Origin of the sequence: Amycolatopsis sp. FDAARGOS 1241 (assembly GCF_016889705.1) — a bacterium.
Taxonomy (GTDB): Bacteria; Actinomycetota; Actinomycetes; order Mycobacteriales; family Pseudonocardiaceae; genus Amycolatopsis.
On sequence record NZ_CP069526.1, the window covers coordinates 6107679 to 6223021 of the forward strand.

Annotated in this window: 97 protein-coding genes and 9 pseudogenes (2 of these 106 cut by a window edge); 48 read left to right on the forward strand and 58 right to left on the reverse strand. The window is 70.5% G+C overall.

Annotated features, from left to right (window positions below; genetic code table 11):
* The 3 genes from I6J71_RS30005 to I6J71_RS30015 all read right to left on the reverse strand — a co-directional run.
* Positions 1–408: the 5' portion of a maleylpyruvate isomerase N-terminal domain-containing protein gene (locus I6J71_RS30005; protein WP_204089937.1), read on the reverse strand. Its footprint begins 177 nt before the window's first position; 408 of the gene's 585 nt are visible here — the first part of the coding sequence; it begins with the start codon at positions 406–408; its stop codon lies beyond the left edge, outside the window.
* A gap of 19 nt (positions 409–427) precedes the next feature.
* Positions 428–964 (reverse strand): sigma factor-like helix-turn-helix DNA-binding protein, encoded by a 537-nt coding sequence (locus I6J71_RS30010; RefSeq protein WP_204089938.1) that lies wholly within the window; start codon positions 962–964, stop codon positions 428–430.
* A 108-nt stretch (positions 965–1072) separates the two neighbouring features.
* A complete protein-coding gene (locus I6J71_RS30015; RefSeq protein ID WP_239153998.1) occupies positions 1073–2596 on the reverse strand; it encodes a carboxylesterase/lipase family protein in 1524 nt (507 codons plus the stop codon).
* A gap of 146 nt (positions 2597–2742) precedes the next feature.
* On the opposite strand from I6J71_RS30015, the gene I6J71_RS30020 reads away from it, so the two are divergent.
* Complete coding sequence (locus I6J71_RS30020; RefSeq protein WP_204089940.1) at positions 2743–3240, forward strand: MarR family winged helix-turn-helix transcriptional regulator; 498 nt, start codon at positions 2743–2745, stop codon at positions 3238–3240.
* A gap of 4 nt (positions 3241–3244) precedes the next feature.
* Here I6J71_RS30020 and I6J71_RS30025 read toward each other — a convergent pair whose 3' ends face one another.
* Positions 3245–3580 carry a helix-turn-helix domain-containing protein gene (locus I6J71_RS30025; RefSeq protein ID WP_204089941.1) on the reverse strand — a complete coding sequence of 112 codons (336 nt, stop codon included), beginning with the start codon at positions 3578–3580 and terminating at the stop codon, positions 3245–3247.
* A gap of 124 nt (positions 3581–3704) precedes the next feature.
* On the opposite strand from I6J71_RS30025, the gene I6J71_RS30030 reads away from it, so the two are divergent.
* On the forward strand, positions 3705–4943 hold the full coding sequence (locus I6J71_RS30030; protein ID WP_239153999.1) for an FAD-binding protein: 1239 nt from the start codon (positions 3705–3707) through the stop codon (positions 4941–4943).
* A gap of 160 nt (positions 4944–5103) precedes the next feature.
* Here I6J71_RS30030 and I6J71_RS30035 read toward each other — a convergent pair whose 3' ends face one another.
* The gene (locus tag I6J71_RS30035; protein WP_239155476.1) at positions 5104–5583 is read right to left on the reverse strand and encodes a DinB family protein; all 480 of its coding nucleotides are present in this window, start codon (positions 5581–5583) and stop codon (positions 5104–5106) included.
* Between the two features lie 146 nt (positions 5584–5729).
* On the opposite strand from I6J71_RS30035, the gene I6J71_RS30040 reads away from it, so the two are divergent.
* Together I6J71_RS30040 and I6J71_RS30045 are read left to right on the forward strand one after the other, a co-directional pair.
* Positions 5730–6683 carry a YafY family protein gene (locus tag I6J71_RS30040; protein ID WP_204089943.1) on the forward strand — a complete coding sequence of 318 codons (954 nt, stop codon included), beginning with the start codon at positions 5730–5732 and terminating at the stop codon, positions 6681–6683.
* 37 nt (positions 6684–6720) lie between these two features.
* Positions 6721–7119: a VOC family protein gene (locus I6J71_RS30045; protein WP_204089944.1), complete on the forward strand. Its 399-nt coding sequence runs from the start codon at positions 6721–6723 to the stop codon at positions 7117–7119.
* 246 nt (positions 7120–7365) lie between these two features.
* Here I6J71_RS30045 and I6J71_RS30050 read toward each other — a convergent pair whose 3' ends face one another.
* Genes I6J71_RS30050 through I6J71_RS30075 form a run of 6 tightly spaced genes read right to left on the reverse strand, consistent with a single transcriptional unit; the run spans position 7366 to position 14244 of the window.
* The gene (locus I6J71_RS30050) at positions 7366–8556 is read right to left on the reverse strand and encodes an amidohydrolase family protein (RefSeq protein ID WP_204089945.1); all 1191 of its coding nucleotides are present in this window, start codon (positions 8554–8556) and stop codon (positions 7366–7368) included.
* The gene (locus tag I6J71_RS30055; protein ID WP_204089946.1) at positions 8553–10691 is read right to left on the reverse strand and encodes an acetate--CoA ligase family protein; all 2139 of its coding nucleotides are present in this window, start codon (positions 10689–10691) and stop codon (positions 8553–8555) included. Before I6J71_RS30055 ends, I6J71_RS30050 begins: the two co-directional genes overlap by 4 nt.
* Positions 10688–11509, reverse strand: a complete 822-nt coding sequence (locus tag I6J71_RS30060; RefSeq protein ID WP_204089947.1) for an enoyl-CoA hydratase/isomerase family protein — start codon at positions 11507–11509, stop codon at positions 10688–10690. The genes I6J71_RS30055 and I6J71_RS30060 overlap by 4 nt, the downstream gene beginning before the upstream one ends.
* 38 nt (positions 11510–11547) lie before the next feature.
* A complete protein-coding gene (locus tag I6J71_RS30065) occupies positions 11548–12357 on the reverse strand; it encodes an amino acid ABC transporter ATP-binding protein (RefSeq protein WP_304503245.1) in 810 nt (269 codons plus the stop codon).
* Positions 12341–13285 carry an amino acid ABC transporter permease gene (locus tag I6J71_RS30070; protein WP_204089948.1) on the reverse strand — a complete coding sequence of 315 codons (945 nt, stop codon included), beginning with the start codon at positions 13283–13285 and terminating at the stop codon, positions 12341–12343. The genes I6J71_RS30065 and I6J71_RS30070 overlap by 17 nt, the downstream gene beginning before the upstream one ends.
* Positions 13286–13293: 8 nt before the next feature.
* Positions 13294–14244, reverse strand: coding sequence for a transporter substrate-binding domain-containing protein (locus I6J71_RS30075; protein ID WP_204089949.1), 951 nt, complete (start codon positions 14242–14244; stop codon positions 13294–13296).
* Between the two features lie 282 nt (positions 14245–14526).
* Here I6J71_RS30075 and I6J71_RS30080 point away from each other — a divergent pair, with 282 nt between their 5' ends.
* A complete protein-coding gene (locus I6J71_RS30080; protein ID WP_204089950.1) occupies positions 14527–15195 on the forward strand; it encodes a GntR family transcriptional regulator in 669 nt (222 codons plus the stop codon).
* Between the two features lie 6 nt (positions 15196–15201).
* Here the strand turns inward: I6J71_RS30080 and I6J71_RS30085 are convergent, their stop codons facing one another.
* From I6J71_RS30085 to I6J71_RS30125, 9 genes are all read right to left on the reverse strand, one after another.
* On the reverse strand, positions 15202–16026 hold the full coding sequence (locus tag I6J71_RS30085) for a hydroxypyruvate isomerase family protein (RefSeq protein WP_204089951.1): 825 nt from the start codon (positions 16024–16026) through the stop codon (positions 15202–15204).
* Positions 16023–16919 (reverse strand): NAD(P)-dependent oxidoreductase, encoded by an 897-nt coding sequence (locus tag I6J71_RS30090; protein ID WP_204089952.1) that lies wholly within the window; start codon positions 16917–16919, stop codon positions 16023–16025. The genes I6J71_RS30085 and I6J71_RS30090 overlap by 4 nt, the downstream gene beginning before the upstream one ends.
* 463 nt (positions 16920–17382) lie before the next feature.
* Entirely contained in the window at positions 17383–18432 is a 1050-nt protein-coding gene (locus I6J71_RS30095) for a lysylphosphatidylglycerol synthase transmembrane domain-containing protein (RefSeq protein ID WP_204089953.1), read from the reverse strand.
* Entirely contained in the window at positions 18432–19541 is a 1110-nt protein-coding gene (locus I6J71_RS30100) for a glycosyltransferase family 4 protein (RefSeq protein WP_239154000.1), read from the reverse strand. The genes I6J71_RS30095 and I6J71_RS30100 overlap by 1 nt, the downstream gene beginning before the upstream one ends.
* Before the next feature lie 71 nt (positions 19542–19612).
* A complete protein-coding gene (locus I6J71_RS30105) occupies positions 19613–21115 on the reverse strand; it encodes a CYTH and CHAD domain-containing protein (RefSeq protein WP_204089954.1) in 1503 nt (500 codons plus the stop codon).
* 61 nt (positions 21116–21176) lie between these two features.
* The gene (locus tag I6J71_RS30110; RefSeq protein WP_204089955.1) at positions 21177–21635 is read right to left on the reverse strand and encodes a hypothetical protein; all 459 of its coding nucleotides are present in this window, start codon (positions 21633–21635) and stop codon (positions 21177–21179) included.
* A gap of 71 nt (positions 21636–21706) precedes the next feature.
* On the reverse strand, positions 21707–22546 hold the full coding sequence (locus tag I6J71_RS30115) for an aldo/keto reductase (protein WP_204089956.1): 840 nt from the start codon (positions 22544–22546) through the stop codon (positions 21707–21709).
* Positions 22547–22585: 39 nt separating this feature from the next.
* Entirely contained in the window at positions 22586–22954 is a 369-nt protein-coding gene (locus I6J71_RS30120) for an STAS domain-containing protein (RefSeq protein WP_204089957.1), read from the reverse strand.
* A 99-nt stretch (positions 22955–23053) separates the two neighbouring features.
* Positions 23054–24457, reverse strand: coding sequence for a PLP-dependent aminotransferase family protein (locus I6J71_RS30125; RefSeq protein WP_204089958.1), 1404 nt, complete (start codon positions 24455–24457; stop codon positions 23054–23056).
* 81 nt (positions 24458–24538) lie between these two features.
* Here I6J71_RS30125 and I6J71_RS30130 point away from each other — a divergent pair, with 81 nt between their 5' ends.
* Positions 24539–25759 (forward strand): MFS transporter, encoded by a 1221-nt coding sequence (locus I6J71_RS30130; RefSeq protein ID WP_204089959.1) that lies wholly within the window; start codon positions 24539–24541, stop codon positions 25757–25759.
* A 60-nt stretch (positions 25760–25819) separates the two neighbouring features.
* On the opposite strand, the gene I6J71_RS30135 is transcribed toward I6J71_RS30130, so the two are convergent.
* The 6 genes and pseudogenes from I6J71_RS30135 to I6J71_RS49960 form a co-directional block, all read right to left on the reverse strand.
* Positions 25820–26233, reverse strand: a complete 414-nt coding sequence (locus tag I6J71_RS30135) for an SsgA family sporulation/cell division regulator (protein ID WP_204089960.1) — start codon at positions 26231–26233, stop codon at positions 25820–25822.
* 898 nt (positions 26234–27131) lie between these two features.
* Complete coding sequence (locus I6J71_RS30140; protein ID WP_204089961.1) at positions 27132–28556, reverse strand: L-fucose/L-arabinose isomerase family protein; 1425 nt, start codon at positions 28554–28556, stop codon at positions 27132–27134.
* A 30-nt stretch (positions 28557–28586) separates the two neighbouring features.
* Complete coding sequence (locus I6J71_RS49070) at positions 28587–28745, reverse strand: hypothetical protein (protein WP_239154001.1); 159 nt, start codon at positions 28743–28745, stop codon at positions 28587–28589.
* Positions 28715–29287 carry a substrate-binding domain-containing protein gene (locus I6J71_RS49075; protein WP_239154002.1) on the reverse strand — a complete coding sequence of 191 codons (573 nt, stop codon included), beginning with the start codon at positions 29285–29287 and terminating at the stop codon, positions 28715–28717. Before I6J71_RS49075 ends, I6J71_RS49070 begins: the two co-directional genes overlap by 31 nt.
* On the reverse strand, positions 29242–30594 hold the full coding sequence (locus I6J71_RS49080; protein WP_239154003.1) for an ABC transporter permease: 1353 nt from the start codon (positions 30592–30594) through the stop codon (positions 29242–29244). Before I6J71_RS49080 ends, I6J71_RS49075 begins: the two co-directional genes overlap by 46 nt.
* Positions 30591–32114 (reverse strand): annotated as a pseudogene (locus tag I6J71_RS49960) (sugar ABC transporter ATP-binding protein). The gene I6J71_RS49080 and the pseudogene I6J71_RS49960 overlap by 4 nt, the downstream one beginning before the upstream one ends.
* A 584-nt stretch (positions 32115–32698) precedes the next feature.
* Here I6J71_RS49960 and I6J71_RS30160 point away from each other — a divergent pair.
* Positions 32699–38170, forward strand: a complete 5472-nt coding sequence (locus I6J71_RS30160; RefSeq protein ID WP_204089962.1) for a biotin carboxylase N-terminal domain-containing protein — start codon at positions 32699–32701, stop codon at positions 38168–38170.
* A gap of 50 nt (positions 38171–38220) precedes the next feature.
* Here I6J71_RS30160 and I6J71_RS30165 read toward each other — a convergent pair whose 3' ends face one another.
* A complete protein-coding gene (locus tag I6J71_RS30165) occupies positions 38221–38826 on the reverse strand; it encodes an iron-containing alcohol dehydrogenase (protein WP_239154005.1) in 606 nt (201 codons plus the stop codon).
* A gap of 37 nt (positions 38827–38863) precedes the next feature.
* Here I6J71_RS30165 and I6J71_RS30170 point away from each other — a divergent pair, with 37 nt between their 5' ends.
* Positions 38864–39346, forward strand: coding sequence for an IclR family transcriptional regulator C-terminal domain-containing protein (locus tag I6J71_RS30170; RefSeq protein ID WP_239155480.1), 483 nt, complete (start codon positions 38864–38866; stop codon positions 39344–39346).
* A 79-nt stretch (positions 39347–39425) separates the two neighbouring features.
* On the opposite strand, the gene I6J71_RS49095 is transcribed toward I6J71_RS30170, so the two are convergent.
* Positions 39426–39875 (reverse strand): PadR family transcriptional regulator, encoded by a 450-nt coding sequence (locus I6J71_RS49095; RefSeq protein WP_239154006.1) that lies wholly within the window; start codon positions 39873–39875, stop codon positions 39426–39428.
* Positions 39876–40091: 216 nt separating this feature from the next.
* Here I6J71_RS49095 and I6J71_RS49100 point away from each other — a divergent pair, with 216 nt between their 5' ends.
* Positions 40092–40826, forward strand: a complete 735-nt coding sequence (locus tag I6J71_RS49100; RefSeq protein ID WP_239154007.1) for a hypothetical protein — start codon at positions 40092–40094, stop codon at positions 40824–40826.
* Between the two features lie 110 nt (positions 40827–40936).
* Here I6J71_RS49100 and I6J71_RS30180 read toward each other — a convergent pair whose 3' ends face one another.
* The 3 genes from I6J71_RS30180 to I6J71_RS30190 form a co-directional block, all read right to left on the reverse strand.
* The gene (locus tag I6J71_RS30180) at positions 40937–42142 is read right to left on the reverse strand and encodes an MFS transporter (RefSeq protein WP_370542234.1); all 1206 of its coding nucleotides are present in this window, start codon (positions 42140–42142) and stop codon (positions 40937–40939) included.
* A gap of 260 nt (positions 42143–42402) precedes the next feature.
* Positions 42403–42684: a hypothetical protein gene (locus I6J71_RS30185; RefSeq protein WP_204089965.1), complete on the reverse strand. Its 282-nt coding sequence runs from the start codon at positions 42682–42684 to the stop codon at positions 42403–42405.
* Between the two features lie 108 nt (positions 42685–42792).
* Entirely contained in the window at positions 42793–43836 is a 1044-nt protein-coding gene (locus I6J71_RS30190) for a GTP-binding protein (protein ID WP_204089966.1), read from the reverse strand.
* A gap of 424 nt (positions 43837–44260) precedes the next feature.
* Between I6J71_RS30190 and I6J71_RS51190 the strand changes: the two are divergent.
* A pseudogene (locus tag I6J71_RS51190) lies at positions 44261–45388 on the forward strand (nitric oxide synthase oxygenase).
* A gap of 73 nt (positions 45389–45461) precedes the next feature.
* Complete coding sequence (locus I6J71_RS30200) at positions 45462–45968, forward strand: flavodoxin domain-containing protein (RefSeq protein WP_204089967.1); 507 nt, start codon at positions 45462–45464, stop codon at positions 45966–45968.
* Positions 45969–46547: 579 nt separating this feature from the next.
* Here I6J71_RS30200 and I6J71_RS30205 read toward each other — a convergent pair.
* The 7 genes from I6J71_RS30205 to I6J71_RS30235 all read right to left on the reverse strand — a co-directional run bounded on the left by I6J71_RS30205 (position 46548) and on the right by I6J71_RS30235 (position 59567).
* Positions 46548–48059 carry a serine/threonine-protein kinase gene (locus I6J71_RS30205; RefSeq protein WP_204089968.1) on the reverse strand — a complete coding sequence of 504 codons (1512 nt, stop codon included), beginning with the start codon at positions 48057–48059 and terminating at the stop codon, positions 46548–46550.
* 20 nt (positions 48060–48079) lie between these two features.
* Positions 48080–51139 (reverse strand): type I restriction endonuclease subunit R, encoded by a 3060-nt coding sequence (locus I6J71_RS30210; RefSeq protein WP_204089969.1) that lies wholly within the window; start codon positions 51137–51139, stop codon positions 48080–48082.
* Between the two features lie 20 nt (positions 51140–51159).
* Positions 51160–52074: a restriction endonuclease gene (locus I6J71_RS30215; RefSeq protein ID WP_204089970.1), complete on the reverse strand. Its 915-nt coding sequence runs from the start codon at positions 52072–52074 to the stop codon at positions 51160–51162.
* Positions 52071–54299 (reverse strand): DEAD/DEAH box helicase, encoded by a 2229-nt coding sequence (locus I6J71_RS30220; RefSeq protein ID WP_204089971.1) that lies wholly within the window; start codon positions 54297–54299, stop codon positions 52071–52073. Before I6J71_RS30220 ends, I6J71_RS30215 begins: the two co-directional genes overlap by 4 nt.
* Before the next feature lie 27 nt (positions 54300–54326).
* Positions 54327–55592: a restriction endonuclease subunit S gene (locus tag I6J71_RS30225; protein ID WP_370541991.1), complete on the reverse strand. Its 1266-nt coding sequence runs from the start codon at positions 55590–55592 to the stop codon at positions 54327–54329.
* Entirely contained in the window at positions 55589–57571 is a 1983-nt protein-coding gene (locus I6J71_RS30230; RefSeq protein WP_204089973.1) for a class I SAM-dependent DNA methyltransferase, read from the reverse strand. Before I6J71_RS30230 ends, I6J71_RS30225 begins: the two co-directional genes overlap by 4 nt.
* A 67-nt stretch (positions 57572–57638) precedes the next feature.
* Positions 57639–59567: an N-6 DNA methylase gene (locus tag I6J71_RS30235; protein WP_204089974.1), complete on the reverse strand. Its 1929-nt coding sequence runs from the start codon at positions 59565–59567 to the stop codon at positions 57639–57641.
* A 280-nt stretch (positions 59568–59847) separates the two neighbouring features.
* Between I6J71_RS30235 and shbA the strand changes: the two genes are divergently transcribed.
* The 3 genes from shbA to I6J71_RS30250 are packed head-to-tail and all read left to right on the forward strand — an operon-like array spanning position 59848 to position 64432.
* A complete protein-coding gene (gene shbA / locus I6J71_RS30240) occupies positions 59848–60414 on the forward strand; it encodes an RNA polymerase sigma factor ShbA (protein ID WP_204097302.1) in 567 nt (188 codons plus the stop codon).
* Between the two features lie 23 nt (positions 60415–60437).
* Complete coding sequence (locus I6J71_RS30245) at positions 60438–61556, forward strand: exonuclease SbcCD subunit D (RefSeq protein WP_204089975.1); 1119 nt, start codon at positions 60438–60440, stop codon at positions 61554–61556.
* Complete coding sequence (locus I6J71_RS30250) at positions 61553–64432, forward strand: AAA family ATPase (protein WP_204089976.1); 2880 nt, start codon at positions 61553–61555, stop codon at positions 64430–64432. The genes I6J71_RS30245 and I6J71_RS30250 overlap by 4 nt, the downstream gene beginning before the upstream one ends.
* A gap of 758 nt (positions 64433–65190) precedes the next feature.
* Here the strand turns inward: I6J71_RS30250 and ligD are convergent.
* The 6 genes from ligD to I6J71_RS30280 all read right to left on the reverse strand — a co-directional run bounded on the left by ligD (position 65191) and on the right by I6J71_RS30280 (position 70448).
* On the reverse strand, positions 65191–66195 hold the full coding sequence (gene ligD / locus I6J71_RS30255; RefSeq protein WP_204089977.1) for a non-homologous end-joining DNA ligase: 1005 nt from the start codon (positions 66193–66195) through the stop codon (positions 65191–65193).
* Positions 66192–67274 (reverse strand): ATP-dependent DNA ligase, encoded by a 1083-nt coding sequence (locus I6J71_RS30260; protein ID WP_204089978.1) that lies wholly within the window; start codon positions 67272–67274, stop codon positions 66192–66194. Before I6J71_RS30260 ends, ligD begins: the two co-directional genes overlap by 4 nt.
* A 141-nt stretch (positions 67275–67415) precedes the next feature.
* Positions 67416–68210, reverse strand: a complete 795-nt coding sequence (locus tag I6J71_RS30265) for an IclR family transcriptional regulator (RefSeq protein WP_204089979.1) — start codon at positions 68208–68210, stop codon at positions 67416–67418.
* A 21-nt stretch (positions 68211–68231) separates the two neighbouring features.
* The gene (locus I6J71_RS30270; RefSeq protein ID WP_204089980.1) at positions 68232–69173 is read right to left on the reverse strand and encodes a PDR/VanB family oxidoreductase; all 942 of its coding nucleotides are present in this window, start codon (positions 69171–69173) and stop codon (positions 68232–68234) included.
* A gap of 10 nt (positions 69174–69183) precedes the next feature.
* A complete protein-coding gene (locus I6J71_RS30275; RefSeq protein ID WP_239154008.1) occupies positions 69184–69402 on the reverse strand; it encodes a hypothetical protein in 219 nt (72 codons plus the stop codon).
* A complete protein-coding gene (locus I6J71_RS30280) occupies positions 69399–70448 on the reverse strand; it encodes an aromatic ring-hydroxylating dioxygenase subunit alpha (protein ID WP_204089981.1) in 1050 nt (349 codons plus the stop codon). The genes I6J71_RS30275 and I6J71_RS30280 overlap by 4 nt, the downstream gene beginning before the upstream one ends.
* 190 nt (positions 70449–70638) lie before the next feature.
* Here I6J71_RS30280 and I6J71_RS30285 point away from each other — a divergent pair, with 190 nt between their 5' ends.
* From I6J71_RS30285 to I6J71_RS51195, 19 genes are all read left to right on the forward strand, one after another.
* Positions 70639–71112, forward strand: a complete 474-nt coding sequence (locus tag I6J71_RS30285; RefSeq protein ID WP_204089982.1) for a MarR family winged helix-turn-helix transcriptional regulator — start codon at positions 70639–70641, stop codon at positions 71110–71112.
* Positions 71113–71420: 308 nt separating this feature from the next.
* Positions 71421–72809 (forward strand): MFS transporter, encoded by a 1389-nt coding sequence (locus tag I6J71_RS30290; RefSeq protein WP_204089983.1) that lies wholly within the window; start codon positions 71421–71423, stop codon positions 72807–72809.
* A 40-nt stretch (positions 72810–72849) separates the two neighbouring features.
* Positions 72850–74022, forward strand: a complete 1173-nt coding sequence (locus tag I6J71_RS30295) for a Xaa-Pro peptidase family protein (protein ID WP_204089984.1) — start codon at positions 72850–72852, stop codon at positions 74020–74022.
* Entirely contained in the window at positions 74019–75065 is a 1047-nt protein-coding gene (locus I6J71_RS30300; RefSeq protein ID WP_204089985.1) for an aminopeptidase P family N-terminal domain-containing protein, read from the forward strand. Before I6J71_RS30295 ends, I6J71_RS30300 begins: the two co-directional genes overlap by 4 nt.
* On the forward strand, positions 75062–76141 hold the full coding sequence (locus I6J71_RS30305) for an ornithine cyclodeaminase family protein (protein ID WP_204089986.1): 1080 nt from the start codon (positions 75062–75064) through the stop codon (positions 76139–76141). Before I6J71_RS30300 ends, I6J71_RS30305 begins: the two co-directional genes overlap by 4 nt.
* Before the next feature lie 45 nt (positions 76142–76186).
* Positions 76187–76699, forward strand: a complete 513-nt coding sequence (locus tag I6J71_RS30310; RefSeq protein ID WP_204089987.1) for a 3-isopropylmalate dehydratase — start codon at positions 76187–76189, stop codon at positions 76697–76699.
* Positions 76696–77976 (forward strand): aconitase/3-isopropylmalate dehydratase large subunit family protein, encoded by a 1281-nt coding sequence (locus tag I6J71_RS30315; protein WP_204089988.1) that lies wholly within the window; start codon positions 76696–76698, stop codon positions 77974–77976. The genes I6J71_RS30310 and I6J71_RS30315 overlap by 4 nt, the downstream gene beginning before the upstream one ends.
* The gene (locus tag I6J71_RS30320; RefSeq protein ID WP_204089989.1) at positions 77973–79235 is read left to right on the forward strand and encodes an aconitase family protein; all 1263 of its coding nucleotides are present in this window, start codon (positions 77973–77975) and stop codon (positions 79233–79235) included. Before I6J71_RS30315 ends, I6J71_RS30320 begins: the two co-directional genes overlap by 4 nt.
* Entirely contained in the window at positions 79232–79729 is a 498-nt protein-coding gene (locus I6J71_RS30325) for a hypothetical protein (protein ID WP_204089990.1), read from the forward strand. Before I6J71_RS30320 ends, I6J71_RS30325 begins: the two co-directional genes overlap by 4 nt.
* Positions 79730–80004: 275 nt before the next feature.
* Positions 80005–80991 carry an ABC transporter substrate-binding protein gene (locus I6J71_RS30330; protein WP_204089991.1) on the forward strand — a complete coding sequence of 329 codons (987 nt, stop codon included), beginning with the start codon at positions 80005–80007 and terminating at the stop codon, positions 80989–80991.
* A 13-nt stretch (positions 80992–81004) separates the two neighbouring features.
* Positions 81005–81784 (forward strand): ABC transporter ATP-binding protein, encoded by a 780-nt coding sequence (locus I6J71_RS30335; RefSeq protein ID WP_204089992.1) that lies wholly within the window; start codon positions 81005–81007, stop codon positions 81782–81784.
* The gene (locus tag I6J71_RS30340; RefSeq protein ID WP_204089993.1) at positions 81781–82608 is read left to right on the forward strand and encodes an ABC transporter permease; all 828 of its coding nucleotides are present in this window, start codon (positions 81781–81783) and stop codon (positions 82606–82608) included. The genes I6J71_RS30335 and I6J71_RS30340 overlap by 4 nt, the downstream gene beginning before the upstream one ends.
* Before the next feature lie 4 nt (positions 82609–82612).
* Positions 82613–83419, forward strand: coding sequence for an ABC transporter permease (locus I6J71_RS30345; protein ID WP_204089994.1), 807 nt, complete (start codon positions 82613–82615; stop codon positions 83417–83419).
* 25 nt (positions 83420–83444) lie between these two features.
* Positions 83445–85508, forward strand: coding sequence for a hydantoinase/oxoprolinase family protein (locus tag I6J71_RS30350; protein ID WP_204089995.1), 2064 nt, complete (start codon positions 83445–83447; stop codon positions 85506–85508).
* The gene (locus I6J71_RS30355) at positions 85505–87253 is read left to right on the forward strand and encodes a hydantoinase B/oxoprolinase family protein (protein WP_204089996.1); all 1749 of its coding nucleotides are present in this window, start codon (positions 85505–85507) and stop codon (positions 87251–87253) included. Before I6J71_RS30350 ends, I6J71_RS30355 begins: the two co-directional genes overlap by 4 nt.
* Positions 87237–88601: an MmgE/PrpD family protein gene (locus I6J71_RS30360; protein WP_204089997.1), complete on the forward strand. Its 1365-nt coding sequence runs from the start codon at positions 87237–87239 to the stop codon at positions 88599–88601. Before I6J71_RS30355 ends, I6J71_RS30360 begins: the two co-directional genes overlap by 17 nt.
* Entirely contained in the window at positions 88553–89440 is an 888-nt protein-coding gene (locus I6J71_RS30365) for a PaaX family transcriptional regulator C-terminal domain-containing protein (protein WP_204089998.1), read from the forward strand. The genes I6J71_RS30360 and I6J71_RS30365 overlap by 49 nt, the downstream gene beginning before the upstream one ends.
* 12 nt (positions 89441–89452) lie before the next feature.
* Complete coding sequence (locus I6J71_RS30370) at positions 89453–90433, forward strand: amidohydrolase family protein (protein WP_204089999.1); 981 nt, start codon at positions 89453–89455, stop codon at positions 90431–90433.
* Positions 90434–90835: 402 nt separating this feature from the next.
* Positions 90836–91039, forward strand: coding sequence for a hypothetical protein (locus I6J71_RS51195; RefSeq protein ID WP_204090000.1), 204 nt, complete (start codon positions 90836–90838; stop codon positions 91037–91039).
* Positions 91040–91601: 562 nt separating this feature from the next.
* Here the strand turns inward: I6J71_RS51195 and I6J71_RS30380 are convergent.
* On the reverse strand, positions 91602–92756 hold the full coding sequence (locus I6J71_RS30380; RefSeq protein WP_204090001.1) for a DUF1015 family protein: 1155 nt from the start codon (positions 92754–92756) through the stop codon (positions 91602–91604).
* Between the two features lie 113 nt (positions 92757–92869).
* On the opposite strand from I6J71_RS30380, the gene I6J71_RS30385 reads away from it, so the two are divergent.
* On the forward strand, positions 92870–94393 hold the full coding sequence (locus tag I6J71_RS30385; protein WP_204090002.1) for an MDR family MFS transporter: 1524 nt from the start codon (positions 92870–92872) through the stop codon (positions 94391–94393).
* Here I6J71_RS30385 and I6J71_RS30390 read toward each other — a convergent pair.
* On the reverse strand, positions 94390–95280 hold the full coding sequence (locus I6J71_RS30390) for a TIGR03854 family LLM class F420-dependent oxidoreductase (protein ID WP_204090003.1): 891 nt from the start codon (positions 95278–95280) through the stop codon (positions 94390–94392). The two genes, I6J71_RS30385 and I6J71_RS30390, sit on opposite strands and share 4 nt — an antisense overlap.
* Before the next feature lie 98 nt (positions 95281–95378).
* Here I6J71_RS30390 and I6J71_RS30395 point away from each other — a divergent pair, with 98 nt between their 5' ends.
* The 5 genes and pseudogenes from I6J71_RS30395 to I6J71_RS51200 all read left to right on the forward strand — a co-directional run.
* Positions 95379–95960: a TetR/AcrR family transcriptional regulator gene (locus I6J71_RS30395; protein WP_204090004.1), complete on the forward strand. Its 582-nt coding sequence runs from the start codon at positions 95379–95381 to the stop codon at positions 95958–95960.
* 84 nt (positions 95961–96044) lie between these two features.
* Positions 96045–96293 (forward strand): hypothetical protein, encoded by a 249-nt coding sequence (locus I6J71_RS30400; RefSeq protein ID WP_204090005.1) that lies wholly within the window; start codon positions 96045–96047, stop codon positions 96291–96293.
* Positions 96294–96405: 112 nt separating this feature from the next.
* Complete coding sequence (locus I6J71_RS30405) at positions 96406–97161, forward strand: hypothetical protein (protein ID WP_204090006.1); 756 nt, start codon at positions 96406–96408, stop codon at positions 97159–97161.
* A 539-nt stretch (positions 97162–97700) separates the two neighbouring features.
* On the forward strand, positions 97701–97877 hold the full coding sequence (locus I6J71_RS49110; protein ID WP_239154009.1) for a hypothetical protein: 177 nt from the start codon (positions 97701–97703) through the stop codon (positions 97875–97877).
* A 46-nt stretch (positions 97878–97923) separates the two neighbouring features.
* Positions 97924–98019, forward strand: a pseudogene (locus I6J71_RS51200) (hypothetical protein); the annotation flags it as partial.
* 272 nt (positions 98020–98291) lie between these two features.
* Here I6J71_RS51200 and I6J71_RS51205 read toward each other — a convergent pair.
* Both I6J71_RS51205 and I6J71_RS30415 read right to left on the reverse strand, forming a co-directional pair.
* Positions 98292–98870, reverse strand: a complete 579-nt coding sequence (locus I6J71_RS51205) for a LuxR C-terminal-related transcriptional regulator (protein ID WP_370541992.1) — start codon at positions 98868–98870, stop codon at positions 98292–98294.
* 207 nt (positions 98871–99077) lie between these two features.
* A complete protein-coding gene (locus I6J71_RS30415; protein WP_370541993.1) occupies positions 99078–101042 on the reverse strand; it encodes an AAA family ATPase in 1965 nt (654 codons plus the stop codon).
* A 117-nt stretch (positions 101043–101159) separates the two neighbouring features.
* Here I6J71_RS30415 and I6J71_RS30420 point away from each other — a divergent pair, with 117 nt between their 5' ends.
* Positions 101160–101762, forward strand: a complete 603-nt coding sequence (locus I6J71_RS30420; RefSeq protein WP_204090007.1) for a hypothetical protein — start codon at positions 101160–101162, stop codon at positions 101760–101762.
* The gene (locus tag I6J71_RS30425; RefSeq protein ID WP_204090008.1) at positions 101759–102286 is read left to right on the forward strand and encodes a YceI family protein; all 528 of its coding nucleotides are present in this window, start codon (positions 101759–101761) and stop codon (positions 102284–102286) included. The genes I6J71_RS30420 and I6J71_RS30425 overlap by 4 nt, the downstream gene beginning before the upstream one ends.
* Positions 102287–102794: 508 nt before the next feature.
* On the opposite strand, the gene I6J71_RS30430 is transcribed toward I6J71_RS30425, so the two are convergent.
* Positions 102795–103238 (reverse strand): MarR family winged helix-turn-helix transcriptional regulator, encoded by a 444-nt coding sequence (locus I6J71_RS30430; RefSeq protein ID WP_204090009.1) that lies wholly within the window; start codon positions 103236–103238, stop codon positions 102795–102797.
* Between the two features lie 111 nt (positions 103239–103349).
* On the opposite strand from I6J71_RS30430, the gene I6J71_RS30435 reads away from it, so the two are divergent.
* Together I6J71_RS30435 and I6J71_RS30440 are read left to right on the forward strand one after the other, a co-directional pair.
* Positions 103350–103787 (forward strand): DUF5313 domain-containing protein, encoded by a 438-nt coding sequence (locus I6J71_RS30435; RefSeq protein ID WP_204090010.1) that lies wholly within the window; start codon positions 103350–103352, stop codon positions 103785–103787.
* Between the two features lie 25 nt (positions 103788–103812).
* On the forward strand, positions 103813–104805 hold the full coding sequence (locus I6J71_RS30440; RefSeq protein WP_204090011.1) for an RluA family pseudouridine synthase: 993 nt from the start codon (positions 103813–103815) through the stop codon (positions 104803–104805).
* Positions 104806–104872: 67 nt separating this feature from the next.
* Here I6J71_RS30440 and I6J71_RS30445 read toward each other — a convergent pair whose 3' ends face one another.
* A complete protein-coding gene (locus tag I6J71_RS30445) occupies positions 104873–105478 on the reverse strand; it encodes a hypothetical protein (protein ID WP_239154010.1) in 606 nt (201 codons plus the stop codon).
* 156 nt (positions 105479–105634) lie between these two features.
* Between I6J71_RS30445 and I6J71_RS30450 the strand changes: the two genes are divergently transcribed.
* On the forward strand, positions 105635–106234 hold the full coding sequence (locus I6J71_RS30450; RefSeq protein ID WP_204090012.1) for a helix-turn-helix domain-containing protein: 600 nt from the start codon (positions 105635–105637) through the stop codon (positions 106232–106234).
* On the opposite strand, the gene I6J71_RS30455 is transcribed toward I6J71_RS30450, so the two are convergent.
* On the reverse strand, positions 106218–107264 hold the full coding sequence (locus I6J71_RS30455; protein ID WP_204090013.1) for an alcohol dehydrogenase catalytic domain-containing protein: 1047 nt from the start codon (positions 107262–107264) through the stop codon (positions 106218–106220). The two genes, I6J71_RS30450 and I6J71_RS30455, sit on opposite strands and share 17 nt — an antisense overlap.
* Positions 107265–107375: 111 nt before the next feature.
* On the opposite strand from I6J71_RS30455, the gene I6J71_RS30460 reads away from it, so the two are divergent.
* Positions 107376–108005, forward strand: coding sequence for an alpha-ketoglutarate-dependent dioxygenase AlkB (locus I6J71_RS30460; RefSeq protein WP_204090014.1), 630 nt, complete (start codon positions 107376–107378; stop codon positions 108003–108005).
* Positions 108006–108026: 21 nt separating this feature from the next.
* Here the strand turns inward: I6J71_RS30460 and I6J71_RS30465 are convergent, their stop codons facing one another.
* Positions 108027–109301 (reverse strand): cytochrome P450, encoded by a 1275-nt coding sequence (locus tag I6J71_RS30465; RefSeq protein WP_204090015.1) that lies wholly within the window; start codon positions 109299–109301, stop codon positions 108027–108029.
* Positions 109302–109488: 187 nt separating this feature from the next.
* Positions 109489–110448, reverse strand: a complete 960-nt coding sequence (locus I6J71_RS30470; RefSeq protein WP_204090016.1) for a glycoside hydrolase family 25 protein — start codon at positions 110446–110448, stop codon at positions 109489–109491.
* 462 nt (positions 110449–110910) lie between these two features.
* On the opposite strand from I6J71_RS30470, the pseudogene I6J71_RS51210 reads away from it, so the two are divergent.
* Together I6J71_RS51210 and I6J71_RS30475 are read left to right on the forward strand one after the other, a co-directional pair.
* Positions 110911–110982, forward strand: a pseudogene (locus tag I6J71_RS51210) (hypothetical protein); the annotation flags it as partial.
* A 47-nt stretch (positions 110983–111029) separates the two neighbouring features.
* A complete protein-coding gene (locus tag I6J71_RS30475; RefSeq protein ID WP_370541994.1) occupies positions 111030–111809 on the forward strand; it encodes an AAA family ATPase in 780 nt (259 codons plus the stop codon).
* On the opposite strand, the pseudogene I6J71_RS30480 reads toward I6J71_RS30475, so the two are convergent.
* From I6J71_RS30480 to I6J71_RS49125, 5 pseudogenes are all read right to left on the reverse strand, one after another.
* Positions 111715–112530 (reverse strand): annotated as a pseudogene (locus tag I6J71_RS30480) (ATP-binding cassette domain-containing protein); the annotation flags it as partial. The gene I6J71_RS30475 and the pseudogene I6J71_RS30480 sit on opposite strands and share 95 nt — an antisense overlap.
* A gap of 58 nt (positions 112531–112588) precedes the next feature.
* A pseudogene (locus I6J71_RS49115) lies at positions 112589–113521 on the reverse strand (alpha-L-rhamnosidase); the annotation flags it as partial.
* Positions 113522–113561: 40 nt separating this feature from the next.
* Positions 113562–113894: pseudogene (locus I6J71_RS51215) on the reverse strand (family 78 glycoside hydrolase catalytic domain); the annotation flags it as partial.
* 76 nt (positions 113895–113970) lie between these two features.
* A pseudogene (locus I6J71_RS51220) lies at positions 113971–114318 on the reverse strand (alpha-L-rhamnosidase N-terminal domain-containing protein); the annotation flags it as partial.
* Positions 114225–114770 (reverse strand): annotated as a pseudogene (locus tag I6J71_RS49125) (hypothetical protein); the annotation flags it as partial. The pseudogenes I6J71_RS51220 and I6J71_RS49125, both read right to left, overlap by 94 nt.
* A gap of 333 nt (positions 114771–115103) precedes the next feature.
* Between I6J71_RS49125 and I6J71_RS30490 the strand changes: the two are divergent.
* Positions 115104–115343 carry the start of a LacI family DNA-binding transcriptional regulator gene (locus I6J71_RS30490; protein WP_204090017.1) on the forward strand. Its footprint extends 759 nt past the window's final position, so 240 of the gene's 999 nt are visible here — the first part of the coding sequence; its start codon is at positions 115104–115106; the stop codon falls past the right edge of the window.

Consider the following 115343-nt stretch of genomic DNA (forward strand, 5'->3'; position numbering starts at 1 on the left):
TTCCTGGCCCAGCGCCAGGTCTTCCCCGTGCAGGAGCAGCTCGGCGCATCCCATCGCGGCGAACCCGGCCGGATCGGCGTACCCGGTCGGGTGGTAGGCGCGCGTTCCGGGCGGGCTCACGAGGGCGGCCGCCGCCAGCAGCCGCGCCCCGGTGCGCACGAACTCAAGCAGCTCGGCGGCCGACGCGTCCTCGTCGGCCTTCGCCAGGAACCGCACGTAGTGGTCCTCCGGGCGGGCCACCAGCTGGGCCGCGTACGACAACAGCGTGTCACCCAGGTGTTCCGCGGTCTGGCGGCAATCCCAATCGAGCTCGCCGGCGTGCCGCGTCCAATCCGCATCGACGGTGGGGCTCAGCGCGGTTTCCACGGCGGCGAGCGCGTGGCCGACGTCCTCGGCGGTGACGGTCATGGGCGCCATGCTGCCGCACTCAGCCGCCGGCCGGGTGCAGTTCCGCCCGCAAGCGAGTCAGGGCGCGGTCCTGCTGCACGAGCACGACGGCTGAGGTGGCACCCAGCGCTTCGGCCGTCTCCTCCGCCGACAGCCCGACGACGACCCGCAGCACCAGTATCTCGCGCTGGCGCTCGGGCAGGGACCGCATCAGCTCGGTCATCCGGCCGCCGACCGCGTGCCGCCCGCCGGCCCGCTCGGCGCCGACCGGGATGCTCGCGATGGTCCGCCGCGCGATGTCGTAGACGAATGCCAGGAACGGCCGGCGGGACGCGCGGTAGCCGGGCAACGCGGCCAGCACCTCGAGACAGATCTCCTGTGCGACGTCGTCCGCGTTGCGGAACTCGTCCTCCTGGCGGCCCAGGCGCGCGCGGCAATACCGCACCACGAACGGCTTGATCGCCGGAAGCACGCGCCCGACCGCCGCACCCTCGCCCGCGGCGGCCTTTTCGAGGACGTCGTCGGGCTGAGCGCGCAGGAGCTGCGCGGGCGCGGCACCCCGTTCCCGACCCGGCATCGGCCCTCCCTCCCCTTCCCAGAGCCGACATTAGGAGCGGCTGACGGCGCTGAACTCGCCCGGCGCGGGCGAAACACCCGCGTGGGGCAGAGCAACTGCGTCAGTGAGTCACTTGCTGTTCTGCTGCCAGAACGGGCAGTGGTGGTCCGCGGCGAAGCCGGGGGCCGGGTGGACGCCGTCGGCGGCGAAGGACTGCACGGTGCCGGCGGGCCAGTCCGGCAGCGGTTTCCCGGCGGTGAACGCGGACCAGGTGTCGACCATGCGGTCGGCGAGGGACTGCTGGGCCGGGGTGAACGAGGCGGGCGGGCCGTCGAGGTCGAACAGGTACGGGAGTTCGGACGTGTGGGCCGCGCCGAGCGGGAATGGTGCGGCGAGGCCGGCAGCGGCCGGGGAGGTCGCGTCGGCGAATTCGTAGTGCCGGGTGGACGGCAGGCCCGCCGCGAGACGGTCGGCGACGCACGAGAACGTCGAATCCGTGACCGCTGCGGCGTATGCGCGGGTGGCGTCGCCGTCGAAGGCGGACGGTGGGTACTGCGCCGCGACCGCCGGGCCGTCCTTGAAGACACGTCCGAGCGCCGCGGCGTACCCGCTCGGGGAGACGGGTTCGGCGCCGGCCGCGAGCTGCTGGGCGAGGAAGTACGTGAACTCGTCGTGGGTCGTGCCGATGAGCACCGGGACGGGGGCGGCGTTCTCCACTCCCGCCACCGGGTCGACCGGCAGCGTCGTCCCGCCGGTGACCGGACCGGGGAACTCGACGCCGGAGATCGACGCGTACACCGGCGCGGGCAGCAGTTTCGCCACGGGCAGCGCGCGCAGGCAGGCTGCCGCCTTCGCGCGGTCGGCGCAGCCGTGTGCGCCCGAATAGTCCACACTGGACTTCTCGGCGGCCGCGAGCGTCGCCTGCGCCTGGCACGGCGCGCTCTGGATCACCGCTGCCCGGAACAACCCGCGCGAGCCGGGCGCGACGAGGTGGTCGCACACCGACATGCCACCCGCCGATTCGCCGGCGATCGTGACCGCGCCCGGGTCGCCGCCGAAGGCCGCGATGTTGTCGTGGACCCAGCGCAGGGCCTGCTGCTGGTCGAGGAACCCGTAGTTGCCCGGCTGCGCGCCGAGCGACGGGTCGGCGAGGAAGCCGAGCGTGCCGAGGCGGTAGTTGATCGTCACCACGACCACGTCGCCGCGGGCGGCGAGCCGGCGGGCGTCGTAGCGGTCGCCGCTGCCGTCGAGGAAAGCGCCACCGTGGATCCACACGAGCACCGGCTTCTTCGCGGCCGGCGCCGGTGGTGTCCAGACGTTGAGGTAGAGGCAGTCTTCGCTGGTGCCCGCACCGGTGCCTTGGGGGCAGCGCGGGCCGGGCTTGGTCGCGTCGCGTTCCCCGGTCCAGGACGCGGGCGGCGCCGGCGGCTGCCAGCGCCGCTCCCCCACCGGCGGCGCGGCGTACGGGATTCCTTCGAACAGGCGGTGATCGGGCTCCGCGATCCCGTGCACGGCACCCGAGGCCGTCTCCACGACCTCACCGAGCCGTCCGACGGCTGCGACCGAAGCCGCGCACGCCGGCGCGACCACCACGCACACGAGCAGCACCGCGGCGAGCGCGTGCCGCCGAGCCGCCCCGAACGCCTCAGCCACGTGCCGGACCCTACCGGGTTCGGTTACTTTTTCACGGCCCGGGATCTTGGTCGGCCCCATCGCCGCAGGTCGGCGGTCCGGGGCGGCCAAACGGAGCAACCACTCACCCGGATTCGCCGGCATTGAGACGGCCGTAGGCTGGCGCCATGGCCGATCACGTGGACACCGTGCTCGCGCAGTGGGCTGAGCAGCGCCCGGACCTCGACGTGTCGCCGATGGCCGTGCTCGGCCGGCTCAAGCGCGTGTCCCGGATCGTCGACTCGGAACTGTCCCGCACGTTCGCCCGGCACGGCCTCGACGCGCCTTCCTACGACGTCCTCGCCACCCTGCGCCGCAGGGACCCGCCCCACCACCTGACCCCGACGGAGCTCATGCGCTCGGCGATGGTCACGTCCGGCGCGGTCACCCAGCGGCTCGATCGCCTCGAAGACCGCGGCCTCATCACGCGCAGCCGCAGCGCCACCGACGGCCGCGGCATCGTCGTGTCGCTGACGGACGACGGCCGCGCCTTGATCGACCGCGTGCTGCCCGACCACTTCGCCACCGGGCGCCGCGTCCTCGACGCACTCGATCCCCTGGAGCGCGCCGCGCTGGCCGACGCGCTGCGCACCCTGCTCGAATCCTTCGGCGACCGCACCGCCTGACCACTCACCCCAGGCCGTAGCGCCGCAGCTTGCGGTAGAGCGTCGCCCGGCTGATGCCGAGCAGGGCGGCGGCCCGCACGCGGTTTCCGGTGGCCGTGCGCAACGCGTCGGCAATGGCCTGGCGCTCGGCCTTCTCCAGTTCCGTCAGCCGCGGCGGCGCCGGCGAGGAGCGCAGCCGGCCCGGCAGGTGGCCCGCGCTCATCGTCAGGCCCGCGGCCTCCTCCCGCGCCGCGGCGACGGCGGCCTTGAACTCCACGAGGTTGCCGGGCCAGTCGTGGCGCTGCAGGGTCGCGCGCGCGTCCTGCGTGAAGTGCGCGCCCTCGCCGAAGCGCTGGGGCATGCGCCGGGATGTCGGCCGTGCGCTCACGCAGGCTCGGCACGAGGATCTCGACCGGCGACCAGCCGATGCGCAACACCTCGGCACAGCCGGTGCCGGTCGTGAACGTCGCGACCACCCGCGCCTGGTGGCCGCCGGTCAGGAGCGCGGCGAGCCGGGTGGCGCGTGCGGGGTGCAGGCGTTCGACGTGACGCAGCAGCACCGCGGGAGCCGACAGGGCGGGCTCGACCTCGCCGAGCCACCCGTCGTCGTCGCCGCCGTCGCGCAACTGTCCGCGGCCGCGGCGCGCGACGGTGTCGACGTGCGGACGGGCCACCGGGTTCAGCGGCTCATCGTCGATGGCGGAGTCGACAGCCGGCGCGTCGCCGGCGTCGAGGCCACGACTGCTTCGGGACAGACTGTGCGCGTTCTCGCACGGAAAGGTGTCGTGTTCGCAACGGGCGGTTTCTCCCACGACGACGATCTGCGGCGCAACCACCTCGGCGTGCCGGCGTACCCGGGATGTGCGGTTCCGACCAACGAAGGAGACTTTCTGCGCATCGCCTCGTCGATCGGCGCTCAGCTGGGCACGATGAACCACGCGTGGATGTGCCCGGTGCCGCTGGCGGGCGCGGGGCGCGCCGACCTGGTCGGCATGTTCTCCGTGGCGGGCGACTCGATGATCCTGGTCGACCGCCACGGCCGGCGCGTGGCCAATGAGAAGCTGCCCGACAACGAGTCGGCGCGCACCTTCTTCCGCTGGGACCCGGCGACGGGCGCCTACCCGAACCTCGTGCTCGTGCAGCTGTGGGACCAGCGCAGCCAGGACCACTCCGCCAGCACGGAGTACGGCCGCCTCATCGTGCCGCCCGGCAGCGACGACAGCCACGTCCTCAAGGCCGCGACGCTCGGCGAACTCACCGCGAAGATCCGTGAACGCCTCGCCGGCCTGCACGCGGAGACCGGCGGCTTCACCCTCGCCGACGACTTCGCTGCCAACCTGCCCTCGACGATCTCGCGGTTCAACCGCTTCGCCGCCAACGGCCGCGACGAGGACTTCGCCCGCGGCGAGACGGCCATCCAGCTCGTGTTCAACGGCCCGGTGAAGGACGAACCCGGCCGCACCAACCCCACGATGTGGCCGCTGAGCCCCACCGGCCCCTACTACGCGGCCCTCGTCACCGGTGGTGTCCTCGACACCAAGGGTGGCCCCCGCACCGGCCCCGACGGCCACGTCCTCGACGACCTCGGCGTCCCCATCCCGGGCCGCTACGGGGTCGGCAACTGCGTCGCCTCGGCCTCCGGCCGCGCCTACTGGGCCGGCGGCGCCACCCTGGGGCCGATCATCGCTTTCGCTTACCGGACAGCCAATGCGGTGGGTTCTTGACCACCCGCCTGGGTCCACAGTGGCTGTCCGGCCAAGTTGAGCCGAGCTGTCCGCCCACGCGGTCGAGGGGAGCCACGGCACCGGGGCAGCCCTTCGAGCCCGCCCCGCGGCGGCCACTGTGGACACCTCGGCCGGACGCCGAGCTGCCCGCCACCGGGCATCAGCCCATGCTCTTCGCGCCGTCGAGGGATTCGCGGATGATGTCGGCGTGTCCGGAGTGCTGGGCGGTCTCCGCGATGATGTGCATGAACACGCGGCGGGCCGACCAGGCGCCACCGGGCTCGAACCAAGGGGCCTTCGGCAACGGCTGGGTGGCGGACAGGTCGGGGAGGGTCGCGACGAGCTCGTCCGTGCGGCGGGCGACGGCGTCGTAGTCGGCGAGCACGCCCGCCAGCGTCTCGCCCGGGAGCATGCGGAACTCGTTCTCGCGCTGGGCGAAGTCGGCCTCGGTCATGGAGTCGAAGTCGCCCATGGCGGAGGGGCCCTCGACGATGAAGTCGGCCCAGCCGCGCTCCACCGAGGTCACGTGCTTGATCAGGCCGCCGAGGCACAGCTCGCTCGCGGTGGTCCTCAGACCGACCTGCTCGTCGGTCAAGTCGCGCGTGGTGAACCGCAGGAAGTGCCGGTGCTTCCCGAGCATCGCCAGCAGGTCCGCGCGCTCGCCGGTGGTCACGTCGGCGGTGAGGGTCTCGTTCACGGCTTCGTCCTTTCGTGTTCGGCTGGTAAAACCCAAGGTAAACCCCATTCAGGCCACTTTCTGGCCGCTATGGGGAAGACTCTGGGTCCATGGCCAACACGAGTTCGCGGACGCTGCGTCTGCTGTCGCTGCTGCAGACCCACCGCTACTGGCCCGGCGCCGAACTCGCCGAGAAGCTGGGCGTGTCGATCCGCACGCTGCGCCGCGACGTCGACCGCCTGCGCGAGCTGGGCTACCCGGTGGACGCGCAGCGCGGCGTCGACGGCGGTTACCAGCTCGCGCCGGGCGCGGCCCTGCCGCCGCTGGTCGTCGACGACGAAGAGGCCGTCGCGCTCGCGGTGGGGCTGCAGGCCGCCGCGCAGAGCTCGGTCGAGGGCCTCGCGGAGTCGTCGCTGCGGGTCCTGGCGAAACTCGTGCAGGTGATGCCGGCCCGGCTGCGCCGCCGGGTCGACGCGCTGCGCGCCATGACCGTGCCGTTCAGCTGGAACGGCAGCACCGGCGCCGACGTCGATCCGGGCGTGCTCACCGCGGTGGCCCTCGCCTGCCGGGACAGCGAACGGCTGCGGTTCGCCTACGTCGCCGCCGGTGGCGCGGCCACGCGACGGCACGTCGAACCGCTGCGGCTCGTGCCGGTGGGCCGCCGCTGGTACCTCGTCGCCTACGACCTCCAGCGGCACGGCTGGCGCAGCTTCCGCGTCGACCGGATCACCGGGCCGGAGGGCACGGGCGCCCGCTTCCGCCCGCGCCGGCTGCCCGCGGACGACGCCGCCGAGTTCGTGCGCGCCCGCCTGGTCACCGTGCCGCGGCCCTATCGGGTCGAGGCCGTCGTCGAGGCCCCGGCCGCCGTCGTACGGCAGCGGATCGGGCAGTGGACCGCGGTCGAAGAGCTCGAACCGGGCCGCTGCCGGGTGCTGATGACCGCCGATGCCCTGGAGTGGCCCACGTTCGCGCTCGGCGCCGTCGCCGCCGACTTCCACATCGTCGAGCCTGCCGAGCTGCGCGACCGGGTGCGGGAATGGGGTGCGAGATTCGGCCGTGCGTGACCCTTCGCGGCGTAAGGTGGCAGGCCGGGAGGCGGCCATGGCCACAGTCAGCGTCCGCTACATCGTCGACGACGTCGACGCCGCGATCGCGTTCTACCGCGACCACCTCGGGTTCACCGAGGTGATGCACCCCGCCCCGGCCTTCGCGATGCTCGCCCGCGGCGACCTGCGCCTCGTGCTCAGCGCCCCGGGCGGCGGGCCCGGCGGCGGCCAGGCGATGCCCGACGGCCGCGTCCCCGAACCCGGCGGCTGGAACCGCTTCGCCCTCCAGGTCGACGACCTGAACACCGTGGTGGCCCGCCTGCGCGCCGACGGCGTGCCCTTCCGCAGCGACGTCATCGAAGGCATCGGCGGACGCCAGGCCCTCGTCGACGACCCGGCGGGCAACCCGGTCGAGCTCTTCCAGCCGACCCGCGCCGAAGCCCGGCTCGGCTGAACCGGGCTGCGCGCCGCCCGGGCGGAAACAGCCTGGCCGGACCAACCCGCGTCGGTAGCCGGCCGGGAGCCGGCTGTCTGCGCACGGAGGCGACCGCACACCGGGCTCCACCGGGGCACCCTCAGACCGTCAGCATCGGACGAACGCCGGGGCTTGCCCGCAGCGCGGAAGCGCCGCGGACAAGCCCACGCCGGGCTCGCTCACACCGGCGAGCAAGCCCGGCCACGAAAGGCTTCCCGGCCCCGCTCAGCAACACGCCGAGGCCGCCACCGAAGTCGGCTCCCAACCCCACGGATGCGGGGGCTCGCCCGGTTCCACCACGGCACCCGCGCGCACCGTCAGCACCGGCACGAACGCCCGGTCCAGCCGCAGCGCGGCACCCGTCGAGTCGGACACCGACCAGTCGCCGGAGGCAAGGGAGAGGACCGACAGGTCCGCGGGGCGGCCGACGGCCAGGCGGCCGGCGCGGTCCGCGATGCCGGCGGCCGCCGCGGGGCCGGCGGTGGCCATCGTGAGCACCTCCGGCACGTCGAACCCCAAGGCGAGGTAACGGCTCATCACCTCGGTGAGGCTGAAGACGATCTCCCCGTGCCCGGTCAGTGTCAGGTCGGTGCTCACGGCGTGCAGCGGCAGGCCCTGGTCGAGCACACGGCGGGCGACGTCGAACGACAGGTTCTTGCAGCCGTGCGCGGAATCGAACAGCACGCCGCGCTCGGCGGCCGCCCGGGCTTCGGGCAGGAGCTTGCCGTCGGCGTCCAGCACTCCGCCCGGGTTGGCGGTGAAGACGTGCGTGACGATGTCGCCCGCGTCCAGCAGCTCCAGCGTCTCCGGGCCGACGCTCGGGCCGGCCAGCCCGCCGATGTCACCGACGTGCACCATCAGCGGCACGCCCGCCTCACGCGCCACCGTGCGCGCGGTCCGCAGCATCGCCAGACCCGGCCCCTGCAACGCCGGAGAAACCACGCGCACCTTGATCCCGCGCACGAGCCCCGCGGACGAGCTCAGCACGCGCCGGACACCGTCCGGATCAAGGTCGTCCGCTGTGGTCACATCGGGCTTGACCGCGAGCCCGCGTCGTCCGATGTGGACGAAGGGGACGACCTCGGTGCGGGCTCCGGGCAGCAGCGCGGCGAACTCCGCGAAGTTCTCCGGGCCGGAGCTGCCCGCGTCGACCACGGTCGTCACCCCGGACAGGACACCGGCGACGTCCGGGTCGATGCTCAGCGCCGAACCGGGCGCGAACACGTGCGTGTGCAGGTCGACGAGACCGGCGGCGACGAGACTGCCGGTCACGTCCACCACCCGGCCCGCACCGGCGCGGTCCAGGTCGCGCCCGATCGCCGTGATGACCGACCCGGTCACCGCGACGTCGAGCCGCCCCGACAGCCCGGCGCCCGCGTCGACGACCTCACCACCGGCGAGCAGCAAGTCCGTCACCGAGGCACCTCCGCGGCGTCACTCACGACCACCAGCCCGTCGAGGGGCACCGCGCGCTGCGCCGTCACCGAGACCGGGTTGAGCTCCAGCACGAACCCCGTCCACGGCAGCCGTTCGACGAACCGCGCGAACCGCACCAGGAACGCCACCGCCCGCGCGCCCGCGTCCGAAAGGGACAAGCCCTTCGCCTTGCCGGTGGTCCGCAGTCGGCGCAGCAACGCCAGCGCCGCGGCTTCGTCGAGCGGGGCCAGCGCGAAGCTGACATCGTCGATCAGCTCGGTCGCCACGCCCCCGGCGCCGCATGAAACCACCGGGCCGAACACCGGGTCGCGGAACCCGGACACGAGCAGTTCCGTGCCACCCACGGCGGACTGCTGCACGAGCACGCCGATCAGGTCCGCGCCGAGCGCATCCGTGCGCGCCGCGAACTCCCGGAACACCTGTTCCGCCGTCGCGCGGTCGGCGACGCCCAGCCGCACCAGCCCCGCCGCCGCGCGGTGCGTGATCTGCGGCGACAACGCTTTCAGCACCACCGGGAAGCCCAGTTTCTCCGCCAGCGCCCCGGCTTCCTCGGCGGACTTCGCGGTTTCGCCGCGCAGCACGTCGAAGCCCGCCTCCGCCAGCAACCGGTGCACGTCGTGCTCGGCGATCACGTCACCGCTCGCCACCGCGGGCAGCGCCGTGTCCTGCACAGGGGTCACCAGGCCCGGCGCGTCGGCCAGCACCGCGCGCGAAACGGCGTCGTCCACCTGGAGCGGCCGCGTCAGCAGGCCCAGGGTCTCCACGGCCGCGCGCTGGTCGGTGAACACGTGGATCCCCGCGTCGGCGTACAGCTTCGCCGCGTCCGGAGTGGTCGCGCGCGAGTACACCGCGACCGCCAGATCCCCGCGCCGGTGCAGGTCGATCACGGGACCGGCGATGTCGCGGGGATGCACACTCTCCCCCACGCTGAACTGCGTGAGCAGCACGTCCGCCTCCCCCGAGCGGCCCAGTGCGTCCAAAGTGGATGGCAGCTGCAGCCGCCACTTGTCCTGGACATACGCCTCCGGCGTGAGGTCCACCGGATTCTTCGTCGACGCGATCTCCGGCATGGTCGGCGCGATCGCCGCCCGCGTCTCCTCCGACAGGGCCGGCACCTCCAGCCCGGCCAGCGCGCACTGGTCCGACGCCAGCACCCCGGCGCCACCGCCGTGGCCCATGATCACGACGCGGCGCCCGCGCAGCGGCGGCAGGCCGGCCCGGCCGTGCAGGTAACCCGCGGTTTCGAGCAGTTGCTCCACGGAGCGCACCTGCACGGCGCCCTCCGCTTCCAGCAAGGCGTCCCACACGCGCGTCTCGCCCGCCAGCGCGCCGGTGTGCGCGGCGATGGCCGCCGCGCTCGCGGCCGAGTGACCGACCTTCAGCACGAGCACCGGCTTGCCGAGTTCCCGCGCGCGGCGCAGCATCGCCGCGAACCGGGCGCCGTCGCGCACACCTTCCAGGTACGCCAGCACGATCTCCGTGCCGGGATCCTCGACCACGGTCTCGAGCAGGTCCACGACCCCGAGGTCGACCTCGTTACCGGTGCTGATCATGTACCGGAAACCGATGCCGGACTCCTGCGACCACGCGTGCGCGTTCGCCGCGAGCCCTCCGCTCTGGCTGACCATGGCGATGCCGCTCGTGAGCAGCCGGTCGGTGCCGCGCAGCCAGGTGGCGAACGTGCCGGTGAAGCCGACGGCCGTGTTCACCACGCCGAGGCAGTTCGGCCCGATCATCCGCACGCCGGTCGACCGCACGACCTCGGCGAGTTCCGCTTGCAGCCGTTCGCCTTCGGCCCCGTTTTCGCTGAACCCGCCGGCCCACGCGATCGCGCCGGGGACGCCGGCGTCGTGCAGCTCACGCACCACGCCGGCGACGTTCGCCGCGCCGAGGCCGATGATCGCGACGTCCACATCGGACGGGAGCTCGGCCACGGATCGCACGGCCGGGTAGCCGGCCACCGTCTCCGCCGTGGGGTGCACGGGGTGCACCTCGCCGGCGAAGCCGAACTTCCGCATGAGCGCGGCGGCCGCGCCGCCGCGGTTGCCCGGCCGGTCGCTCGCGCCGACGACCGCGACCGAGCGCGGCGCAAGCAGTCGCTGCAGCGGGGTCACTTGCCCTGCCACACAGGTGAACGGCGCTCGACGAACGCGCGGCTGCCTTCCTTCGAGTCGTCGGTGGCGGCGACGTCGCGGTCGAGCTGGCGTGTGTACTCGTCCAGCGCCGGGTTGAGCGAAGCGATGCGGTACACGCGCGTCGCGGCCTGCACGGCGCTCGGCGAACCGGCGACGACCATCGCCGCGAGCTCCTCGGCCTTCGCCATGATCTCGTTCTGCGGGGCGACCTTGTTCACGATGCCCTGGCTGTAGCAGTCCTCGGCGGTCAGCCGGCCGTTGCACAGCGTCAGGTACGCGGCGGTCGCGCGCGGCAGCGCGAGGAACTTGGCCTGCGGTGAGCCGAGCCGTCCGACGTTGGTGTGCTGGTCGCCGAGCCACGCGTCGTCGGCCATCACCCGCAGCTGGCACTGCATCACCAGCGTCAGGCCCACACCGACGGCGAATCCGTTGACCGCGGCGATGAGCGGCTTGTCGAGGTTGGCGTCGTACGGCATCCCGCCGCCGCCCCAGAAGTATTCGGGGTTCGACGGGTCCTCGTGCGGCGTCTGCTCACCGCGCGCCTGGTAGCCGGCCAGGAACTTGATGTCGCGTCCGGCGCAGAACGCCTTGCCGGCGCCGGTGAGGATGCCGACGCGCACGTCCGGGTCGCGCTGCATGTCGAGCCACACGCGGCGCAGTTCGCGGTAGGCGTAGGTGTGCAGGGCGTTGCGCACCTCGGGCCGGTTGATCGTGATGTACGCGACGTGGCCCTTCTTCTCGTAGAGCACGTGCTCGAGGTCGCGCGGTGCGGTGGACGGGTCGTACGTGCCGGACATCGGTCTCCAGTCGTCGGGCGGATCGGGAATTCGGGGGGTCAGAGCTGGCTGAGGAAGGCGCGGGCCCGTTCGGTGCGCGGGTTCTCGAAGAACCGGGCGGGCGGGCCGGCTTCGACGACCTTGCCTTCGGCCAGGAACACGACCTGGTCGGACACCTCACGCGCGAAGCGCATCTCGTGGGTGACCACGACCATCGTCATGCCGTCGGCGGCGAGCTCGCGCATCACGCGCAGCACCTCGCCGACGAGCTCGGGGTCGAGCGCGGAAGTGGGTTCGTCGAACAGCATCACATCGGGGCGCTGCATCAGTGCGCGGGCGATCGCCACGCGCTGCTGCTGCCCGCCCGAAAGCTGCACGGGGTGGGCGTGCGCGCGGTGCTTCAGGCCGACGCGCTCGAGGATCGCCAGCGCGCGCTCCTCGGCTTCCTCCCATTCGAGCTCGCCGTGCAGCAGCGGCGCGAGCGTGAGGTTGCCCAGTGCGGTGAGGTGCGGGAACAGCTCGAAGTGCTGGAACACCACGCCGAAGCGGCGCCGCTGGGCGAGCAGCCGCTTGCGCGGCATGTCGTGCAGCTTGCCGCCGCGCACCACGCGGCCGACGATCTCGCCGTCGAGCAGCACGTGGCCGGTGTCGGGCGTGAGCAACCCGTTGACACACCGCAGGAGCGTGCTCTTGCCGGAGCCGGACGGCCCGATCAGGCACGCGACCTGACCTTCGCCGAGCGTGATGTCGACCCCGTCGAGGATCTTCGCGTCGCCGTAGCTCTTGCCGACCCCGACGACCTCCAGCAGGTCCGGGCGGGCCGGCTTCGCGGGCGCCTCGCCCGCGGTGTTCTCATGCGCTGCGAGCACCGGCGTCTCCTTCCGTGGCGGCTTCGGCGGTGACGGCCGCGTCCGTGGTGCGGACGCGCCGGCGGTAGGCGCTGGTCCGCCGCTCGAGGTACCGCTGGCCGAGGCTCGCCAGGCTCGTGAGCACGAGGTACCAGATCGACGCGACGAACAGCATCTCCATCGTGGCGAGGTTCTGAGACGCGATCTGCTCGGCGACGCCCAGCACCTCGGTGCCGGCGATGGCGTACACGAGCGAGGTGGACTTCAGCAGCAGCACGAACGTGCTCCCGGCGGGCGGGATCATCACGGGGATCGCCTGCGGCAGCACGACTTTGCGTTCGATCTGCCACGGGCTCAGGCCCATTGCCGCGGCCGCTTCGCGCTGCGACTCCGACACCGACTGCGTGCCGGCCCGCACGATCTCCGCGAGGTACGCGCCCTGCTCCAGCGACAGCGCCACGCCTCCGGCGACCATCGGCACGAGCACGGAGTTCGTGGACACCGACCAGAAGCTGAGGTCCGTGAACGGGATGCCGATGCCCAGCTTCGGCAGGAACAACGCGAAGTTGCCGAAGATCAGGATGAACACGATCAGCGGCACGCTGCGGAAGAACCACACGTAGAGCCAGCTCGCCGTGCGCGCCACCGGGTTGCGGCTGACCCGCGCGTACCCGACGACCACACCGATCACCGAGGCGAACACGAACGACACCACGGCGAGCGCGATCGCGCCGAGCACGCCTTCGAGGATGCGCCAGTCGAACAGGTACCGGGCGATCACGTCGAGGTGGATGTTGTCGTTGTGCAGCAGCGTGTTCAGGATGATCAGCAGCACGATCGCCAGCGCGAGCCACGAGACGATCCGGCCCACGGGCGAGCGCACCGCGTGGTGCTGCGGGATCGGGTCGGCCCGCGTGAACCGCGGCCCGGGGTGGGTTTCCGTGGTCATTCCGGCACTCACTTCGTGGGCTGGTTGAGCGTGGCTTCGGGGACGAGCTGGTTCTGCGGCAGGCCGAACCCGGTGAGGATCTTGGCGTAGCTGCCGTCCTTGATCATCGCGTTGACGGCGGCCTGGAACGCGGCGGCCAGCTTCGGCAGGTCCTTGGCGATGGTGAACCCTTCATCGCCTTCGTCGATCTCCGCGGCGATGGCGTCGTTGGCTTTGGTGGCCACGAGCTTCCCCTGCGACTGCTGCGCGGTGTAGACCACGGTCGGGGTGGGGATCATGCCGCCGTCGACGCGCCCGGACTGAACGGCCAGCACGATGTCCGCGGTCGCCGACAGCCCGATCATCTGCGGGGCCGGCTTGCCGCCCTGGGTGCAGTGCTTGGCGATGTCGTTGAAGATCGCGACGGTCGCGGCGGCGGCCTTGCCGAGCCCGATCTTCTTGCCGCACACGGCGTCGAGCGTTTCGAACTGCACGGCATTGTCGGCCGTGGCCAGGATGCCCTGCAGGTTCTTGAACGCGCCGACGACGTTGGCCTTGGCGATGATGTCGGCGTTGGCCGCGCTGGCCGAGCCGCTGACCACGATCTTGCCCGCCTGCATCGCGGGCAGCTGGTCGGGGTAGAGCACCTGCTGCCACGCGACCTTCAGGCCCATCATCCCGGCGGCGTGCTCCACGAGTTTCACCACGGCGCCGGTCGGGGTCTTCGTGCCGGTTTCGTACATGGCCATCGGGGCGGCCTGGAAGTTCGCGCCGCCGTTGATCGTGCCCGTCGCGGCGATGTCCGCGGGGACCAGCGCCTTGACGGCCGGGTCCACCGCGGCGGGGGCGATCGACGCCGCGGCCGGCTGCGGCGCGGCGGATCCGGCGGGCGAGCCGACCGGGGTGTCTGTGTTCGAGCAGCCGCTCAGTGCGGTCGCCACGGCGACACCTGCGGCCAGCGAGAGCACCAGCTTCTTCATGGGGACTCCTCAGTCCAACGGCGCTGTTGAGCTGCCTTTCGAGCAGCGCTCACAGTGCCCCACCGGATTCGGTCGAGTCAAGTACTTGACTGACCAATTTTGTCTGACAAGTATTTCTGCAGAGCCGGACTTGTCGTACCTCGTCCGACCGGAGCAGCAGCGTCTCCGCTACCCTGGAGGGGCTGTCGTTCCCCGGCCTCACCCTGGCCGGGACGTGGGGTTGCGGCACCGGTCCAGGGGGCGGCGAACACACGAGGAGACCAACCACAGGAGGTGCCAGCGGTGTCGTCGGTACTCGGATCACCGTCTTTGACCGAGTCGCTCGCCGAGGCGCTCCGCGCGCAGATCATCCGCGGCGAAGTCGCTCCGGGACTCCGGCTCACGGAGGCGTGGGTGGCGAGCCGCTTCGACGTCGCGCGCCCGACGGCCAAGGCTGGTCTCGACCGGCTCTGCGCCGAAGGACTGCTGCGCCGGGGGCCGCGCCGGAGTTCCATCGTGCCGCAGCTGTCCACTGAGGACATCCGGGACATCTACTTCAGCCGCGAACCCGTGGAGACGCTGGCGGTGCGCACGCTCGCCGAGTCGAAGTCGGTGCCCGGCGACGCGCAGCAAGCGCTGAACATGATGCGCGTCGCCGCCGAGCAGGCGCTGCACTCCGACCACACCGAGGCCGATGTGGCCTTCCACCGCGCGCTCGTCGCCGCGGCCGGCAGCCCGCGCCTGCAGCGGATGCACAGCACCGTGATGGGCGAAGCTCAGCTGTGCATCGCACAGGTGCGCCGCACCGCCTCCACGGACCTGGTGGAGCTGACCGCCCGGCACGCCGCGATCATCGACGCGATCCGCGAGGGCGACAGCTCCGTGGCCGAAGAGGCGATGCGCGCGGACCTGCACGGCTGCCGCGACATGCTGCTCGCGGACGCCGCGAAGCGGGCCGGCGTGGCGGTCTGAACCTCGTCACCAGCCCAGCCGCGGCACGCCGGAGAGCCACGCGAGCGACTCCTCCGTCGGGACCGTCGGCTTGTACTCGCACGCCACCCTGCCCCGGTAACCCGACTGCCACAGGCGTTCCACGACCCCGGCCACGTCGACCTGGCCCGTGCCGGGTTCGCCACGGCCAGGGGCGTCGGCGATCTGCACGTGGGCCACGAAGTCCGCGTACTCGTCGACGACCTTCGTGAGGTCCTCACCGCTCGTGGTGAGGTGGAAGGTGTCGAAGAGCAGGCCGATGTTTCGCGCGCCGGTATCGGCGCGGACCTGTTCGACGACCCGCACGCCGTCGCGCGCGGTTTCCAGCGGGTAGGCGCCGTTGAGGCCGCGCCCCAGTGGTTCGACGAGCACGGTGCCCGTGAGCTTTCCGACGGCCGCGGCGAGCTGTTCACGTGCGACGGCGTCCTCCCGCGCCGGATCGCCGCCGGGCGAGCGCTGGCCGTAGAGCGCGTTGAACGCCGGGCAGCCGGTGCGTTCGGCGATGGCGGCGACGAGATCGAGGTTGGCCTCGAACTCCTTGCGCCGCGCGGGGTTCGACACGATCCCGCGTTCGCCGCCGGGCATGTCGCCGGCGAACAGGTTCAACCCGGCCAGGGCGACGCCCGCTTCGTCGAGCGCGCGCACGAAGGCGTCGACCTCCGCGGCGGCGGGCACGGCTTCGGGCCAGGGCCACCACGTTTCGACGGCGGTGAAGCCGGCTTCCGCGGCGCGCGCGATCCGTTCCAGGTACGGCACTTCCGCGAAGAGCAGGGAAACGTTGGCGACCAGCTTCAGCTTTCCCTCGTCCGTCACCGGGCGCTCCACTTCTCGACGCCGGACAACGCGGCCACCTGGGCGAGCAGTGCCGAGTGGTCCAGCCCACCCGAACCGGTCGCGCGCAGCGACGCCATGAGCTCGGCGACGAGCGCGCCGGCCGGGGAGAAAACGCCGTTCTGCCGGGCCGCCGACCGGTAGATCTCGAGGTCCTTGTGGTGCAGGTCCACGCGGAAGCCGGGCTGGAAGTTGCCCGCCAGCATCGCTTCGCCCTTGCGCGCGAGCACAGTGCTGCCCGCGAGCCCGCCGCCGAGCACGTCGACGGCGGGCTTGAGGTCCACCCCGTGCGTGTCGAGGAAGACCAGCGCTTCGGAAACGAGCTGGAGCGTGCCCGCGACGAGCAACTGGTTGGCGGCCTTGACCGTCTGGCCACTGCCGGGCCCGCCGACGAGCACGATCGTGGTGCCCATGGCCGCCAGGGCCGGCCGCACGCGCTCGAGGGTCTTGGCGGCGCCGCCGACCATGATCGACAGTTTGCCTTCCTTCGCCCCCGCTTCCCCGCCGCTGACCGGCGCGTCGAGCATCGGCATCGACACCTCGGCGGCGCGCTCGTGCAGCTCCCGCGCGGCGTCGGGCCGGATGGTGCTCATGTCGACGAGCACCGTGCCCGCCTTCGCGTGCTCGAAGATCTCGGCACAGACGGCCTGCACGTCGGGCGTGTCCGGCAGCACCGTGACGACCACGTCCGCGTCGGCGACGGCTTCGGCCAGCGACGCGGCGAGCGCACCACCCCCGTCTGCGAGCGGCCGGCCTCTCTCGGCGGTGCGCGTGTACCCCACGACGTCGAAACCGGCATTCACGAGGTTCAGCGACATGGGGAGCCCCATGACCCCCAAGCCGACGACCGCGATCCGCACTCTGTCTCCCTCCATTGGGCGCCCGAGGGCGTGGTTGGACGAGGACAGCTTCCCGAGCCACGGGTAGCCGGTCAAGTACTTTTGTCAGGTGAATTTTGTCAGGCAAGATTACCTGTGATGAGGGACACGGCTGACCCACGGAGGGGCTGAGCGGAGAGTTTCGTCAGGTTGCTCGGACCGGAACGAGCGTGTAGCCGCGAACGGGACGACGCTCACGTGGCCGACGGACAGCCGGCCTGGCTGCGGCATCGCCGCGACTCGGATCGGCGCCCCGGCTGACACGGCAGGCCACCGGTGGAAAGGCGGGCACCGCCGCGGCGCCAACCGGTAACGGCGTCGCGGGGACGGGCGGCGCGAGAACCGCAGCCACCGTGGCAAACGGACAAGAACCCCGGCGAGACCACCCATCCCGCAGCCGCGACGGCAGCCAAGCGGTGACTTCGCCACCCGAAGTCACCGGCGTTCTGGCGGCCGGACGCTAGGCCGCCGCTGCGGCGACGACCACGACCGAAGCCGGCGCCGGGGCTGGCAGCGCGCGAGCCGGCCCCACGTCGACGACAGGCAGGGAGGGCGCAGCGGCGGCCGTGACCGGACGGCAGCGGAAGGACCGCAGCCACTGGGTGAGCAGCACCGCACCGCCGGGCAGCGTGGAGACCAGGCCGAGCAAGCCGTACACCACGGCGACCGTCACGCCCTGCTGCGCGCCGAGCCCGGCGGCGGCGAAGGCCAACGCGGCGACGCCCTCGCGCGGGCCGAAGCCGCCGATGTTGATCGGCAGGCCCATGGCCAGCAGGGCGAGCACGAGCAGCGGCAGGAGCGTCGCCGGGGAGGCCGTCGCGCCGGCCGCTCGGGCGGCCACCACGAAGAGCGTGAGGTGACCCGCGAGGGCCACCAGCGACAGCGCCGAAACCTGCGGCCACGTGCGCCGGCCGAGCAGCCCCGCCCGCACGTCGGCCATGGACACCGCGAAGGCGCGCCGCCACTTCGACGGACTCACCAGCCAGCGGTCCCCCGTCACCGAGGCCGTGGTCAGGACCGCGACGGCCACCACCAGCACGGCGGCGCCGGCCACCGTCAGCACGTCGTGCGCGAAGCCCGGGACGACCGTGGGCCGGAAGATCAGCACGGCCAGCCCCGCGGCCACCACGACGACCTGCCCGGCCGTGCGTTCCAGCACGACCGCTCGCACGCCACGGGCGACGTCACCGGACTGGCGGCCGTGCTCGACCGCGCGGTGGACGTCGCCGAGGATGCCGGCGGGCAGGACGCCGTTGAGGAACTGGGCGCGGTAGTAGTCGGCCACTGCGCGACGCAGCCGCAGGCGCAGGCCGAGCCGCGAGGCGACCACGCGCCAGCGCCAGGCGCTCACGACGGTGGTCAGCACGCCGATCGCCAGCGCGGCGAGCACCGGCGCGAGGCCGAGCACCCGCAGGCCGTCGAGGAAGGCACCGCTGCCGAGGCGCCACACGAGCACCCCGATGATCGCGAATCCACCGAGGATCCGGAACCACACCCAGAACGTACGCATCAAGCCACCTTGATCGGGACGGAACGCCAGCGGGCGACGACTTCCGTGAGCCGGCGCGCGGCGCCGTCCCACTCTTCGAGGGCATTGCCGCGGCCGAGCGCGGCGGTGCGCAGGTCCCGGCGCAGCTCGGCATCGGTCGCCCAGCGCCGCAGTGCGGAGGCGAGCGCGCCGGCGTCGCCGGACGGGACGAGCAGGCCGGGCACGGTGCCGTCGGCCGAGCGGCCCAGCGCATCAGGCACACCGCCGACGTCACTGGCCACCACGGGGATGCCCCGGGCCAGCGCTTCGGTCACGACCATGCCGTAGGTCTCGGCGTGGGAAGGCAGCAGCACCAGGTCCGCGCCGTCATACGCCGCGTCGAGCTCGCCGCCGGCCTTCGGACCGCTGAAGGTCACGCGGTCACCGAGCCCGAGCCGCCGGACGGACCAGCGCAGTTCGTCGACGTACTCCGGTGCGCGCGTCAGCGACCCGACGAAGTCCACGGTCAGCGGCAGGTCGCGCAGCTGTGCCAGCGCTTCGACGAGCACGTCCTGGCCCTTGCGCGGCGTCACCGCGGCCACGCACAACAGCCGCGACACCCCGTCGGTCCCCGACGCCAGTGGAGCCAGGTCCACGCCCGGCTCCACCACCTCGACCGTCGACGGCGCAAGCCGGTGACGCCGGACCAGGACGCGCGCCGCCGTCGGGCTCGTGGCCACGACCTGGCGCACCGCCCGCAGCGTCGCGCGCTCGCACGCGTCCAGCTCCGCGGCGTGCACCGGATCGAGCCCCGTCTCGTCGGCCAGCGGCAGGTGCACGAGCACGCCGAGCCGCAGCCGCCGCGCGTGCGGCACCACCACGTCCGGCACACCGCACGCGACCAGGCCGTCGACCAGCACGGTCGTGTGGTCCGGCAGCGCCGCGAGCGCGCGCGCCAGCCGCGCGCGGCCCGTCGGGCCCGGTTCGGGCCACGACCCGTGCACGGCCACCTGCAGCACGGGCACCCCGACGCCCGGCAGGCTCTCGCACATCCGGCGGTCGTAGGTGTTGCCACCGCTGGGCTCGGTGACGTCGTCGACGTTGCCGGGCAGCACGAACGCCACCACGTCCCCCGTCTGCTGACTCCGCACGGTGCCTCCTCAAGCCACTCTCACCCAGCAACACGGACGAGAGCGGCCGTCGGTTCAATCGGCTCCGAGAACTACAGCCAGCGCGGCCGACTTCCCTTCGCCAGCTTGCCCCACCGGGCCGCGAACTCCTCGCGCTTCGTCGACAGGATCGCCTCAGCCGAGCCGTAGACCACGCCGAAGGAGAACCCGACTCCTTCGTCACGCCCGTCGACGCCGAGCCGGAGGACCACCGGACGCGCGACCACCCAGTCCTGGTGCTCGCCCAGCGCCTGCTGAACGCGCTTCACTCCCTTGCGCCACTTGCGCAGCCTCGTCCCGTACACCGGCCGGACCACGTCCGCCGCGTACCGGGCACGCTTGGCCTTCTTCCGCACGTCGTGCAACGCGCGTTCCAGCTCCGCTCCCGACTTCCCCTCAGCCGCCCGATGTGCCTTCCGCAGCTTCTTCTCCGCCTTCCGCACCGGCTTGCGCAACACCTTCCGCGCGGCTCCCGGCACGCTCGACACCTCGGCCACGACGGCGTCCAGCTCGCGCAGCAAGGCCAGATACCGCTCTCCCTCCAGCGCCGCCATCGCCCGCTCACGCAGTTCGACGGCGTCGCGGGAGAACCGCCGCGTGAGGTATTGCTCGACCGGCCCGGCGACCAGGGCGTCGGGCGCGTCGAGGAACCAGTCCCGCAGCAGCGCCTCGGTGACCTCGTTGTCGCGCGCCGGCCCCAGCTCCCCGCCGAGCCACTTCAGCTCCTCCGCGACCGACGCCACGCGCTCGTCGTCCACAATGGACGAAAAGGTTCGCAGGGCACTCCGCAGCTTCCGGGACGCCACGCGCATCCGGTGCACGGAGTCGTCGACGTCGCGGCGCACCCCCACGTCGGCCCGCCGCAGCGCCGCGAGCTGGCCACGCAGGTAGGCGCCCACGACCTCACCCGCGTCCGGCCGCTTCCCCGGCGACGGCGAGGCCGGCATGCGGTCCCCGAGGAGCCGGCGCAGCTTCGACGGCCAGGCCGACGCCCGCGCGCCCGCGTCCGCGAGCGTTGATTCCAGTTCGTCGAGCAGCTCGGCCGGCGCGCCGGTCGCGAGCTCGACCTCGAGCTCGCGCCACCTGTCCAGCCGGGCCGTCTCGCCGCCGACCTCACCCGTCACGTGGTCGTCGGTCACCGTGGCCACGACCTTGCCCGCCGCGTCACTCAGCTCGTGTGAGAACCGATCCGTTTTCAGGTGCGCCATCGGCAGCAGCTTGCCTTCCAGCGTGTACGCCCGCAGCAGCTGCCGGAGCTCGCGGGGCACCTGCCCGTCCTGGGGGCCGAGCGGCTCGCGCAGCTCTTCACGCGTGTCCTGCGCCACCGGCAGCTTGAGGTGCCAGCCTGCATCCCTGCCGCCGAGGCGCCGCCGCAGGGTGATCCCCGCGGCGGCCAGCGCGAACCCCTCGGTGTCGTAGTACGTCGCGTCGAGTTGCTGCTCGACCGGCGCGTCCTGTCCTCGCACTGTCCCGTCGCCGCTGAACCGCGGCACCGCGGTGCCCGGCGCGATCTCGTACTTCCGCTCGCGTTCGAGCTCGGTCACCGGTTTCCCCATGCCACCCACTCCTCAGTCACTCCTCAGCCACCCTGACGAAAGTCTGAGGCAGGAAAGGCGGTCACGGCGCGCGGTGTTCCAGCGGCGGGCTCACGTCCGGGTAGCTCGCTTCCTGCGCCGGCACCGCCGTGGTGGTCACGTTCACAGCTCGTCGCTCGGCTTCCCGGCGCGAGAGCCTGCGGTTCACCACGGCCTCGCCCACCTGCTCGCCGCGGATGCGGCCCAGCACGGCGAGCGTGACCGCGTGCACGATCGCCAGCACCAGCAGGAGCACGCCGATCCGGCCGACGACACCCGGCAGATCGCTGGCCCCCAAGGGAATCGTGGAAAGCAATGCCAGCAGGCCCAGCGTCACCAGGTGGAACAGCACCGTGACGAGCCTGGTCATGGACGCGCTCGCAGCCGCGTCGCCGTACGAACTTTCGAGATACCCGCGTCCGCTGCGGTAGATGATCTGCCCGTCGATGAGAACGAGCACCACTCCGATGGCGAGGAACGACACGTACGCTTCCGTGCTCATCCCGGCACCCTCCTTCCGGCCTCTTCCCGAGGATTACCCGCCTGGTCGAGGGCGGAAACGGCGCTTGAGGTTCAGCCGCGGAAGGTGTCGGGGTCAGGCCCGATGCGGTGGTCCGCGTCGAGCTTGCCGATGGCGTCGGCGTCCGCGTCGTCGAGTTCGAAGTCGAACACGTCGATGTTTTCGCGGATGCGCGCAGGCGTCGCCGACTTCGGGAAGACGATGTTGCCGAGCTGGAGGTGCCAGCGCAGCACCACCTGGGCGGCGGACTTGCCGTACTTTTCCGCCAGCCCGGTCAGCACCGGGTCCGACAGCACTTCGGCCTGCGCGAGCGGGCTCCACGCCTCGGTCGCGATGCCGTGCGCGCGGTGGTAGGCGCGCAATTCCGTCTGCTGCAACGCCGGGTGCAGTTCGACCTGGTTCACCGCCGGCACCGTGCCGGTGGTGCGGGCGAGCTCTTCGAGGTGCTCGAGCTGGAAGTTCGACACACCGATCGACCGCGCCTTGCCGGCGCGCGCGAGTTCTTCGAAGCCTTCCCAGGTCTTCACGTACTTGTCCTGGTGGGGCAATGGCCAGTGGATGAGGTAGAGGTCCACGTAGTCGAGTCCCAGCCGGCGCAGGCTACCCTCCAGCGCGTTGATCGCGTTGTCGTGGCCGTGCGCGTCGTTCGCGAGCTTGGTCGTGACGAAGACCTCTTCCCGCGGTACGCCGGAACTCCTGATGCCCTCGCCGACGCCTTCCTCGTTGCGGTACATCTGCGCCGTGTCGAAGTGGCGGTAACCCGCGTCGAGCGCCGTCCGCACCGCTTCGGCGGTCTCCTCCGGCGGGATCTGGAAAACGCCGAAGCCGAACTGCGGGATGGTGACGCCGTTGTTCAGCTCGATTCCGGGAACGTTCGTCGTGTGAGCGGTCATGGTCCCGGCCTACCCGAGGCCCCCAGGGGCGAAACGCGATCAAGAGGCGGCCGCGGCCGCGAGCGCGCCGGAGAGGGTGGAGTGCACGGTGAGCAGGGTGTCGGCGCCGGTCACTTCGAGGCAGCGGCGGACGCTGCGCACCCCGTCGCACACCACGGTGAACGACGTGGCTCGCTCGCGCGCGGCGAACAAGGCGCGGATCCCGGCGCAGCTGAGGAATTCGACGCGGGAGAGGTCCGCCACCAGGGGCGCGCCGGCCTCGGCGGCCTCAAGGAGGGCCTCGGTGAAACCGGTTGCGGTGGCGGCGTCGACATCGCCCACGGGGGTGAGTACGCGGACCCCGCGTCGTTCGGTCGTGGTCACTGTCAGGTCCGCCGGTACCGAGACCGCGGAGAACGGGTTATTCATGGTGCGCTCCTCTCGCAGGAACCTGCTTTGGGGCGCTGACCGGAGCACGTGTCTGAACAACAGCCAACGCCTCCGACCGTACGCGACTGCGCCGTCAGGTCAACCCGCGTCGAACGCCCGCTTCAGCATGGCGAGTCCGGGCTCGATCTTCTCCGGCGCGATCGAGCCGTAGCCGAGGGCAAGCCCGCGCGGTGCCGGCTCCCCGCAGAGCCCGGCCAGGGTCTGCACGCCGGCTCCGGCCCGGTTCGCTCGCGCCGCAACGGATTCCACGTCCACTTCGGACAACGCACACAGGTGCAGCCCGGCCGCCGACGGCACCAGGGTGAGCAGCCCCGCGAACCGCTCGTGCAGCAGTTCGGTGATGCGCTCGTGGCGGGCCGCGTATTCGCGGGTCGCTTTGCGGATGTGCCGCGCGAACAGGCCTTCGTCCAGGAATCGCGCCAAGGCAGCTTGCGCGGCCGGGTCGCCGTGCCAGTCGGCCAGCTGCCGGGCGTGGTGCAGCGCGTCGCGCAACGACCGGGGCGCGATGAGAAACCCCACGCGCAGCGCGGGCACCAGTGTTTTGGAGAACGACCCGACGTAGGCGACCCGCCCGGCGCGGTCGAGGCTCTGCAGCGGTTCGAGCGGCCGGTCGGAGAAGCGGAACTCGCTGTCGTAGTCGTCTTCGACCACGACGGCGCCGGCGCGCTCGGCCCAGTCGAGCAGGGCCGAGCGGCGCGCGAGCGACATCGGCGAGCCGAGCGGAAACTGGTGTGACGGCGTCACGTACACCAGCCGCGTCTGCGCAGGCAGCTCGTCGACCCGGAGGCCTTCGCGGTCGACGGGCACGCCGGTGACTTCCGCGCCGTGCGAACGGAACAACAGGCGCGCGATGCGGTAGCCGGGTTCTTCCACGGCCACGCGGTCGCCGGGTGCGAGGAGCACGCGGCACAGCAGGTGGAGAGCTTGCTGCGCGCCCTGCGTCACGAGCACGTCCTCGGCATCGGCGCGCACGGACCGCGAGAGGCCGACGTGCCGGGCGATGGCCGCGCGCAGGCCGGGGTGCCCTGCGGGGTGGCTGTACTGCGCGGAACCGGTGACCCGGAGTTCCGCGGACAGCAGGCGGCGCCACGTCTGCAGCGGGAAGAGACGCGCGTCGGGGATGCCGACCCGGAAGTCGTATTCGGGCGGTTCGCCGGCGGTCTCCAGTGGCGGCAGCGTTCGCCAGACCTCGCGGGGCCGGATCGCGGCACCGGCCGGCGCCGCCCGGCGGCGCCGCGACGGCAGATCCGCGGCCACGAACGTGCCGGAGCCGACGCGGCCGGTGAGGAACCCGTCAGCGGTGAGCCGGTCGTAGGCGACGGCGACGGTGTTGCGGGACACGGACAGGCGCGTCGCCAGCTCGCGGGTGGGCGGGAGGCGGTCGCCGGAGCGCAGCCGGCCGTCGAGGATCGCGTCGCGCAACTCGCGGTAGATGCGCGTGCCGAGGTCGCCGCGGCCGGCAAGCGTCACGTGGAAGTCCACTCGGCCGACGTTATATTGGCCCAATAGATTTGTCGATAATTGGCTCTGGTGCAGGGCCAAAAGCTCTATTAGCGTCAGGTCATGACGACGATCGAGCGGCCGGTGACCGGCGCCGGGTCCACCGCGCGGCCCGGCCGCCTGCTCGCGGCCGCACAGCTGGCCGCCTCACTGGGCGACGGCGCGTTCCTCACGTGCTCGGTGCTGTACTTCACGCGTGTCGTGGGGCTCACTGCCGGCCAGGTCGGGCTCGCCCTCACGCTGGGGTGGGCCGTCGGGTCCGTCGCCGGCGTGCCCCTCGGGCACCTCGCCGACCGGCGCGGCGCCCGGGGCGCGGGCGTGCTGCTGTCCGTCGCCACCGCGCTGGCGGTCGGGTCCTTCCTCGTCGTGGGTTCGGCGTGGACGTTCGCGCCGGCCGCGTGCTGCTACGCCACCGGCCAGTGCGGCCTGACCGCGGTGCGCCCGGCGTTGCTGGCCGCACACGCCGAGCCGCGGCAGCGCACGCGGATCCGGGCGCACCTGCAATCGGCGGGCAACGCGGGGCTGGCGATCGGCGCGGGGCTCGGTGGTCTGGCCCTCCTGGCCGGTACGTCCGGCGCCTACGTCGCGGCCTTTTCGCTCGACGCCGTGACATTCCTGGTGTCCGCCGTGCTGCTGCGCCTGTTGCCGGTCGTGGCGCCGGCGCCGGCGGCACGCGGGAAGGGCTCGGCCACCGCCGTGCTGCGCGACCGGCCGTACGTGCTCGTGACACTGCTCAACGCGATCCTGTTGCTGCGCATGCCCTTGCTCAGCGTGGCGATTCCACTGTGGATCGTCTCGCGGACGGCGGCTCCCGAGTGGACGGTGTCGGCACTGTTCGTGCTCAACACCGTCGTGGTCGTGCTCGGTCAGGTGCGCGTGGCAACGCGCGTGACGGGGCTTCACTCGGCTTCCCGCCTGGTCCGGCAGTCCGGGGTGCTGCTGGCGGCGTCATGCGGAGCGTTCGCGCTGTCGGCCGCGGGTTCGTCGGCTTGGGTGGCCGTCGCGGTGCTCGTGGCCGGGGCGCTGCTGCAGGTGCTCGGCGAGATGCTGCAGTCGGCCGGCACGTGGGAGATCGGGTTCGGCCTCGCGCCCGCCTCGAGACAGGGCCAGTACCAGGGCTTCTTCGGCACCGGCACTTCGGTGGCCCGCATGGCGGGCCCGGCGCTGCTCAGCACTGTGGTAGTGCAGTGGGGCACACCCGGCTGGCTGCTCGTGGGAGCGGTGTTCGTGGCTGCCGGGTGGGCGATGGGTCCCGCCGTCCGGTGGGCCGGGCGGCGGAGCTGACAGGCGGGCTCAGCCTTGTCGCGCTAGGCCAGGCGCTTCGGTTGCACGCGTCCGGGCGGGTCAGTCGCGCAGGGCGAGCTTCTCGAGTTCCAGATCGAAGTCGAACCAGAGAGCCTCGTCACCGGCCGGGACCTCGTCGTAGGTGCGGTCCAGGAAGTCGGCCAGCTCGTCGGCCGGGGCTTCCAGCACGGCGGAGCCGTCCGGGGCGTTCAACTCGACGACCACGCGGGCGTCGTCGGCGGCCGGGCGCACTCGCACGTCGCCGTCTCCGGCGGGCGCGATGAGGCCGTCGGCGAGCAGGTCGCGGCCGAAGAGCCAGCGGACCACGCCGGTGCCGGCGTGGTAGCCGACGGAGATGGCGTACGGGTCCGACGGGTCGTACTCGAGGTCAGCACGCACCGGCAGCGGAACGCTCCCGAACGTGCGCAGCCCGAAGACGATCGTCGCGCGAACGACGGGGGGCTCGGTGCCCATGGCGGTACCTCCTCGATGGTCATCGTGGTGCGTAAGGACTCACGGCTCAACGTGAATGTTCCTCTATGAGTAACGCCCCGTAAGACTACGAGCTGCCCGACAAGCGATCTTTCACCCCTTTGGTGGAGACGGACGTCTCATCTGCTCACTCATCGGTATGAGTCGCCACTCAATCGATGAGGGCCGCCTGCCGTATCCCTCAGGCCGCGCCCACCCTCGCCGAACACCCGCCGCCCCGGCTGCCCCACTCGCGGCGCCGGCCGCTGCGCACTCGCCGCTTCCGCGGGCCGGGCGGCTACGGGCATCGCACCGTCCAGAACTTCGACGCGCCGGCCTCGGGCGTCGCTGCCGGCGGTGTGCTCGGTCACCCCCGTCAGCCCGGCCCGCTACTCCCTCGTGGCGGCCGCGCACTGTCCGTACCGATTGCAGCCCGGCCAATTCGCACCGTCCACCCAGCCCGGCCTCGCGCCGGCCGGCGCCAGTCGATCGCCACCACGCCAGTCCGCGCCACCGGTGCAGACCTCCACCGCGCCCAACACCACCCGCACCGATCAACGCCAGCCGAACCGCCACCACACCCACCCGCCACCGACACAAAAGTCCCCCAAAAACCCCACACCACCGGCACCGACCGCCATGTCGGCGCTGCCGGCCGTGAGAGACGCGGTGCCTGTCGACATGGTCGGGCCACTTGGGCCGGTACAGACCGCGCCACATCCCGCACTGCGCACGATGACCGCGGGCCGGCTCGCGCCGCTCACGATGACCACTCTCGTGCCGGCCGGCACTGGAACAGACCACCGCCGCGTCCAGGCTCGCCGCCGGTCCAGACCCCGCTGGGGGGAGGTGGCCGAGGCGGAGCCGTGGGTGACCGTGAAGCGTCGGACAGCCGTGGTGATCAGCGGCTCGGCGCCGGCTCCCGCGTCCACTCCTCCACGCGCACGTCCAGCGACTCAGCTGCCACCCGCAGTTCGCGGCGGCGGTCCCCCGGTACTGGGTGGATGTGGTTCGCGCCGAACTTCACGAGGAAAGTCGCGGCCGGCACGTCGAGGCGGGCGAACGCGTGCGGCCATTCGGGGGTGGACCAGGCGGCGAGCGCGGCGTTCGTCGCGTCGTCGTAGCACTCGAAGTCGCCGAGCACCGGCTGGAGGCGGTAGGCGCCGTCGCGGCGGGTGAGGCGGGCCAGTGTCATGTGGCCGGGTGCGGCGAAATGCGCGACGGAAGCCCCGCCGGCCGGGAAGAAGAACACCTCCGGGTGCAGGTGGACTTTGGCGAGGTTGTCGGCTGGGTCGTCGCTGCGGGCGACGAACCACGTGGCGTGCTGGCCGGAGTTGCACAGATCCCACACGTCGCGGTCGGGATGGTGGTGGCGGACGTCCGCGAAGAGCACCGGCGTGCCCGTGATGCGGTGCATGAGCTGCATGGTCAGCGCGCCGTCCATGTCCGCCTCGGTGGCGGTGACGTGCACGGCCTTCGGCCCGGTCCAGTCGTAGGGGTCGTTGAGCAGCGCCTCCGCCACGTCCATGGTCGCGAAGTTCTCCGTGAGCTCCGGCTGGGCCTTGATGCCGGAGAAGTGCAGGTGCCGCTCGGCGGCGAGGTCGCGAACCGCGAGGTACGCGCGGATCTGCCGCTCCAGCAGTTCGGGCGTGAGTTTCACCCCGTCGTAGTGCACGGTCGCGTGCCGTTCGAACCACTCGCGCCCGGCGGCCGCTTCCCCCGGATCGGCCTTCTCGGCGCGCAGCACGAGCTCGTACTGGTCGATCTCCTCGACGTCCACCCCGAACTTCCGCATCCACTGGTCCGTGTTGGCGACGGCCGTGTTCATCCCCATCGGGCGTCCGCCGAACCGCCCGAACGTCGAGCCCCGCAGCGAGCCGACGGTGGCGCCCGCGCGGGCGTGCACCCCGACATCCTCGATCAGCGCGGCGTCGTCCGGCGCGCCCCACAGCCGCGTGTGGCGGTGGCCGATCTGGTCGAGCGCGCCGCCCGCGGCGAGCATCCCGACGAGCCCCGGCTCCGTCGGATCCGTCGACGCGACGAGCAGCAGCGGCGAGGTCGTCGCGTCGGCCGCGAGCATCGTGAAGTGGGGGAAACTCCACCCGGCGTAGGAGAAAACCGTCACGTCCACCGACGCGGCGGCCACGGACCGCGCGGCCGCTGTGGCCGTGGTGTTGGTGGCGACGAGCCCGCCACTGATCACGTCGTGGCCCGCGGCCGTGAGCGCGGCGGCGAAATCATCCACTTTGGACCTGATGAACCCGGTGTTGCGCCGGTGCACGTGGTCGCGTCCGTCGGAGATGGCGATGACCCCGATGCGTGTCATGAACGCCCCCTTCACCCCTGGGAGCTCGGCCTAGACCTGCGTCGCGTTGTCCTTCGTGATCCGGCGCGTCCGGAGCGTCTGCGTCTTCGGCAAAGTCCCGCAGTCGATCAGCAGCTTCTTCGCCGCCGCAACGGCTTCCGCGCCGCCCGTCGGGTAGATCAACGTGGCGGACAGCCGCTCCGCCTCCACGGCTTTGATGCCGCCCTCCGGCACGGGCCGCCCCTCGATGCCGACGATCGGCAGCGTCGCCTTGCCCGCGTTCTGCGCGGCGAGCCGCGCGCCTTCTGCCATCGGGGCGTTCTCGGAGAAGATCGCCTGCGCGTCCGGTGCGCCTTGAGCAGCGCGTCGGCCTGCTGCTGGGCCTCGTCGCGCAGCCAGTCGGCGTCGGCCGAACCGACGATCGTGATGCCCGACCCGGCGATGCCCTCGGCGAACCCGTCGGCGCGCTCCTTCGCCGGTGTCGAGCCGGCCAGGCCCTTCAGCTGCACGATCTTGCCGCCCTGGGGCAGCAGGTGCGCCTTGAAGAACTGCCCCGCCTGGCGGCCGATGTCCACGTTGTCGGCACCGATGAACGACGTGTCCCCGTCGCCGTCGACCTTGCGGTCGAGCACCAGCACGGGGATGCCCTGGCCGTAGGCCTTCTTCACGACACCGGTGAGCGGCGTAGCGTCGTTGGGGCTGATGATCAGCAGGTCGATCTTCTGCGTGAGAAACGTGCTGACCTGCTCCACCTGCTTCGAGTGCCGGGTCGGCGAAGTGGACGGTGAACTGCGGCACCGCCGCGGCCGCCTTGCGGATGTCGTCGTCCATCCGCACGCGGTAGGGCTCGCCGAGGTTCGCCTGGCTCATGCCGATCGTGTACTTCCCGCCCGGTCCTTGCACGCCGTCTGTGTGGCGGGTGCGGCGCCGGCCGATCCGCCGGGCGCGTTCTCGTGCGTGGTGCCGCAGGCCGTCGCGACGAGGGCGACGCCCGCGGCCGCGAGCACCAGCCCGCGGCGAGTGGTGGTGGACATGAGCTCCCCTTTCCCTGCCGACGCTCAGGTCGCGGTCGGCGTCCGGCCCGGGCGCAGGCGCTGCGAACCGCGGCGAACACGATCACCACGCCGACCACGATCAGTTGCACGTTCGAGTCGATGTTGTCGAGCTGGAGGATGTTGTCGAGCACGCCGACGAGCAGAGCGCCCGCGACCGTGCCGAGCACGGAACCGCGGCCGCCCGAGAGGCTCGTGCCGCCGATGACCACGGCGGCGATCGCGTTGAGCTCGTAGCCGTTGCCGTCGTTGGGGTCGCCGAAGTTGAGCTGTCCCGCGTGGACGATGCCCGCGAGTGCGGCGAGCAGCCCGCAGATGCCGAACACCAGTACTTTCACCCGAACCACCGGCACACCGGACAGGCGCGCGGCCTTTTCGTTGCCGCCGATCGCATAGATGTGCCGGGAGAACGCGCTCACGCGCAACAGCACCATGGCGAGCGCGGCGACCACGACGAGGACCAGCGTGGGGATCGGCACGGTGCCGTTGAACGTCCGCCCCCCCAGCAGCGAGAACGGCACGGGTGCCTGGCCGGGACCATCGCCGTAGGTGATGGACACGCCCTCGCCGCCGGACCGCATGCGCGCGAGGCCGCGCGCGATCTGCATGCCGGCGAGCGTGACGATGAACGACTGGATCCGGAACCGTGCGCTCGCGATCCCTTGCACCAGGCCGAAACCGAGGCCGAGGCCGAGAATCGCGACGACGGCGGGCACGAGCGCCCAGTCGTTCGTGGTGAGCAGTTCGGCGATGCCGACGCTCGCGAGACCGACGACGGACCCGACGGACAGGTCGATGCCGCCGATGAGGATCACCAGCGTAATGCCGACGGCGATGATGCCGATCTCGGAGATCGCGCGCACGACGTTGAACAGGTTCTCGCTGTTGAGGAACATGAGCTCGCCGTTGGTCGAGGGCGAGAACACGATCGCCGCGGCGAACACCACGACCAGTCCGAATACGCTCTGGAACCGGAACAGCGCGGCACGCACCGTGCGCCCGCTCACGGGACATCTCCCATCGATGCGGTCAGCAACTCCCCTTCTCCGGCGAGCGCGGTGTCCAGTTCGTGCACCATCTGCCCACCCCGCGGCACGACGACGCGGTCGTACACGCCGACCAGCTCCGCGGGTTCGGACGACGCCAGCAAGATTCCGACACCGGTGCGTGCGATTTCTCCCAGAAGCCGGTAGATCTCGGCCTTCGCGCCGACGTCCACTCCCCGCGTCGGTTCGTCGAGCAGCAACAAGTGGGGTTTGGTGAGCAATGCGCGTCCGAGAACCACCTTTTGCTGATTGCCACCGGACAGCGCGCCGACGGGGTCGGCCAATGCGTGCAGCTTGACGCCCAGCCGTTCGGCCGAGCCGCGCGCGGTGTCGCGTTCCCGGGCGGCGGGGACGATGCCGAAGCGAGCCAGCGCGACCACCACGGACAGGACGGTGTTGGCGAGGATCGAGTGGTCCGGCGCGAGCCCGGAGATCCGGCGGTCCTCGGGGACGAACGCGACGCCGTTGCGGAGCGCGTCGCGCGGGGACCGGGGCCGGTACTCCTGCCCGTTGAGCCGGATCGTGCCGGCGGTGATGGTCGGTGCGGATGCGCCGTAAAGGGCTTCGAGCAGTTCCGTGCGTCCGGAGCCGAGCAACCCGGCGACGCCGACGATCTCGCCCGCCCCGACCCGGAGGCTGATCCCGGCGGGCTCGCGCCGGCCCGCACTGGGCGCGAGGACGAGTTGTTCGGCTTCCAACACGTGATCGTCATCGGACGGTTTAGTGTCGGTCTTGAACGTCTGCTGTACCGGCCGACCCACCATCGCATCGGCGGCTTGCGCGGCCGTCAGCTCACACGCCGCGAACGGCCACGACTTCGCCGTTGCGCAGCACCGTAGCCCGGTCCGCGACGCGTCCGATTTCCTCCATGCGGTGGGAGATGTAGACCACCGCCACCCCAGCGGCGCGCAGCTGATCGATCACACCGAACAGCCGCTGAACCTCCCGTGGTGAAAGCGCCGATGTCGGTTCGTCCATGATCAGGATGCGTGCGTTCAGGGACAACGCTTTGGCGATGGACACCAGTTGTTGTTCGCCGGTACGCAATCGCTCGGCGGGTGCGGTGGCGTCGAGGTCCACACCGGACCGTTCGAGGAGCTCTCGTGTTCTCCTGACCATGTGCTTGCGGTCCAGCACCCCGTACGGCGTTGCGGTTCGCGCCCCAGGAACACGTTCTCCGCCACCGAAAGCGCCGGCACGAGGTCCAGCTCCTGGTGGATCATGGCGATCCCCGCGCGCTGCGCGTCGGCCGGGCGGGCGAACCGGACCGGCTCCCCACCGATCCGGATCGCCCCCTCCTCGGCGGCGACCTCTCCGGAGAGAACCTTCATCAGGGTGGGCTTGCCCGCCCCGTTCTCCCCGAGCAGGGCATGCACCTCCCCCGCCCACACGGTGAAATCCACCGAGCGAACCGCACGCACCCCGCCGTAGGACTTGCTGACGCCGGCCAGCTCGACCAGCGCGACGCCGTCGTCGCCCATCCCCTCGTTCCCGACGTATGAGAAATCGATTACCAGCGAAGGTAAGGGCAGGTCGCAGCGGGTGTCAAGGGTCGCTGGACAAGTGGCGGAAACTGCTCAAAATCGGATTATCGCAGCGGTCCGACCCGCTATTGCGGGGTATCCCGGTGGGCTGAGTGGAGCAGGACTCGCGGCCTGTCTCGAGATCACCGAGCCGACAGTGGTGCGAAGTGGACAACATCAGGTGCCGGGCTGTCGTCACACGCACCCGGGCGCTGTGCACCGGCCCCGCACAACGACAGACAAGCTCGAACTTGAACAACAGATGACACCCCGCCACCACTCTCCGCACTCTCGCCCTCACCTCGCCGTTGACCCCGTACCGTCAGCACGTGCTTTGTGGCAGTCCTCGCGCAATCACCGGCCCAGCGGGTGTGGCCTGGGCCGCTTTTTGGCGGGTTCCCACAATGCAGCGGGTCCGGCATGCGCCATGCACGACATTGGTGTACCCGCCGGTAAGGGAGCAGGGTGTAAGCGAAAACAGGCGACGATCCGGGGGCCGGACGTCGCCTGCTGCGCGTGGGTAGCTTTGGGAGGCTCAGTCGGTGTTCAGTCGTGTCGCCATCGTGAACCGCGGGGAAGCCGCTATGCGGTTGATCCACGCTGTCCGAGACCTTTCCGCGGAGACCGGTACGCGGATCGAGACGGTCGCCCTCTACACCGACGCGGACCGGTCCGCGACGTTCGTGCGCGAGGCCGACGTGGCCTACTCGCTGGGGCCCGCGTCGGCGCGGCCGTACCTGGACCTCGCCAAGCTGGAGAAGGCGCTGGTCGAGACCGGTGCGGACGCGGCGTGGGTCGGCTGGGGCTTCGTCGCCGAAGACCCGGCGTTCGCGGAACTGTGCGAGAAGATCGGGATCACGTTTGTCGGGCCCAGCGCGGACGCCATGCGCAAGCTCGGCGACAAGATCGGCGCGAAGCTGATCGCCGAGGAGGTCGGGGTCCCCGTCGCGCCGTGGAGCCGGGGTGAGGTCGCGACGCTCGAGGACGCGCTGGCAGCCGGCGACAAGATCGGCTATCCGCTGATGCTCAAGGCCACCGCGGGCGGCGGCGGGCGCGGGATCCGCAAGGTGGCGTCGGGCGACGAGCTCGCGGAGGCGTACGAGCGCACGAGCCAGGAAGCGCTGCGCGCGTTCGGCTCGGGTGTCGTGTTCCTGGAGCGACTCGTCACGGGCGCGCGCCACGTCGAGGTCCAGGTGATCTCCGACGGCGAAACCGCGTGGGCGCTGGGGGTGCGCGACTGTTCGGTGCAGCGGCGCAACCAGAAGATCATCGAGGAGTCGGCGTCGCCGGTCCTCGCGCCGGAGCAGACGGCGGAGCTGAAGGCGTCGGCCGAGCGGCTCGCGGTCAAGGTGGGCTACCGCGGCGCCTGCACCGTCGAGTTCCTCTACCACCCGGGCGAGAAGCTGTTCGCCTTCCTCGAAGTGAACACGCGCCTGCAGGTGGAGCACCCGATCACCGAGATCACCACGAGCACGGACCTCGTGCGGCTGCAGCTGCACGTCGCGTCGGGCGGCAAGCTCGAGGGCGAGCAGCCCGCCGAGCTCGGCCACGCCGTCGAAGCGCGGCTCAACGCCGAAGATCCCGACCGCGACTTCGCCCCCTCCCCCGGGCACATCACGCGGCTGCTGCTGCCGGCGGGCCCCGGGATCCGCGTCGACACCGGCGTGAGCGAGGGCGACACGATCCCCGCCGACTTCGACTCGATGATCGCGAAGATCATCGCCTACGGCCGCGACCGCGACCAGGCGCTCGCCCGCCTGCGCCGTGCCATGGCCGAGACGACCGTGATCATCGAGGGCGGCGCCACCAACAAGAGCTTCGTGCTCGATCTGCTCGACCAGCCCGAGGTGATCGACGCCAGTGCCGACACCGGCTGGATCGACCGCGTGCGCGCCGAAGGCCGCCTGGTCACCAGCAAGCACTCCGCGATCGCGCTCGCCGCCGCGGCCATCGAGGCGTACGAGGACGAGGAGGAGATCGCCCGCGTCCGGCTGCTCTCGACCGCGCACGGCGGCCGCCCGCAGGTGCAGCACGAGAGCGGCCGTCCGCTCGACCTGAAGCTGCGCGGCGTCTCCTACCGCGTGAGCGTGGCCCGCGTCGGGCAGAAGCGCTTCCGCGTCGGCATCAGCGGTGGCGGCGACGTGCACCCGGCCGACGTCGAGATCGAGCGCTTCGACGAGCACAGCGGCCAGATCACGGTCAACGGCACCCGCTTCCGCCTCGTCGCCGCGACGCACGGCCCGATCCACCTGGTCGAGGTCGACGGCATCACCCACCGCGTGAGCCGCGACGAAGGCGGGGTCGTCCGCTCCCCCGCGCCCGCGCTGGTGGTCGCGACGCCGCTGTCGCTCGGCGACGAGGTCGACGCCGGCGCCCCGATCCTCGTGCTGGAGAGCATGAAGATGGAGACGGTGCTGCGCGCGCCGTTCCGCGCGCGGGTGCGCGAGCTGCCCGTGTCCGTCGGCAGCCAGGTCGAGACCGGCGCCGCGCTGCTGCGCCTCGAACCGCTGGCCGACGACGCGGAGGCGGACGAAGCCGCCGAGGCGACCGAGGCCGCTGAGATCGAGCTGCCCGCCGAGCCCACGGGCACGGCTCCGGCCGACCGCGCCGAGCGCGGCCTGCAGGACCTGCGCAGCCTCGTGCTCGGCTTCGACGTCGACCCGCACGACCAGCGCCGCACGCTCGCCGGCTACCTCGCCGCGCGCGCCGAGCTGGGCGAAAACCGGCCGCTCACGGGCGAAATCAGCCTGCTGAGCGTGTTCGCGGACCTGTCGGAGCTGATGCGCAACAAACCCTCGGGTGAGGACGTCAGCGCGGCGAGCCCGGTGCACAGCGCCCGCGAGTACTTCCACACGTACCTGCAGAGCCTCGACGTCGAGCGCGCCGGCCTGCCCGAGTCGTACCAGGCGCGGCTGCGCCGCGTGCTCGGTCACTACGGCGTGGCCGACCACGAGCGCACGCCGGAGCTGGAGGAAGCGGTCTTCCGCATCTTCCTGGCGCAGCAACGTGCTTCGTCCGACGTCGCGATCGTGACGGCCCTGCTGCGGCAGTGGCTCACCGAGGCGCCGCCGACGGGCGACCTGCGTGAGGAGGCCGGCCTGGCGCTGGAACACCTCGTGGCCGCCACGCAGCTGCGGCACCCGGCCGTGAGCGACCTCGCGCGCGGCGTCGTGTTCCGCTGGTTCGCGCAGCCGCTGCTGCGGCGGGCGCGCGCGGAGGTCTACGCCGAGGTGCGCCAGAGCCTGCGCTACCTCGACCAGCACCCGGACGCGGCCGACCGCGCCGAGCGCATCGCGCACATGGTGTCGAGCTCAGAGCCGCTCGTGCGGCTGCTCGGCCAGCGCATCGGCCGCCCGGGCACGGACCCGGCGCCGCTGCTGGAGGTGCTGACCCGGCGTTACTACGGCAACAAGAGCCTGTCCGGAATCGAACGGCGCGAGGTCGCGGAGTGTGTGTTCGTGACCGCGGAGCACGCCGAGCCCGCTCGCGTGGTCACCACGGCCGTCGACTTCGCGCGGCTGCCGGACGCGATGGGCGCCGCGGGTGCGCTGGCGAACGGCGCGAGCACGTACGCCGTCGCCGACATTTACGTGACGTGGGCCGACCAGCCGGACATCGACACGATGGCCGCGCGCCTGGGCGAGGTGATCGCCGCGCAGCCGCTGCCGGAGGCGATCACGCGCATCACCACCACTGTCGCCGGTGGGGGCGGTGCCGTGATGCACCACCACTTCACGTTCCGCCGTGGTTCGGCCGGCTTCGCGGAGGACCGGCTGATCCGCGGCCTGCACCCGCGCGTCGCCGAGCGCATGCAGCTGGAGCGGCTGCAGGAGTTCGACCTCACGCGCCTGCCTTCGGCCGACGAAGAGGTCTACCTGTTCAAGTGCGTCGCGCAGGCCAACCCGGCCGACGAGCGCCTGGTCGCGATGGCGCAGGTGCGCGACCTGACGCCGCTGCGCGAGGCCGACGGCCGGCTCGTGTCGCTGCCCGCGGCGGAGGACACGCTGGCCGCGTGCCTCGACGCGATCCGCAACGTGCAGGCGCAGCGTCCGGCGCGCAAACGCTTCGACACCAACCGGATCGTCGTCTACGTGTGGCCGCCGAGCGACCTCACGATGGACGAGCTGAACCTGCTCGCCCAGCGCGTGCTGCCGTCGACGGCGGGCGCGGGCCTGGAGGAGATCCAGTTCCTGGCGCGGCGGCGCAACCCGGAGACCGGGGAGCTGACCGACCTCGCTGTGACGATCCGCGACGTCGCCGGCACGGGCGTGCGCCTGTCCGTCGGCGAGCCGTCGCGGGAGCCGGTGCAGCCGCTGGACGACTACCGCCAGAAGGTGCTGCGCGCGGCGCGCCGCGACACTGTCTACCCGTACGAGCTCACCGACCTGCTCGCCGGCGAGGGCACGTTCGCCGAGCACGACCTCGACGACACGGGCGCGCTGGTGCCGGTCGACCGGCCGAAGGGCCGCAACAAGGCCGCGATCGTCGCCGGTGTCGTGAGCACGCCGACCGAGCGCGTGCCCGAGGGCGTGCGGCGGGTGGTGCTGCTGGGCGACCCGACGAAGGCGCTCGGCGCGCTGTCCGAGCCGGAGTGCGCGCGGGTGATCGCGGCGCTGGACCTCGCGGAGCGGATGCAGGTACCGCTCGAATGGTTCGCGCTGTCGGCCGGCGCCCGCATCTCGATGGATTCCGGCACGGAGAACATGGACTGGGTGGCGGCCGCGCTCAAGCGGATCGTCGAGTTCACGCAGACGGGCGGGGAGATCAACATCGTCGTCGCCGGCATCACCGTGGGCGCGCAGCCGTACTGGAACGCCGAAGCCACGATGCTGATGCACACCAAGGGCATCCTGGTCATGACGCCGGACTCGGCGATGGTGCTCACCGGCAAGCAGTCGCTCGACTTCTCCGGCGGCGTGTCAGCCGAGGACAACTTCGGCATCGGCGGTTACGACCGCGTGATGGGTCCCAACGGGCAGGCGCAGTACTGGGCGCCGAACCTGGCGGGGGCGCGTGATGTGCTGATGGCGCACTACGACCACACCTACGTGGTGCCGGGCGAAGCCGGCCCGCGCGCCGCGGCCACCGCGGACCCGGTGAACCGCGACGTGTCGGACTACCCGCACGCGATCGTCGGCAGCGATTTCACGACGGTGGGACAGATCTTCTCGGCCGAGCACAACCCGGACCGCAAGAAGCCGTTCGACATCCGCACGGTGATGCGGGCACTGTCCGATCAGGACCACCCGGTGCTGGAACGCTGGGCCGGCATGGCGGACGCCGACACGGCGGCGGTGCAGGACGCGCACATCGGCGGGCACCCGGTGTGCCTGCTGGGCATCGAGTCGCGGTCGGTGCCGCGCCGCGGCTTCCCGCCCACCGACGGTCCGGACACCTACACCGCGGGCACGCTGTTCCCGCGGTCGTCGAAGAAGGCCGCGCGCGCCATCAACTCCGCCAGCGGCAACCGGCCGCTGGTCGTGCTCGCGAACCTGTCCGGCTTCGACGGCTCCCCGGAGTCGATGCGCAAACTGCAGCTGGAGTACGGCGCCGAGATCGGCCGTGCGATTGTGAACTTCGACGGTCCGATCGTGTTCACCGTGATCTCGCGCTACCACGGCGGTGCGTTCGTGGTGTTCTCGAAGGCGCTGAACCCGAACATGACGGTGCTCGCCCTCGAAGGCTCCTTCGCCTCCGTGCTGGGCGGCGCCCCGGCCGCGGCCGTCGTGTTCTCCGGCGAGGTCAACACCCGCACGGCGAACGACCCGCGCGTCGCCACGCTCCAAGCCCGTCTGGGCGAGCTGACCGGCGCCGAACGGGCCGCCTGCGCCGCCGAACTGGCGGAGGTGCAGGCGTCCGTGCGCGCCGAGAAGCTGGGCGAGGTGGCCGCCGAGTTCGACCGCGTGCACAGCATCCAGCGGGCCGTCGAGGTCGGTTCGGTGGACGCGATCGTTTCGGTCGCCGAGCTGCGGCCGCGGATCGTCGAGGCGATCGAGCACGGCCTGAAGCGCTGAGGTAGGTCGCGGAGAGCGCCGGGTCCGGTTTTCGGGCCCGGCGTTTTTCCTCAGCAGACAGAGGCCAGCAGTTCTTCGACGTCGGCTTCCCGCGGTGCTCGGGGCGCGTTCTCGGTGACGGCGTCGGCCAAGGCCGCTCGGGCGACGGCGGGTGGGTCTTCACGGGTCAGGCCCAGGTCGCGCAGCGGGCGTTTGATGCCGATGACTGCGGAGATCGCGCCGACGGCGTCCGCTGCGGACCGTGCATGCAGAGCGTCGGCCACCTGCGCGTACGGGTCCGCTACGGCTTCCGCGCTGAACGTCATCACCTCCTCCAACACGGCCGCCAGCACGACACCGTGGGGCGTGCCGGTGCGGGCGGTGATGGCGTAGCCGAGGCCGTGGACCAGGCCGAGACCCGAGCGCGTCAGCGCGTGGCCCGCGAGGTGCGCGCCGAGCATCAGCTGGGCGCGAGCTTCGAGGTTGGCGCCGTCGCGGAAGGCGACGGGGAGCCACTCGCCAACGAGGGCGACCGCACGGGTCGCGTCGGCGGCCGAACCGCTGTCCGCGCCGTGGGAGGCGACGGATTCGGTGCCGTGGACGAGTGCGGTGGCGGCGGTGATCGCGGCGGGCAGGCCGAGCGTGGGCCGGCGGTTGTTCTCGCTGGTCGCCCGCACGGCCGAGGACCGCCTGGTGCGCGCCGCCGAGCCGGCGATGCACGCCCTGTCGGAGGACCTCGAGGAAACCAGACACCTCTGCGTCCTGCGCGACCGCGAGGTGCTGACCCTGCTTTCGTCTCCGGGCACTCGTTCCGGGTCCACGAGTGGGAAGGCCGCGGCGTCCCCGCAACCCGCACCTCAGCCGACCGCGTGCTCCTCCTGGACGCGACACCGGACGAGCTGTACGTGCGCTTCCCCCGGCTTCGCGGAGCTGCCCACCCTGTGGGCCAAGTTCCGGCGCGCGCGAGCGGACGGTTTCGCTTGCGTGGCCGAAGAATTCGAACCGGGTAGTTCGTGCGTCTCCGCCCCCGCGCGCGACTACCGCGGCCGCGTGGTGGCCGCGTTGAACATCTCGGCGCCCCACACCCGCATCCGCGACCGGCTCACCACGGCCGGCCACCGCACCGTCACCGCGGCGGCCTCGGTGTCGGCCCTCCTGGGCTGGGACACCACACCCGCGCCCGGCCGCCCGGTGTGAGCACTGCGGCGGAAACGACGCCGACAGCAGACGGCCCGGCGGGTGCCGGGTCCGGTGTGGACCCGGCGCCCGTCGTGGGTCAGTCTTCGTCGTCCGGGTCTTCGGCGAGGAGGGCGTAGAGGCGGCGGCGCGCTTCGGTGAGGATCTTGCGCATTTCGGCGGCCTGGCCGTCGGTGCCGGTGTACGCGACCTGACCCGCGGCGGCCCAGAGGTCGCCGAGTTGCTTGTGGAGGGCGGTGAAGCGGTCGGCGGTGGGGTCGTCGTCCGGGGTGTGCGATTCCCACAGCGCCGCGAACTCCTCCTCCCGGCCCGCGACGTGCTCGCGGCCCGCGTCGGTCAGCTGCGCCACGCGACGGCCGCCTTCCTCGACGGTGCGCACGAGGCCCTCGTCCTCCAGCTGCTGCAGGATCGGGTAGATCGACCCCGGGCTCGGCCGCCACTCCTCGTTCGAGCGGCGGCGGATTTCCTGCATGAGCTGGTAACCGTGCATCGGGCTCTCGGACAGCAGCGCGAGCACTGCCGGCCGCACGGGCCGAGCCGGGCCGCGCGAGCCCCGGCCGCTCCACTGCCGGCCGCCGCCGAACCAGCCGCGGGGATCGCCGGGGAAGCCGCCGAAGCCTGGAAAGCCCGGACCGCTGGGGAAACCCGGACCCGGCGGGGTGGGCGGGCCCGGCGGAACGGGAGGCGGCGGCGGGAACCCGCCCGGCACCCGCGCCGCGTCCGGCGCGAAGCCGAACGGGGCCGCGTGGCCGCCGAAGTGGTGGGCGGCGTGGTGGAAGTGGCCGTGGTGCTCGCCGAATCCGCCGCGGTCGTCAGAGCCGCCGAAGTCACCGTGGCCACCAGAATCCTGGTGACCGCCGAAATTGTGCGGACCACCGAAGCCGAAGCGACTGTCGAAGCCACGAGCGTCGCCGGAGTCACCGTGGCCACCGAACGCGCTGTGGCCGCCGCCACCGTGGTGGCCGCGGAAGCCGTGCGGACCACCGAAGCCGAAGTGACTCTCGAAGCCACGAGCGTCGCCGAAGTCACCGTAGCCACCGAACACGCTGTGGCCACCGCCACCGTGGTGGCCGCCGAACCCGCGCGGGTCACCGAAACCCTGGTGCGAGCCGACGCCGCGAGGGCCGCCGAAATCGCGCGGGTCACCGAAACCGTGGTGCGAACCGCACTCGCTCGGGTCGCCGGGGCCGTGGTGCACACCGTGCTGACCTGGGCCGTGGGCTTCGGCGGCTGGACCGCCTGGACCGTGGTGGCCGCCGAACTCGCCCCGTTCGCCTGGGCCGTGGTGGTCGTCGTCCGCGCCGGGACGGTGGTGGGCGAAGCCGAAGCGGTCGGTGCGCGCGGGCGGGGTCCGGTGGGGAAAGCCGGCGGCGGCGAAGGGGACGGAGTGGTGTGGGCCGCCGAAGCCGGCGGAGAGGTGGGCGTGGCCTGCTGTCTCGGTCATGGGTGTTCCCTTCTCGTGGTTCTATCGTCGACATAGCAACGATATATCGCCACCCTATCGAGCGCAAACACCAAGGTCAGAGCCGTAGAACAACAGCGGCACGAGCTGAAGCTCGTGCCGCTGTCGAAGGGAAAACCGAACGGGCGCTAGGTGCCCGAACTCGCCGGAGCCGTCGTCGCGGCCGTGCTGCCGAACTTGATCGACTTCGCCTCCTTGCCGATCGCGGTCAGGACGGCGACGCCGACCAGCGCCGGGATGACTGTCCACAAGAGAGCCGCCGAGTAGCCCTGCGACTGGGCGATGCTCTGCTGGATCGGCAGGTTGAGCGCGGCCAGCAGGTTGCCCAGCTGGTAGGTCACGCCCGGGTAGAAACCGCGGATGGCGTCGGGCGACATTTCGGTGAGGTGGGCGGGGATGACGCCCCACGAGCCTTGGACCATGATCTGCATGAGGAACGACCCGAGAGCCAGCATGCCGGCCCCGTGGTCGAACGCGAAGATCGGGATGATCGGCAACCCGAGTACCGCGCCGGCGACGATGGTGATGCGGCGGCCGAACCGTTCGGACAACGCGCCGAACACCAGGCCGCCGATGATGGCACCGATGTTGTACAGCACGGCGATCCACGTGCTCGTCGTGGCGCTCAACCCGGCGCCGCCGTGCTCGGTGGACTTGAGGAACGTCGGGTAGACGTCTTGGGTGCCGTGGCTCAGCCAGTTGAACGCCGTCATCAGCACGATCAGGTAGGCGAACCGGCGGATCACCTTCGGGTTCAGCACCACGTCCTTCACGGACGTCCGCGTCACCCGCATCTTCTCCTGCGCCGCCTCCCAGACCTCGGATTCGCGCACCCTCGCCCGGATCAGCAGGCTGATGAGCGCCGGGAAGATGCTGAGGACGAAGATCCACCGCCACTCCAGACCGAGCGCCGAGTGGAACAGCAGGTACGCCAGCGCCGCCAGCAGGTACCCCATCGAGTAACCGGCTTGCAGCAGCCCGGAGAAGAACCCGCGGCGCTCCACGGGGATCTTCTCCATGGCCAGCGCCGCACCCAGCCCCCATTCACCGCCCATGCCGATGCCGTAGACGAACCGCAGGATCAGCAGCACGGTGAAGTTCGGCGCGACCGCGCACAGGATTCCGGCGAGGGAGTACAACAGCACGTCGACCATCAACGGGATGCGTCTGCCGACGCGGTCCGCCCACAACCCGAACACAAGCGCGCCCACCGGCCGCATCACGAGGGTCGCCGTGGTGATGAACGCGAGCTGGGTCGCCGTCGCACCGAAGGATTTGTCCTTGGCGATGTCCGCGAGCACGAACACCACCAGGAAGTAATCGAACGCGTCCATGGTCCAGCCGAGCGACGCGGCGATGAACGAGTTGCGCTGATCCGAGGTGAGCTTGCGTTTCGTTCCCGCACGAGCGTCGGTCACCGGTGATCCCCCGATTTCGTTGGTGTGTTACCGGATGGGGCCGGTGTTGGTTTACACCCGAGACCGGGGCCAGGCAACCGAAGTGCTTTGCGCGTTTTCGAACAATATTTGGTGGGATTTCCGTTTTGGTGCGGCCGTTCGGCAGAACGGAAACAGCGCCTGATCGATCCCGAAAGTCAGCCGAACGGCAGGTCGAACGTCAGCTGTTCCACGCCCTCACCCGCGGCGGACGCGCCGGAGAGCGTCGCCGCGCAGGAGGGACACGGGGTGATGTGCCCGGTGCCCGACGCGGTGAGGTCGACGGGCGTCCAGGTCCGGGACTCGCGGTCGCCGCAGGCGGAGCGGCGGTAGCGCAGGTCGCCGGAGCGGGTCATGAGGTGAGCGACGGGCGCGTCGTCGGGCAGGGCGCCGACGAGGTACCAGCGCGTCGCGCCGGGGACGGGGTGGGTGGTCGCCATGGAACTGTCCTCCTGGGAGGCCCGTTCAGCTTCAACTCCTTCGCCACCTCCATCGTGCGCCGCAAATCGGCGGAAAGGGAGCGTTTGGGAGTCTTCGGCGTGGCGCGCTCAGTCCCCGGGCGGCCGTTCTTCCTGGTCAGCGACGGGTTCGTCGAGATAACGGAGAATCCGCAGCAGTCCTCGTTCGTCGACGGTGTCGTCGTCGGAGACGCATTCGGTGAGCCGCCGGGTGACGTCGTCGGCGCCGAGACCGGCGCCGATGAGCACCAGCTGCGTCCCGCGCGGCTGCCCCGCAGGCCAGGAAGACCGCTCGAGCTGCACGAACGAGCCCACGGTGTGCAACCCGAAGCGCGAGCGCGGTCCGTTCGCGCCCAGGTCGACATGCCCCTTCACCCGGTAGAGCCCGGCCGGGCGTTGTTCGAGGAACGCCAGGAGTTTCCGAGGTGACAACGGACGTTCGGAAGTGAACGTGATGCTCTGGTACGCCGCGTGCAGGTGGTGCGAGTGGTCGTCTTCGCGCAGGTCGTCGAACGACAGCTGGCCGTACGCCTCACGAGGCTTCGGATCGAAGAACAGCTCCGGATCCACCCGGCCGTGGTCGGTGACCAGCACCGGTACGCCGGGCGCCAGCTCCTCTACGGTCGCCGTCACCTTGGACACCTCGCCGGCGGCGACGCGGTCGGCCTTGTTGACCACCACGAGGTCGGCGATCCGCAGGTGGTCGGCCAATTCCGGGTGGCGTTCGCGCGTGGCCGCGAACTCGGCGACGTCGACGACCTCGGCGAGCCCGCCGTAGCGGATGTCGGGGTTCTCGCTGGCGATCATGAGCCGCAGCAGGTCGCGCGGCTCGGCGATGCCGCTGGCCTCGACCACGATCACGTCGATGCCGGCCTCGGCGCCGGCCAGCTTGCCGAGCATCGCGTCGAGCCCGCTCGCGTCGACAGCGCAGCACAGGCAGCCGTTGCCGAGCGAGACCATGGTGTCGACCTGGCCGGACACCGCGAGCGCGTCGATGTTCACGCTGCCGAAGTCGTTGACCACCACGCCGACGCGAGCGCCCTGGCGGTTGGCCAGCAAGTGGTTGAGCATCGTGGTCTTGCCCGAGCCGAGGAACCCCGCGACGAGGACCACCGGGATCCGCTGCCTGGCCAACCGTCCACCCCTCCTGCCGTCGCCGGGACCCTACCGCCCGCGGGCGCGATACCTCCGTGGGACCCATGGGAGGAGGCCGTTGCGCGAATGCGCTCGAAAAGACGCATGAGTCGCGCCGGGCAGGCGTTCACGGTACCACTTCCAGGTCGTGATCAATTTTCCGAGCACTTTGTGCAAAGTCGTCGTAACGCATTTTTTCCACCACCACCCACCCGCACTTATCGAATTCCACGGAGGCACCGGACACATTCGGCGGTTGCGTCGGCAGCCACTTCGGGTACTCTTCCCCGCTTGGCGAAACCCCTGGGGCTACGGGGTTTTCGCACACCTCGGGACCTCACCGAATGACGGAGGAACAGTGGTTCACCTGCGTGTCGTGGGTTGCGCCGGCCACGAGCGGAGCAGCCCGGCGACCGTGGCGTCCATGCGAGTGAAGGTCAACGAATCGATACGCGAGGATCCGGGGACGACCGTCGAATACGCGGAAGCCGAGGAATTCGTCCGGCTCTGCGCCGCCGAAGGCGCGTTGCCGGGCTTGCGCGTCGACGAGCGCTTGGCGCAGATCAAGGAGGAGATCGCCGAAACCGGTTCCTACCGGCACACGCAGGCCGAACTCGCGTACGGCGCGCGCGTGGCGTGGCGCAATTCCGCGCGCTGCATCGGCCGGCTCTACGGGCGCAGCCTGCGCGTACGCGATCGCCGGCACGTGGACGACGCCGCCGGCATCGCGGGCGAATGCGTGACGCACCTGCGCGAAGCCACGCGGGAAGGCCGGATCCGGCCCACGCTCACGGTGTTCGCGCGGGACGGCCCGGCGGCACCCGGTCCGCGCATCCACAACGACCAGCTCATCCGCTACGCCGGCTACCGCCTCGAAGACGGCCCCGTGCTGGGCGATCCGCAGTACGCCGGCTTCACAGAAGCCGTGCAGGGGCTGGGCTGGCGCGGGCCGGAGCGGCGGGTTCGTTCGACGTGCTGCCGCTGCTGATCGAGGCCGAGCCGGGCTCGCCGCAACTGTTCGACCTGCCCGCCGACGCCGTGCTCGAGGTACCGCTCACGCACCCCCGAGCACCGCTGGTTCGCCGGGCTGGGCCTGCGCTGGCGCGCCGTGCCCGCGATCAGCAACATGCCGCTGGAGATCGGCCGCGTGCGTTATCCGGCGGCGCCGTTCAGCGGCTGGTACATGGCGACGGAGATCGGCGCGCGCAACCTCGCCGACGTCGGCCGCTACAACCTGCTGCCCGTGATCGCCGATCTGATGGGGCTGAAGACGGACGACGACAGAACGATGTGGCGCGATCGCGCGCTGGTCGAGCTGACGCTCGCCGTGCAGCACTCGTTCGACGAGGCGGGCGTCACCGTCGCCGACCACCACTCGGAGTCGCGGTCGTTCCCCACGCACGTCGCGCGTGAGGAACGAGCGGGCCGCTCGTGCCCGGCCGACTGGAGCTGGGTCGTGCCCCCGTTGGCGGGTGCGCAGACCGCTGTGTTCCACGGCTACTACGACGAGCCGGACCCCGGCGCCAGGCCGGCGTTCCTGCCGCCTGGTTAAGGGGAACGCCCGTTCGGCGGATCGTGGGCGAGCCGGGGCGCCACACGCCCGGCGAGGGCGGAGAATGGTGGACATGACCGCAGTGCTCGTCGCCCACGCGGGCAAGAACGGCGGCACCCGCGAGATCGCCGAGGTGATCTCGGAGGAGCTGCGCGCCCTCGGGCACCACGTCGACACCCGCGACGCCGCCGACGTCGCTGACGTCACCCCGTACTCGGCCGTGGTCGTCGGCAGCGCCCTGTACTACTCCCGCTGGCGCCCCTCCGCGGTCCGCCTGCTCCAGCTCCACGCCGACGCCCTGCTGGAGCGCCACGTCTGGCTCTTCCACAGCGGCCCGTGCGGACCCGGCGCGGGGCTCGCGCACGTCAGCCTGCCCGCCAACGTGGCCCTCCTCGCCGCCCGCATCGACGCCGAACGCACCACCACCTTCGGCGGCCGCCTCGACCCCGCGACCGCCCACGGCCTCCTCGCCCGCCTCATGGCCCGCGGCCCCCGCGCCGGCGACTTCCGCGACTGGGACCTCATCCGCAAGTGGGCCCGCGACATCGGCCGCCGCGTCACCACCGAGGTTTCGTTGTGACGCAACACTTGCCGGCAACTGCGCACCCACGCAGCAACGCAAGCCAGCCGTCCAGTCACCCCACCCACGCCACCGCCGCCCCACAACGCAAAGCATCCTGCACCCAGCCCCCGCCCGGCACCCCGAACGGCAACGCACCCCACCCACGCCACCGCCAGCCAACAACGCGACCAGGATGCACCCAGCCCCCGCCCGGCACCTCTATCCGAAGCCAAAACACGGCCGCCGACCCCGTGTCAAGGCACGCTTGTCGGACCTTCTTTTGTTGACATACGGTGGTGGGCATGGTCAACAAGCGCGAGGTTAGCGCTGGTGGGGAGCCTCGGCGGCTGGTCCTGGACTCCTATGGGCGACTGTCGCAGGTGCCGGAGACCGGCGGGCATGCTTGCCGAGATGTGCGAAGTGCCTGACGCCGCCTTCACCGAAACATCAGCGGCGCGCCTGCCGAACACGCCCGGCCACACCGGCGGCTCGTCGAAGCGATCGTAGCCGAAGGCGAGCTGGGCACCTGCCCGCGCGCCAGCGAGATCGTTAAACTCGCCGAGACGGAACTGATCAGAATCGCGGCCTGCTGTCGAATCAGGACCCGTCCCCGATCGCGCGGCGCAGCATCGCAACCCGGTTCCTCAGGTCTGCGGCCTCGTCGTGGCTGGGGCCGAGCTGACCTTCCACTCGTTCGAGCAGAGCTTCGAGCTCGAGCAAAGCTCCTCGGTAATCGCCCGTCGCAGCAAGAAGGCCGGCCACCTGTTTCCGGGTATCCCGTGCCAGCTCGCCGTCGCCGGCGCCGCGGTTCTCTTCTGTGGTGACGACACTTCGCAGCCCGCGCAGCGCCTCGGTCAACTCGCCTAGTTCCGCAAGGCAATTCGCGGCTTGGAACCGGCAGTACACGGCGTCGTCGGTCGGGCCGCCCGCGCTGCGCGCGAGATCCTCCGCCAGACGGTCGTAGACGGGCAGCGCGGTTCGGTAGTCGCCGCCCAAGAACAGCGTGTTGGCGTACTGGAACCGAACGCCTCGGTCATCCGGGTTGTCGCGAAGGTAGCCGCCGAGCAGGCCTGCCGCCTGGGTCAGCCGGCCCTCCTCGGCCAGCTCAGCTGCGCGTTCCCGGATCTCCGCGGCGTTCTGCTCGGCAGCCGCCTGCGGCACGGCCACCGAGGTCCTTCGCGCCGTCGGACGGGGAGCCAGCGGAAATCGATAGGGCCGGGTCGGGTCGACGGGGTCCGATTGCTCCGCAGGATCCAAGCCCTCGGTCGGCCGGGGAACGAACGGCAGCAGCGCGGTGTAGACGTCGACGGCACTCTCCGGGCGGTTCTCCGGGTCCTTCGCCAGCAGGTCGAGGATGAGCCGTTCGAGCGGTTCCGGCACGTCCGGCCGGCAATCCCGGAGCGGCCGCGGGGTCTCCTGCAGGTGGGCATACATCAGCGCAGCGGGCGTGTTCGCTTTGAAGACCGGCTCGCCCGAGATCAGTTCGTGCAGCACACAGCCGAGGGAGTAGAGATCACTCCGCGGGCTGATGTTCGCAGAGGTCAGCTGCTCAGGGGCCAAGTACGCCGGACTGCCGACTGCCTCGCCCACCATCGTGACCCGGGTGATGTCCGGATCGAGCAACGCGGCGACACCGAAATCGAGCACGACGACGGTCCCGCCGTTTGCCACCATGATGTTGCGCGGCTTGAGGTCCCGGTGCACGAGGGAAACAGCGTGCGCGGCCGCCAGCACCGCTGCGATCTGTGCGCCGATCGCCGCCGACCATTCGACGGGGAAAGGACCCTTCGTGGCAATGAAGTCAGCCAGGTCGAGCCCGTTCACCAGCTGCATGACGAGGAAAAGTTGCCCCTCGTGCGCACCGACGTCGAACACCGCGGGCACTCCCGGGTGCTCGAGGCGTGCCGTGAGCCGCGCTTCCCGCCGAAACCGTGCGATCAGCCCCCGCCCGGAGGTGTCGTCCGCGGAGATCTCCGGGCGGAGGATCTTCAGCGCGACGGTCCGGTCGAGGCGGGTGTCATAGGCGGCCCAGACTTCGCCCATTCCCCCGCGCCCGATCGGCATCGTCAGTTCGTAGCGCTCTGCAATGATCCGCGGTTGCTGGCTCACGACATCCCCTCGCCGACCGGCTACGCGACCTCTCGCCGTAGTGCCTCGTAAGCATACCGGCGCGCGATCTTCGTCATGTCGTTCTTGAAGACCTCGTCGTCGGTGAACTTCTGCAGCACCTTGGTGTCGTTCTCGATGCGTTCGATGAGCTTGTCTTCGAAAACGTTGTCGAAGACGTGCCCGAAGTCCTCCTCGTTGTTGGCGAATGCCGCGGCCTTCACCTTGGGGTCCGCCATCGCGTCCCGCGCGGAACCGCCGACCAGGTCGTCGTCGCCGAGGTTGACCCCGAACTTCTCGTTGAGGCCGGCGATCAGCTCGGACAGGGAGACCCGGTCGGGCTCGTCCGCCGAACTGCCGCCACTGCCGCTGAAACCGGGCAGCATCTGGGCGCCCTCCGGCTCCAGGCTGACGTCGTAGTCGCCGGTTTTGGTGATCCGGAGGTGGGTCAGGTCGACCTGGCCGAGGTCGACTCCCGGGTCTTCCCGGCGAGGCAACCGGTTCAGCAGGTGCCGACCGTAAACGTAGAGCCGTTCGAGTTCCGCGTCGGTGTAGGGCACGACCTGAGACAGGAACCCGTACTTGCGGACGTAATCGCGAAGCGCGGAGCGGAATTCCTCCGCGGTTTCCGGGTCGTCCGCGTTGAGCTGGACGAACCGGTCCCGGGCCGGGTCGGTGAAGCGATAGAGGTCGCCGTGGGCGCGCTGCCATTGCGCGTCTGTCTTGGCGACTTGCTCCGCGCGGAGATAGGCGACCGCGAAAGCATCCATTTCGGACTCGACAAGCAAGGCGAAGTCCGTGACCGCTCGCTGCGCCGTGTACAGCAGGTTCGGGTCGGTGGGCGCGGCGATGGTGCTTTCGAAGAACGGCTTGAACTCTTTTTTGATGTCCTCGGCCTCGTTCGCGAGGTCGAGAACGAACAGGTCGTCCTGGCTCTTCAACGGATGGGTGCGGTTGAGCCGGGACAATGTCTGCACCGCGGCCACCGCTTGCAGTTTCTTGTCCACGTACATCGTGGTGAGCAGCGGCTGGTCGAATCCGGTCTGGTACTTGTCGGCGACCACGAGGATCCGGTACTCCGGCTTGGGGTTCACAGCCGCGTGCGGATCGTCGGCCCGGGTGTAGCCGAACTTCTCGGGCAGCGCGGCCTCGCTGAAGCCGTTGATGCCCGGTTCGGTGACCTTGTCCTCCGGGTTCTTGTCGACTTCGAGTTCGCCGGAGAACGCGACCAGCGCGCCGCAGTCGGTGTAGCCGCGGACGTCGATGTACGCCTCGATCTTGCGGAACAGCTTCACGGCGTGCTCGCGGGAGCGGGTCACGACCATCGCTTTGGCCCGGCCTTCGAGCCGGGACGCGACCATCTGGTGGAAGTGCTCGACGATGATCTCGGCGCGTTGTTCGAGACTGGCCGGGCTGAGCACCGCGAACCGGGCGAGCTGGGCGCTGGCCTTGCGCTCGTCGACTTCCCGGTCGTCCGGGTTGGCGTTGGCCAGCCGCCAGTAGGTCTTGTAGGTCAGGTAGTTCCGCAGGACGTCGAGGATGAACCCTTCGTCGATCGCCTGCCGCATCGAGTACACGTGGAAGGCCTCGTGCTTCTCGGTCACGGGATTCAGCGTTCCGAACAGTTCGAGCGTTTTCGGTTTCGGCGTTGCGGTGAACGCGAAGTACGACAGCGTCTCATGCCGGCCGCGGGCGAGTGCGGACGCGGTCAACGGGTCGCCTTCCTCGTCGACGTCGTCGCTGCCGAGCCTGAGCAGGACCTTCTTCAGCGCGGTTGACGACTCGCCGGACTGCGATGAGTGGGCCTCATCGACGACGATGGCGAACTTCTTGCCGCGCAGGCCGCTGACTTTCTCGAGTACGTGCGGGAAAGTCTGGAGCGTGACGATGAGAATCTTCGTCGTCTCGCCCGCGAGCGCATCGGAAACCTGCTGGGACTTCGATCCTTCCGATTTGTCGCTGATCTTGGTGACGACGCCCGAACGATGTTCGAACTGGTAGATCGTGTCCTGCAACTGCCGGTCCAGCACTGATCGGTCCGTGATCACGATGATCTTGTCGAAGACCGGTTCGTTGGCCTCGCTGTGCAGGTTCGAAAGCCGGTGTGCGAGCCAGGCGATCGTGTTCGATTTCCCCGAACCGGCGGAATGCTGGACGAGGTAGTTGTGCCCGGACCCGTGCTTCGCGACGTGGTCAGTCAGGCTCCGCACCGCGTGCCATTGATGGAACCGCGGAAAGATCATCGGCAGATCGTTCGGGTTCTTCCGGCCGGCCCCGTTCGATACCTTCTTCGGCTTCTCGACATGCATGAACCTCCGGATGATATCGAGCCATGCCTCCCGCTCCCAGACCTGTTCCCACAGGTAGGAGGTGCGGTAGCCGCCCGCTTTCGCCGGCGGGTTCCCGGCTCCGCCGGTCTCCCCCGGCCCTTCGGAACCGGTGTTGAACGGCAGGAACCTGGTCTTCTCCCCGGCGAGCTTCGTCGTGACGAAAACCAGATCGGGATCGACAGCGAAGTGCACCAGCGCGCGACGCGCGAACAGCAGTTCCTTCGGGTCTCGGTCCCGACGGTACTGGTTTTTGGCGTCGTCGACGGTCTGTCCGGTCAGCGGATTCTTCAATTCCGCTGTGGCGACAGGGATCCCGTTGACGAACAGCGCCAGATCGAGCGACTTTTCCGGAGTGGTGACCGAGTAGTGTAGCTGGCGGATCACCGTGAGGATGTTTCCGTCGTACTCAGCCAACGCGTCGTCGGCGAGTGTGTGCGCCGGGCGGAAATACGCGAGCCGGATCAGGACGCCGCGGTCTTTGACCCCGTGCCGCAGCACGTCGAGTACACCCCGAGCGTCGATCTCTCGTGCCAGATGCTTCTTGAAGCGCACCTGTGCTTCATCGGGCCCGCCGTCGAATTCGATCAGGCGTGCCCACTGGTCGGCTTGGGTGCGCCCGAGGAAGGTCCACAGATCGGTCGGTACCAAGCCCAACTCGGGGTCGTAGTCGGCCGGTTGGCCGCGGTGCCATCCTCCGTCGATCAACGATCGCTCGATCGCATCCTCGAAGGCGACCTCTTTGTGCACGCTCATCGTCTCCCCTCCCGCCTCGGTCAGTTCTCGTCGAAGAAGTCTTCGTCGATGCGCTTGAGGACGAACGTGCTCTCGTCCTGCACTCCGACGTTGTGCAGAATCATCAACTCCGCCAGTCGACGGCCGTCGATCAAGACGATTCGGTTCGGAATGCGTTCCACGTAATCACCAGCGTCAGCGCTGAATCGGCTCGTCGTGATGAACACGCCGCGGTCCGCTTGCCGACCGTGCAGAGCACCGACGAACGCCTGGATGTCGGGCCGGCCGACCGTGCGCTCCGGCGCGTAGCGCTTCGCCTGCACGTAGACCCGATCCAGGCCGAGCACATCCTGCCGCACCACACCGTCGATCCCGCCGTCACCGCTCTTGCCCCAGTGCTCGATCGCTCCGGCCCGACCGCCGTATCCCATCGCGGTCAGCAGGTGCAGAACCAACTGCTCCAGGAACACCGGCGATTGGTCCAGCACCCGCTGAAGCACTTCCTCCGCAAGCGCTTCGTTGCTTTCCCGCACGGCTTCCGCGATCGCGTCGCGCGGAGTCTCCGCGTGGCTTCCCGCGGCTGATCCGCTTGCCGCCGTTCCGGAGGGGGCCTTCGTCCGGTTCAGGAAATCTCGGTACTCGGCGAACCGCGACAGCACTTTCCTGTCGATCCGATCGGAGTGTTCTGCGAGCGTTTCGCGGCCGCGGGCGGTGATGCTGACGTGCCCGCGGCTCGGCCGAGCGAGCAGGCCCGCCTGGCAGAGGTGCGTGATCGCCCACTGGACCCGGTCGTTGATCCGCGTCTTGCCGCTCGGGAAGGCATCGCGGAAGTCCTCGGCGGTCAACCCGAGTTTCTCGGCGGCGGGCACCTCGACCTCCCGCCGATGCCGGACCTGCCCGTCCGACAGGATCGTCAGCACGGGCACCATGAACGTCTGGAATTCCGGAACCGTCACAGCAACCCCAACCGATGTTGTTCCGCCAAGACCACGCGGTGTCCCTTCGGCACGGAGTCGTCGTCCAGCACCGCCGGCCGATGCAGTCCGGTGTCGGTCGACCGAGCGTCGGACTCCTTCGCGTCGCTTTTGCGCGCGAACTCGTCGAACAGCAATCTCTTGTTCTCCTGGATCTCGCGGATTCTTTCGTCCACACTGCCTTTTGCCAGCACCCGGTGGACCTGCACGGTGTGGATCTGGCCCATCCGGTAGGCGCGGGCAATGGCCTGTTCCTCGATGCTGGGCTTCCACTGCGGCTCGGTGATCACCACGACCGAAGCAGCCTGCACGTTCAGCCCGACCCCGCCAGCCTCGATCTGGGCCAGCAGTACCGCACCACCCTCACGCCGAGTGAGATCCTCGACCATTTGCTGCCGCACCGGAGCCGGCACCGATCCGATCAACGGACCCATCGCCAATTCCCCCAGCGCGCGGTTGATCGTGCGCAAAACCTCAAGGAAATACGAGAAAACAATCACCTTGCGCCCGTCCGCGACCGCCTCCTCGACGATCTCCCGGATACGCTCCAGCTTCGCCGAATCCGAAGATTCGAAGGCCGCGCGACGCATGTGCATGAGGTTCCGCTCTTGCACTGCGGCGCGGTAGGCGGCTTCGTCCTGGTGGGTGAGCTGCACCCAGTCCTCGACCTCGATCTTGTCCGGAAGCTCGGTCAGCACGTCTTCCTGGTTGCGCCGCAGGTAGACTGGCGAGACCGCACGACGGAACGCCTTGGCCCCGACGACGGCGTCCGCGGTGCTGACCCGACTGGCAACCCTCGGCTGGAGGTAGCCGACCAGGTTGCGAAACTCCTCCACTCGGTTCTCCATCGGCGTCCCGGTGAGGAACAAGGCGCGCTGAGCACGCTTCAGCACCTTCGCGATCGCTTGGGAACGCTTTGCGTCGGGGTTCTTGACGTAGTGGGCTTCATCGACGACCAACATCGCGATGTCGGCGCCGTCGAGGAAATCCAGCGTGCTGACCGTGCCGAACGTCGTGACTGCTACACCGCCCCGACGAAGCCATTCGCCGCCGTTGAGCTCCCTATCGCGGCCGTGTACCAGGTGCGAGGCCAGATCGGTGTGCCGCTCGATCTCCTTCATCCAGTTGATCTGCACGCTCGCGGGGCAGATCACCATGAAGCGGTGCTGCCCCTTGGCAGCCATGTGCGCGAACACGGCCAGCGCCTCGACCGTCTCGCCGAGGCCCATCTCGTCGCCCAGGATCGAACGCTGCTGATGAACGGCGTACTTCGCGCCGAACGCCTGGTACTCCCGGAGAGTCGTGTTGAGCAGGCTGGTGTCGAGCGGCTCGGCGGAGATCTTCTGGCGAAGTTCCGGCCCGATGAAGCCTGCGGCCGCCTCGCGGTCGTCGACTTGCCCGGCACCGCCCACTGTCGACAGCAGCGCGTTGAACGCCGCAGCGTCGACTTCGTAGTCCCGCCAGAGTTGTTCGGGCTGGTAGTTGCGTGATTCGGTAGACTGTTCGGCGCTGTAGACCGTGTGCTGCAGCGCGACGACGGCCGGATCGGCCATGATCGCCTGCAGCTGCGCGAGCGCTGCCCTGGCCGCTTCCTTCTTCTGCCGGCCCGCGAACGTCATCCGCCATCCGCTGGTGATGCGCTCGGCCTGCGCCACCAGCGGCGTCGTCTGTTGCTGAAGCTGCGCGATCGGACTGCGCAGCGCCGATGCCGCACTGTCCGCGTGCCGCGCTGCGGCCAACGTAGCCAGAAGCTGGGTGTGGCCGACGGGTTTGTCTCCCGGGTCCAGGCGGACACGGGACTCCTTACGGAGTTGATCGGCGAGTTTCCCGGCGGCGGAAACGACTTCTTGCACTGTGTGACTGCCGACACTGGGAACCCGCTCCAACTGCGCAGGGTGCGCCTGGAGGACGTCCGCGACGGCTCGGTAACCGCCGGCCTCCAGGCTCCCCAGCCGGGCGCCTCGGCTCATCAGGTCACGGAGGTCGGCAACCGGGCGCTTGCGCAGCAGGTTGAGCAGTTGCTCGTTGGCGAGCATGTCGGTTTGCTGGCGTGCGCTCGCCCGTAGTGCCTGTGGGAGCTGCTGCAGTTGGCCGCCGCGGTGGATCAGGTCGGCCAGCGTCTCGATGAGCTGCCGTGCTTGGACCGCCGGCTTGACCCGGATGAATGGTGCACCGGGTTGCGGTGGTGACGGGTCTCCGTCGGTCATCGCGATCCCCCCTCTGCGGCCATGGTGTTATGCTCCGACTCCGGATCGGGCGGTCGTTACGTCCAGTTGGCCGGTGACGGCTGCGGTGATCAGTGCTTGACGACGCTCGGCGAGAAGGCCCAGTTGACGATTGATTCGATCGTGCAGCTCGTCAATCTTCGCATTGGAGTCGCGGATCGCTTCGACAATTGCCAACTGCTCCGGCATCGGCGGAAGCGGGATACGAAGCCCCTGGAGGTCAGGGAAGTAGATCGTCTTGTGCGTCGAGCCCATTGCTAGGCGCCCAAGAAGGTCGGCGCGCATAGCACGCAAGCACCAGAGCAGGTAGTACGGGTCAAGCCTTGGACCACATGTCCAGGTCGCATAGTCCTGGCTCGTCGCCATGTCATAACCCATGACCGCAGAGAATCCGGCGGAGGCTGTACGGCTCAGTACCACGGTACCGGCAGGGTGCAGTTCCGCCGCACTATTCGCGAGCCCAAGCTTGCTGATCTTCTCACGAGTCTCGTAGATCGTCTCCCGACGGTCGTCCCGAATCTGGGCAACCTCGCCGGTCGTGATCCAGGGAATGTCGCAGTCGAACCACCAATCCGCACGTGACCTGCTTGGTGTATGACCACTCCCCATCTTCGCGACAAGGCTCAGACCAACGGAGTCCCAGCGCACAGGAAGCGAATCGGTCCATGCAAGGCGCGAGGGACCGCGGTTCACCTCGTCGGCACCAGTCACAAGGTGCGCTAATACAGCCCTGCGACGTTCAGCAAGCAGGTTGAGTGTCGTCCGCTGCAGTGCAGACATGTCGTCAATGCGAGAGGTTTCGGCGTCGAGGAAGTCGGCGATGCGCCGCTGCTCCTCTGCAGGTGGAACATGGACTGGAATTTCCGCAAGGGCACCACCCGAAAGCTCCTGAAATGTGGATCCCAAGCCGCGACTTTGGAGTTCCTGAGTTATCGCGGACAGCTGGTACACGAAAAACCGCACATCGACGCTCCGCCACGGAACTAGCGCCCTACATCCCTGATTGAAGGCCATGGGTTCAGCAGTACGGGCCACATAACCGATCGGCGCACGAGTCGAGATTAGTATCGAGTCGCGCCTAACAATTGATGATCCCGTCCTGACACCCAGCGGCGTCAACGTCCGCTGCGTGCGCTCGATAACTCCGTCCGCTGCATTTAGGTCGACCGGAGTCGCCCAAGCGATACCACCGCCCCAATTGCCCTCATCCGCAGTGGGAGTACCGCCGTTAACGACACGGAAAACTCGACGCAGCGGCACAATGTCCAAGCTCACTGCGTCACCTCATTCAGGAGGCGCTGGATTTCGGACTCCAGCTGCTTCAACTCAGCATCGATCTCCGCAAGCGGGCGCGGCGGCGTATACACATAGAAGTGTCGCGTGAACGGGATCTCATACCCGATCTTCGTCTTGCTCTCATCGATCCACGCGTCCGGCACGTGCGGAAGCACTTCCCGCTCAAGATATGAGTGAATATCCTCCAGCAAGGGCACGTTCTCATTGTCCCGCAGATCCGGGTCAGGCAACGGCGAGCCATGCTTGTCGAGCTGCACCTCGCCCTCAGGGTCCGACACCGAAACCGCCGCCCACACTGCCTTCTTCACCGGAGCCGGCAACGCCGAAAGACCAGCGGAAAGCGCCTCGGACAACAGCTTCGTGAAATCCTGCTTCCGCCATACGACCGGCTGGCCGACCAACGTCCGCAAGTCGGCAAGCAACGCGGCACGACCCTCGTACTTCGCGAGCGGCTTGGCCACTTCCAGCTCCGCCAGCGCATCCTCCGTGACCTCGAAGCACAGCTTCAACGGCCGTTCGACGGTGATGCGCTGGTAACCGAAGTCCGTGGTCGGGAAGACCTTCACCTTGCCATGCAACGGATGTGCCGAGTCCTCGGCTGCCACGAGCGCCTCTCCATACAGAGAGGTCAGCTCGGCGATCTTGTCGTCCGGCACGAACTTCCGTTTGTCTCCCAACGACTTCCGCATCTTGGACCAGTACTCACGGGCGTCGAGCAGGATGACCTTGCCCTTGTGTGCCGCATCCTTACGGTTGCTGAGAATCCAGAAGTACGTCGAAATCCCGGTGTTGTAGAACAGCTGATCCGGCAACGCGACGATCGCCTCGAGAAGATCGTTCTCGAGGATCCACCGTCGGATCTCCGACTCACCGGAACCAGCCGCACCAGTGAACAACGGACTGCCGTTGAACACGATCGCGATCCGGCTGCCGCCCTCGTCCGGGCGCTTCATGTGGTGGATCATGTGCTGCAGGAACAGCAGCGAACCGTCGTTGATCCGCGGCAGGCCGGCACCGAACCGGCCGGCGAAGCCGATCTCGGCTTCCTTCTCGACGTCGTCCTTGACCTTCTTCCACTCCACCCCGAACGGCGGGTTCGCGAGCAGGTAGTTGAACCGCCGGCCGTAGTGCTTGTCGTGGCTGAAGGAGTTGCCGAACTTGATGTTGTCCGCGTCCTCGCCCTTGATCATCATGTCGGAGCGGCAAATCGCGTAGGACTCGGCGTTGAGCTCCTGGCCGTAGACCTTCACGGTGGCGTCCGGGTTGTGGTCGAGGATGAACTCCTCTGCCGCGGTGAGCATCCCGCCGGTACCACAAGCCGGGTCGAGCACCGTCTTGACGACGCCGGGCGTGACGAGATCACCGGTGTCCGGCGCGAGGAGCAGGTTCACCATCAGCTTGATGACCTCGCGCGGGGTGAAGTGCTCACCGGCCGTCTCGTTGGAGATTTCCGAGAACCGCCGGATGAGTTCCTCGAACAGGTAACCCATCTGATGGTTGTCCACCGCGTCCGGGCTGAGGTCGATCTCCGCGAACTTGCTGGCGACCTGGTAGATGAGGCCCGCGTTGTCGAGACGCGTGAGCTGGACGTCGAACTCGTAGGAGTCGAAGATCTCCTGCGCGTTGGCGGTGAACCCGCGGATGTACGAGCGGAGGTTCTTCGCGACGTTGTCCTGGTCGCGCACGGAAGCCGCGAAGTCGAGCTTGCTGGTGTTGACGAAGCTCAGGCCACCAGCGGCACGCTTGAGCATGCCGTCCATGTTCTGGATGCCCTGCTGCTTCCGCTTGTCCTGCTCGGCCAGGACAGCCTCGCGGGTCGGCGCGAGCACACAGTCCAAGCGGCGCAGGACGGTGAACGGCAGGATCACCTTCCCGTACTCGGACTGCTTGTAGTCGCCGCGCAACAAGTCGGCCACCGACCAGATGAACCCGGCCAGCTCGGTGTGTTTGCTGCTCACTTACGTCCCCTCGGGGTGGTGCTCGTCGTCCTGGACATGTCTGTATACCTGTCGTCGCGCATCGTCATCATGTTGCAGGTTTCCGGGCCGATCGTTCGGCCGGGGTCAGTGCGCCGGCCGCCAGGCCGTCGGTCAAGGACTGGGTCAGCTCGTGGCCCAGGTTCGAGGCCCGAGCCAGGGTCGCGTCGAAGCGAGCGAGCAGCTCGAACGCGGCGGCGTATTTTCGCTGCTCAGCGATAGGTGTGCGAGGTACCTCGACCCGGCGGACGTCGATGCGGCGCGTCCCGGACATCGTCGACGCGAACCGCAGCGAGCCTCTGCTCCTGAGAAATCCGGCGAGGAACCACGAGTCGATCTGGTTCGGATCCGGCCGCAACAACTGGACGTGCGGCCCCAGGGCTGCGCCCGCCTCGGTGACGACGACCGCGGCCGCACTCGTCAAGACCGTCGGGACAAGGACGTCACCGGGGAGGACCGCGATGCACGCCGCCTCAGCTGCGATACGGCCGGCGGGCGGTTCACCCGAAATGATGTCGCGCGCGGTGTAGACAGGTAGCCCCTCACCGCCGGGCTGAACCTCCATACGCGCCGTCTGCTGCCGGAGGCTCACCGCCCCGGAGCGTTGCAGCTCGCCGATCGAGACCGTGGCCTTCGGACTGGCATCCGCAAGCGTCGGTTGCACATCCGGCAGAAGCTCGGCAAGCTCGGCGAGAAGTTTGGCAAACGAACGCTGAGTGGTGCGCAAAGCCGTGACATCCAGATCCGCAGCCGCGCGCAGGTAGCGCGCAGGGGTTAGGTCCACCTCGTCGTCCAGAAGATCGATCACCGACCGCACGGTGTGTCGGCCCGGTGCTTCAGCGACCGTTCCAGGGCCGGCCACGAAGTTCGCCCACACCGGATCGACGCGTTCCCGCAGAGCCGGCCAACCGACCTCATCGATTCTCTGAGCCAATCCAGCCGTGCCGTCGATGAACAACACGCGGGCGTCGGGCGTCTGCTCTGCGGGCTGCTCCAGGATCCACAGCTGCAGCGAAAGTCCCAGCGGTGGTGCCGCGCCCGCCGGAAGTTGGACGATCGCCCGCACGGCACCTCGACGGAGCAGCTCGGCACGAATGGGCCGACCCGATCGCCGCGACGCGGCAGCAGGCGGCATCAACAGCACGGCCCGACCGCCGCGACGCAGATGAGCGAGGCAGTGCTGCACCCAGGCCAACTCCGATTCGCCCTTCGGCGGGAGGCCGAAAGCCCAGCGTTGGTCGTAGGCCAGCTCCTCCGCGCCCCAGTTGCGGTCGTTGAAGGGAGGGTTGCAGACCACGGCGTCGGCGCGCAGCTCGGGGAAGGCGTCGCGGCGGAGTGAGTCACCGGTTTCAATCGTGGAATCTGCGCCGCTGAACGCGAGCCGCACGGTGGCGAGGCGCGCGAGCGGCGCGTCGAACTCCTGGCCCAAGACTGCGATATCGGGTTTCGCCTGCGCCGCGGCCCGCAACACCGAGCCCAGGCCGCACGCGGGGTCGAACAGCGAGCCGCCGAGCGGAGCGGCCAGGCCGACCATGAACTCGGCAAGTTCCGGCGTGGTCACAGCCATCGTTCGCCAGTTCGCGGTGACGAACCGTCCGCACAGTTCGTCGAACGCAGACTCGGCTCCCCCGTCGGCGGCGAGCGCGTCCAGCGCCTCACGGGTGCGTTTGTCCAGGTCCGTGGCCGGTTGCCGGCCGGCCAGGTACTCACCCGCCGCCGCGACGCGGTCGACGACCGAGTCGGAGCCGGAGTCGGCAAGTCGTTGCCAGACCAGCTCCCGGGCCGACTCAGCGCCAAGTTTCCCCTGGTCCTCGAGCCAAGTCAGAATCTCCGCCGACCGGAAGCGCGGACTGGTGTCCGTCCCGTCGATCGGCTGGGGGAAGTCGGTGAACCGCTTCCGCCAGTTGCTCACGGCGGCGCGGCCCACACCGGCGAGCCGGGCGATCTCGGCCGCCGTCACCTCAGACTCGTCAGCCACGTATCCCTCCTCAGTCGATTTGCCGGTGAACTTACCATACCTCGCAACCAGCTGTTGACATCGTTCACAGCCAATGCTCTCATTGACTGCGTCACCGAACGCAGGGCCGATGGCACTGCCGAAGACTTCTGAGCCGCGGCGGGCCCAGCATCCGGCCGACGCACAGAACCAAGGAGGTAGCCATGTGTTCCCCGCCGCGCGACGTGTTCTCCGCGAACTTGCTCGGCCCTCAGTCCGCGGGCCGTCCACGCAACGAACAAGCGCTGACGACATGCCCGTGATGACCGAGGCCAGCACCGACCTGGAACCGGTCGCCAAAGCCGCGGGTGCGGGCGATCAAGAAGCGATCGCGACGCTGCTGGCTTGCATCCAGCCCAAGGTCATCCGCTACTGCCGGGCCCGGATCAACTCTGCCCGCCAGGGCTACGCCTCAGCCGACGACGTGGCACAGGACGTACTGCTCGCGGTGTTCACCGCGCTCCCCTCCTACCGCGACACCGGCGGAACCTTCCTCGCCTTCGTCTTCGGTATCGCGGCCCACAAGGTCGCGGATTTCCACCGGAAGCGGCAACGCGACCGCGCCACCACAACCGCGGAGATCCCCGAGCGGACGGACGACGGCGACAGCCCGGAGCAGGCGGTGCTGCAAGCCGAAATGCGGCACATGGCGCAGGAACTGCTCAGCACCTTGCCGGACGCGCACCAGGAAATCCTCGTCCACCGCGTGATCGGCGAAATGAGCTCCGAGCAAGTCGCCGAACTCCTGTCCTCCACGCCCGGCGCCGTCCGGGTCGCGCAGCACCGTGCCCTCGCCAAGCTCCGACGCCGGCTGTCCACCCGGCGATGACCCCACGGACCAAGGAGGCAACCATGCGTTTCCTGCACACCGCCGACTGGCAGCTGGGCATGACCCGGCATTTCCTTTCCGCGGAAGCACAAGCCCGGTTCTCCGACGCCCGCCTCGCGGCCATTCGGGAGATCGGAAAGATCGCCGCCGAGCAGGGGTGCGAATTCGTCGTCGTCTGCGGCGACGTATTCGACGCGAACCTGCTCAGCCCGCAGGTCGTCGGGCGCGCGCTCGAGGCGATGCGGTCGATTCCGGTCCCGGTCTACCTGCTGCCGGGCAACCACGACACGATCGACGCCGGGTCCGTGTACCGCTCGGCGCCGTTCACCCGCGGCTGCCCGCCGAACGTGCACGTGCTGGCGGAGCCCGGCGTGCACGAGGTCGCGTCGGGCGTCGAGCTGGTCGCGGCGCCGTTGAAGGTCAAGCATCCGCTCACCGACCTTCCCGGCAACCAGTGCGCGACGTTGACCGCGCGGACCGGCGTCCGACGGATCCTCGTCGGGCACGGCGCGGTCGACTCCCTCAGCCCGGACCCGGGAAACCCGGCGACTATCCGCGTCGGAGCCTTGGCCGATGCGTTGTCCGACGGGCGGGTTCACTACGTCGCACTCGGCGACCGGCACTCCACAACGCAGGTCGACGGCCTGGCGATCTGGTATTCCGGCGCGCCCGAGCCGACCGATTTCACCGAGACAGATCCGGGCAACGTTCTCGTCGTCGACCTCGATCGCGACCTCGAAGCCAAGGTGACGAGCCACCGGATCGGCACGTGGTCCTTCCTCGCGGCGGAACGGCATCTCAACAGCGCGGCCGAGGTCGAGGAGTTCGGCCGCTGGCTGGCCGGGTTCCCGGACAAGGACCGCACGGTCCTGAAGCTCGGACTGGTGGGAACCCTCAGCGTCGGCGCACACGCACAGCTCGAGGACCTGATCGAGAAGCACCGCGAGGTCTTCGCGTCGCTCGAGGTGCCCGGGCGACGCTCCGATCTTGCCGTGCTCGCCGGCGACCAGGACTTCGCCGAACTCGGCCTGTCCGGATTCGCGGCGACCGCCATGACGGAACTCGTCGGCGCAGCCGCCGGCGATCCCACCGCGCAAGACGCACTCAGCCTGCTCTACCGACTCGTCAGGAGCGAAGCATGAAGATCCACTACGTCCACCTGCGAAACTTCCGCGGTGTCACCGACCGGCGGGTGGACTTCGCCGAGTCCGGCGTCACCGTTGTCGAAGGCGTCAACGAAGCCGGCAAGTCCAGCATGATCGAGGCGATCGACCTGCTGCTCAAGCACCCGGACGGGTCCAAGAGCAGCCAGGTGCTCGCGGTCCGGCCGAGAAGCGTCGATGCCGCACCGGAAGTCGAAGCCGAGATCACCGCTGGTAAATACCGCTTCGTCTTCGGCAAGCGCTGGTGCAAACACCCGCGAACCACGTTGCGCATGATCGAGCCCGCACCGGCCGACCTGGTCGGCCGCGAGGCGCACGACCGGGTGCAGGAGATGGTCAAGGAAACGCTCGACGACGGCTTGTGGGCCGCGTTGCGGGTCGCGCAGAACGAGCCGATCAGCCAGAGCGCGCTGGGCGGCAACGATGCCTTGATGCGCGCACTGGACGCGGCGGCCGGCGGCGCCCGGGAGACCGGCCGCGAGTCCTCGCTCTTCGAGCGGGTCGAACGGGAGTACCTGAAGTACTACACGCCGGGCGGCAAGGCGAAGGCCGAGTTGAAGGCCGCCGCTGAGCAACGCGAGGAGGCCAAGCGAGTGGCGGCAGCCGAAGAAGAATCCCTGCGCGAGGTCGAGCGCGACGTGGAACGGCACGCCGAACTGACCCGTGAGCTGACCAGCCTCAGTGCCGAGTTGGTTGAGCAGAAGGAAGAACTGGCCGAGTGGGTCGGACGGAAGAGTGCACTGGACGAGCGGCGCGCGCTCGTCGAAACGTTGTCCAGCCGACTCGCCGTCGTGTCGGCAGAGACCGACGCAGCCGAAGTGGCCGTAGCGACGCGGCACGAACTCGTGGCGGCCATCGCCGCTCAAGAGCATTCGGCGGCAGAAATCCTTGAAGAAGCCGCGCAGGCGCAAGTCACCGCGGATGCGGCGCAGGCGCTGGCCCGAGACGCCGAGCTCACGTTGAACGCCGCCACCCAGGCTGCGGAGCGCGCCGAAAGCGAGGAACGTCGAGCTGCCGAGCACGTCCGCTACCTCCATGACAAGGCGGAACTCGACGACCTCACGCGGCGCGCATCACGAGCCGAGGAGGCGATTGAGCAGCGCAACGCCGCGGAAGCCTTCCTCGCCATCTGCACCCTGGACGAACCCGGCTTCGCAGCCCTCGAAGCCGCATACGCCGCGAGCCGGGAAGCGCTCGCGGTTCTCGAAGCCGGCGCACCGACACTCGAACTCGAAGCGCTCGCCCGGCTCGAAGTATCCCTCAACGGGGAGCCGGCCACATTCGAAGTCGGCGACGTGCGGTCCGAACCAGTCACCGACACGCTCGAACTCGTCTTCCCCGAGCAAGCACTGCTCCGCATCGGGCTGGGCAATGGTCAGGATCTCAAACTCGCGGCCGACGAAGCCGAGGCCGATTTTCGGCGCTGTTGTGCCGATGCGGCTGTCGAGGGAATCGCCGAAGCGCGCAACGTGATCGCCAAGCGCCGTGCCGTGGAAAGCGACCGGCTCACGGCCCAGCAGGCGTTGAAACTGGCTTTGGACGACAGGCTGCTCGACGACATCCGCAGCGACCGCGTTCGCCTTTCCGCCCGTATCAACAGCTATACCACCTCCGACGAGCGACCAGGCGATCTCGCAACTGCCGTGGCGACCGAACTCGACGCCCGCAAGCAGACCGAGTCCGCTCGCCGGAAGGCTTCCGACGCAGCGACCCGCCACCAGGACCTTCTCGCAGCCGGGACAGAAGCGAACAACAACGCCATCGCACTGCGCACGCAGTCCGGTTCCGCGCAGGAGCAGCTGCTGCTGATGCGCGACCGACTGGCAACCGCCCGCGCCGACGCGCCCGACGATTCGTTGACCGAACGCCTGACCAACTGCGAAGACACCCGCTCCGCTGCCCGTCTGGCGCTCGCGGCTGCGGAGGCCGACCTCGCCTCGCAAGATCCGGAAACCGTCGAGGCGAGGTTGACGGCGACGCAAGCCTGGGGCGAGCGACTCGAAGAAGACCACCGGTCGCGGACGTCCGACCTGACCAAACTCCAGGGACGGCTCGAACTGGCCGGGACGGAGGGTCGCCAAGATCGATTCGACAGGGCGCAGGCAGCCTGGAGCGAGGCGGAAAGGCGGTATGACAGCGCGCACCGCCGCAGCAGTGCGGCCAGTTGCCTGTTCACGACGCTGCGCACCGCGCGCGAAACAGCCAAGCAGACTTACGTCCAGCCGTTCCGCGACCAGCTGGAACGGCTCGGCCGCATCGTTTTCGGGCCGACGCTCAAGCTGGGCATCGACAGCGACCTCCGGATCGCCAACCGGACGCTCGAAAACATCACCGTCGGCTACGACGATCTGTCCACCGGCACCCGCGAACAGCTCTGCATCATCACGCGGCTCGCCTGTGCCGCGATGATCGATCCGGCCGACGGTGCGCCGGTGATCATCGACGACGCCTTGGGCCACACCGATCCGGAACGGCTTGCACGGATGGGCGCGGTGTTCACCGCGGCGAACACCCAGTCGCAAGTCATCGTGCTGACGTGCACCCCGGAGCGTTACCGCCGAGTAGGCAACGCCAAGGTTGTGCCCGTCCGGCCCTGCCGGAGCACCGCCGTCGAGGCTCCTTCCGGGCACGCGCTTCCTGACGGTCCGGAGGACGCGATTCTGGCGTGTCTCGACCGGGCAACCGGGCCGCTCGGAAAAGCCGATCTCATTCGACTCTCCGGAATCGACGAAACGCAGTGGACGCCGACCATTCGAGCACTCGTCGACCAGGAGAAGATCGTCAAAACGGGCGACCGCCGCGGAACGCTTTACCACCCGAAGTGGCAAGCGCCGGGTGCGGAACTTGCGTCGTGAGGCTCTTCGGCCGGGTTTGCCGCACGGCGGGCCTCTTGGCCACCCGCCGCGCGGCAAGCCCTGACCGCGACGTGCTGATCGCGCGGGACCGCGGGCGCTTACGCCGGGCACGGGGCTCGCGACCGCGCTTGAGGACCGGGCCATGTGTTCACGTGTTCCTCGGGTTGTGTCTCGCCACGAAGGCGGCGGCTAAGTCGACCCGCAGGCCGGTTTCGGCTTCTGCGAACGTGGGGTCTGGGCTGTTTAGGGCTGCTTCGAGCACGTGTACGGCTTGTGGTTCGCCGATCCGAGTGAGGGCATGCCCTCGCCACCGTGCGAGGTGGACGGCATCGAGAGCGACATCGGGTCCGTGTTCGGTCGGACGCGTTTCGAAGAAGGCGTTTGAGCGGCTGATGAGGACGGCTGGGACGTGCGTGGGTGACCCGTCCCGCCTGTCCCAATCAATGTTTTCGCAGCTAGAGCGCGAGCGTGAGGTGTCATGCTGCTGGGACGGATCGGGACGGCTGGGCCGGGTTCTCCCAGGTCACATGTAGGTAAACAAAAGAGTGTCCGCCTTTCCCGCCTTGACACGGGGTCAGCGGCCGTAGTCACACTCGCGCTTCGGGGTGCAAACGCCCCGCAACACGCCCCTGCGCAGGACCGCACCGGCACCCAAGACCAAGCCCCTGCGCAGCACCGCGCCAGCACCCAAGACCAAGCCCCCGCACAGAACCGCACCACCACCGCAGACCAACCGCACCCCGTGACAGCCCAAAACCTCAACCCTTCCGAGCCCGGCTGGGCGCCACCCGAGGCGGCTCCCCCGGCATCTTCGGGTAAACCGGCGGCCAAGGCGCGTCCATCAGCCCCTCCGCCAAATCCTTCCGCGACATCTCCAGCAACACCTCGATCGACTGCGGCCGCTCATTCACCCCACCCCAGGGATCCCCGCGCTCCGCGACCAGCCCGGGCACCGTCGACAACGTCAGCGCATCCGGCTCGACCGAATCCAATTCCTCCCACGCAATCGGCGTCGAAACCTGCCCGCCGACCCGCGGCCGCACGCACCAGGCGCCGAAAACCGTCTTGTGCGGCGCATTCTGGTTGAAGTCCACGAACACCCGCGATCCGCGTTCTTCCTTCCACCACTGCGCCGTGATCAGCTCCGGATGCCGCCGTTCCACTTCCCGCGCCAACGCCACCGCCGCGGCCCGCACCTGATATCCGTCCCACCGCGGCTCGAGAATCGCGTACAGGTGCAATCCGCGAGACCCCGAGGTCTTCACGTGCACTTCGATCCCCAGTTCTTCGAGGAACGCCCGCACCAGCCAAGCCGCCTCCCGCAGCTGGGGAAACCCGACTCCCGGTGACGGATCCAGATCGATCCGCAGTTCGTCCGCGATCTCCAGTGCCGCCGCCCGGTTCGGCCACACGTGGAACCCCAGGCACCCCTGGTTCACCGCCCACAGCACGTGTGCCAGATCCGCCGCCACGAGTGCGTCGCTGGTCGTCCCGTTGGGTGTGGACACCACGGTCGTCGTCAGCCACGAGGGCGCGGTCTTGGGCACCCGCTTCTGGAACCAGCTCTTGCCACCCGCACCGTCCGGGTACCGCTCCAGCAGCAACGGCCGCCCACCCAGCCGATCGAGCAGCGGCCCCGCCACGGCCTGGTAGTAGCGCACGAGATCGAGCTTCGTCTCGCCGCGCTCCGGGAAATAGACCTTGCCGGGGCTGGAGATCGTCAGCTCCACCCCGTCGACGTCCAGCGTCACCGCACCGCTCATCCGGCCTCCCCGAACAGCGTCGCCAGCTCCGCGGGCGGCGCTTCCTCCAGCTGCGCGTACGTGCACGACGCCGGATCACGGTCCGGCCGGAAGCGCACGAGCCGCCCGCCGTGGCGGAAGCGCCCGCCCTGCAGGTGTTCGTAACGCACCTCCGCGACCCACTCCGGTCGCACCGCCTCCCACGACAGGTCCTTCTGCGGCGCCCACCGGCTGTTCGCCCCCGGCCGGCGGCCCGGCTCCGGTTCGTACTCCGCCCACGTGCGCCACGGGTGACCCTCGAGAGCGTTCTCCCGCAGCGGCGCCAGCTCGTCCACCAGCTCCCGGCGCCGCGCGGCCGTGAAGCTGCTGGCGACGCCGACGTGGTGCAGCGCCCCCGCGTCGTCGAACAGACCGAGCAGCAGTGAGCCGACGCCGTGGCCGTCCTTGTGCCACCGGAACCCGGCGACGACGCAGTCGGCCGTGCGCTCGTGCTTGACCTTCCACATCACGCGCTTGTCCTGCTCGTACGGCTGGTCGGAGGGCTTGGCCATCACGCCGTCGAAACCGGCGCCCTCGAACCGCGTGAACCAGTCCTCGGCCAGGTCCGGGTCCGTGGTGAGCGGGGTCAGGTGGACCCGCTGCAGGCCGCCACCCGGGTTCTCGCCGAGCGCTTCCTCCAGCAGGTGCCGCCGCGAACGGAACGGCTCGGCCGTGAGGTCCCGCTCCCCCAGCGCCAGCAGATCGAACGCGACGAAGCTCGCCGGCGTCTCCTCGGCCAGCTTGCGCACCCGGCTCGCGGCGGGGTGCAGCCGCAACTGCAGCGCCTCGAAGTCGAGGCCATGCGGCGTGACCAGTACGATCTCGCCGTCGACCACACACCGGTCCGGCAGCGCGTCCTTCAGCAGGTCCACAAGTTCGGGGAAATAGCGCGTGAGCGGGCGGTCGTTGCGCGAGCCCAGCTCCACTTCGTCGCCGTCGCGGAACACGACGCACCGGAACCCGTCCCACTTGGGCTCGTACCAAAACCCCTCGGTCCTCGGCACCTCGTGCACGGCCTTGGCTAGCATCGGCCGCACCGGCGGCATCACAGGCAGCTCCACCCGCCCGATCCTAGGCGGCCACGACGCTGACCTGCAGCGTTTTGACCTCGCTCGCCCGATCGGGAAGAAGTTTCCCGCTGCGGCGAAGTGGTGGTGGAAGCTGCCGGCGACGCGGGGAGGGCCGACCGCCGCAGCAGGAGGTCATCTGCGCCGGCCGGCCGGGAACACCCGCGGCGACCCGCCCGCCAGCGTCCGGCAGATCCCGCGCGCCGCCGCCATCACCAACGGGGCGAGGGCGCCCGGCTGCGCGCTGTCGGCCCGGACCACGAGCGAAACCGCCGCCGCGACCGAACCGTCGGCGGCGAACACGGGGGCACCGACGGAGAGGGCGTCGACGGTGACCTGGCCGTCGCTCACCGAGTAGCCGAGCTTGCGGACGTCCGCGAGCACGCGGCGCAGGTGCGCGGGGTCGGAGACGGTCTTCGCGGTGTAGCTGTGCAGGGGCCCGCCGAGCACCTCCTCCTGTACGGCCGCGGGCGCGTGCGCCAGCAGCACGAGCCCGACTCCGGTGGCGTGCAAGGCGAACCGGCCACCGACCCGGGTCCAGACCGGTACGGCGTCGCGCCCGGCGATGCGTTCGACGAACACGACTTCGAGGCCTTCGCGCACGGCGAGCTGCACGTTCTCGTGCGTCACCTCGTACAGGTCCTCGAGGAACGGCATCGCGGCGTCCCGCAGGCCGAGCCCGCGCGGCGCGAGCGACGCGACTTCCCACAGCCGCAGCCCGATGCGGTAGCGGCCGGTGGCGTCGCGTTCCAGCGCACCCCACTCGACGAGCTCGGCCGCGCGCCGATGCGCGGTGGCGAGGGAGACGCCGGAGCGCCGGGCCAGCTCGCTCAGGCTGAGGTCGGCGGCGTCCGGGGTGAACGCCTCAAGCAGCGCCAGCACCTTGCTCGTCACCGAGGTGCCGGCGCCGTTCGGGGCTCGCCGGATCATCGCCTCACGCTACCCGGGGAATCACAGATCCAATACCAGTCGCGCGCCCGCGCAGCGCGACACGCAGATCATCATCACGTCGCCGGCTTCCCGCTCCGCGGCGGTGAGCACGGCGTCGCGGTGGTCGGGCGTGCCTTCGAGGACACCGGTCTCACACGTGCCGCACGTGCCTTCATGGCACGAGGACAAGACGGGCACTCCGGACTCTTCGACCACCGAAAGGATCGACCGGTCCGCCGGGACCTCCAGCGTGCGACCCGACTGGGCTAGCTGCACCTCGAACGCCGCTTTCGGCTCGGTGTCGGGCTTCGCCGTGAACCGCTCCACGTGCAGCGAGCCTGGTGCGCACCGCTGTTCCATCGCGGCCAGCAGCGGTTCGGGGCCGCAGCAGTACACGGCGGCGTCCGGCGCGGCGGCCAGCGCGGCGTCGAGATCGAGGAGCCCGCGCTCGTCCTGCGGCACGAGCTCGACGCGGTCGCCGTAGGTCTCCCGCAGTTCCTCGGCGAAGGCCATCGACGCCCGCGTGCGCCCGCCGTAGAGCAGCCGCCACTCGGCGCCCGCCGCCTCGGCCGCGGCGATCATGGGGACGAGTGGCGTGATGCCGATGCCGCCCGCCACGAACAGGTACCGCGGCGCCGGCTCCAGCGCGAAGTGGTTCCGGGGCCCGCGCACGCGCAGGGTTTCGCCGCCGGCCAGCTTCTCGTGGACGTGCGCCGAGCCTCCGCGCCCGGCCGGCTCCCGCAGCACGGCCACCTGCAGCACCGATCGGTCGGCCGGATCCCCGCACAGCGAGTACTGGCGCACGAGATCCGGCCCCAGCACCAGGTCCAGGTGCGCGCCCGGTGCCCACGCCGGCAGCGCCGCGCCGGCCGGATCGCGCAGGGTCAGCCTGACGACGCCGTCGGCGAGGTGCTCCTTCGCCGCCAGCACCACGTCGAGCTCCAGGTCGGTGGCCACGCTCATTCGTTCCTCCTCAGCCCTGCGCCGCGGACAGCACCGGTTCGCGCGGAGCCGACGGCTCCGGCCGGTCGTGCCCGTCGGGGTGCGCCAGCAGCCAGTCCCACAGCTCGACCGGATCCTCGGACTCGTGTTCGGCTCCGCAGTGGCACACGCCGACCAGCACGTCGGTCCCGAGCTTCCAGTGGATGCGCACGACGTTGTCGCCGTGCAGCATCGCCACGCGCTCGCTCACGACGGCACGACCTGCGTGCTCTCGCCGGCGGCCAGCTTCTTGAGGATGCGCCGCGCGGCCAGCCCGCCGGTGTCGATGTTGACCGAAAGCTCCTGGTAACCCTCGGGTTCCGCGGCGATCACGCCTTCGAGGATGTCGAGCGCGCGCACGTCCTGCAGCACGACCGTGCGGTTGCTCTCGGCGAGGAAGTCGGACACGCCCTGGTCCTCGAGCGCGAAGTCCCTCGCCACGGCCCAGAAATCGTGCGTGCTGTGCTCGGTCTCGGGCGTGATGGCGTAGACGACCTCGACGTGGAAGCCGTCCGGGTCCGTCCCGTCCTCGTTCGGCAGCACGCCGACGGGCGCGATCCGGCTGTGCAGCAGGTACAGGCACGGCGGGTGGTACTCGATGTCCTGCCAGCGCGTGATCCGGCCTTCGATGCCGGTGGACTTCGCGTAGAACGACGGGCATTCGGCGTCAGCCATGTGCCTGCTGACGTAGATGATGCCGCGGTCCTCGTCGACCTCCGTGGTGATGGGTGTGTTCGCCACCTCCGGCGTGCCGATGTACCCGCCGTGCAGGTACGTCTCGTGCGAGAGGTCGAGCAGGTTGTCCACGAGCAGTTCGTAGCGCGCGGCGAGCGGTTCCATACCGCACACGGTGGTGTAGGCCGGGTCGGCGAGCCACGGCGCGCGCGGGATCGCGGCCGGGTCGGCCAGCTCGCGCTCGCCGATCCAGACCCACACGAACGAGTCCTGCTCCACCACGGGGTACGACGCCACCCTCGCGGTGCGCGGAATCCGGGCCTGGCCCGGGACGAACACGCACGAGCCGGCGCTGTCGTAGGTGAAGCCGTGGTAGCCGCAGACGATCTTGTCGCCGTCGAGCCGGCTCTCCGACAGTGGATAGCGGCGGTGCACGCAGCGGTCGGCGAGCGCGGTGACCTCGCCGGATTCGGTGCGGTAGAAGACGATCGGCTCGCCGAGCACCGTGCGGGCGAACAGCTCGCGTCCCACCTCGCGGCCGTAAGCGGCGACGTACCACTGGTTTCGGGCGAACGCTGCCATCACGCCTCAGAGCTCCTTCGGTCGGGGTTCGGCACCCGAAGCTCTCACCCCGGCCGCGACGGCGGCCATGGGTGTTTTCACTGGCTGAAAGACTCCGTCGGTCACGAAATCACCCCTTCCCAGCGGGCGGTCGACGGACGTACAGTCGGCCCCGACGTTATTTCGGGTACCGGAACGTACGGGGACCAAAATGACCACTCGCGACACCGAGACCTTCGACGAGCTGGGGCCGCAGGCCTCCCTGGGCGAGGTCCTGCTCGCCCTCGGCGGGCGGCTGACCCGGCTCCAGACGGAACTGCTGGCTGGCATCGAGCAGCCGCTCACCATCCGGCAGTACCGGATCCTGTCGAGGGTCGGCAGCGGCCACACGTCGCTCACGGCGCTGTGCAAACTCGCGCACCGCAACCCCTCGACCATGTCCGAGAGCGTCGACAAGCTCGTCAACCAGGGATTCCTGTCTCGCCGCCCGTCGGCCACGAGCCGGCGCACGATGCAGCTCGAGCTCACCGCCAAGGGGGTGAACGCCCGCGACACCGCGCGGCGCACGCTCGACAAGTTCGCGGCCGAACTCACGGCCGGCCTCACCCCCGAGATGCGCGAGCAACTGCTGCCCGCGCTCTCCCAGCTGTACTTCGACGTCCAGGGGAACCTGGACGACCGGTAACGGAGGAGGAAGGAGGAAACCGACCCGAGGGTGGTCCGCCGAGCGCACCGCGCTCACGCGGGCCAAGGGTTTCACCGGTTCGACTCGCGCGGCCGGCTCACCCCGGCCCCGCGACACGGCTCGCCACGGTGGTCCTCCACCGCGTTCCCCACGACGCGGTCCGGCCGCCGTCCGCACCTGAGCGTTCCGGTGCTCGGCCACGTCACCGCGTCCGGGTCACCGGCTGCACACAAGCCACTGGGTTGCACAAAGCCGCTGGGTTGTACACAAGCCACTGGGTTGCACTGCCACAAGGAGGTGGCCTCGCCATGCCCCCGTCCCCCGCTACCGCGTCCCGCTCACTGCTCGGCCGGCTCGACGAGTCGGAGTTCACCGCACGGCACCTCAGGATTTACGTCACCGTCCTGATCGGACACTTCCTGTGCGGGTTCGTGATCAACCTGACCGGCGTGATCCTGCCGGGTGTCATCAAGACGTTCCACCTCACCAGCGAGGCCGCCGGCGCGTTCTCCTCGGCGCTGTTCGCGGGCATGCTCGTCGGTGCGGCCGTCGCGGGCACCGTGTCCGACCGGTTCGGCCGGAAGGTCCCGCTGGCCATCACGGTGATGGTTTACGCCGTGTTCTCCCTCGCCGCGGTGTTCGCGCCCAGCTTCGGCACTCTCGTCACGTTCCGGGCCCTGCAGGGCATCGGGCTCGGTGCCGAGATCGCCGTCGTTCTCCCGTACATCGCGGAGTTCGTGCCGTCGCGCCACCGCGGGCCGCTGGTCACGGCGGCGACGGCGGCGTGGCTGATCGGGCTGCCGACGGCGGCCGCGGTCGGCACGGCCGTGGTGCCGGCGTTCGGCTGGCGCGCGATGTTCGTCATCGCCACCGTGCCGGTGGTCGTCGGCGTGTTCATGCTGGCCACGCTGCCGGAGTCGGTCCGCTACCTGCTGCGCCGCGGGCGCACGCAGGCCGCGGAGGTCGTCGTCGGCGCGCTGTGCCGGGGCACCACGGCACCGGCCCAGCACGCCGGACCCGAACCGCTGGCCGAAAGCGGCACGCTGCGCACGCTGGTGGCCCGCAACTACGTGCGCTACACGATCGCGATCTGGTTCATGGAGGTGTGCGCCGGCGCGTTCCTCTACGGCCTGTCCAGCTGGCTGCCTTCGGTGCTCGAAAAGCAGGGCGTGGATCTGCTCAAGAGCTTCGGCTACACGGCGATCATCACCGCCGCCGGCGTGGTCGGTGCGCTGCTGGCCGGTCAGCTGATCAACCGGATCGGCCGCCGGGTGGTGCTCGGCGGAGCATTCGTCCTCAGTGGACTGTTCTGCCTGGCCTGGGGCACCACGGCGGCGACGGCCGCGGTGGTCATCCTCGGTTCGCTCGCCACGTTCTTCGGCAGCGGGCTCGCCGGCAGCACGCTGTTCGCCTACGCCAGCGAGCTCTACCCCACCGCGAGCCGCGCCACCGGGCTCGGGTGGGCGGCCGCCTGGCAGAAGGTCGGCGGCCTCATCATGCCCGTGCTGGTCGGCTTCGTGCTGGCCCTGCACGCCTCTCAGTTCCTGTTCTTCCTGCTCTTCGGCGTCATCTCGATCCTCGCGGGGATCGCGGCGCTCGTGGCGACCTTCGAGACCCGCGGGCGCACCGTCGAGCAGATCACCCGGGAGATCGCCGGGGAAGAGGCTGCCTCGGCCCTGACCCCGGCTCGTTCCTGACCGTCCGATCACCACCCGCCACAACACAGTGGAGGAACCCATGACGATCGACCACGCCCCGGCACCCGCCGGAGCGGGCCTGTCCCCCGAGGACCTCGCGGAGCTGCAGCTGCGGCACCGCAAGATCCGCGACGCGATGGCCGACCAGGGCCTCGACGTCGTGCTGGCCTACGGGCCGGCTTGGCGGCGGGAGAACATCCGCTACTTCACCGACGTGACCCCGGCCGGCAGCGCCGCGCTCGTCGTCTTCCCGGCCGAGGGCGACGCGGTCGCCTTCTCGACCCGGCCGTCGGACCTCACGGCGTTCAGGGCGCAGGGCTGGGTCGGCGAAGCCCGCCGGCTCGACCCGGCGAACCCGGCGGAGCTCGGCGTGGTCCTCAAGGAGCTGGCGCCGCGGCGCATCGGGATCGCCCACCACGAGCTCGTGCCGCTCGTGCTCATGGAGACGATCCGCGCCGCGGCGCCGGGCGCCGAAGTCGGCTCGGCGACGAAGCTGCTCGACACCGCCCGGCTCGTGAAGAGCGAGTGGGAGCTGGCCCGCATGCGCCGCAGCGCCGTGGTGTGCGCCGCGGGCTGGGAAGCGTTCGTGGACGTGCTCGAACCCGGGTTGCCGGAGTACCGGATCGTCGCCGAGGTCGAGGCGCGGCTGAAGAACCTCGGTGCCGAGGACAACTTCATGCTCATCGCCTCGGGCCGCGACGAGGTCCGCGGCATGACCCCGCCCGGCGACCGCCTGCTGGAAGCCGGCGACATGGTGCGCACCGAGCTCACCCCCAAGATGGACGGCTACTGGCTGCAGATCTGCCGCTCCGCGGTGGTGGGCAAGGCCGACGACGGGCAGCGCAAGTCGTTCGACCTGTTCAACGAAGCCGTCGAGGCCGGCATTTCCGTGGTGCGGCCGGGCATCACCGCCCACGAGGTCGCGGTGGCGGAGAACGACGTGTTCCGCAAGTACGGCTACGGCGAATACTGCACCAGCAACTACACCCGCGTGCGCGGTCACGGGCACGGCCTGCACCTCGACGAGACGCCGATCATCGAAGGCAACCACACGGTGCTGCCCGAGAACTCCGTGTTCATCATCCACCCCAACACCTACACGCCGCTGGCCGGCTACCACGTGCTCGGCGATCCGGTGCGCGTGACCGCCGACGGCTGTGAAGTGCTGATCACGACCGAACGCAAGCTGTTCGAGACAGGAGACGTGGCGTGAAACGAGGTTTGCACGTACTCGACCCCGCGGAGATCCCCGAGCAGGAGTGGCAGGACCGCGTCGCCGCGCTTCAGCGGGCCATGGCGGCCCAGGGCGTCGACGTCGCCCTCGTCTACGCCGACGTGTCGCGCTCCGACGACCTCGCCTACCTGACCAACCTGTGCCTCTACTGGAACGAAGGCGTGCTGGCGATCCCCGCCGAGGGACCGGTCACCTTCCTGACGAAGCTCTCCCTGCGCGTGCAGAACTGGATGAAGCGCTCGTCGACCGTCACTGAGTTCAGCGGCGGCAAGAACTTCGCCGATCTCGTCGCGAAGTACCTGCTGAGCAAGAAGAACGGCACGCTCGGCCTGATCGACGCCGCGCTGTGGCCCGCTGACGTCGCCGAAGAGATCGTCGACGCGGTACCCGGCTGGCAGGTCCGCCGCCTCGGCGGGCTGGTGCGCGAGCAGCGCCTCATCCCGTCGGCCGCCGAGACCGAGCTGCTGCGCGCGGCCGGCCGGATCCTCGACGACGCCGCGGCGAAGGCGACGGTCGAGGGCAGCACCGCGGGCAGCCGCGTCGAGACCGTGGAACGCGCGTTGCGGGGCGGGGGGTTCCTCGACCTGTACCCGAGCTCACTGTCCACTTCGGACGCCGTGACGTCGTTCGGCGTCACCGGCCAGTACCGCATGAACTGGGTGCACTCGAGCCGCGTGCTGGGCGACGGCGAGGGCTGGCCCGCCGCGCTGAAGGACGCACTCGCGAAGGCGATCGCCGCGGCGAAGGCCGGCGCGACCGTCGGTTCCCTCGCCGAGGCGGCGGCCCCCGCGCTGGCCAAGCTGCCCGAAGGCGCGAAGGCCGAGGTCCGCTGGGTCAACCAGGCTGACCTCTCCACCGGCGGCGAGTTCCGCAACCAGGACGCCGCCACCGTCCTGGCCGACGGCGAAGCGGGCGCGGTGTCCGTGGAAGTCGCGTTCGCCGACGGCGGCAACGCGGCCGTGGCGGAGACCGTGCGCGTCACCCACGGCGAACCCGAACACCTGACAGGAGCACAACGGTGAGGATCCTTTCCAACGGCGACATCGAGCTGGTGCTCACCGCCGGCGAAACGCTCGACGCGCTGGAGACCGCGTACAAGGAGCTCAACTCCGGCCAGGGTGCCAACCGACCGCGCAACCACACGTACTTCCCGGTCGAGGACAGCCGCCACCCCGGCTTCCGCTACCGGTTCAAGTCGCAGGAAGGCGGCAACGTCTCCAGCGGCGTGTGGGCGCTGCGGATCACCTCCGACATCGCCGGTGTCGAGACGCTGCCCAGCGGGGTGCAGCGGCGGCGGCTGATCCCCGCCGCACCGGGTGGCAAGTACGTCGGGCTGGTCACGCTCTACAGCCTGACCACGCTCGAACCGCTCGCCATCATGCACGACAGCTTCATCCAGAAGATGCGCGTGGGCGCGACGTCCGCGCTCGGCATCCGGGAACTGTCCAATCCGGACGCCACGGTCGCGGGCATGTTCGGCTCCGGCTGGCAGGCCGAGGCGCACCTCGAGTGCCTGCTGATGGTGCGGCCGAACATCGAAGAAGTGCGGGTGTACAGCCCCACGCCCGAGCACCGCGAACAGTTCGCAAAGGTGTGGAGCGAGAAGACCGGGCGCAAGATCGTGGCCGTGGACGAGCGGCGCGACGCCGTGGCGGGCTGCCAGATCGTCACCTGCGCCACCGCGGCCATGGAAGCGTGCTTCGACGGTGCCTGGCTCGACCCCGGCACCCACGTCACGGCCATCACCTCGCCCGACGGCACGGCCACCCGGCGCGAGCTGGACGACACGACGTTCGACCGCGCCGCGCGCATCACCGTGCTCTCGCGAGAGCAGGTGCACCACGACAAGCAGTACGACATCCTCGGCCCGGTCGACCGCGGCCTCATGGAGTGGGACGACATCCGCGAGCTGGGTGACCTGCTGCTGGGCGAAGCGCCGGGCCGCACGAGCCCCGAGGACATCACCGTGTTCGCCAACAACACGGGCATGGGTGTGCAGTTCGCGGCCGTGTGCGCGCGGGCGCTCGCACTGGCCGAGGAGCGCGAGCTCGGGCACACCGTGCCGACCGACTGGTTCCTGGAGGAGACCAGCCCCTGAGCCGGGGCTCGTCCACCACCCGGAACTTCGAGCGGAGACTCATCCATGGGCAACGAACATCGCGTCGGGGGCAAGGTCATCACCTTCGGCGAGAACGTGAACACCGACGTCATCATCCCCGGCCGCTACCTCGTGAGCATCGACCCGGTGGAACTCGCCGAGCACGCTTTCGAGCCGCTGGGGCCGGAAACGCAGGAACGGCTGCGGGCGAGCGACGTGGTCGTCGCCGGCCGCAACTTCGGCTGCGGCAGCGCGCGGGAACAGGCGGCCACGTGCCTGATCGGCGCCGGGATCAAGGCGGTCGTCGCGGCCTCCTTCTCCCGCGTGTTCTTCCGCAACGCGATCAACACCGGGCTCGTCGCGGTCGAGTCACCCGCCGCGGCGGAAGCGGCCGCCGACGGCGGCGAGATGTGGGTCGACTACGACGCGGGCACGGTCGAGACGGGTGGGCAGACCTTCCCGTTCAGCCCGTACCCGCAGGTGCTGCGGGAGATCATGGCCGACGGCGGCCTGATCCCGCACCTGATGGCGAGTTTCGCGGCAGGAGGGAAGAAGTGACCGGCAAGACCTTCGCGCAGAAGGCGATCGAACGGGCGTCCGGGGTCGCGGACCTCGCACCGGGGCAGATCGTCGACGCGTACCCGGACCTGTACATGAGCCACACGGCGAGCTGGCGGTGCATCCGGACGCTGGAGAAGATGGGCGTGGAGCGGCTCTACGACGTCGACCGCGTGGCGATGGTGATGGACCACCTCTCCCCCGCCATGAACGCGAAGACGGCGGCGGACCACGCGCTGTGCCGCGAGTTCGCGCAGAAGATGGGTGTAAAGAACTTCTTCGACGTCAACAGCGGCATCGCGCACATCGTGCTCATGGAGCACGGGCTCGTGCGGCCCGGCCAGTTCATCATCGGCACCGACTCGCACTCGACGATCTACGGCGCGCTGGGCGCGTTCGGCACCGGCGTCGGGTTCAGCGAGATCACCGCCGCGTGGGTCACGGGCAAGCTGTGGGTCAAGGTGCCCGAGTCGGTCAAGGTCGTGATCGACGGTGACCTCGCCCCGGGCGTCTACGCCAAGGACGTGATGCTCAAGCTCATCGGCGACCTCGGCGCCGACGGGCTCACCTACGACTCGGTCGAGTTCTCCGGGTCCTACGTCGAGGGCATGTCCGTGTCGGAGCGCATGACGTTCTGCAACCTGGCCATGGAGATGGGTGCGAAGAACGCCTACGTCGCCCCGGACGACACCACGCTCGCGTACCTCGACGAGGCCGGTGTGCCGCGCGACGAGCTGGACATCCTGCTGCCGGACGAGGACGCGACCTACCGCGCCACGGTGAACCTCCACGGGCCGGCGCTCGCGCCGCAGATCGCGGTGCCGCACACAGTGGACAACGTGGTGGGGGTCGGCGATGTCGCCGGCACCAAGCTCGACCAGGTCTTCATCGGCTCGTGCGCCAACGCCAAGTACGACGACCTCGTGATCGCGGCCGACGTGCTCGACGGCCACCGCGTGGCCCCGGGCCTGCGGCTCATCGTCACGCCCGCGTCGGCGAAGATCATGGCGCAGGCGTCGGACAGCGGGGTGCTCACGAAGCTGATCCAGGCCGGCGCGATGATCACCAACCCGGGCTGCGGCGCGTGCGCGGGCAACGGCGGCGCGATGGCCGACGGCGAAACCACGCTCTCCACCGCCAACCGCAACTTCCAGGGCCGGATGGGCAGCTACGACTCGAAGATCTTCCTCTCCAGCCCGGCGACGGCCGCGGCCTCGGCGATCCGCGGGGTCATCACCGACCCGCGCGAGATCGTGGCGGGAATGGTGGTCGCGTGAACCTCGTCGAAAAGATCCTCGCCCGCGCGAGCGGCCGGGAGTCCGTGGAGCCGGGCGAGATCGTGATCGCGAAGGTCGACCGGCTGATCATGCACGACCTGTCGGGTTACCTCACCTCGCAGGTGTACGAGAAGCGCGTGAACGTACCCATCCCCGACCCCGAGCGGGCCGTGATGGTGTTCGACCACCACTTCGCGCCGCCGACCGAACAACAGGCGAACGTGCTGCGGCACAACCGTGAGTGGGCGCGCAAACACGGCCTCACGCTGTACGACTGCGGCAACGGCAACCTGCACCACGCGGTGGTCCGCAACGGGCACATCAAGCCGGGCATGATCGTCGTCGGCTCCGACAGCCACACCCCCGTGCACGGCACGCTGGGCGCGCTGGCCGTGGCGCTGGGCAACGACTCGCACGCCGGAACCGTGCTGCCGTATGGCAAAGCGTGGTTCAAGGTGCCGGAGACCACACGGGTGCACCTCGAAGGCACGCCGAAGCCGGGCGTCACGCCGCGCGACATCGCGCTGTGGCTCGTCGGCCGCATCGGCGAGGGCGAGCTGAACTACCGGGCCGTCGAGTTCGGCGGGCCGTACGTGCGCGGACTGTCCTTCTGGGACCGCTGGCTGTTCCCGCTGCTGTGCGTGGACCTCGGCGCCAAGTGCAGCTTCGTCGAACCGGACGAGGTGACCGAGGCGTTCGTGCGCACGCTGCCCGGCGGCGACGCCGGCCTGCTGGTGCGCGGCGACGGCGAAGAGGCGGCGCAGGTGCTGCGCTTCGACGTCGGCGAGGTGGACCCGACGGTCGCCTGCCCGCCGACCGTCGGCAACGTCAAGCCGGTGACCGCGGTCGCCGGTACGCCGATCCAGTACGCCGAACTGGGCGGCCACGGCGGCGGCCGGCTCGAGGACTTCCGCGCGGCGGCCGCGGTGCTGGCCGGGCACCGGGTGCACCCCGGTGTGCGGTTCCACCTGGTGCCCTCCAGCCGCGAGGTGTTCACCGAGGCGGCTCGGGAAGGCCTGGTGCTCGCGCTGCACGAGGCGGGCGCGACGTGGTTCCCGCCCAGCACCGGCTCGAACCAGGCGTACAACATGGGCGCGCTGGCTTCGGACGAGACGATGATCTCCACGCACGCCCGCAACTTCCCCGGCCGCAACGGCAGCCCCGACGCGTCGATGTACCTGGCGTCGTCGGAGACCGTCGCCGCGTCGGCCGTGGCAGGCGTCATCGCCGGGAACGTCCACACAGGAGGGACCGCGTGAAGTTCGAGGGCCGCTGCTGGCGGTTCGGGGACAACATCCCGACCGACCGGCTCGTGAAGACGCAGTACGTGTTCGAACCCATGGACGTGCTCGTGCAGCACGTGCTGGAGGACCTGAACCCAGAGTTCCCGAAGAAGGTGCAACCGGGCGACATCGTGTTCGCCGGCAAGCACTTCGGGCAGTCCTCGGGCCGCGCGATCGCCACCAAGGCGCTGCAGGCGACCGGGATCGGGTGTGTGGTCGCGGAGACGTTCGCGCGGACGTTCTACCGCAACTGCTTCGAAATCGGTCTTCCCGCGTTGGAAATCGGACTCAACCCCGACCTCGCGGCCGACGGCGACCGGGTGCGGGTCGACCTCACCTCGGGTGAGTTCACCAACCTCACCACCGGCGTGATGGTGCGCGGCGCCGGCGCCGACCCGTTCCTCGTCGACATGCTCGACGCCGGAGGTCTGATCAACCTCGCGAAGAACCGGCCGGAGGTGTTCCGCTAGGACAGACGGCGACCACGGAATCCCCTGGCGGGCAAGGGCTTCGGCCTGCCGGGGGTTTCGTCGTGCCCACATCCGGGTGTCGGAGAACCGGCCGGGATGATGTTTCTCAACTTCTTGACGCGCGTCGAGATCCGGAGTCACACTGACCGGAGCACAAAGAGGTGCACCTCCTGACGCTTCTCATGGTCGACACCTCGCCCGATTTCAGCCCGGGACTCCTTCCAGCTCTCCCCGCGTCCCGGTCTCCCCTCCGGACATGATCGAGGTTCCCCACCGTGCCATGGAAACCACTGCGCCGCCGGATCCGGCTCGCGTTATCGCTGCTCGCCCTCGCCCTCGCCGCCACCGCGTGTGGTTCGGGCGGTGCTTCCTCGGGTGGCGACACGATCACCCTCGGCCTGCCGGTGCAGGCCACCACCCTCGCGCCGGTCTACCTGGCCGACGACCTGAACCTCTGGAAGCAGCACGGCCTCACCGTCAAAGCCGTCACGTTCAAGGGCGACGCCGAGCTCGCCAAGGCCGTGCTCTCGGGTGACGTCGACGTCGCGGTCGGCTCGCTGACCGGACCGCTCACCGCCGAGGAAGCCGGCCAGGACGTGAAGGTCATCTACGGCGGCTTCGACATGACGGCGTTCTCCTGGTACGCCGTGCCCGAGATCCACACCGTGGCCCAGGGCAAGGGAAAGAACTGGGGCGTGACGACCATCGGCTCGTCCACCGACCTGCTCACGCGCTTCGCGGCGGCGAAGGCGGGCCTGGACCCCAACAAGGACATCAAGGTCGTGCAGGGCGGCGCTTCGGCGGCGCGGCTCGCGGCCATGAAGGCGGGTCAGCTGCAGGCCAACATCTTCACCGAGCCGCAGACGGTGTACGCGCAGAAGGCGGGCTACAACAAGATCCTGGACCTCAAGGACCTCGTCGACAGCTACCCGATGCACGTCACGTGGAGCAAGCCGGGCTTCGTCGACGACAACCCCGACCGGGCCAAGAAGTTCGTCGACACGCTGGCGCAGGCCATGAAGATGACCAAGGACCAGCCCGACGACGCGGTGAAGTCGATCGCCAAGAACCTCAAGATCAGCACCGCCGACGCGAAGGCCAGCATGGCGGAGTGGATCGACCAGCTCTACCCGGACGGCCGCATGCCGTCGGCGAAGGCGATGGACGACTTCTGGCAGATGGGCTTGCAGGGCAAGGTGTTCGCGAAACGGCTGCCCGACTCGCAGTGGCTCGACACCCGCTTCCTGCCCAAGACCAGCTGAGCGGAGGTATCCGATGGCAGACATCACCTTCTCCGACCTCCAGATCTCCTACGCCGGCAAGGCGGGACCGTTCGTCGCGGTCGACGGCTTCGACGCGCGCGTAGAGGACGGCGAGTTCGTGACGATCGTCGGCGCCAGCGGCTGCGGCAAGAGCAGCGTGCTGCTCGCCGCCGACGGCCTGCTGCGCCCATCCGGCGGGGAGATCCGCATCGGCGAGCAGGTTGTGACCAAACCCGGCCCCGACCGCGGTGTGGTGTTCCAGGACGCGTCGCTGATGCCGTGGCGCACGATCCTCGCGAACGTCGCGTTCGGACTCGAGATGCAGGGGGTCGACAAGACCATCCGGCTCGACCGGGCGCGGCACTTCATCGAGCTGGTCGGCCTGGCCGGCCGCGAGGAGGCCCACCCGCACCAGCTCTCCGGCGGCATGCGCCAGCGCGTCGGTATCGCCCGCGCGCTGGCCACCGATCCCGAGGTACTGCTGATGGACGAGCCGTTCGGCGCCCTCGACGCGCAGACGCGCGAGCTGATGGCGGGTGAGCTGCTGCGGATCTGGGACCTGGACCGGAAAACGGTGCTGTTCGTGACCCACGGCATCGACGAGGCCGTGTTCCTCGCCGACCGCGTGCTCGTGATGGGTGGCAGCCCGAGCCGCGTGGTCGAGGTGATCGAGATCGACCTGCCCCGCCCACGCGACGCCGCCGTGCGTGCGAGCGAGGCGTTCGGCAAGTACCGCACGCACCTGGCCGACCTGCTGCTCGGTGCGCAGGCCAAGGCAGCGGTGACGTCATGACGCAGGGTCTGCGGACGCGGCCGCCGCGCCCGGTCGTCGCGGCGGCGCCACACCGCGCCGTGGGCCTGCGCCGGCTGCCGCCGATCCGCGCCCGGTACGTGCTCGGCAGCGTCGTCGTGGTGCTCGCGCTGTGGCAGCTGACCGGCCAGACGGGCCTGGTGGATGTGCAGTTCACCAGCACCCCGGCGGCGATCGTGCGCGCCGGCGGCGAGCTGCTGCGCTCGGGTGAGCTGTGGGAGAACGCGCAGGCCACCCTCGTGGAGTTCTTCACGGGCTTCGCGCTGGCCGTGGTCGTCGGCGTGCCGGTGGGCATGCTGATGGGCTGGAAGCTGCGGATCCGCCAGACGCTCGAGCCCGCGCTGGTCGCGCTCTACGTGACTCCGTCGCTGGCGTTGCTGCCGCTCGTGGTGCTGGCGCTCGGCATCGGTGAGGCGTCGAAGATCGCGATGGTGTTCATCGAAGCGGTGATCACGATCGCGGTGAACGCGATGGCCGGCATCCGCGAGACGGACCCCAAGCTGGTGCAGGCGGCCCGGGCGTTCTGCGCGGGCGGCGGCGCGATGTTCGGCAAGATCCTGCTGCCGAGTGCGCTGCCGACGATCATGGCCGGGCTACGCCTCGGCGCGGGGCGCGGCGTGATCGCCGTGATCGTCGCCGAGCTCTACGGCGGCACCGACGGCGTCGGCCAGCTGATCGCCACCTACGGCCAGAACTTCGACGTCGCCACGCTGATGTTCCTGACCCTCGTGGTCGCCGTGTTCGGGTACATCGTCACGCAGCTGCTGCGCATGCTCGGTGCCGCCGCCACGTCGTGGGAGAGGTAAACCGATGACCACCACCACACCGCGCCGCCAGGCCACCGGCCGGCGCGTGCCGGAGAAGGCGATGCCGGTCCTGCTCGGCGGCGGGTTCCTCGTGCTCGTCGCGCTGCTGTGGCAGATCGCCGCGTGGGCCGGCCTCGTGAACCCGTTCCTCACGTCCTCGCCCGCGCTCATCGCCGCCGCGCTGGGCAACCAGATCAGCTCCGGTCTGCTGCTGAGCAGCCTCGGCCGCAGCGCGCTCGAGCTGGTCATCGGGTTCGGCATCGCCGCCGTCGCCGGGGTCGCGGTGGGCCTGCTGATGGGCCGCTACCGCTACGTCGACTACGTGGTCGAGCCGTACGTGTGGCTGCTGTACTCGGCGCCGATCATCGCGATGTTCCCCTTGCTGGTGCTCGTGTTCGGTCTCGGCAGCCCGACCGTCATCGCGATCGCGTTCCTGATGTCCGTGGTGCCGGTGATCGTGAACTCGGCCCAGGGCGTGCGCAACGTCGACAAAAAGCTGATCCGCACGGCCGTGTCGTTCGGTGCGGGCGAGGCTTCCCTGCTGCGCAAGGTGATCCTGCCCGCTTCGGTGCCGACGGTGATGGCCGGGTTGCGCCTCGGCGTCGGCCGCGGGCTCGTCGGCGTCGTCGTCGGTGAGTTCTTCGCGGGCGACGGCGGGATCGGCTACAACATCAGCTTCTTTGCCGGCCACCTCGGCACCACGGACGTGCTCGCGTCGGTGTTCGTGGTGATCGTCGTCGGCGTGCTGCTCAACGTGCTGGCCCGCAAACTCGAATCCCTCGCCGACTCCTGGCGCACCGAACTCCCCTGAACCCCCTGCGAAGAAGAGGTATCCCGTGAAGCAGATCGCCGCCGATATCGGCGGGACGTTCACCGACCTGACCGCCGTGGACTCCCGCGGCGTGTTCAGCACCGCAAAGACCCTGACCACGCCGCACGACCACGCCGAGGGCGTACTGGACGGGCTCGACAAGCTCGGCGCGCACCTGCCCGACACCGAACTGTTCCTGCACGGCTCCACCATCGCCATCAACACTGTGCTGCAGCGCGCGGGTGCCGCCACCGCGCTGATCACCACGGAGGGCTTCCGCGACGTCTACGAGATCGGGCGCGGCAACCGGTCCGAGCCGTACAACCTGTTCTTCGGCAAGCCCGACCCGCTCGTGCCGCGGCGGCTGCGGCGCGAGGTGCGCGAGCGCGTGCTGGTGGACGGCAGCGTGCGCACTCCGCTCGACGTCGCCGCCGCACGGCAGCTGATCTCGGAGCTGAAGGAGTCCGGCGTTCAGTCGGTGGCGGTCTGCCTGCTGCACGCGTACGCCAATCCGGAGCACGAACTGGAGCTGGGCCGGCTGTTCACCGAGCTGTGGCCCGAGGCGTACGTGACGCTTTCCCACCAGATCATGCGCGAGTACCGCGAGTACGAGCGCACGTCGACGACGGTGCTCAACGCCTACGTCGGCCCGGTCGTGTCGCGGTACCTCGATTCGCTCACCAACCGGCTGACCGACCGCGGCTTCCGCGGGCGGCTGCTCATCATGCAGTCCAACGGCGGCATCATGTCCGTCGAAACCGCGCGCCAGAGCCCGGTGCGGATGATGGAGTCGGGCCCGGTCGCCGGCGTGATCGGCGCGTCGGCGCTCGCCGCCGGACTCGACCTGCCGCGGCTGATCTCGTTCGACATGGGCGGCACCACGGCCAAGACGAGCCTCGTGAAGGACGGCGAGGTCGACATCAGCCCGGGGTACTTCATCGGCGGTTACGCGACCGGCCACCCGATGGCGCTGCCGGTGGTCAACATCGTCGAGGTCGGTTCCGGCGGCGGCAGCATCGCGTGGGTCGACCCGGCGGGCGCGCTCAAGGTGGGCCCGGTCAGCGCCGGTGCCGCCCCCGGGCCCGCGTGTTACGGCCGCGGCGGCGAACGGCCGACGGTGACCGACGCCAACCTCGTGCTCGGCCGCCTCGGCGCGAGCCGGTTCCTCGGCGGGGAGATGCCGCTCGACCGCGCGGCCGCCGAACAAGCGATCCGCACGCACGTCGCCGAACCGCTCGGGCTGGACCTGATGGCGGCCGCGCGCGGGATCGTGACGATCGCCGACGCGCAGATGTCGCTGGCCGTGCGCGCCGTGTCGGTGGAGAAGGGCGAGGACCCGCGCACGTTCGCGCTCGTGGCGACCGGCGGCGCCGGGCCGCTGCACGCGGTGTCGATCGCGCGCGAACTGACCATCGGCACGGTCGTGGTGCCCGTGCTGCCGGGCCAGTTCTCCGCCAAGGGCATGCTCTACTCCGAGGTCCGCCACGATCTCACACGCACGGCACTGGCGAAGTTCGAACCGTCCACTGTGGAGCAGTACGCGATCACGATCAAGGCGCTCGGCGCGGAGGCGTGGGCGCGGCTGCGGGCCGACGTCGGCGAGCCGGCGCACCCGCCCGTGCTGCAGCACTTCCTCGAACTGCGCTACCAGGGCCAGGAGTTCACGATCCCGGTGCCGGTCCCGGACGAGGGACTGTCCACCGCGAACCACTCCGCGGTGCGCGCGCTGTTCGACGAACTGCACGACCGGCTCTACGGGCACCACGCGGCCGACGAGACCGTGGAAGCCGTCGGCGTCCGCACGGTGATCACGCTGCCGCTCGAAACCGCTGCGGGCACCGCCACGGAGGCCGAAGCCGCGACCGGCGAGCCCGAGCCGGTCGAGCACCGGCCCGTCGTGCTGCACGGCGGTGGCCCCGAGCCCGTGTCCTGTCCCGTCTACGACCGGGAGACGCTGCGGCCCGGCCACCGGATCACCGGCCCGGCCGTGGTGCAGGAAGCCACGTCGTCGGTCGTCTTCTACTCCGGCGACGCGCTGACCGTCGCCCCCGACCTCTCGCTCGTCGTCTCCGTGGGGAGCCCCGCATGACCGAAACCATCGACCCCATCACGCTCGAAGTGGTGCGCTGCGCGCTCGTGGCGTACTCCGACGAGATGGCCACCGCGCTGCGCCGCGCCGCCTACAACCCGATGATCTTCGAGGTCCAGGACTACTGCGTGGGCCTCGTGGACACCGCGGGCGAGCTCATCGCGCAGAACCTCGGCGGCCTGCCGATCTTCCTCGCCGACCTCGGCGTGTCGGTGGCCGACGGCATCGAACGCCACGGCCTCGACGGCTTCGAACCCGGCGACGCGCTGGTGATGAACTACCCGTACGTCGCGGGCCAGCACCTCAACAACGTCGTGGTGTACACGCCGATCTTCGTCGACGGCAAGGTCGTCGCGTTCCCCGCCGTGCGCGCCCACTGGGTCGACATCGGCGGTTCGCGCATCGGGTTCGGCTCCACCGCCACCACCGACATCTACTCCGAGGGCCTGCAGCTGCGCTCGATCAAGGTGCTGAAGGCCGGCGAGTGGGACGCCGACGTGCTGCAGATCCTCAAGGACAACATCCGCATCCCGGAGTCCTCGCTGGGTGACCTGCGCGCCGCGATCGCGGCCTGCCGCCTCGGCGAGCGCCGCATCGCCGAGCTGTGCGAGCGCTACGGCCTCGACACGGTCATGGCGTGCATCACCGAGATGCGCAACCAGTCCGAACGCCTCTCGCGCCACGCGGTCGCGCAGATGGCCGACGGCGAGTACACCGCGTCGGCCTGGATGGACAACGACGGGCAGGTGCTCGACAAGCGCATCACGCTCGACATCAAGGTGGTCGTGAAGGGCGAGGAGCTCACGATCGACTTCTCCGACATCAACGAACAGGTCAAGGGCCCGCTGAACTCCGGGAAGTCGGGCGGGATCGCGGCCGCGCGCGTCGCGTTCAAGATGCTGACCCTCCCGACGCACCCGGTCGACGAGGGGTCGTTCCGCAACCTCCACGTGGTGCTGCCGGAAGGAAAACTGCTCAACGCGAAGTCCCCGGCCGCGCTGGGCCAATGGAGCATCTCGCTGCCCACGGTCGTCGACACGATCATCCGCGCGCTCGCCGACGCGCTGCCCGACCAGGTCCCCGCGGCGCACAAGGGCGACATGTCGGGCTTCACCTTCCACGGCATCGACGAGAAGACCGGATCGCGCTTCGTGTGCCTCAACATCAACGGCGGCGGCTGGGGCGGACGTCCCGTGGGCGACGGGCCGAGCGCGTGCGTGTCGGTGTGCCAGGGCGACGTGCGCAACATCCCCATCGAGATCCAGGAAGCCCGCTACCCCTTGGTGTTCACGCGGCACGAGCTGCGCGCCGACAGCGGCGGCGCGGGCCGCCACCGCGGTGGGCTGGGGCTCGAAATCGACGTGGAGCCGCAGCAGGCGATGTTCACCAACATCGCCAACGAGCGCACGACCTGCCCGCCGTGGGGCCTGCGCGGCGGGCAGCCGGGCGCGGTCAACGACACCATCGTCACGCAGCCCGGCGGACAGCCCGAGCACGTGAAGAAGCACACCGGACTGGCGCTGCAGGCGGGGTCGAAGGTCACCTTCCGCACCGCCGGCGGCGGGGGCTGGGGCGACCCGCGGGAGCGGCCCGCCGCCGACGTCGCCGAGGACGTGGCCGACGGGTTCGTGACCGCCGCGGCCGCGCGTGAGCACTACGGCGTCGCGCTCACGGCCGACGGGCGCGTCGACGAGCCGGAGACCGGGCGGCTCCGGACCACGCAGGCCGATGTCGCTCGTCGGTGAGCTCGCCGCCCGGGCGCACTCGGTCGCCGCGGCGGCGGTGCCGCCCGCGGTCCGGGCCGCCGTCCGGGCCCATCTCACCGACGCCGTCGGTGCCCTGGTCGCCGGCCGCACCACCCTGGGCGGCTCGGTGGCCGGGCTCGCGCGCACCCTGTCACCTGAGTTCGGCGCCGCGCGGCGCACGGCGTTCGTCGGCGGGGTGTACGCGCACGCGTGGGAAGCCGGCGACATCCACCGCGGTTCGGTGCTGTGCCCGGGCTGCGTGGTGCTGCCGGCGACGCTCGCCGTGCTGCCCGCGCGGCCCGGCGCGTCGGCCGATGAGTTCGAACGCGCCTACCTCGCGGGCTATGAGGTGGCGCTCGCCGCGGCGGCGGCGATCGGGGGCGACCGGCAGATCCGGCGCGGCTGGTGGCCGACGGCGCTGCTGGCGCCGCTCGGCGGCGCCGCCGCGGCCTCCGTGCTCCTCGACCGGCCGCCGGAGGTCACCGCGTCGGCGATCGCGCTCGCCGCGCAGCACGCGGGCGGCTCGATCGCGGGCGCGACCGACCGCGCCGACGGCAAGTACCTGCTGGCCGGGTTCGCCGCCGAGCGTGCGATCACCGCGTTCCTCGCCGCCGACTCCGGCTGGACCGGCCCGCTCGACATCCTCGACGACCCGCGCTCCCCGCTGCGCCGCGAACACCCCGGGCTGCCCGAGCCGTACCTGACGCCCGAAACGAGCTTGAAACCCCACGCGGGCGCGAAACACCTGCAGGGCGCGATCGACGCCGTGCTGGAACTGCGCCGGGCCGGCGGCTGGCGGCCGGGTGAGGTGCGGCGGCTCACCTGCCTGCTGCCGGCGCAGCTGGCCGGGATCGTGGACCGCCCACCGCCGTTCGGATCACCGCTGAGCGCGCTCGGCAGCGCTCAGTTCGTGCTCGCGATCGCGGCCATCCGGGGACATTGCACACCGTGGGACTTCGAGGAAGCGGCGCTGCGCGACGACGCCGTGCTGGAGCTGGCGCGGGTCGTGCGCGTCGCGCCGGCCGACGACCTCACGGCGGCGTACCCGGCGAAGTGGGGGGCCCGCGTCGAGCTCACCACCGCGTCGGGCGTCGTGGCCGCGGACCGGCTCGACGCGCGGGGCGACCCGGGGAACCGCTTGGCGCACCACGAGATCGTCGCGAAGTTCACCACGCTCGCGCGCCGCGAGCTCGGTCCGGTGCGGGCCCGGGCGGTCGCCGAGTCGTTGCTGCGCCCCGGTTCGGGGGTCTCGGCGCTGCGCGAGCACGTGCTGCCGCTGCTCGGCGGTAGTTTCGTGAGGTGGGAAGAGAACGCGGCGGCGGGCGCGAGAACAGGGGGTTCGTCCTGACCACCGAGCAACCGGAACCCGATCTGAGCCGGGCGCCGACCCCGCAGACCGTGCTGATGACCATGATCGGCCGCTACTGCCTCGACGAGAACCCCGAGATCTCGACGACGGGGTACATCGACGTGCTGGCGCGGATCGGCGTGTCCGCGCACGCGGCGCGGCTCACCGTGTCGCGGATGACCGAGCGCGGGCTGCTGGAGCGTTCGCGCCGGGGCCGGGTGGCGTTCTTCCGCGCTTCGGAGGTGGGGCTGGACGTGGTGCGGCGACAGCAGCAGCGCACGTTCCACGACACCGTCGAGAAACCGGAACCCGAAGGCGCGTGGACGATCCTGTCGTTCACGCTGCCCGAGACGCACCGCAAGGAACGCCACCTGCTGCGGCGGCGGCTGGCGTGGGAGAGCTTCGGGCTGCTGCGCGACGGGGTGTGGATCGCGCCGGGCGAGCGGGACGTCTCGGCGATCCTCGCGCAGCTGCCCGGCGCCGGCGTCGACCAGCACGTCGAGGTCTTCACCGCCTACCCGAAGTTCGACGACGTCGAGGGCATGATCTCCCGCACCTGGCACCTCGACGAGCTGGCCGGGCGCTACCACCGGTTCCTGCGCGCGTGGGACGTCGCGGACCCCGTGCCCGAAGCCACCGACGACCTCGGCCGCGACCTCGTCCTCGAGTCGGCGTGGCGGCAGCTGCTGCGCGAGACGCCGCGGCTGCCCGCCGTGCACCTGCCACGCGATTGGCCGGCCGCGCGCTGCCACGAACTGTTCCGCACCCTGCACGAGACCTACCGAGGAGATGCCGACCGGATCTTCGCCGGCATCCTGGCCGAACACCGGATGAGCTGAGGAGACTCGAACATGCGCGTGGTGGACTCGCACTTCCACTGGTTCCCCCGGTCCCACTTCGAGACGATGGCGGCGCGGAGTTCCTACCCGCGCACCGAACGCGTCGGCGACGGCTACAAGTACCGCTACCACGACGGCCGCGGCTTCATCCCGCTCCCGGCCATCTGGTTCGACCTCGACCTCGGGCTCGAGACCGCGGCGACCGCGACCGGCCCGGACACCGTCGTCGTCTGCACCACGGGCGTGCTGGCCGGGATGCTCGACCAGATGCCCGCGGAAGAAGCGCTCGACGAGGCGTACGCGTACAACGAGGAAATCGCGAAGGCGCAGCGGTCGCACACGGGCCGCTTCTTCGGCACGGCCGCGGTGCCGTTGCAGGACACCGATTCTGCTTTGGCGGTGCTCGACCACGCCGTGCGCTCACTGGACCTGCGCGGCGTCAACCTGCCGTCGATGATCGGCGACGAAACCGTCGACCAGGAGCGGCTGGAACCGTTCTTCGCGCGCGTCGCGGAGCTCGGCGTGCCGCTCGTGATCCACCCGACGGACCTCGCGTTCAACGAGGTCCTCACCGGTTACGCCGACGGCCTGCAACGCTCGCTCGGCCGCCTGCTCGACTCCAGCGTCACCGTCCTGCGGCTCATCTTCAGCGGCGTGCTGGAGCGCCACCCGTCCCTGCGCGTGGTCCAGACCCACGGCGGCGGCCTGCTCCCCTACCAGGCGGGGCGCATCGACAAGAACGCCCGCATCGAGGGCCTGCCTTCCCTGCCGTCGCACTACCTCCGGCGCACCTTCGTCGACACCGTAGCCCCCCAGGCGCTGACCATCCGCACCGCCCTGGAGTACTACGGTGCCGACCACATCCTGTACGGCACGGACCACCCGTGCTGGAGCCCGCGGGCCGCCGTGTCGGTCCTCGACGAGGCCGGCCTGAGCGACGAGGTGCGGGTGAAGATCTACTCCAACGCCGCGTCGGTGTTCCCGTTGGACTGACCGTCCCGTGTAGACGGTCGGTGACGACGGCCGCCGCTTCCGCCCGTCCTGCGGTGGACGGATCCACCACACCCGCGCGCGGCAGGCTCGAGGCGGTGCGACTGTGCGCGGCACAGCCCCGACGGCCGGGACTAACCCCCGCCATCGGTAGTTTCTCGTGATCGTTGCAACTGTGCTCAGGAGTTGTTGGGGACGCAGGGCATCGTGATCGAGCCGCGCCAGCTTCGCCCAGCGTGGCAGGCATCTTGTGGCTGAGCGTGGCACCTACTTTGCGTTGTGGGAAAGCGGCTCGGCGGGTCGGGATCAATCGTCGGACGGCGAAACGCCGGCGCGCCGAGGCTGCCGCGGCGCTGGCCGAGCCCGTCGCCGCAGCGGTCGCCGGCCTGGGCTCAGCGCAGGGAAATGTTCCTGCACAGCCCAGTTCACCGACGCCACCGGGATACCCGGCTACTTCTGCACCCGCATTCCCCATGGCAGCGCGGCGGCAACGAAACCACCGACGACCTGCTCCGCGAGCATCTCCCGAAAGGTACCGACCTCTCGATCCACACCACCCACGACCTCGACACAGCCGCAGCCGCAGCCGCAGCCGAACTCAACGATTGAATCCGCACGACCCTCAACCGGGCAGACCCGCCGAACGCAGGACACAGGCACTCACACCTCCACCGTCGAGCAACTGTGTGCGGCACAGCCCCGACGGCCGGGACAAACCCCCGCCCTCCCTGAGGGGGCGTCCCACGTCCAGTCTATCGGCCACCACCGACAAGAATCGGCCGAAGCGGCCCCGGGGCCAAAGCTATCCACATCCCGATCGGGTGGTGACAACCCGAAAACCAGGAGAGAGCTGCGCGAAACAGCCCGATGCGGCGCCCAGGTGGGCGGAGACGAGCGCTGGACAGTGGACCGTCAGGTCTCGGCCGGCACCAACCCAGAGCGACGCGTCGAATGGCCGGTTCAACGGCCAGATCTCGGCCGGCACCAACCCACAACCGCGCCAGACAGGTAAGTCGAACCGCCAGACCTCCGCCACCACCAACCCACGCCCCCGCCGTCAGACAGCCCGGTCAAACCGCCAGCACCAACCCACACCCCCGCCAGACAGCCAGGTCGAACCGCCAAACCTCGGACACCACCAACCCACAGTCCAGCGCTGGGCGGTGAACCGTCAGATCTCCGCCAGCACCAACCCACCCCGGGGCTTGGGCGTGAAGTACGTCGCCTTCCGTGGCATGCGCAGGCCCGCCGCGTGGACCTTCAGGACCGTTTCGAAGCCCACCGGCGCGAGTTGCACCACCGCGTCCGCGCCGGGTGGGGCCGGGCGGCCGGCGGGCAGCGGGTGGACGTGCGGGCCGTCGAGGTCGACGCCCAGTGCGCGGGCGAACAGGAGGTGCTCGACCACGGCGTGGTCGATGGTCAGCTCGTCGGCCGGGGGCAGGGTGACGCGCAGGTTCGCCGGGTGCGCCAGCACCACCGCGGAGCCCGGCCGATCCGGTGGGGTACTGGAGGTCGTCGGGGCGACGTCCAGACCGACCCCGCGCCAGGCGTGCGCCAGAGCAGACGACGACAGGCCTGTGCCGGTCAGCACGCGGTGGATCGCGCCGATCCGCAGCTGCGGGCCGGCGGTCACGAGGGCGAGCAAGGAGCCCGTCTGCCCGGCCGCGGCGACGCGGTGGTTACCGTCTGCGACGAGGAGGTCGGCGGCGGACGCGGCGTGCAGCAGCCGTTCCTGCAGCGTGCCCGAGGGCACCACCCACAGCTCGTGGCGACGGCCCGATTGATCCACAGTGGACACGTCCGGCAGGCCGAGGCCCGCGCTCGCCTCGGAGACCGCCTCCGTCAAGGCCTCACCACCGCTCGAAGGCACCAGCAGCGCGGCACTCGTGGCGCACCCGAGGCCGCTGAGCACGGCGGCACGCTCGGCGACCACGTGCGGGTACACGTCCTCCGTGTGCCGCACGTGCGAGCCACCCGCGGTGAGTTCGCGGACGTCGACCAGGCACAACACCCCGACGGCGGTGCCGTCCATGCCTTCGATGCGGTAGGGCGCCACGAACCCCGCCATCGACCGGTAGTGGCGCGATCGGATGCGGGCGAGCGCGGCCCGCGCCGACGGCAGCGCCGCCTGGAGGTCGAGACCGCGCGCGAGCGCCGCCGGCGTGCGCGCCGGGTGCTGCACGGCCAGCAGGGTGTCCCCCGCCGCACCGGGGGCGGCCAGGGCGGCGACGACGGCGTCGGGCTCGGCGAACTCGTCGACGTCGGGCCCCGGCACCTCGTCGCGCACGACCCACCCGCGGCGGATCGGCCGCACCCACGTGTCCATCCCCTCATCATGGCCGGTCGGGTGAAGCCTGTCCGGCAGTCACTCGTTCGTGGAATGCTTACCGTTGCGAAACAGTTGTCCCCCGCCATGGGCACCCCGAGGAGCGCCACGCGATGAGCACCCCCGCCGCCGAGAAGCCGGCGACCACGAAAACGGCTGTCGGCCTGCGCTCCGAGCGCGGGCCGGTGCTCGCCGCGGTGATGCTGAGCACCGGGCTCGTCGCACTCGACAGCACGATCATCGCCACCGCGGTGCCCTCGGTCGTCGGCGATCTGGGCGGGTTCTCCCAGTTCCCGTGGCTGTTCTCGGTCTACCTGCTGACCCAGGCCGTCACCGTGCCGCTCTACGGCAAGTTCGCCGACGTCCTCGGTCGCCGCCCGGTGATGTTCTTCGGCATCGCCGCGTTCCTGCTCGGCTCGGTGCTGTGCGGAGCCGCTTGGAGCATGCCGGTGCTCATCGCCGCGCGCGCCGTGCAGGGCATCGGCGCCGGCGCGGTCCAGCCGATCAGCATGACGATGGTGGGTGACCTTTACACCGTCGAGGAACGCGCCCGCGTGCAGGGTTACGTCGCCGGCGTGTGGGCCGTCGCGTCGGTGATCGGCCCGACGCTCGGCGGCGTGTTCTCCGAGTACCTGAGCTGGCGGTGGATCTTCTTCGTCAACCTGCCGCTGGGCGCGGTCGCCGCGTGGATGCTGTACCGGAAGTTCACCGAACGCGTGGAGCGCAGCCGCCACCGCATCGACTACTCGGGCGCCGCCCTGCTCACCGGGGGCTGCACGCTGCTGATCCTCGCACTGCTGGAGGGCGGGGTTGCCTGGGGCTGGGCCTCGGTGCCCAGCATCGTCATCTTCGCCGCGGCCGTCCTGGCGCTGGCCGGGTTCGTGCTGGCCGAGCGCCGCGCTCCCGAACCGGTGCTGCCGCTGTGGGTGTTCACCCGGCGCACGCTCGTCGGCGGCACGCTCGTGGCCCTCGTCGTCGGCGCGACGCTGATGGGGATGAGCTCCTTCCTGCCGACGTACGCGCAGGGCGTGCTCGGGGAGGACGCGCTGACAGCCGGGTTCGCCCTGGCCGCGATGTCGGTGGGCTGGCCGCTCGCCGCGTCGTTCTCCGGCCGGTTCTACATGCGCATCGGCTTCCGCGACACGGCGCTGATCGGCGCCGTGTTCATCCTCGGTGGCGGCGCGCTCACCACGCTGCTCGGCGAGGGCACCTCGATCTGGTTCGTCGCCGGCGCCGCGTTCCTGCTCGGGCTCGGGCTCGGTCTCGCGTCGAGCCCCACCGTGGTCGCCGTGCAGTCCAGCGTCGGCTGGGAACGCCGCGGTGTCGTCACGGCCACGAACATGTTCGGCCGGTCCCTGGGCAGCGCGGTCGGCGCGGCGGTGTTCGGTGCCATCGCCAACGCCACCCTCGCCGGCCGCTTCGCCCACCCGCCCACCGGCGTCGCCGGCCTGCCCGACAGCTCCGACGCGACGAGCCTCGTCCTCGGCGGCGACGACCACTCGCCCACCGCGAACTTCGTGCGCGACTCGCTCACCGGCGCGACGCACAACGTGTTCGTCGGCGTCGTCGTGGTCGGTGTGCTCAGCCTCGTCGCGCTGGCCCTGATGCCGCGCAAGACGGAGCAGCTGGAGTTCTAGTTCTGCAGCGGCAGCAGCTCGCGGTGCAAGCCGTCGAGGAACCGCTGGTAGTCCCCCGAATGGCCGGGCCGGATCACGAACTTCGACAGCCCCGCGTCGATGTGCTGCTCCAGCAACCGCCGCGCCTCGGCCCAGCTCGTGGCGACCAGGTCCGTCACCGGCGTTCCGGGCCGGCGCTTCGCCGCGACAGCGAGCAGCTGGTCGGCAACACCTTCGCTCGCCACGACGAGGCTCAGGCCGAAGTGGTCGGGCTCGATCTCGCGGCCCGCTTCGGCGGCCGCCTCCTGGATCGCCAGCCGCGCGGCGCGGGCCTGCTCGGGCGAGTGGAAGCTGCCGAGCCAGCCGTCGGACAACCGTCCGGCGCGGCGCAACGCGGCGGGCGCGCTGCCGCCGAGCCACACGTCGAGCCGCTTCGCCGGCCGTGGCCCGATCGTCACGCCGTCGACGTGGTAGAACTCGCCGGCGAAGTGCACGTCGTCCTGCTCCAGCAGGAGTCGCAGCAGCGTGAGCGCTTCGTCGAACACCGCCGCGCGCTTGCCGGGCACGGGGAACAGGTCGTGCTCCGCCGCGTTGGCGGGCCGCAGCCCGAACACCGGCAGCACGCGTTTCGGCGCCAGCCCGGCCAGCGTCACCAGCTGCTTGGCGACGAGCACCGGATTGCGGCCCGGCAGGATCGCGACCCCCGTGCCCACCTTCAGCTTCGACGTGCGCGCCAGCGCGTGGGCCATCCCGACCACCGGGTCCACCTCCGGCGCGTACACCAGCTCCGACAGCCACAGCGAGTCGATCCCGGCCGCCTCCAGCGTTTCCGCCAGACCCGCGAACTCCGCGGCCCCGGTCCCCGGCGCCGGCGCGACCCCCAGCCGGATCTTCACTTCCTCGCCCAACGCGTGCTCCTTCCGGTTCGGGTCGTCCTGCTCAAGGGTGCCACCATCTCGACGACGAATTCTTTGACGATCATTCCAGATACCGCTAGCGTGTGCTCATGGCACGCACCCGGGAGTTCGACACCGGCCAAGCCGTGGCCGCGGCGATGGAGGCGTTTCGCCGCAAGGGCTACGAGGGCACGTCGATGCGCGATCTCACGGAGGCGACGGGCGTCGGCAGCGGGTCGCTGTACGCCGCCTTCGGCAGCAAGGACGGGCTGTACCTGGCGGCGCTGGACCTCTACCGCCAGCGCTACGCCGTGCCGTTGATCGATCTGTTGCGAACACACGGCGACGCCCGCGCGGTGATCCGCGAGGTCTTCCTGTCGACGGTCGGCGACATCGCGGCCGACGGCCGGCGCCTGGCCTGCCTCATCGTCGCCGGGGCGATGGAGCGAGCCCGCGACGACAAGCGCGTCGCCGAACGGCTCAAGGCCACCACTCGCGCGCTGGAGCTGGCGCTGTTCGACGTTCTCGCCGAAGGTCAGCTGCGCGGGCGGATCCCCGGCGACCGCGGTCCAGCCGACCTCGCCGCATTCCTGGTGACGAGCCTGCAGGGGCTTCGCGTGATGGGCGCGATCGACCCCGACCGCGACGCGCTCACGAGGTCGGCGGAGGTCGCGCTGACCTGTCTGGGCTGACCCGGTTTCGACCGCCCGGCTCGACTGACCAGGCGCCTTGTCGTCCCGAAATTCTGTAACAGTCAACCAAGAAATAGGCGAGTCATGGACCCGATCGGAGTGGGCGTGATCGGCGGCAGCACCAGCGGCTGGGCGTCGTTGTCGCACCTGCCGGCCGTCGCTGCGGCGCCGGCGTTCGGGCTGCGCGCGATCAGCACGTCGCGGCGCAGCTCGGCGGAGGAAGCCTCGCCGAAGTTCGGCGTGCCCGGCTACCCCGGCCACCAGGACCTCATCGCCCACCCCGGTGTGAACCTGATCGTCGGGTCGGTGAAGGTCACCGACACCACGAGCTGATCTCGGCCGCTCTCGCGGCGGGGAAGATGGTCTGCAGCGAATGGCCGCTGGGCGCCGGCCTCGCCGAGGCCGAAGACCTCGCCACCCGGCCGGCCGCGCTGGGGTCCGCACTGTGATCGGGTTGCAGGGCCGGTACGCACCCGAAGTCCGCTACGCCCGCGATCTCGTCCGCGACGGGTTCGTCGGCGAGGTGCTGGGGACCACGATGGTCGGGTCCGGAATGGTCTGGGGCGGCGAGGTTCCCACGCGCAGCCAGGCTTACTGGTCCGACAACACGAACGGCGCGTCCCCGCTCACCTCGCCGACGCTGCACGCGCTGGACCCGCTGCACTTCGTGCTCGGCGAGTGCGAAGCGGTCGCCGCCAATCTCGTCGTCGTCGGCGGCAAGGAAGCGCGGGTGAGCGAGGACGGCACGATCGTCCCGGTGACCGTGGCCGACCAGGTGTCGGTGATCGGCACGCCGGCCGGCGGCGCCGCCGCATCGGTGTTCTACCACGGCGGCACGTCCCGCGGCGAGAACTTCCGGTGGGACATCAACGGAACCGACGGCGACCTGGTCATCACCTCGGCCTGGGGCAACATGCAGGTGGCTTGTCTGACGCCGGCCGGCGGCTGCGGTGGTGAGACGAGCGCGTCGCCGCTCGCGGTGCCCGCGTCCTGCACCGGCGACGCACCGGCCGAGCCGGCGGGCACAGCCGCAGCGAACGTGGCACACCTGTACGCCGCCGTTGCCGGCGACCTGGCCGGGAACACCCGCACCGTGCCGGACTTCGCACACGCCCTCGAGCGGCACCGGCTCATCGACGCCGTCGAACGCGCCTCGGCCACCGGGATCAGCCGGGACCGGCGCACGGGGGTGGTCGCGTGAGGGCGATCGGCCTGACGAGGTTCAGCGGGCCGAGGTGCTCTCGGTCGCCGTGCTGCCCGAAGCCCACGCCGGACCGGGCGAAGTCCGCGTCCGGGTGCGCGCCGCCGGCCGACACCCTGATCAGGGTGGGCGCTTCCCCCCGTCCGGCCCCGCGACGACCGGCCGATCATCCGCGGACTGGACATCGCCGGCACGGTCGACGAGCTCGGCCCTGGCACGGAGACCGGCCTCGTCGTCGGCGACCGCGTGATGGCGATGGTGAACCCGACCCGGCCCGCGGGCGGCGGATACGCGGAACGGGTCGTCCTGCCCGCCGCGTCGGTCGTGCGCGCGCCGGCCGGGACCGGCCACGCCGAGACCGCCACGCTGCCCATGAACGGGCTGACCACACTGCACGCCCTCGACGAACTGCGGCTTGCGCCGGGCAGCACGCCGGCCGTGACGGGTGCAGCCGGAGCGGTCGGCGGATACGCCGTGCAGCTGGCGAAAGCCGCGGCCACCGCGTGCTTGCCGACGCATCTCCTGGCGACACCGAATTGGTGCGGCGGCTCGGTGCGGACGAAGTCGTCGCGCGGGGCGCCGACGTCGCCGAGCGCATCCGCGAGTTCGCCCCTGGCGGCGCCGACGCGACTGTGGACGCGGCGCTGCTCGGCGCGCCCTTGCTCGACGACGTACGGCCCCATTGGCTCCCTGGCGCTGGTCCGCACCTCGCCTGAACAAGAGACGCTGAGGCAGGCGGCTGCGGAGCGTGGCGTCGGCCTGGTGATCGCCTTCGTTCACGCGTCCGACGAGCGCCCGGACAAGCTCGACCTGCTGCGGCACCTGGCGGAAGCGGGCGCGTTGACCCTGCGCGTGGCGGATCGGTTCCCGCCGGAGCAGGCGGCCGAGGCTCACCGCAGGCTCGAGGCCGGCGGTGAGCGGACGCCTGATCATCGAGTTCTGAGCCTCGCGCGGTATGCCCGCCCGTGGCGAAGGCCCCCTCCCGGATGGGGGCCGGAAGGAGGCCTTCGGCTCGGGAGACCGGTGTCCACTCCGGTCCCGGGCCGAGCTGCTCCATCGTGGAACGCGGCTGTACAAGAGCCGTACACGAACGTTTGTGCCCGTTGCCCCCGGTCCGGTCCGTGGGTTGGTTACCCACCACCGCCGCGGTGGGTCCAGGCGGCGATCTCCGTGCGATTCGCCAGGCCGAGCTTGGCGAGGATGCTGCGGACGTGGCTCTCCACCGTGCGCTCCGAGAGCACGAGCTGCCCGGCGATCGCGCGGTTGGCGAGCCCGTCGGCCACCAGGGCGGCGATCTCGCGTTCCCGCGGGGTCAGCGGGCCGGCGTCGGTCAGCTTCGCCAGCAGCGACTCGGCGGCACCCGCGGGGCCCGGCATCACGAGCCTGCGGGCTTCTTCGAGGGCTTGCCGCGCGAGCGACCGCGCCCGGCCCGGCTCGCCCAGCTGTGCGAGCACCTGCGCCAGCCGCAGCCGGTTCTGCACGACGAACGGCCGCGCGCCGACCCGCACGTCCGTCGCGATGGCCTCTCCGAACAGCCGCGCGGCGTCGTCAAGCTCGCCGAGGAGCACGGCGAGCCGGGCCTGCCAGCTCGTGCCGCAGTCGGAGCAGAAGATGCCGGCGCCGCCGGACATGGCGAGTGAGTCGTCGCGCACCGCCGGCTCGAGCCAGCGCGCGGTCTCGACGTCGCCGAACGCCTCGGCCAGCACCACCAGGGTGGGCGGGCCCCACGCCGCCCGCCCGGAGCGCTGAGCCGTCCTGCCGCACCACGTGCAGCGCGGCTTCGTAGGTCGAACGCGCGGCGTCGCGCTCCCCGCGCGCCAGGTGGATGAGCGGGCGCGACACCACGGCGATGGCCACCATCGGCACCATCGCCAGCTGCGCGTCGTACGAGGCGTCGAGGTCGCTCGCGTCGCCGGTCACGAGCGCGAGCTGAAGGGTGAACGCGGACGACATCCCGGCGGCCGAGCGGTCGTCGGCCAGGTCCGTCCGCGCGACCCGGGCCGCCTGCCGGTTGAGCTCACGCGCTTCGGCGAAGGCGCCGCGGAACGCGAGCACCGACGTTCGCAGCCGCAGGTCGTGCCAGCGCACCAACGGCAGCCGGGTCGTCGCCGCGAGCGCCGTGACGGCCGCGACCTCCTGGTCGACCACCGCCATCGCCCCGGTTCGAGCGCGGCGTCGATGCGCCACTTGTGGCCCCGCAGCGCGGAAAGCGGCTGCCGCTCGCCGAGCCGCACGGCCAGCGAGCCCAGCCGCAGCCGTTCTTCGAGCGGCAGCTCGATCGGCAGGATCTTGAACCGCGCGCGGACGGCGTCGAGCAGCACCTCGTCGTCACCCGTGCGCCCGGCCAGCGCGAGGGCCTCGTCGGCTCGCTCGGGGGCATCGCCGGTGTTGCCGCCGTCTGCGGCTACGGAGGCCGCCTGCGCGAGCAGCCGGACGCGCACGGCGTCCGGCACGTCGCCCGCGAGCGCGGTTCGGGCGAGCTTTCCCAGGCGCGGCAGAAACTCGGGCGCCGAGAGGTCCTGCACGACGAGCGCGGCCTCCGCGTCCGTCCCGGGGCCGGACGCGCGCCTGGCCGCCAGCTCGGCGTGGTCGAGCGCGAGGGCGAAGCTGCCCGAGCGGTACTCGGCCCTCGCCAGGTCCAGGAGCAACCCGGCGAGCCCGTCGGTGCGGCCGGCGCGCCGCACCGCGTCGACGGCGAACGTCAGGAAGCGCGCGGCTTCGGCGAACGCGAGCGTCCGCGTCGCTTCCCGCGCGGCGCTCACCGCCCAGTCGGCCGCGCGCGCGAGGGACTCCGGATCGGCCGCCGCGCGCAGCCAGTGGGAGACGACCACGCCGGCGTGCGCCGCGTCGCACTCGGCGCGCGGGGTGAGGGCCGCGGCGGCCTTGGCGTGCCAGGCTTCCCGCACGCCCTGGTCCAGGTCTTCGTACGCACCGTCGCGCACCACCGCGTGCGCGAAGCGGCGACGGCCGGGCGCGACCGGCACGAGCACGCCGGCCCGCACCACATCGTCCAGCAGCGGCACGACCTCGGCGACCGGCCGGCCCGTGACGTCGGCGACCACCGCCGCGTCCACCTCCTCCCCCCGCACCGCCGCGACCTCGACCAGCTGCCGGGTCTGCGGCGCAAGCCCGGCCAGGGACGTGCGCACGAGGTGGCGCAGCTCGGCCTGCCCGCCGCCGGACCCGGCCGAGCGGGCGACCGCGCGCAGGTACAGCGGGTTGCCGCCGGAGCGGTGCAGCACATCGCGCACTTCGCGGTCGCCGACGGCCGCGCCCGCCACCTCGGTGAGGTACCGGCGCACGTCGGGTTCGGCCAGCGGCGTGACGGTCACGGCGTGGGTGGCGGGGCCGCCGAGCAGGCCGGGCAGCGCAGCGTCGAGGGCCGCGCCGGTGTCGCGGTAGGTCGCGAGCACCACGAGCCGCGAGCGGCGCAGCTCGCCTGCGAGGTGGCGCAGCAGCCGCAGCGACGCTTCGTCGGCCCAGTGCAGGTCCTCGAGCACCACGACGAGCCCGGCGGGTTCGGCGGCCGCGACGAGGGCGTCGGCCGCCGTGGCGACGAACCGGAACCGCGCGGCGACGAGGTCGGTACCGGCGTGTTCGTCCAGCTCACCGAGGGCCCGCGTGACCTCGGCGGCCACCTCGGGCAGCGCGGCGAGCACGCGGCGCCACGGCCACAACGGCGGCGCGCCGGGGTCGTCGACGCAGCGGCCCCAGACCGTGGACAGACCTTCGGTCGCGGCTCCGGCGAGCGTCGTCTTGCCGATACCGGCGGGCCCGCCGAGCAGCACGAGCGCGCCCGTGCCCGCGGCGCCGGCCGCGAACCGGCCGCGCAGGTCGGCGAGCGCCCCGGCCCGGCCGACGAACGGCTCCGTGCCACTCACGCTCCGAAGTATGCGCGTCGGTGCCCGGTTTCAGTGGTCCGGCTGCGTACTGGCACTGATGTCCGGATCGCCCGTGAGCCGGAAGGTGAACGGCGTCCCGATTTTTGGAGGAACAGCATGTACGCCACCGTCCACCAGTTCCGGCGCGCCACCGCCGGCGAAAGCGACGGCTGGGGCCCGGCCCTCGCCGCCGACCTGCACCACGATCCGGCACCCCTCGGCGGATGCGTGCTCGGCCAGGTGGCCGGCGTGCACGGCGCCGCCGTGGCGTTCTGGCCCGACGCCGCCGCGGCGGCCGAGGCTTCGGCGCACACCGCGACCGGCCCGACATGGCTCGACACCGACGTGTTCGACGTCGTCCAAGCCGAGTTCGCACCCGGCGCGCCGCGCTACGCCCAGGCAACCTGGTTCGCCGGCCCGCGCGACGCGGCGCGGGTGCGTGCCGAGTCCTTCGCGGGCACCCAACGCGTCTGGCCGGCGGCCCGGCAGGTGCCCGGTGCCGGCCCCGTGTTCGTCCTGCGCGGCGCCGACGGCGCGGCGCTCGTGCTCGGGTTCGCCGAGTCCGTCACCGCGATCGAAGCGATCCAGCGCGCGGTGCTGGCCACCGAGCTGCTGCCGGGCGAGGACCTGGCGCTGCTGACCGGACCCGACCGGATCGACCTGCACCGCGTTTTCCACGACGCCCTGCCCGCCGACGTCACCCTCGGAGGTACCCGATGAGCACGCCCACCACCACCCGCCTGCGTCCCGGCACCTGGACCGTCCGCACCGGATGGACATCGGCCGCGTTCACCGTGCGCAAGCTCGGTTTCCACCTCGTGCACGGTACGATCCCCGTTCGGGCCGCGACGGTGCACGTGAACTCCGCCGGCACGCCGGCCACCGTGCGGGCCGAACTCGACCTGACGGCCATCCGCACCGGCATCACCCGCCGCGACCGCGACCTGCAGAGCGCCACCTGGCTCGGCTGCTCCGCGAACCGTCTGATGACCTTCACCGCCGCCGACATCCGGACCACGCCCGACGGCTGGGAGGCCCACGGCCTCGTGGCCCTTCGCGGCACCTCGTGCCCGCTCACGCTCACCGTCACTCGCCCCGGCGCCCCCACCCGCGCCTCCGTTCGCGTCCAGGCTCACGCCACGCTCGACCGGGCGCCGCTCGGCATGCGCGCACCACGCGCAGTGGTGGGCCGCTACGTGGAGATCACCATCGACGCGGTGCTCGTCGCACCCCCTGCCGGCTGACCGCGCTCGGACCGGTGGGCCTGCCCGGTGCGCAGCGCCCGCGGCCGGGCAAGCCGCCGCCCTCCTCGAGCGGGCGTTTTCCGCAAAGTCGTCGTGTGTGGTGTTCAGCGGTGGATGCCGAGCAGGGTGCCAGGTGATTTCGCTGCCTCCGACCGAGCCCGGGCATCGACTGAGGACCGATGGCCCGCTCATGAGTCATCGCCGCAAGCAGGCGCACTCCCGTCGCGCGGTTGTGCAGCACACCCCGGGGGCGTCCCGACTCCATTCTATCGGCCACCACCGACGAAAACGGCCCGCAAGCCGATCCGGGGCCGACCTGTCCACAACTCGGCCGAGGTGTGGACAATCCGGCAGAAGCGCTTGACCGCGCGCCCGCTCAGCAGTGGAGATCTGCGCTCAGCGCGGCCCCGCGCCGGCACGACCGCGAGCACCAGCCCGGCGAGGGCGATCGTGATCCGCCAGGGCGTTCGCGGGAGGCCCTCGGAGCCCCAGGCGGACTCGGCCGGACTCAGGCGGTCGCCTCGATCACGCGGCCCAGGGCGGCGTGGAGGGACTCCAGTTCGGACACCTCCATACCCAGCGTTTCGACCACGCGGTACGGGATCTTCTCGGCTTCGGCGCGCAGCTCACGGCCCTTTTCGGTCAGCTCGACGGTCAGCACCCGCTCGTCGGAACGGCTGCGGCCGCGTGTGACGTAACCGATGGCTTCCAGCCGCTTCAGCAGCGGGGACAGCGTGGCGGGTTCGTGGCGCAGCGCTGCCCCAAGGTCCTTCACCGACCTCGGGGCCTTCTCCCACAGGGCGAGCATCACGAGGTACTGCGGGTGAGTCAGCCCGTACGGCTCGAGCAGCGGGCGGTAGACCGCGATGACGCTGCGCGAGGCGACCGACAGCGCGAAGCACACCTGGCGGTCGAGCTTGAGCGGGTCCTCACCCAGGTCGATCTCTGCCACGGGTCCTCCTCCTGGTCCGGGCCACCCTATCGGATGCTGTGGCCTCGGTAACGCCATCGATTAGCGTGCTAATCGTTAGTGTACCCTATCGGTAGCCGAAGAGGAGGCGTGATGGATCGTCCCGGGGTGTTCCGCTGGTTCTGGTACGCGGTGGGCGGCCGGCTGCCCGAGCGTTACCACGACTGGATCCTGCACGACACGACGTCGAAGCACTGGAAAGCGCGGCACGTGGTCCGCAGCTCGGTGGGCCTGATCCCGCTGTGCCTGGTGTGGCTGCTGCTGCCGGGGCCGATCGCGCTGCGCCTGGCGATCGTCCTGATGGCGGCGCTCGTCGCGTACTTCTACTCGAGCGTGTACATGGAGGAGAGCATCGAGCACCGGCTCGCGCGCAACGGCTTCCCGCCCGGCACCGGCAAGCGCATCCGCCGCGAGGCCGCCGAAGCCGCCGATGCCGAGGCGAAGGCCCGCTACATCGCAATCTACCGCCAGAACACGGGCGAGCAGAGCACGACCACTTCCGAAACCACGCCGCCCCACGGCTCGAACTGACCCTCGCGGTTAGACTCGGCGTCCGATGAGACGCAAGCTTCGCGGTCCGCTGCCGCAGCGGCACGGCCTGGACCCGGCGCGGCTGAGGCTGCCCGACGAGGGATGGTGGGGAACGCTGCTCGAGCACCTCGTCGAGCGGCTCCCCCGGCTGGACCCCTCGCGCATCGAGGAGATGCTGCGCGAGGAGCGCATCCACAACCTGAACGGACCGCTGGCCGTGGACGCCGCGTTCGAGCCCGGCACGTTCATCTGGTTCCACCGCGACCTGCCCGACGAGGTGCCGGTGCCGTTCGACGTCACCGTCGTGCACCGCGACGAGCACCTCCTGGTGGTCGACAAACCCCATTTTCTGGCAACAATCCCACGCGGCCGGCACGTGCTGGAAACAGCGCTTGTTCGGCTGCGCCGCGACCTCGACCTCCCACAGCTGTCCCCCGCGCACCGGCTCGACCGCGTCACCGCGGGGCTGGTGATGTTCGTGATCACACCCGACGTGCGCGGGAAGTACCAGACGATGTTCCGCGATCGACGCGTGCAGAAAGAATACGAAGCGATCGCACCGCACGATCCCTCCCTCCAACTGCCAAGAACGGTCCGAAGCCGGATCGTCAAGGAACGCGGAGTCCTTGCCGCACAAGAAGTCGACGGACCACCGAACGCGGAAACCCGCGTCGAGCTCGTGGAGCACCGCGACGGTCTCGGCCGCTACCGCCTGGTGCCCGCCACCGGCCGAACGCACCAGCTGCGCGTGCACCTGAGCGGCCTGGGCGTCCCTATTCTCGGCGACGACTTCTACCCGGTGCTCAACGAAAAACCGCTCGACGACTTCACGAAACCTTTGCAGCTGCTGGCGAAGGAGCTCGAGTTCGACGACCCGGTCACCGGCGAACACCGAAAGTTCACGAGCGGACGACGCCTCACCGCGTGGGATTCCCTCGACGAGTGGGCGACGCCCCGCAGTACAGTGCCGTTCGTCACCAATCCGACCACAGTGACGGCGAAAACCGTTGGCACTTAAAGTAGTTTGCGGTTGGGTGCCGCCTACTTTTGATCGGATTGGCAACGGGCGAGGGCGCCGCGCGAACTCACTTCGTCCAGAATTTCACACCGCTCCACTGCACGGTGATCGGACCCGCACCACTTGAGGTGCGGTACGAACCGAATTTGTCGTAATAAGAACCGCTCGGGCTGTCGATGGTCTGCTTCAGCGAACCGTTGACGTAGACCTTGTGCGTGCTGCCGACCTGGTTGATGGTGTTCACCCGCACCGATGTGCCCACGGTGGCGCCGCTGGCGAGCGTCTGCCCGCCTTCCACCGCGTACATGCGGCCGCCCTTTTCGACCGCCAGCAGGAAGTACGGGCCGGCGTTCGCCCCGTCGCGGAACGTCTGCTTCACGCTGAGGCGCGAGCCGCTCATGCTGGTGATCTTGAAGGAACCCTCGAACTGGTGCGTGCCGCCGGTGTAGGTGTCGTACCGGCGTTCGGCCCGCTGGTCACCGCTGCCCGTGGAGCAGGTGAGCTGGAACGTGAGCCCGTTGATCTGCCCGCATCCGCGCTCCTGCTCGGAGTACCCCGGCGACCACGATTTCCACGGACCCGTGCCCACCTGCGCGCTCGCGACGGGTGCGACCACCGCCAGCCCGCACACGACCCCGGCGAGCACCCCACCGATGCGTAGTCTTCCGCGCACTTGCCAACCTCCGTGCAACTCAGGGCGGCGGTAGTGGGACAGGTTCAGACCACTGGGGTCGAACCTGGGTGATCACTGTACGAGAGCGGGCGAAAACAGACAAGAGCCGAATTCCCGACCCTTGACGACAAACTTTGTCAATGCTTGGCTCGACGGATGCGGGACGTCGAAGTGATCGAGGACCCGGCCGCCGCGGCGGTCGCGCTGGAGCCGGTTCGCGCGCGCCTGCTGGCGGAGCTGGCCGAACCGGCGTCGGCGGCCGCGCTCGCCACGCGCCTCGGGCTCACCCGGCAGAAGATCAACTACCACTTGCGCGCCCTCGAGTCGCACGGCCTCGTCGAGCCCGCGGGCGAACGCCGCTGGGGCGGGCTGACCGAGCGCCTGTTCACCGCGACGGCCGCGTCGTACCAGGTCTCCCCCGCCGCACTCGGCGAAGCCGGCACGCCGGCGGTCGAGCCCGATCGCCTGTCGTCCGGGTACCTGCTCGCGATCGCGGGCCGGACCGTGCGCGAGGTCGCCGGGCTGATACGCCGCGCCACCGACGCCGGGAAACCGTTGCCGACGCTGGCTCTGGACACCGAGATCGCGTTCCGCTCGGCGCGCGAGCGGGCGGCGTTCACCGACGAACTCACCACGGCGGTGACCGACCTCGTGTCCCGCTACCACGACGAAACGGCACCGGGTGCGCGAACCCACCGGCTGGTGGTGTCCGCACACCCGAAACCCGCGGCTCCGCCTGCTACGCGGGCTGGATGATCACCTTCAGCGCCTGGTGGTCGGCGGCGTTGCCGAACACGTCGTAGGCCTGGTCGAGCTGGCCGAAGGTGAACGTGTGCGTGCCCATCTTCTCCGCGGGGATGCGCCCGCTCGCCACCATCTTCAGCAGCGTCGGGATCGAGACGGTGTCCACGAGCCCCATGGTGATGGTGATGTTGCGGATCCACAGGTCCTGCATCGGGAGCTCGACGCCCGCGCCGTGCACGCCGATGTTGGCGACGTGCCCGCCGGGCCGCACGAGCGCCGCGGTCGTCTGCAGGGTTTCCGGGAAGCCGACGGCTTCGATGGCGACGTCGACGCCGAGGCCGTCGGTGTGCCCGAGGACCTCCGCGACGGTGTCGGGTCCGGCGGCGACCGTGTCCGTCGCGCCGAACTCGAGGGCCTTCTCGAGGCGGAACTTGTTGGCGTCGACGGCGATCACCTTCGACGCACCCCACAGGCCGGTGGTGAGGATCGCGGCGAGGCCGACCGCGCCGGCCCCCACGACGGCGACGGTGTCGCCGGGGCGGACCTGGCCGGCGAGCACGCCGACCTCGTAGCCGGTGGGCAGGGAGTCGGCGAGGAAGATGGCCTGCTCGTCGGTGACCTCGGCCGGCACGTGGTAGAGCGAGGTATCGGCGAAGGGCACGCGGACGTACTCGGCCTGCGTGCCGTCGATGAGGTGCCCGAAGATCCAGCCCACACCGCCGACCGTGCGGCAGTGCGAAGGCATGCCGCGCTGGCAGTAGTCGCAGCGCCCGCACCGCGTGACGGCCGGGACGAGCACGCGGTCGCCGACCTTGAAGCTGCCCACCGCGTCGCCGACCGCCGTGACGGTGCCGACGGCTTCGTGCCCGAGGATGCGGCCGTCGGTGACCGCGGGGACGTCGCCGTGGAGGATGTGCAGGTCGGTGCCGCAGATCGTGGTTGTGTCGACCTTCACCACGACGTCGGTCACCTCTTTGACGGTTGCGTCGGGAACGTCTTCCCACGCCTTGCTTCCGGGACCGTGATAGACCAGCGCCTTCATCGCCACCTCCGGGTTCGGGCCGGCCCTCGACGCTACGACGGCTCCGGCCGGACGCCGGTCTCAAATTCAGACACCCGAACAGGTGTTCGATCATCGTGTACGGTGGAGTGCATGAGTCACGCACTGCAGGGATCACTCTTCGGCTCCGGGTCGACGGGGGTTTCGCTGACCTCCCTCGACGGCCTCAGGCGCACGGAGCTGGGCCGCGGAGCGTGGATCGACGTGCTGCCGGGCTGGCTGTCGGGCTCCGACGAGCTGTTCACGCAGCTCGCTTCGGACGTGCCGTGGCACGCCGAGCGGCGGCAGATGTACGACCGGGTGGTCGCCGTGCCCCGGCTGCTGTGCTTCTACCGCGAGGACGAGCCGTTGCCACACCCGGTGCTCGCCGAAGCGCGCTCGGGGCTGTCCGAGCACTACGCCGCCGAGCTCGGCGAACCCTTCCGCACCGCAGGCCTCTGCTACTACCGCGACGGGCGCGACAGCGTCGCCTGGCACGGCGACACCATCGGCCGCGGCAGCGCCGAGGACACCATGGTCGCGATCGTCTCGGTGGGCACCGCGCGCCACCTCGCACTCCGCCCCCGCGGCGGCGGCGAGTCCCTCCGCTACCCGCTGGGCCACGGCGACCTGATCGTCATGGGCGGCTCGTGCCAGCGCACGTGGGAACACGCCATTCCCAAGACCGGTAAGGGGGTGGGGCCGAGGATCAGCATCCAGTTCCGGCCGCGAGGAGTCCGGTGAGGCCGTGACCGGTCCCGGCCGTCAGCGCACCAGGACCGGCAGTGAATCCAGCCCGTAGACGATCGACACCTTGCGGAACTCCAGCTCGTCCGGCGCCACCGCCAGACGCAGGTCCGGGAAGCGCTTGACAAGGGCCGGGTAGGCGGTGCGGAGTTCCATGCGGGCGAGTTCGGCGCCGATGCAGCGGTGGATGCCGTAGCCGAACGCGAGGTGCGACGTGGGCTCACGGGTGGGGTCGAAGTGGTCCATGCCGGCGCCCAGGACGGGGTCGCGGTCGGCGACCGAGAGGGACACCAGCACGATGTCGCCCTTGGCGATGGAGACGCCGGCGACCTCCATGTCCTCCTTGGCGAAGCGCGGGAACGCCATCTGCACCACCGTGAGGTAGCGCAGCAGCTCCTCCACGAACCGGTGCACGGAGTCCTCGTCGCCGCGGACAGCTTCGAAGGCGGCGTGGTCGCGCAGCAGGACGATGGCGCCGAGAGCGAGCATGCTGGCCGTGGTCTCGAGTCCGCCCGTGAGCACACCGTCGGCGAGGCCGGCGAGCTCGCGGTCGTCGATCTCGTCGCCGTGTTCCTTGATGAGCATGCCGAGCAGGCCGTCGCCCGGTTGTTCGCGTTGCTTCTTGACGATCTCGAGCAGGTAGGTCAGCGATTCCGAGATCGCGCCCAGCGACGCGCCCGCGCCGCCGAACAGGTCGAAACGCGCGGTGCTCAGGCGCTGGAAGTCGGCGCGGTCCTCATAGGACACACCGAGCAGCTCGCAGATCGTGAGCGACGGGATCGGCAGCGCGAACGACTCCCACAGGTCCACCGGCCCCTCGGCGGCGGCCATCGCGTCGAGTTGCTCGGACACGATCTCGTCGATCCGCGGCGTCAGCCGGGAAAGCCGGCGCATCGTGAACTCCGGCGTGAGCAGTTTGCGCAGCCGCGAGTGCACGGGGGGATCGGCGAAGCCCAGCCCGCCCGGGTTCTGGTCCTCAGTTACGCCGGCATTGCCGACGAGGTTGGTGAAGTCGTTGCTGAACTCGGTCACCTTGCCCAGGACGGCCTTGGCCTCCTCGTACCCGGTCACGAGCCAGGCGTTCATGCCGAACGGCAGGTCGAGCTTACTGATGGGCTCCTCGGCCTGGCGCTCGCCCAGCGACGGCACCGGGTCCAGCCCCACACGCCGCAGCGGCTCCAGCGCGGAATCGGGCAGAAACGCCATTTTTTCGAGGTCGAAGCCCTTTTTCTGCTGCCGGGCGATGTACCGGCGGCCTGCCCAGGCGAGGACACGCGAGCGGAGACTCCCCATGTCGGCGACACTACCCCACGCGGCATTCGGGTGATCCGCGCGGCGACGCCTGTCACCTGCGGTTGGGGAGCACGACATGTGCCGTGACCAGGCCGTGATCACCGGCGCTGGAAACGCGGCCGGCCGCCGACGGCGCCGGGCTCGGCGACGACCGGACGCGCCACCGCTCGTCCCTCCGTGCGGCGGGTCACGCGCGGTTGTTCACCCAGCCCTTGATCGCACCGGCGCACTGGTAGCGGACGACCACGTGGGACTTGTTCGCGTAGTCCGCGCTGGCCCCGGCCAGATCCCACGGCCCCGGCCGGTCCGCGTCGACCTTCCCGCCGGCCTGGACGGTCACCACGTCGCGGCCCGCGAGTCCCGGGGTGTCCCCCACGAGCGAGATGCCGTCGAGGGTGATCGGCTGGTCGTAGCTCGACGCCAGCCTGAGGTACCGGCCCCCGTTCACCGGGATGTGCAGCTTGCCCCACTCGCCGGGTTCGGTCGCTTCTCCGCGGTCACTGCTCATGTCTTCGTCCTCCTCGTCTCCCGGTATTTTGAACGCGCCGAGGTGCGCGCCGGTGTAGGACTCGTCGAGGTCCACCCCGGCGGCGGTGATACCGGGGATCGAGCCTGACGAGCTGTACTGGTGGATGTCGTAGCGGCCGGCCGCCGCTGCGGGCCGCGCGCCGTAGCGGGCGATCCAGATCACGAGCCCCGGGATGCCCCAGTTGTCCGGGCGCAGCAGGGTCGCGAGCGCGTTGTTCATGTACACGCCGGGCCGGAACCCACGAGCGTCGAGCCGCCGGCAGAACGCCTTGCCGAACGCGGCTTTCTGACTGTCGGGGATGTTCGGCATCGCCGAACCGGCCGGGTTGTCCTCCAGGTCCAGCATCGGGACGCAGCCGGTGGCGCCGAGCCGGGTCACCTCGCCGAGCAGGATGTCGGCCTGCGCTTCCGCGCCGGGATTGGCCTGGACGAAGTGGTAACCGCCGACGGGGATGCCGACCGATCGAGCGCCGTTCACCTCGTTGTCCCCGGTGCCGCCGGCGGGCGTGCCCCCACCGTCGGTCAGCTTGACGTAGACGAACGTGACGCCGGCCTGTTTGACCCTGGGCCAGCTGGTGACGGTCTGGAACCTGCGGTAGATGTCGATGCCGAGCGCCATCAGCAACCGCCTTCCGTGAAGGAGGGGGCCGTTGCGCCTGCGCCCGGCTCGCGAATGGTGTGCACCACGCGCCGATCCCCCCAGTTCATCCGACAGCCTTGTGAGAGCCGGAGCCACTTCGCAATGTGCCACGCTCGCCACCCGGACGAAACCGCCAGTGTGAGTAGTAACCCACCCGAACGTCGGATTGTCGGGGGACCCTCGCATGCCCGAGGACGCCCACCGGTTCGTGCGACGGCGCTACGCGCGCGCCCGGATTGTCGGTGTCGCCCGTCAGACTGGGACCGGCCGAGGCCTGCCCGGCACACAGGCCGTCGGACGGGAAAGGCGGGAGAAAGGGCGCGACGAACCACGCCACGGCGTGAGACTCCGCCCTCAGAAAGGGAGGAAACGGACATGACGGCGGCGCTCATCGGGCGCGAGCACCCCGCCTCGGTGCTGCGCGCCGAGCTGGCGCGCGCGATGGCGAGCCACGGCGGCCTCGTGCTGGTCACGGGCGAGGCGGGCATCGGCAAGACCACGCTCGTGACCGGGCTGGCCGACGAGGCACGCGAACACGGCGCGCTGGTGCTCGCCGGCACGTGCGGGGAATCCGGCAGCGGCGCGAGCCCGGCTACTGGCCGTGGGTGCAGGTCGTGCGGGCGCTGCGCCGGGCCGCCGAGCCGCACGAGTGGGCCGCCGCCGATTCCGGGACGCTGTCGGCTCTGCTGGGCGAGTCCCCCGAGCCCGGTGACGTCTTCCGGCTGCACGACGCCGTCACAAGCGCCCTCGTCACGCTGGCGCACGACCGGCCCGTGGTGGTCGTGCTCGACGACCTGCACTGGGCCGACCCGTCGTCGCTGCGGCTGCTGGACTTCGCGGCCCGTCACACGTGGTTCGAGCAGCTGCTGCTCATCGGGACCTACCGCGACGTCGAGGTCGATGCTTCGGACCACCCGCTGCACCCGCTGGTGCTGCCGCTGGTCGCGAAGGCCACCACCGTCACGCTCACCGGCCTGGCACCGGCGGAGGTCGCCGAACTCATGGTCCGCACCGCGGGTACGGATCCCGGCGTGGAGCTGGCCGCGGACGTCCACCGGCGCACCGGAGGCAACCCCTTCTTCGTCGAACAGACCGCGCGGCTGTGGCGCAGCAGCAGTCCGGTGTCGGCCGTGGCGCCGGGCGTCGCCGACGCGTTGCGGCGCCGCCTTTCGCTGCTCCCCAGCACGGCGGCCAGGTCCTCCGTCTTCAGCGCCGCGAGCTCGACGTCCGCTTCCCGAACCGTGGTCACGCTGGCACCCCCTCGCCGGCCGGGTGGTCCGTCAACGCGAGGAACACCTCGTCGAGGCTCGGTTGCCCCAGTGAGAACGTGTCCACGGTGATCCCCTCTCTCGCCAGGTGCGCCAACGCCATCGACGCGCGATCGGCGACTCCGGTGTGCGCCTCGGCGCTGAGCCGCGCCGTCACCGCCACCGGGTCTTGTTCGAGCTGCACGCTCGCCTCCAACATCCGGGCGAGCACCTCCGCCGCGGCCGGCCGCTGAGCCGGATCCCGCAGCCGCAGGTGCACTGCGCCGACGCCGACCGACGCCTTCAGCTCCCCCTTGGTCCCCTCGGCGATGACCTTGCCGTGGTCGATGACCGCGATGCGCGACGCGAGCTGGTCGGCTTCGTCGGGGTACTGCGTGGTGAGCAGGACGGTCGTCCCCTGCGCGACGATCGCGCGCACGGTGTCCCACACCTGGTTGCGGCTGCGTGGGTCGAGGCCGGTGGTGGGTTCGTCGAGGAAATGCAGGTCGGGCGTGTTGAGGATGCTCGACGCGATGTCGAGGCGCCGCCGCATGCCGCCGGAGTAGTTCTTGACCTGTTTGCCCGCCGCGTCGGTGAGGCCGAACGCCGCCGGCAGCTGCGCGGCCCGTTCGCGTGCGGCCGGTGTGCGGTGCCCGAGCAGCCGGCCGAGCATCACGAGGTTCTCGGTGCCGGTGAGGTCTTCGTCGACGGACGCGTACTGGCCCGTGAGGCTCACACGGCTGCGGACGGCGTCGGCGTCGCGCACCACGTCCTTGCCGACCACGCGCGCTTCGCCGCCGTCGGGCCGGGTCAGCTCCGTCGGGGAGCATCGAGTCCCAGCGTTCCCAGATCGTGGTGGCGCCCATGGTCACCGGATACAGCCACGACGGGTTGCCGCGCTCCAGCAGCAGCCGGTAGGCGAGGTCGGGGCGGCCCGACGTGGTCAGGGCGTCGGCCACGAGCGGGGTGCCGACGAAACCCGTGCCGATGCGGAAACCGCTCGAGCGGACGAGGTCGGCGAGGCGACGGCCCGCCGCTTCACGCTGGGCGGCGTCCGGCAGGAGCGCGACTTCGAGGGCCGGCGCGTACGCCGTCTGCGCGTCGCTCAGCACCCGGCCGGTGCCGGTGACGTATTCGCGGGCGAAGGCTTTTCGCGTGCGGGCCGCGAGGTCCGCGTAGCGCGCCCCGTCGAGGCCGAGCACGCGCGCGGCGTCCGCGACGATGCCCGCGGAGTGCGCGAGGTACGCCGTGGCCACCACGTCCGGATCGGTCTTCGCGGCGAACGGGTTGTCGGGCGAGGCCGCCGGGTCGTGCCAGTCGCCGAACTGGAAGCCGCCGGACCACACGCCGCGGGTGGCGGCCGCGGCCATACGATCGACCCAGCCGCGCATGCTCGCGAACTGCCGGCACAGGACCTCGACATCGCCGAAGTGCCGGTACAGCACCCACGGCACGACGGTCGCGGCGTCGCCCCACGCGGTCGCGGCAGGCGAGTCGGTGTTCAGCACGTCGGGCACCACGAACGGCACCGAACCGTCCTCGAACTGCTCGCTCGCGAGGTCCTTCAGCCACGACGACAGGAACCCGGCGGTGTCGAACAGGAACGACGCGGTCGGCGAGAACACCTGGATGTCCCCGGTCCAGCCGAGCCGCTCGTCGCGCTGCGGGCAGTCGGTGGGCAGGTCGACGAAGTTGCCGCGCCTGCTCCACACCACGTTGTCGTGGATTCGGTTCCAGCAACGGCTCCGAGCACCCGAACCACCCGTTGCGGCGCAGGTCGCTGCCCACGACCAAACCCTCCACATCGGACACGGTGAGCCTGTCGACGCCGCTGATCTCGGCGTAGCGGAAACCGTGGAACGTGAACTCGGGCTCGAGCGTCACCTCGCCGGCGTCATCGAGGACATACGCATCAGCCGCTTTGGCACTGCGCAACGGCCGCGTGCCCAGCTCGCCGTGTGCCAGCACCTCCGCGTGGCGCACCACCACCTCTTGGCCGGCCTTCGCACCACGCACGCGCAGCCGCACCCGGCCGACGAAGTTCTGCCCGAAGTCGACCAGAGTCCCGCCGGACGGCGATTCCGAAAGGGAAACCGCCCGCAGCACCTCGGTCACCCGCACCGGCGGGCCGTCGGGTGCGACGAGCGTGGTGAGGTCCGCGTCGAGCACCCTCGACACCGTCCACAACGGACTCGTGTGGCCGCAGATCCGTGCGCTGGCCGTCGTAGAGGTCGTCGTCCACGATGGAGCTCTCCCGAGCCGTCCACCGCTCGTCGGTGGCGACGACCTCGGTCGTGCCGTCGCGGTAGGTCACCTCCAGCTGGGCCAGCAGCGCGGCGCGGTCACCGTAGACGCCGCGGCGGCCGGTCCAGCCGAGCCGGCCGCGGAACCAGCCGTTGCCGAGCAGCACGTCGAGCGAGTTCTCGCCGTCGCGCAGCAACGCCGTGAGTCGTGCGTCCGGTACCGCAAGCGATGGCGGTAGCTGGTCCAGCCCAGTGCGAGCACCTCGTCGCCGACGCGCGTGCCGTTGAGCGTGGCCACGTACACCCCGCGCGCCGTGACGTACAACCGCGCCGAGGCCACCGGACCCCGCGCCGTCCACGTGCGAGACACGACGGGCGCGCGCTGCCCGATGACCTCGATCGTGCGCGGCGAGACGAACTTCGCCGGCCAGTCCGAAGTGGTCAGTAACCCGGCCTCCACAGTGGCCGGTTCACTCCAGTCGCTCCACTGCGGGCCCGACGCCACCCGCACCCGCACCGTCGCGCGTTCCCGCGCCGCGAGCGGCGCGAACGGCCACGGCACCAGCACCTGTTCGGCCGAGTCGACCCGGACGACCTCACCGCCGTCGCGCTCCACTTCGTAGGCGGTCTGCGCCCAGCCCGGCTCGTCCGTGCGGAACTGCCACGACAGTCGGGGCTCGGCGGTGCCGATGCCCAGTGCGCTGTCACGGTGTTCGAAGCGGACGGCGGCGACGGACCACTTCCACTGCTGCCGGCTGACCGCCTCGCCGTCTTCGGCGCTGGTCACCCGGACCGGTTCGCGTGATGTCATGCCCTCTCCTAGTCGCCGTTGAGCTAGGAATTTCGATCACGTTTTGAAACGTATCAATCGTCCGGTAGATGTCAGAGTGTCGCACCACGTCGAACAAGGGTAGTGAGCCGGTTGTCCGAACGTCGTGAGTCGTTTTAGGCCGAACTGGGGCGCGTGGGCGGTGACGGAGAGCGGAACGTGGCCGCCGTCGCGCATACTTGCTCCGCAGCCGATGCGGTCGACGACCGCGTACTGTCCGCGGCGGGAAATCGTCGCGACCGGACGTTGCCTGGGCCATGAAACGTTTCACCCGCGTGATAGGCTGACGACCGTCTCGCGGGCGAGGGGAGGGCTGTGGTCGGCATCAAGGACGTCGCCAAACGGGCGGGCGTTTCGATCGGCACCGTGTCCAATGTGGTCAACCGGCCCCACGTGGTGGCGACGGCCACACGCAACCGCGTGCTGTCCGTGATCGAGGAGCTGGGGTACGTGCGCGACGAGTCCGCGCGCCAGCTGCGCGCGGGGCGTTCGCGGATCATGGCACTGCTCGTGCTGGACCTCGGGAACCCCTTTTTCGTGGACGTCGCGCGCGGC

What these genes read in the sequence shown, in the direction of transcription:
- I6J71_RS30010 (WP_204089938.1), bottom strand. Translation starts at nt 964, where the DNA reads ATGCCGGGTCGGGAACGGGGTGCCGCGCCCGCGCAGCTCCTGCGCGCT.
- I6J71_RS30020 (WP_204089940.1), top strand. Translation starts at nt 2,743, where the DNA reads ATGGCCGATCACGTGGACACCGTGCTCGCGCAGTGGGCTGAGCAGCGC.
- I6J71_RS30025 (WP_204089941.1), bottom strand. Translation starts at nt 3,580, where the DNA reads ATGCCCCAGCGCTTCGGCGAGGGCGCGCACTTCACGCAGGACGCGCGC.
- I6J71_RS30035 (WP_239155476.1), bottom strand. Translation starts at nt 5,583, where the DNA reads ATGCTCGGGAAGCACCGGCACTTCCTGCGGTTCACCACGCGCGACTTG.
- I6J71_RS30040 (WP_204089943.1), top strand. Translation starts at nt 5,730, where the DNA reads ATGGCCAACACGAGTTCGCGGACGCTGCGTCTGCTGTCGCTGCTGCAG.
- I6J71_RS30045 (WP_204089944.1), top strand. Translation starts at nt 6,721, where the DNA reads ATGGCCACAGTCAGCGTCCGCTACATCGTCGACGACGTCGACGCCGCG.
- I6J71_RS30060 (WP_204089947.1), bottom strand. Translation starts at nt 11,509, where the DNA reads ATGTCCGGCACGTACGACCCGTCCACCGCACCGCGCGACCTCGAGCAC.
- I6J71_RS30070 (WP_204089948.1), bottom strand. Translation starts at nt 13,285, where the DNA reads ATGACCACGGAAACCCACCCCGGGCCGCGGTTCACGCGGGCCGACCCG.
- I6J71_RS30075 (WP_204089949.1), bottom strand. Translation starts at nt 14,244, where the DNA reads ATGAAGAAGCTGGTGCTCTCGCTGGCCGCAGGTGTCGCCGTGGCGACC.
- I6J71_RS30090 (WP_204089952.1), bottom strand. Translation starts at nt 16,919, where the DNA reads ATGGAGGGAGACAGAGTGCGGATCGCGGTCGTCGGCTTGGGGGTCATG.
- I6J71_RS30095 (WP_204089953.1), bottom strand. Translation starts at nt 18,432, where the DNA reads ATGCGTACGTTCTGGGTGTGGTTCCGGATCCTCGGTGGATTCGCGATC.
- I6J71_RS30105 (WP_204089954.1), bottom strand. Translation starts at nt 21,115, where the DNA reads ATGGGGAAACCGGTGACCGAGCTCGAACGCGAGCGGAAGTACGAGATC.
- I6J71_RS30110 (WP_204089955.1), bottom strand. Translation starts at nt 21,635, where the DNA reads ATGAGCACGGAAGCGTACGTGTCGTTCCTCGCCATCGGAGTGGTGCTC.
- I6J71_RS30115 (WP_204089956.1), bottom strand. Translation starts at nt 22,546, where the DNA reads ATGACCGCTCACACGACGAACGTTCCCGGAATCGAGCTGAACAACGGC.
- I6J71_RS30120 (WP_204089957.1), bottom strand. Translation starts at nt 22,954, where the DNA reads ATGAATAACCCGTTCTCCGCGGTCTCGGTACCGGCGGACCTGACAGTG.
- I6J71_RS30130 (WP_204089959.1), top strand. Translation starts at nt 24,539, where the DNA reads ATGACGACGATCGAGCGGCCGGTGACCGGCGCCGGGTCCACCGCGCGG.
- I6J71_RS30135 (WP_204089960.1), bottom strand. Translation starts at nt 26,233, where the DNA reads ATGGGCACCGAGCCCCCCGTCGTTCGCGCGACGATCGTCTTCGGGCTG.
- I6J71_RS30140 (WP_204089961.1), bottom strand. Translation starts at nt 28,556, where the DNA reads ATGACACGCATCGGGGTCATCGCCATCTCCGACGGACGCGACCACGTG.
- I6J71_RS30170 (WP_239155480.1), top strand. Translation starts at nt 38,864, where the DNA reads ATGCACGCCCTGTCGGAGGACCTCGAGGAAACCAGACACCTCTGCGTC.
- I6J71_RS30180 (WP_370542234.1), bottom strand. Translation starts at nt 42,142, where the DNA reads ATGGACGCGTTCGATTACTTCCTGGTGGTGTTCGTGCTCGCGGACATC.
- I6J71_RS30185 (WP_204089965.1), bottom strand. Translation starts at nt 42,684, where the DNA reads ATGGCGACCACCCACCCCGTCCCCGGCGCGACGCGCTGGTACCTCGTC.
- I6J71_RS30200 (WP_204089967.1), top strand. Translation starts at nt 45,462, where the DNA reads ATGACCGCAGTGCTCGTCGCCCACGCGGGCAAGAACGGCGGCACCCGC.
- I6J71_RS30210 (WP_204089969.1), bottom strand. Translation starts at nt 51,139, where the DNA reads ATGAGCGTGCACAAAGAGGTCGCCTTCGAGGATGCGATCGAGCGATCG.
- I6J71_RS30220 (WP_204089971.1), bottom strand. Translation starts at nt 54,299, where the DNA reads ATGACCGACGGAGACCCGTCACCACCGCAACCCGGTGCACCATTCATC.
- shbA (WP_204097302.1), top strand. Translation starts at nt 59,848, where the DNA reads ATGACCGAGGCCAGCACCGACCTGGAACCGGTCGCCAAAGCCGCGGGT.
- I6J71_RS30245 (WP_204089975.1), top strand. Translation starts at nt 60,438, where the DNA reads ATGCGTTTCCTGCACACCGCCGACTGGCAGCTGGGCATGACCCGGCAT.
- I6J71_RS30250 (WP_204089976.1), top strand. Translation starts at nt 61,553, where the DNA reads ATGAAGATCCACTACGTCCACCTGCGAAACTTCCGCGGTGTCACCGAC.
- ligD (WP_204089977.1), bottom strand. Translation starts at nt 66,195, where the DNA reads ATGAGCGGTGCGGTGACGCTGGACGTCGACGGGGTGGAGCTGACGATC.
- I6J71_RS30265 (WP_204089979.1), bottom strand. Translation starts at nt 68,210, where the DNA reads ATGATCCGGCGAGCCCCGAACGGCGCCGGCACCTCGGTGACGAGCAAG.
- I6J71_RS30270 (WP_204089980.1), bottom strand. Translation starts at nt 69,173, where the DNA reads ATGAGCGTGGCCACCGACCTGGAGCTCGACGTGGTGCTGGCGGCGAAG.
- I6J71_RS30280 (WP_204089981.1), bottom strand. Translation starts at nt 70,448, where the DNA reads ATGGCAGCGTTCGCCCGAAACCAGTGGTACGTCGCCGCTTACGGCCGC.
- I6J71_RS30285 (WP_204089982.1), top strand. Translation starts at nt 70,639, where the DNA reads ATGACCACTCGCGACACCGAGACCTTCGACGAGCTGGGGCCGCAGGCC.
- I6J71_RS30290 (WP_204089983.1), top strand. Translation starts at nt 71,421, where the DNA reads ATGCCCCCGTCCCCCGCTACCGCGTCCCGCTCACTGCTCGGCCGGCTC.
- I6J71_RS30295 (WP_204089984.1), top strand. Translation starts at nt 72,850, where the DNA reads ATGACGATCGACCACGCCCCGGCACCCGCCGGAGCGGGCCTGTCCCCC.
- I6J71_RS30310 (WP_204089987.1), top strand. Translation starts at nt 76,187, where the DNA reads ATGGGCAACGAACATCGCGTCGGGGGCAAGGTCATCACCTTCGGCGAG.
- I6J71_RS30335 (WP_204089992.1), top strand. Translation starts at nt 81,005, where the DNA reads ATGGCAGACATCACCTTCTCCGACCTCCAGATCTCCTACGCCGGCAAG.
- I6J71_RS30340 (WP_204089993.1), top strand. Translation starts at nt 81,781, where the DNA reads ATGACGCAGGGTCTGCGGACGCGGCCGCCGCGCCCGGTCGTCGCGGCG.
- I6J71_RS30345 (WP_204089994.1), top strand. Translation starts at nt 82,613, where the DNA reads ATGACCACCACCACACCGCGCCGCCAGGCCACCGGCCGGCGCGTGCCG.
- I6J71_RS30355 (WP_204089996.1), top strand. Translation starts at nt 85,505, where the DNA reads ATGACCGAAACCATCGACCCCATCACGCTCGAAGTGGTGCGCTGCGCG.
- I6J71_RS30360 (WP_204089997.1), top strand. Translation starts at nt 87,237, where the DNA reads ATGTCGCTCGTCGGTGAGCTCGCCGCCCGGGCGCACTCGGTCGCCGCG.
- I6J71_RS30370 (WP_204089999.1), top strand. Translation starts at nt 89,453, where the DNA reads ATGCGCGTGGTGGACTCGCACTTCCACTGGTTCCCCCGGTCCCACTTC.
- I6J71_RS51195 (WP_204090000.1), top strand. Translation starts at nt 90,836, where the DNA reads ATGTTCCTGCACAGCCCAGTTCACCGACGCCACCGGGATACCCGGCTA.
- I6J71_RS30380 (WP_204090001.1), bottom strand. Translation starts at nt 92,756, where the DNA reads ATGGACACGTGGGTGCGGCCGATCCGCCGCGGGTGGGTCGTGCGCGAC.
- I6J71_RS30385 (WP_204090002.1), top strand. Translation starts at nt 92,870, where the DNA reads ATGAGCACCCCCGCCGCCGAGAAGCCGGCGACCACGAAAACGGCTGTC.
- I6J71_RS30395 (WP_204090004.1), top strand. Translation starts at nt 95,379, where the DNA reads ATGGCACGCACCCGGGAGTTCGACACCGGCCAAGCCGTGGCCGCGGCG.
- I6J71_RS30400 (WP_204090005.1), top strand. Translation starts at nt 96,045, where the DNA reads ATGGACCCGATCGGAGTGGGCGTGATCGGCGGCAGCACCAGCGGCTGG.
- I6J71_RS30420 (WP_204090007.1), top strand. Translation starts at nt 101,160, where the DNA reads ATGTACGCCACCGTCCACCAGTTCCGGCGCGCCACCGCCGGCGAAAGC.
- I6J71_RS30425 (WP_204090008.1), top strand. Translation starts at nt 101,759, where the DNA reads ATGAGCACGCCCACCACCACCCGCCTGCGTCCCGGCACCTGGACCGTC.
- I6J71_RS30435 (WP_204090010.1), top strand. Translation starts at nt 103,350, where the DNA reads ATGGATCGTCCCGGGGTGTTCCGCTGGTTCTGGTACGCGGTGGGCGGC.
- I6J71_RS30440 (WP_204090011.1), top strand. Translation starts at nt 103,813, where the DNA reads ATGAGACGCAAGCTTCGCGGTCCGCTGCCGCAGCGGCACGGCCTGGAC.
- I6J71_RS30450 (WP_204090012.1), top strand. Translation starts at nt 105,635, where the DNA reads ATGCGGGACGTCGAAGTGATCGAGGACCCGGCCGCCGCGGCGGTCGCG.
- I6J71_RS30455 (WP_204090013.1), bottom strand. Translation starts at nt 107,264, where the DNA reads ATGAAGGCGCTGGTCTATCACGGTCCCGGAAGCAAGGCGTGGGAAGAC.
- I6J71_RS30460 (WP_204090014.1), top strand. Translation starts at nt 107,376, where the DNA reads ATGAGTCACGCACTGCAGGGATCACTCTTCGGCTCCGGGTCGACGGGG.
- I6J71_RS30465 (WP_204090015.1), bottom strand. Translation starts at nt 109,301, where the DNA reads ATGGGGAGTCTCCGCTCGCGTGTCCTCGCCTGGGCAGGCCGCCGGTAC.
- I6J71_RS30470 (WP_204090016.1), bottom strand. Translation starts at nt 110,448, where the DNA reads ATGGCGCTCGGCATCGACATCTACCGCAGGTTCCAGACCGTCACCAGC.